The organism is Rhodococcus sp. NPDC056960 (assembly GCF_042674125.1).
In the GTDB taxonomy this organism is placed as follows: domain Bacteria; phylum Actinomycetota; class Actinomycetes; order Mycobacteriales; family Mycobacteriaceae; genus Rhodococcus_F.
In genome coordinates this window covers 172,419-287,761 of sequence record NZ_JBHURF010000007.1, presented here as the reverse complement: position 1 = coordinate 287,761, position 115,343 = coordinate 172,419, and the positions used below count along the sequence as shown (strand labels likewise).

Genomic DNA, 115,343 nt, shown 5'->3' with positions numbered 1-115,343 from the left:
GCGGGCCTGCCGCGCAGCACCCGGTTCAGCATCGACTCACCCGCGGCGTTCCGCGCCGAGCTGCAGAAGACCCGCGAACGCGGAGCGGCGTACGACCGGGAAGAGGACCTCGTGGGCGTCAGCTGTGTCGCCGTGCCCGTGGGCACCGACGACAACGTCGTCGCGGCCATCTCGGTGTGCGGTCCGAGCAGTCAGATCAAGCTCGATCACCGCCTCACCGCACCGATTCGCATGTCCGCCAAGGGCACCTGGCGCAACTACATGTCGGCCGCGACCCCCGCCGCCGGACGCGCCGACCGATACTCCGCCTGAGACGAAGGAGCACGAATGCCGCTCGACGAGCAGGCCGAGACCATTCTCCGGGGACTGAACGACAACTTCCCCCGGGTGGAGACCATGACGGGTGCGCAGGCGCGGGCGGCGACGAAGGCGGGACGCAAGGCCGTCGTCGACGCCGAACCGGTGGGTGCCGTGCAGGACCGGGAGATACCGGGCGGTGCCGGCCCGATCGGGGTGCGGATCTATTCGCCCGTAGCGCGCCCGGCGGAGTCCCTGCCCGTCGTCGTCTTCTTCCACGGCGGCGGGTTCGTGATCTGCGACCTCGACAGCCACGACGGCTTCTGCCGCGCGATGTGCACCGGGACCGGAGCCGTCGTCGTCTCCGTCGACTACCGCCTGGCCCCGGAAGCGCGGTGGCCTGCGGCGGCGGACGACGCCTACGCCGCGACGTGCTGGGTCGCGCAGCACGCCCACGAGTTCGGCGGCGACCCGGACCGGCTCCTCGTCGCCGGCGACAGCAGTGGGGGCAACCTCGCCGCCGTCGCCGCGCTGATGGCCCGGGACCGCGGCGCCCCCGCCGTCGCCGGGCAGCTACTGATCTACCCGGTCATCGAACCGGTCTTCGACACCGAGTCCTACGAGGAGTTCGCGGAGGATCACTTCCTCACCCGCGCTGCGATGCAATGGTATTGGGATCAGTACCTGCCCGATCACCGCGACGCCGTACCCGTCTACGCCGCCCCCGTGCGGGCCGAGGATCTCGGTGGGCTCCCCCCCGCGGTCGTGATCACCGCCGAACGCGATCCGCTGCGGTACGAGGGGGAGAAGTACGCCGCGGCCCTCGCCGACGCCGGTGTGCCCGTGCACTGCCGGCGAGTCGCGGGAATGTTCCACGGATTCCTGACGATCGACGCGATGACCGCGGCGCAGACCGAACGGCGAGAACTGTGGCCGCGACTGCGGGATCTGATGGCCGAGCGGGCAGGGACCCCGTCGAACTAGTCTTCGTCGTCCGCGTCCCGTGCCGCCTTCATCGCGGCCTGGTACTCCTGCTGCGCCTCGCGGGAACGCCTGATCGAATGCGGTTCGGTCGGTTTCGGTGCGCCGGGATGTTCCGGCGTGCCCTCACCGTGCATCCGCTGGGCGGCCTCGTCGATGTCGGCGAGCATCTGCTTCGCCAGTTCGCTCTCGGCCGCGTAGTAGCGCTCGGACCACTTGTTGACCATGTGCGCGAACGCCCATGTCGGTTCGCCGTCGGAATCGCGGGCGTCGAGGGCGGCCTGCCTGCTCATCCCCTCCACGTACGAGATGTGCTCTTCGAGCGCCTCTTTGAGTTGTTCGGGCTCGGTGAGGTGACCCAGCCACATGCGCAGCATCACCCCGTGTTTGAGGACCGGGGGATCGATCGGCGCCTCCCGCGCCCAGCTGCGGATGACGGCCATCCCGGCGTCCGTGATCTTGTACAGGCGCTTGGGTTTCACCCGTGCCGCGTCGTCGACCACCGCCCTCGATGTCACGTATCCCGCGTCCTCGAGCTTCTTCAGCTCCGAGTACACCTGGCTGAACGACGGGCTCCAGTAGAAGAAACGCACACTGTACGACGCCCATTTCTTCAGGTCGTAGCCGGACAGCTCCTCGCCGAACGACAGGATGCCGAGTACCGGCCAGCTCGTGGAGCGGAGGCCGGCGAACCCGGAGCTCTGTGTGGGGTCGGACGACGGCATTTTCCGAGCCTATCAACCGAGCGTTCGGGTTCCGGCATGCGAAAGGCTGCCGCTGGGCGGGACGGGGCATTCCGCCCCTGGAGGCGCCGCCGCGAGGCTGAACGCAACCAGTCGATCAGAGGAGACACGATGACCCGAACCGAAGAACCCGTGCCGCCGGTGGTGCGACGCGTCGACCCCGCACAGCTCAAGTCGGTGCTCGGGCATTTCTGCACCGGGGTCACGGTGATCACCGCACACGACGGCGACACTCCGCACGGCTTCACGTGCCAGTCGTTCGTGTCGCTGTCGCTGGACCCGCCGTACGTGTCGTTCAGTCCGGCGCGGACGTCGACCAGCTGGCCGCGGCTGCGGGCGAGCGAACACGTGTGCGTCAACGTCCTCGCCCACGACCAGCGCGACGTGTGCGGAACGTTCGCGACGAGCGGCGCCGACAAGTTCGCCGACGTCGGCTGGTCGCACGCCGACAACGGCGCCCCGGCGCTGGACGGCGTGCTGGCCCAGGTGCGGGCGACCGTCGAGTTCGAGCACGACGCGGGCGATCACACCATCGTCGTCGCGCGGGTCACCGGACTGGACGTGCTCAGGGACGTGCCCCCGCTGCTGGTGTACCGCGGCGGGCTCGGCATCTTCACCGCGGCGACGTAGCCGCGCAGTGTCCCGCTCGGCGGAGGTGCCGTTGTCTCCCGCTCCGCGGGAAGAGCTGTGGGAAAAAGCAATTGACACCGGCAGGGTGTGATCGAGACCACTTCGGAAGGTGTGCACGATGAGCGTAGACGAGCAGAACTGGGACCGGGAGGTCGATCTCCTGGTGATCGGCAGCGGTGCGGGCGGAATGACCGCCGCCCTCGCCGGGGCCGCGCGGGGACTCGACACCCTTCTCGTCGAAAAGTCCGGGGTGTACGGCGGTTCGACGGCCCTGTCGGGTGGCGCGCTGTGGATCCCCAACTCGCCCATCCTCGTCCGTGAAGGCCGGGCCGACGACCCCGGCGACGTCCGCAAGTACCTGGAGTCGATCGTCGGAGACAGCGTGCCTACCGAACGCCTCGACGCGTACATCGAGCAGGGGCCCGCGATGATGCGGTTCTTCGAACAGAGCTGCCCGCATCTCCGGTTCTCCTGGTGCGAGGACTATTCCGACTACCACCCCGAGAACGTGGGCGGACGGCGGAAGGGGCGGACGGTCGAACCGCTGCCGTTCGACATGAACCAGCTCGGTGCCGATCGCGCACTGCAGCGCCCGAACTCTCTCGCGATGCCGGGCGGGCTGTACATGACGTCCACCGAGTTCCGGCATCTCAACATGTTCTTCCGCACCTGGGCCGGCCGGCGGACCGCGCTGGGCGTCGGCTGGCGCTCGGTGGTGGCGATGGTGCGGCGCAGGCGGATGGAGACGCTGGGCCAGGCCCTGATCGGCCGGCTGCGGCTGACACTGCAGGAGTCCGGGGTTCCGCTGTGGCTGAATTCTCCGCTGAAGAGCCTGATCACGGACGGTTCGGGAGCGGTGACGGGCGCGGTCGTCGAATCCGGCGGGCGGGAACTGCGTGTCCGCGCCCGCCGCGGCGTCATGATGGCCACCGGCGGATTCGAGCAGAGCGAGGAGATGCGGAAGCGGTACCTCCGCGAGGGCGGCAAGGACAACTACAGCGCCGGTTCGCCCGACAACACCGGTGACGGCATCGTGGCGGGCGAGCAGGTGGGTGCCGCCCTCGACCTGATGGACGACGCCTGGTGGATGCCGTCGTTCCGGCGGCCGGACGGCATCATGCACGTCCTCGTGTCGGAACGGTCGATCCCGCCGTCGGTGATCGTCGACCAGAACGGCAAGAGGTTCACCAACGAGGCGTCCCCGTACGTCACCTTCGTCCACGACCAGATCGCCGGTGGTCACGACCCCGTGTGGTTCGTCTTCGATTCGAAGGCCAAGAGCCGCTACCAGTTCGGTGGTGTGATGCCCGGGCAGAAGTTCCCCGCCGAATGGTTCGAGACGGGACTGATGCAGCGCGCCGCAACGCTCGGCGAACTCGCGCAGAAGATGGGTGTTCCCGCGGAGTCGCTGTCCGCGGAGATCACCCGGTTCAACGGGTTCGCCCGCGCCGGTGTCGACGCCGACTTCGGTCGCGGCGACAGCGCCTACGACCGGTACTACGGCGACCCGCGACTGCCCAACCCGACCATGGACGAGCTGGACACGGCACCGTACTACGCGGTGCGGATGGAGGCCGGCGACCTCGGTACCAAGGGCGGTCTCGTGTGCAACGAGCACAGCCAGGTGCTGAACGGCAGCGGCGACCCGATCCCCGGGCTCTACGCCACCGGCAACACGTCGGCGTCCGTGATGGGCAACGACTACGCCGGTGCCGGCGCGACGATCGGTCCCGCGATGGTGTTCGGCTGGGTCGGTGCCCGGCATGCAGCCGGGGCGGTGGTCTGAGTGCTTCCCGTCGAATGCCGGCGCTGCGGCAACGCGGTGCTGGTGGAGAAGTACAGCGTGGCGCACACCAGCGTGCAGTGGCTGGACGACGCCGAGCAGAGGTGCCCGGAATTCGCGTCGCGGGCCGAGGCGGGGGAGCACTCGATGTTCGTTCCCACCTGCGGCGCCCTGCGCGGATCGATCGACGACGCGGTGGAGGACGGGCGGGTGGGGCTGTCCCTGCGTAGCTACCCGACTCCCGGCCGCCTGGACTAGAAGGGAAATACCGATGTCACGGATGGCAGGCAAGGTCGCCTTCATCACCGGTGCCGGGAACGGCATGGGACGTAGTCACGCGGTTCGGCTCGCCGAGGAGGGTGCCGACGTGGTCGTCGTCGACCTGCCGTCGGCGGACGCCGATCTCGCCGAGACCGGCAGGCAGGTCCGCGAACTCGGCCGGCGGGCGGTCGTCGCACATGCCGACGTCAGGGATCCGTCCGCGCTGCGGGCGGCCGTCGCCACGGGGGTCGACGAACTGGGCCCTCTCGACGTCGTCGTCGCGAACGCGGGTGTCTGCGACAACCCCGGCCCGGCCTGGACGATCGACGACGCGGACTGGCACCGGTCGCTCGACGTCAACCTCACCGGGGTCTGGAACACGGCGACGGCCGCGGTCCCGGCGATGCGCGACGGTGGCGGTTCCGTCGTGATCGTCAGTTCGACCGCCGGCATCAAGGCGGTGGCCGGGGCCGCCCACTATTCGGCGTCCAAGACCGCCGTGGTCGGGTTGGCCCGGACCCTCGCGAACGAACTCGGGCCGCAGTTCATCCGGGTCAACGTGCTGCACCCCGGTGCGGTCGGCACCCGCATGACGCTGAACCCGGCGACGATGGCACGGCTGCGGCCGGATCTCGAGAATCCGACCCACGACGACGTCGTGCCGGTTCTCTCGGCGAACCACATGCTGCCCGTGCCGTGGCTGGACTCGCGCGACGTCAGCAACGCGCTGCTGTTCCTGGCCTCGGACGAATCGCGATACATCACCGGCACACAACTCGTGGTCGATGCCGGACTGACCCAGAAGGTGTAGAGATGACAGGTCGAGTGAACGGAAGAGTCGTCCTGGTCACCGGTGCCGCACGCGGGATCGGTAGGGCGCAGGCATTGCGATTCGCGCAGGAGGGTGCCGACGTCGTGGCCGTCGACCTGTGCGGGCCGGTCGGCACGGTGGTGACGCCGCCGGCGAGCCCGGAGGATCTCGAGGTGACCGCGAAGCTGGTCCGGGACACCGGCCGCCGGATCGTGACCGCGCAGGTGGACGTGCGCGACGGCGACGCGCTCGCCGAGTCGGTCACGGCGGCGGCCGGGGAACTGGGCGGACTGGACTTCGTGTGCGCCACGGCGGGCATCACGTCGTCGGGTGCGGCACTGGAACTGGACTCCGAGACGTGGCAGACGATGCTCGACGTCAACCTGACGGGGGTGTGGCAGACGTGCAAGTCGGCGGCCCCGCACCTGATCGAGCGGGGCGGCGGCGCGATGATCCTGACGAGTTCCATCGCCGGTCTGCGGGGGCTCGTCGGAGTCGCCCACTACACCGCGGCCAAGCACGGGGTGGTGGGTCTGATGCGGTCGCTGGCGAAGGAACTCGCGCCGCACGGGGTACGCGTCAACAGTGTCCATCCGACCAACGTGGACACGGACATGATCCAGAACGACATGGTGCGGCGGGCGTTCCGGCCCGACCTCCAGCACCCCACCCGGGAGGAATTCGCGGCGGCCGCGGTGACGATGAACATGCTGCCGATTCCCTGGATCGAACCGGTCGACGTCGCCAACGCCGCGTTGTTCCTGGCGTCGGACGAGGCGCGGTACATCACGTCCGTCGCCCTGCCCGTCGACGCCGGCAGCGTCAGTAGATAGTGCCGGCAGCGTCAGCAGATAGTTGCGAGTCGCTCCGCGGGGTGCGGCGCCCGTGGTATGTAGAACAGGTGTCAGTTTCCGATCTCGAGGCAGTCGCGGCAATCAGCCGGCTCAAGTACGCGTATCTCCGTGCGCTCGACACGAAGAGCTGGGACGAGTTCGCCGATACGCTGCTGCCGGACGCCACGGCGAACTACGGTGAGCGCCTCACCTTCGACTCCCGCGACGCGCTCGTCGAGTACATGAAGGCGAACCTCGGATCGAACACCATCACCGAACACCACTGCGGTCATCCGGAGATCGACGTGGACGCCGATACTGCCACGGGACGGTGGTACCTCTCCGACACCGTGCTGATCCCGGAGCACGGCATGGTGCTGCGCGGGGCGGCGTTCTACTCCGACCGCTACCGGCGGGGCGCCGACGGCCGGTGGCGGATCGCGCACACGGGGTACGAGCGCACGTACGAAGCGGTGATGTCGCTGGCCGACATCCCGAGTTTCCATCTCACAGCCAACCGATGGGCGGACACCTGATGGGCACGCTGGACGGCAAGGTCGCGCTGATCACCGGCGCCGGTCAGGGGGTGGGCGCGGGCATGGCGTTCGCGTTGGCCAAGGAGGGCGCCCGGATCGGGGTGGTCGGGCGGACGGAGGCGAAACTCGTCGACACGTGCGCCGCCATCGCCGACTTCGGCGGGACCGCCGAACCGATCGTCTGCGACGTCAGCAAGCGCGATCAGCTGGCGCCGATGGTCGACCGCGTCGTGGACGTGTTCGGGGGCCTCGACATCCTGATCAACAACGCCAACGCCAGCGCGCTCGGACCGCTCCTCGACGTGACCCCGAAACTGCTGGACCGGGCGATGGCGGTCGGTCCGGTGGCCACGCTGTTCCTCATGCAGCTGTGCTATCCGCACCTGAAGGCGCGCGGCGGCGGTTCGATCATCAACCTCGTCAGCTCCTCGGCGGTGCGGTGGGACACGAGCGGTTACGGGCTGTACGCGGCCACCAAGGAGGCGATGCGCTCGCTCACCCGCACCGCCGCCAGCGAATGGGGTCCCGACGGCATCCGGGTCAATGCGGTCGCCCCACATGCGCTGTCGCCGGGGCTGAAGTGGTGGACGGAGAACAACCCCGAGGAGGCGGCGGAATTCGTGAAGTCCATCCCGCTCGGCCGGATCGGCGACTGCGAGCGGGACATCGGGCGCGCCGTCGTCTTCCTCGTCGGTCCCGACGCCGGCTATCTGTCCGGCGCCACCATTCCACTCGACGGCGGGCAGGCCCGCTGGAGCTGACCCCGCACGGTTGCCCCGCGCTTGCTCATTTCCCTCCGGTCCGGTAGGAATTGGGTCGTGCATACGACTCACCTGGTGCGACGCCTCACCGTCGACCTGTGCCGTACGTGCGCCAACATGTGTTGTTGTTGACGGTCCGGCGCGCGTACCGCGTGCTGTCCACTCCTCGGTAGCCATCGGCCTTCCGGTAATTCCTCGCGCATTCCCCGCGTTCGCAGGTCCGGGCCGACCCTCGACAACTTCGCGAAAGAAATCATGAGCACTGCATTCGAGACCAGAGCGGCGTCGCTGACGCTCGACAAGTTCGGCCCGTCGTTCGGCGCCGAGATCATCGGCCTGGACGTCGCCACCGCAACCGACGACGAGGTGGCCGCGATTCGGTCGGCGCTGACCGAACACAAGGTTCTGGTCCTGCGGGGCCAGTCGCTCGACGACAGGAGCCACATCGAGTTCGGTCGCCGGCTCGGGCAGCTGACCGCAGGCCACCCCGTCCACGACAGCGGCAACGTCGCGCAGGAGGTGTACGCGCTCGACAGTCAGGACAACGGGTTCGCCGACGTGTGGCACACCGACGTCACGTTCATGAAGCGCCCGCCGCTGGGATCGATCCTCCGCCCCGTCGTCCTCCCGCCGCACGGCGGCGACACCAACTGGGCCGACAGCCAACTCGCGTACGAGTCGCTGTCGCTGCCCGTGCAGCAGATGATCGATCAGCTGACGGCGGTACACGACGGCAACCGCGAGTTCGGGTACTACCTCGCGCAGAAACGTGGCGGTAAGGGAAACGTCTGGGACGGTGAGGAAGTCACGGCACTCGTGCCCGTCGAGCATCCCGTCGTGCGGGTGCACCCGGAGACGGGGCGCAGGGGCATTTTCGTGAACCCGGGGTTCACGTCGCACATCGCCGGAGTGTCCGAGGCGGAGAGCCGCGGAATCCTCGACTTCCTCTACGCGCACCTCACCAAACCCGAGCACATCGTGCGCCACCGCTGGCGGCTCGGCGATCTCGTGCTGTGGGACAACCGCAGCACCGTGCACTACGCCAACCGCGACTACGGAACCCAGCACCGCGTGATGCACCGCATCACGCTGGAGGGTGACGTGCCGTTCGGCCCGCGGTAGGGCAACCCGCGCATTCACCGGGCGGGCGGCGTCCGCAGCGACTACCGTCACGATCCGTGACCCCGGCATCGGACATCTCGCGTCGCAAGTTCCTCGCCTCCGCCGCAGCGGCCGGGGGCGCCGCATTCCTCAGTTCGTGGGCGGGCCCGGTCATCGACCGCGCCTACGCGCAGGATCCGGGCGGCAGCGGATCGCTGAACGACATCGAGCACTTCGTCTACCTCATGCAGGAGAACCGGTCGTTCGACCACTATTACGGCACGTTGTCGGGGGTGCGCGGCTTCGACGACCCGTCGCCGGCGTGGCAACAGTACGGCTGGACGCCGGGTGCCGGGCCGACCCCGACCGGGTATCTCGAGCCGTTCCGCCTCGACACCACGCAGGGCACACACCTCGACGGCGAATGCATCAACGACCCGACCCATGCGTGGGGTCCGCAGCACGACGCGTGGAACGGCGGCGCGATGGACCGGTGGATGCCGGTGCACGTCGCGCACGAGGGGCCGCTCAACGGTCCCGCGACGATGGGCTACTACACGCGGGCCGACATCCCCGTGCACTACGACCTCGCCGACGCATTCACGATCTGCGACCACTACTTCTGCTCGGTGCTCGGACCGACGGACCCGAACCGGCTGTACTGGATGACGGGAACGATCGATCCGGACGGTCTGGCCGGTGGTCCACTGGTCGAGACACCGACGGTGATCCCCAGGTTCGCCTACTCCTGGCGCACCTACCCGGAGAACCTGCAGGAGGCCGGCGTCAGCTGGAAGGTGTACGCCAACAAGGATCTCGGGCCCGTGTCGAGTATCGCGCTCGACGGAATGCTGGGCTGCTTCAAGCAATACAGCGACCCGACTTCGGAACTCGCCCGACGCGGGCTCGATCCGACGTATCCGAACGACTTCCGGGCCGACGTCGCGGCCGGCACCCTGCCCGCGGTGTCCTGGATCGTGCCCAACATCTTCACCTGCGAGCACCCGGCGCTGCCCCCGGCCGCGGGCGCGGTCGGGATCGTCGAGGTGCTCGACATCCTCACGTCCAACCCGGCGATCTGGGAGAAGACGGCGCTGATCATCAGTTACGACGAGAACGGCGGCTTCTTCGACCACGTCACCCCACCCACACCGCCGCCGGGCACCCCGGGCGAATACCTGACGGTTCCGTTGAACACGGTGTCGGAGAGCGAGAACAATCCGGGTCCGATCGGCCTCGGTTTCCGGGTGCCGTCGCTGATCATCTCGCCGTACAGCCGCGGCGGACTCGTCGCGTCGGACACGTTCGACCACACGTCGCAGTTGCGACTGCTCGAGAAGCGGTTCGGCGTTCCCGTCCCCAACCTCACCGACTGGCGTCGCCGCGCCGTGGGCGACATGACGTCGGCATTCGACTTCTCGTCGGCACCGAACGCCGGCGTGCCCGCGATGACGGACCCGGGCCCACGCCTGCAGGCGGCGATCGCGCAGTGCGGGCCGAACGTGGCCGCCGGGACGCTCAACGCCGGTGCGCCCTACCCCGTCCCGCCGAATTCGATGCCCGTGCAGGAACAGTCGCCGCTGCGGCGCCGTCCCAGCGGTTTGATCATGTAGCGACCCGGACCGCCCGGCCCTCGTCGATCGACTGCAGGATCGCCAGCGCGGCCGTCACCGACCGCAGCCCGTCGAGTCCCGTCGCCACGGGCTCACCGGCCCCGCGGACGGCATCGACGAACGCCCGGATGCCGGGTGCGTACAGGTTGTCGACGGCCTCGAGCGGGACGGCCGTGTCGCACCCGTCCGCGACGATCCGCAGCGTGCCGGTGGGATCGGGACGCATGCAGTCGCGCGCGACGAGAGTGCCCGTGGTGCCGTGGATCTCGAAACCCGTGACGGCGTCCGGGACCGTGTACGCGTCGTGGAGCGAGAACAGCGTGGACGTGCCGAGGACGCCGCTCGTCATCACGGCGTCCGCGGGACCGTCGCTCAGCCCCTGGCACACACCGACCGCCGTCACCGTGGCCGGTTCCATCCCGGTCACGAAGCGGAGCGTGTCGAGGTCGTGCACCGCGAGGTCGAGGGCGACCCCGCCGCCGACGCCGCCGAGACGCCACCCGCGCAGGGCCTGGCGCAGCAGGATCGCGTTGCTCACCCGCACCGACAGGACGTCGCCGATTGCGCCCTCGGCCAGCAACTGTCGTGCCGCGCGGTGGACGGGGTGATTGCGGAGGTGATGGTTCGTCGCGAACACCACCCCCGCGGATGCGGCCGCGTCGACCATCTTCCGCGCCTGAGTGACGTCGAACGACAGCGGCTTCTCGCACAGCACGTGCAGACCCGCGTCGATCGCGGCCATCGCGTGGTCGAAGTGCTTGTCGTTGGTCGACGAGATGTAGGCGGCCTGGACATCCCCGCCCACGGCCGCGCGCAGGTCGCCGGTGGCTGACTCGATGTCGTGTGTCCGCCGGTAGTCCTCCGCGCGCGCCACGTCACCGCTGAGCACCACCGCCGCTGTCTGCCCGCATTCGCGCAACGCGGGGAGCACGCGCGTGGCAGCGACGTTGCTCGCACCGAGAATTGCCCATCTCATGAGCGTCGGTCCTTCCTCGGGCCGGTGGGTCCGGCCTTTCCGAAGCGGGACTGTACGCCGTGTTCAGTGAGCGCACTACCGTTCACGATGAGAACGGTGAACGTCAAGGCCGGAGGGCGTCGACCGTTTCGCCGGCGGTCGTGGGATCCGGTGTCTCGCCGGTGGCGCCGCGCGTGCGCTGGCGGTAGATCCCGATTCCGACCACCACGGCGGCGAGTCCCATCGAGACATACATCTGGCTCCTGGTCTCCGGCAGCACGAGCATGCCGACGCACAGCGCGATGATGGCGGCGATGGTGCACCACGTCAGGTACGGGAACAGCCACATCTTCAGCGTGAGGTCCTTGCCCTCCGCCTCGAGCCGGCGCCGCATCCGCAGCTGCGAGACCGAGATCGCCAGCCACACGAACAGCGCGATCGCTCCCGAGGAGTTGACGAGGAACAGGAACACCGTGTCCGGGTAGAGGTAGTTGAGGCCCACCGTCAGGAAGCCCACGACCGTCGAGACGAGAACGGCCTGGCGCGGGACGCCGGACGAGCCGATCTTCGACAGTGCGGCCGGGGCGTCGCCGCGGCGGGAGAGCGAGAAGATCATCCGGCTCGCCGTGTACAGCCCGGAGTTCAGGCACGACAGCACCGACGTGAGCACCACGACGTCCATGATGTTGCCGGCCGCCGGGATGCCGAACGAGTCCATGACGGCGACGTACGGGCTCAGCGCGACGGACGCGTCGTCCCACGGCAGCAGCGTCACGACGATGGCGATGGATCCGATGTAGAAGATGAGGATGCGCCACACGACGGAGCGCACGGCGTTGCGCACGGCGGCAACGGGGTTCGCGGATTCACCGGCCGCGATGGTGGCGATCTCGGCGCCGAAGAACGAGAACACGACGACGAGCACGGCCGCGAACACGGCACCGGCCCCGTTGGGGAAGAATCCGCCGTGACCGGTGAGGTTGGTGAGTCCGGGTGCTTCGACGCCGGGCAGGGCTCCGCAGATTGCGAGGACGCCGAGCACGAGGAAGATGACGATGGCCGCCACCTTGATCGACGCGAACCAGAACTCGAACTCGCCGAACGATTTCACCGACGCGATGTTCGTCAGCGTGAGCAGCACCATCAGGATCAGTGCCCAACTCCACTGCGGGACGTCGGGGATCCAGCGGTTCATGATGACGGCACCGGCCGTCGCCTCGATGCCGAGGACGATGATCCAGAACCAGGCGTAGAGCCAGCCGATGCTGAATCCGGCCCACCTTCCGATCGCGCGGTCCGCGTACGCCGAGAACGATCCCGTCTCGGGGTTGGCGGTCGACATCTCGCCGAGCATGCGCATCACCAGGATGACGACGATGCCCGCGAGTGCATAGGCGACCAGAACGCCGGGGCCCGTCTCGCGGATCGCGACCCCGGAGCCCACGAAGAGGCCTGCGCCGATCACCCCCGCGATAGCGATCATCGAGAGGTGCCGCTTCTTCAGTGAGTGCTGAAGTTGCGGATCGGTGGTACCTGACATGGAGAAATCCCTTCGGCGCTACTCCGGATGTGATGTGCGTCGCTGATTCGGGAAAGTGTGTACGAGTCGCGGAGGCGGAGGTACCTCCGATTCGGTGAATTTCGAGCAGCCCGGTTGGACGAAACGGCAGTACCGCGCACCCGCGCTGTCTTGACAACGCGTAAACGCTATGGCTACCGTCACATTATTCAACCAGCGGACATGCGTTCGGTATACGAACGGATCTGGCACCAACCAAGACGGGACAGCGGAATGAGCGATCACGCCTTCACCCCGGCGGCCGAGAAGCAGGCGCGACGCGCAGCGTTGAGCAGTTTCGTCGGCGCGGTCATCGACTGGTACGACTTCCTGCTCTACGGGTTGGTGGCGGCCCTGGTCTTCAACTCGGAGTTCTTCCCCAACGTCAGCCCGGCGATCGGGACGCTCGCCGCGTTCGCGACGTTCGGCGTCGGATTCCTGTTCCGTCCCCTCGGCGGCGTGGTGTTCGGCCACTACGGCGACCGCATCGGACGCAAGCGGATGCTGATCCTCACCGTGCTGATCATGGGCACGAGCACCGCCCTGATCGGACTGCTGCCGTCGTTCGCCGCAGTCGGCTGGTGGGCGCCGGTCCTGCTCGTCGCGCTGCGTGCCATCCAGGGCTTCGCCGTCGGCGGCGAGTGGGGTGGCGCCGCGCTGATGGCGGTGGAGAGCGCGCCGCCGAAGAAGAAGGCGTTCTACAGCAGCGGCGTGCAGGTCGGCTACTCGGTCGGGCTCATCCTCGCCACCGGATTCGTCATGCTCATGAGCAACCTGACCACCGAGGACGCGTTCAGCCAATGGGGTTGGCGGGTGCCGTTCATCGCCAGCGTCGTCCTCGTCGGCATCGGCCTGTGGATCCGCGCCGGCGTGCATGAGAGCCCCGAGTTCGTCGAAAAGGTCGAGAAGGTCGAAGAGGAGCAGCACACGCAGGAGAAGAAGCGGATTCCGCTCGTCGAGGCGCTGCGCAACCACCCGAAGGCATTCCTGCAGATCATCGGTCTGCGTTTCGCCGAACTCTTCTCCATGTACATCGTCACCACGTTCGCGCTCAGCTACTCCACCAAGGAACTGGGCATGGAGCGCAACTTCATGCTTAACGTCGGTCTGCTCGTCGGCGCCGTGGGCATCGGCACGATCCCGCTGTTCGCCTGGCTGTCCGACAAGCACGGCCGTCGGCGGGTGTACATCCTCGGTGCGCTGATCGGCGCGGTGTGCGCGTTCCCGTTCTTCGTCGTCCTCGAGAACGGCTCGATGATCGGGACCGTCATCTTCGCCGTGCTCCTCGTCAACATCTCGCACGACATGGTGGTCAGCGTGCAGCAACCGCTGTTCACCGAGATGTTCGGCGCGGAGTACCGCTACAGCGGCGCCGGGGTCGGCTACCAGGTGGCCAGCGCGATCGGCGGCGGTTTCACCCCCTTCATCGCGGCTGCCCTGGTCACCGCCAGCAGTGGGTCCTGGCACCTCGTGGCCGTGTACCTGGCCGGCGGCTGCATCGTCAGCGCCCTGATCGCGTGGCGGCTGCAGCCCGATTCGGGTGCGGCGGTGTCGGACGCCGACACGTCGGCCACGCTCGAGAACGCGCGCTGAGCACTGACGGCTAGCCGAGGGGCAGATCCGCACCGATCCGTTCCGCGGTCGCCACCAGGCTCGGCACCACCGACGCCTCGACGTCCTCCCGCGTGTACTGGGTGCCCTGCAGCGAAGAGTTGAGGGCGGCGACCACCGTGCCCGTCCGATCCCGGATGGGCACGGCCGCCCCGCGGATGCCGATCTCGAGTTCGTTCTCCGACATCGACCAGCCGTCCGCGGCAACCGTCCGGACCTCCGCGCGCAGTTGCTCGGCGTCGGAGATCGTGTGGGGTGTGAACGACCGGAATGCGGTGGACTTCAGGTAGTCGTCGAGCGCGTCGGCCGAAAGTCCGGCCAGCAGAACACGTCCCGTAGACGTCGCGTACGCGGGAAACCGCATGCCCACCGTGATGGAGATGCGAATGATTCGCGGTGAACGCACCCGCGCCACGTACACCACGTCGGGGCCGTCGAGGATGGTCACCGAGATGGTTTCGCCCAGTTCCTTCGCGAGAGCCTCGATGTGCGGATCCGCGACCTGCGGCAGCCGCAGCGCGGCGAGGTAGGAGAAGCCGAACCGGAGCACGCGCGGTGTGAGCGAGAAGTTGCGGCCGTCGAGCCGCAGGAATCCCTTGTCCACCAGGGTGAGCAGAATGCGCCGCGCGGTGGACCGGGTGATCCCGACGGCCTGCGCCACCTCGCTCAGAGTGCGCTCACGGTGCTGATCGTCGAAGCATTCGAGGACGCTCAAACCGCGGTCCAGGGACTCGAGGAAGTACCGTTCCTCGGCCACCTCAGCAGCCCCCTGATGCGCGCACGCCGCCATCCTACCGTGGCTCGCTACAGTCCTTTCTCCGCAGGAAGCCGCCCCGATTTCACTGCCGTCCGCAGCGCGTCGTAATCCTTCTCGGACTGATCCGCGTAGAGGCGGGCCCAGTCGGTGACGGCCCGGTCGAAGGCATCCCCGTTGCCGAGATACCCGGTCACGAACGCGGATCCGGGGCTCTGGCTGTGCGCGCGGGCGAGCATCGCCCCGCACAGCCTCGCGTACCGGGCCAACCGCGCCGGATCCAGGGTGTGCAGGTCGACGGACCCCTTCATGTCGCGGAACTGGCGGAGGTAGAAGTCGCGCAGACGTCCGTCGTCGCCCTCCACACTGTGTACCCATCCCAGGAACGGATCCGATTGCGCCTGAAGGATTCGCTGCGCGCCGACGACCCGGGACCCCTGGCCGTTCTGGGAGACGGCACGAATGATCGATTCCGGTGCGGTCGCGACCTTCCCGTGTGTCTCGAGGACTGACTGGGGGGCTTCCTTGGCCTGCAGGAAGAGCGGCTCGCCCGCGGGCCCTTGCAGCAGAATCAACCAGCAGCGGGTTCCCACGCTGCCCACTCCCACGATCCGCATGGCGTAGTCGACCACCTCGTACTGTGTGAGCAACAGCCGGATGTCCGCGCGCAGGGTGGCGAGGTAGAGCAGGTAGAGCTCGGTGATGCGGCCCAGGTCGTAGTTCTCGGAGTGGCGGATGACGGGGAACTGATCGACGATGAACGGCCGGCCGCCCTCCTCCGTCGTGGTCAGTTTGCGGAGCACCTGTTCGGACGTCCGCTTTCGGGCCTTCTGAGTGACCGCCCGGATCTCGCGCTTCTGCGCGCTCGGATCACGCTCGAGAACGTCCGTCTCTTCCTGGAAGTAGTACCGCTCGGTGGCGGTCAGCTGAAACAGCCCCGCCAGGGAGCTCCGGTAGGAGCGGACGGCGGCAGCGGTGGATGCGGCGCACTGCTCCTCGGTGTGCGAATTGTCGCGCCCGTTGATCCATACGCTCGCGGCGAGCCGGCGCACGTCCCACTCCCAGGGCGCCGGGTACGACTCGTCGAAGTCGTTGAGGTCGAACAGCATCCGGCGTTCGGGTGAGGCGAACAACCCGAAATTGGCGAGGTGGGCGTCGCCGGAGGCGATGACCTGACATCCGGTGACCGGTGAGTCGGCGAGGTCGTGCGCCATCATCGCGGCCGAGCCGCGGTACAGGGCGAACGGTGATTCGAGCATGCGTCCGATCCGGATCGGCACCAGCGACTGCAGCCGGGTCGCGTTCTGCGCTTCGATCACCGCCACCGGGTCGCGCTCCGGAAGGACGAACGCACCCTGCGCCTTGCGGGGGAGTGCCTCGCGGGCCGCCTTACCCGCCGAACGTCGGGCGTCGATCACCGTTGTCGCACCGGCTCTGGAGGACGTGGCCATGACGTCGAGTCTAGGCACCCGCAGCCCCACGTGAGTGAAGATGCGTGTGCGAGGACACATTGCCACTCACCTGGGGGAGGATGGACAGCGTGCGGTCGCGCGACGGGAGGACACCCATGGGACAGCGACTTTTCGCGGTTACCGTGGTGCTGGTGGTGCTCTCGTGCGCGGCCTGCCAGTCCGAGGGCAATTCCGCGCAGGTGTCGACGACCGCCGCGGCGCCGTCCGGGGGCGAACCGGCCGTCGTCGCGTCCGACCTCGACGTGCCGTGGGGGATTGCGCTCCTGCCGGACGGGACGGCGCTGATCGCCGAACGGGACAGCGGCACCGTCCGGCACCTGCAGGCGAACGGCGACACGACCGTCGTCGGCGACGTGCCCGGTGTGGCGGCGCAGGGCGAATCGGGTCTGCTCGGCCTGGCCGTCTCGCCCGCCTACGCCTCGGATCGGACGATCTACGCGTATCTGACCACGAACGACGACAACCGGGTGGTCACCCTGCGGTTCGACGGCACCGGCCTCGGTGAGCCGACCCCGATCCTGACGGGCATCCCCGCCGGATCGATCCACGACGGCGGCCGGATCGCGTTCGGCCCGGACGGCAAGCTGTACGTCGCCACCGGGGAAGCCGGAGACCGGCCCCGCGCGCAGGACCCGTCCTCGCTCGGCGGCAAGATCCTGCGGATCAACCCCGACGGGTCGATTCCGGCAGACAATCCCACCCCCGGCTCACCCGTGTGGTCGCTCGGGCACCGCAACGTACAGGGCCTCGCGTGGGACGACGCCGGCCGCATGTGGGCCACCGAGTTCGGGGCGAACACCTGGGACGAAGTGAACTTGATCCGACCCGGCGCCAACTACGGATGGCCGGAGGTCGAGGGGAAGTCCGGCGAGGCGGGTTTCGTCGACCCGGTGGTCCAGTGGCCGACCGGCGACGCGTCCCCGTCCGGGATCGCCTTCCTGGACGGTTCGCTGTGGGTGGCGGCGCTGCGCGGCGAACGACTGTGGCGGATCCCGGTGGGCGGCGACGGAACACTCGGCGAACCGCAGTCGCTGTTCGAGGGCGAATTCGGGCGACTGCGCACCGTCGTCGCGACACCCGGCGGCGACCTCTGGTTCAGCACCAGCAACCGCGACGGTCGCGGCAACCCGGGCGACGGCGACGACCGAATCCTCATGCTCCGCCTGTGAGTACTTGTTAACCGCCCGCGGTTAACAAGTACTCACAGGGGGGTCAGTCGGTCCAGGGCACGATCGGCGGCTTCACCCACATGATCTTCTCGTCGCGGTGCGCCGGGGTGGCGGCGGGATGGTCGGGGTGGCGCTCCGCCCACGCGGTCTTCTGCTCGAGCAGTTCGACGACGGTGATCCAGGTTTCCATGGTGCTGGGCGGGTTCGACCCGGCCGCCCGGGCGAGTTTCCGCAGCGTGGTGTCGGTCAGGTCGAGGAGTTCCTGACCGCTGATCCCGCGATCCCACACGTACCGCGCGAGTCCCGTCGCCTTCTCGCGTCGCCGTTTCGCTGCGCCCTCGGTGTGCGCGAAGTCGACTTCCTGAGGTTCCATCGTCTTCCCTTCTCGTGCGCGTCTCCACGGTAGGTCACCCGCGCGTGGTCCCGGTATCGTGGGAGCACGATTCTCGCAGCAGGCGCGAGTGGACGGTGCGAGCAGTAGGGACGACGGACGATGGGCAGGCAGCGCGGCGGTCGGGCTGCCCGGACTTCCGACGGGGGTCCCGTCGCCGGGGTGTATCCGATCGACACGGGGACGTGCGAACTCGCGGAGGATCACCTGAACCCGCACGGCTGGGTGCTGAAGGTGAACGGGGTCGAGAGTTCCCACATCGACCTGTCCGATCCCACCCACCTCGATTTCGAGTACATGCGGTGGATCGCCGAACTGGTCGCCTCGCACTGGGGGAGGGAGCAGCGGGTGCGGGCCCTGCACCTCGGCGGCGGCGCCTGCTCGCTGGCCCGGCATCTCGCCGCCCGGTACCCGGACGCCCGGCAGGTGGTGGTCGAACTCGACGGCCGGCTCGCGGAGTTGGTGCGCGAGTGGTTCGACCTGCCGCGGGCCCCGCTGCTGCGACTGCGGGTCGGTGAGGCGCGGGCGGTGACCGAGACGCTGACGGAATCGAGCCGCGACCTGATCGTGCGCGACGTCTTCGCCGGCAACACCACTCCGGCGCCGCTGACGACTGCGGAGTTCACCGGGCACGTGCGGCGGGTGCTGGCGCCGGGCGGGATCTACGCGGTCAATTGCGGCGACACCCGCGATCTCGTGCTGGCACGCCGGGAGGCGGCGACCATCGGCAGCGTGTTCCCGCACACCACCGTCATCGCCGATCCCGCCATGCTCAAGGGCCGCCGGTACGGCAACATCGTGATCGCGGGCAGCGACGTGCCGATCGGCGAAGACCCCGCTCTCGTCCGCACGCTGCTCGGTGGCGGTGTGCCGGCCCATGTCTGGGACGACCGGCAGGTGCGGACGTTCGCCGGTGCGGCACGGGTGCTGCGCGACGAAGAAGAAGGCGGCTAGACGAGCACCCAGATCAGCGACGCCATCGCGAAGCCGACCACCGACAGGATCGTCTCGAGCACCGTCCACGTCTTCAGGGTGTCTTTCACCGACATGTTGAAATAGCGTGACACGATCCAGAATCCGCCGTCGTTGACGTGGCTGGCGATGATGGATCCGGCCGACACGGCGATCACGATCAGCGCGGTCTGCGCGGACGTATAGTTCCCCGCGGCGATGGCCGGTTCGATGACGCCCGCGGTGGTGACGATCGCGACGGTCGCGGAGCCCTGGGCGATGCGCAGCGCGCAGCTGATCAGGTACGCGGACAGGATGACCGGGAGACCGAGTGCGTCCATCGAGTCGGCGAGGGCCTGCCCGACCCCGGTGGCACGCAGCACCGCGCCGAAGAACGCGCCGGCACCGACGACCAGCAGGATCATGCCGACCGGCTTCAACGCCGCCGCGGACATCGCCGCGATCTCCTGCGCCGTGATTCCGCGCCGGGTCCCCAGCAGATACAGCGCCAGCAGGACGGCGATGGTCAGCGCGATCGTGGGTGTGCCGAGGAAGATCAGGACCGACAGCAGCGTCGAGCCTTCGTCGAGGACCACGTTGCCGACGGTCGCACCGAGGATCAGGACCATCGGCACCAGGATGATGAACGAGATCAGCCAGAGCGGCGGCGGGTTCTCGTAGGCTTCCCGCTCCTCCGGGATGAACTCGTCCGGGACCTCGATGATCACGCGCTTGCCGATCCAGGTGCCCCACACGACGCCACTGACGAACCATGCGGGGATACCGCACGCGAGGCCCATGATGATGATCCAGCCCATGTCGACGTGCAGCAGACCGGCCGCGGCGACGGGGCCCGGGTGCGGCGGCAGGAACGCGTGGGTCATGGAGAGGCCCGCCAGCATCGGCATCGCGTACATCACCAGCGACTTGCCGCCGCGCTTCGCCGCCACATACACGAGCGGCGCGAGGATGAAGATGCCGATGTCGAAGAAGACGGGGATGCCGAGGACGAGGCCGGTGACGCCCATCGCCAGCGGGGCGCCCTTGGGGCCGAACAACTTCAGGAGTCGTTCGGTGAGGACGTCGGCGCCGCCGGAGCGTTCCATCATCGCGCCGAGGACGGTGCCCAGACCGATGATCGGCGTGATGTGCCCGAGGATCCCGCCGAAGCCCTTCTCCAGTATGGAGTCGGCCGCCGACGTGGGGGTGCCGACCAGTTCGACCACCGACACTCCCGCGATGAGAGCGACACCGACGCCGACGACGATCAGCGCGATGAACGGCTCGAGCTTGAGCTTGATGATGAGGACCAGCAGCACGCCGATGGATACCGCTGCGAGAGTGAGGAGTCCGGCTGTGTCGTGCTGCAGCCAGTCGACGAACGACGTCATTGCGTCTCCAGGAAGAGGGGAAGGGGATGCTCAGGCCGAGAGCGCGGTGACGAACGCGCGTGCGCGGTCGGTGATGTCGGTCCAGTTGCCCGCGGCGACACTGGCCGGTGGAACGACGCTGGTGCCCGCGCACACGGCCAGGGCGCCGGCGTCGAGGAACTGGCGGGCATTGGAATCGTTGATGCCGCCCGACGGCAGGAGTTCGACGCCGGGATACGGGCCGTGCAGGTCGGACAGGTAGTCGGGGCCGAGCCGCTTGGCCGGAAAGATCTTGACCGCGGCGGAGCCGAGATCGACGGCCATGGCCACCTCGGTCGGGGTGAACGCGCCGAGGAAGACGGGAATCGACCGTCCCGTAGCGACTTTCGCGACGTCGGGACGGATGCCGGGGGTGACGAGGAACCGGGCGCCTGCGTCGATCGCGGCCGCGGCCTGATCGCCGGTCATCACGGTGCCGACGCCGAGGATGCTGCCTGCCGCGGCTGCGGCGTCGGCGGCGCGGCCGAGATGGTGGAGCACGTCCGGTGTGGTGAACGTCAGCTCGACGGTCCGGATTCCGCCGTCGGCGAGCGCGTGGCACAGGTCGGTGGCATCGGGGATGGTCTCCGCGCGTACCACCGTCAGGACCCGGTCGGCACGCAGGATGTCGATCTCGGTCATCGGACTGCTCCTCCTTCTTCGCGGCGCAACGATCTTCCGGCGGTGGCACCGGTGAGGCGGCCGTCCTCGAGAGCGAGGCAGCCGCGGACGAAGACGTGGGAGAACCCGGCCGCCGCCCGGCGCGGCTGCGCGTACGTCGCGGTGTCGGCGACCGCGTCCGGATCGAACAGCACGAGGTCGGCGGCGTATCCGCGGCGGACGAATCCGCGGTCGACGAGGCGCAACCGGGTGGCAGCCCGGCCGCTGAGGTGACCGACGCACTCCTCGAGGGACATCAGACCGAGGTCGCGGCTGTAGTGCCCGAGGTACCGCGCGAACGTTCCCCACGCGCGGGGGTGCGGTTTCCCGCCGACGAGCAATCCGTCGCTGCCGGCGGTGTGCCGGGGGTGCTGCATGATCGCGCGCACGTTCTCCTCGTGGCCGACGTGCTGCAGGATGCCGCTGCCCAGCTGGTCGCGGATCAGGATGTCGATGCACACGTCGAACGGGTCGCGGTTCTCGGCGGCGGCGATGTCCGCGACGGTCTTCCCTACGTAGCCGTCGAGTTCCGCGTTCTGCACACCGCTGATCTCGAGGGTGTGCCACTCGGCGATCACCCCGTGGCAACCGTCGGATCCGGTGACCTCCAGGTGCTCCCGGATGCGTTCGAGGGCAACCGGATCCCGGAGCCGGTCGAGGGTCTGCTCCATGCTGCCCGCCGACGCCCAGCTGGGCAGGATCGCCGACAGCGTGGTGGCGCCGGGAAGGTATGGGTAGGTGTCGAGACTGATGTCGGCACCCGCGGATTCGGCCTCGTCGAGCAGGGCCAGCAGTTCGGGGGCGCGGCCCTTGTTGGGTCCGAAGTTCAGCGTGGCGTGAGCGAGATGCAGTGCGCACCCGGCCCGCGACGTCAGGTCGATCATCTCGGCGTAGGCCTCCATCGCGCCGGCTCCGTAGGACCGGTGGTGCGGGGAGAAGTAGCCGCCGTACTGCGCGACGGTCCGGCACAGTGCCAGCAGTTCCTCGTTGTCCGCGTACATCCCCGGCGTGTAGGTCAGCCCGGCGGACAACCCGACCGCACCCTCCGCCATGGACTGCGCCACGATCCGCTGCATCTCCTCGATCTCGGACGGCGTCGCCGGCCGGTCGTCCCAGCCGACCACCAGCGCCCGGACCACCCCGTGCGGGACGAGATACGCGACGTTGGTGGCGATGCCGCGATCGAGCCGGTCGAGGTAGTCGCCGACGCTCCGCCAGGAGAAGTCGAAGTCCTCCGGGTCGGTGTTCCAGCCGGCGATCTTGCGCCGCACCACCGCGAGCACGTCGTCGGTGACGGGCGCGTAGGACAGTCCGTCCTGGCCGAGGACCTCGGTGGTGACGCCCTGGGTGATCCGCGACGGATGTTCGGGGTTGATCAGGATCTGCAGGTCGGAATGGGCGTGCATGTCGATGAAACCGGGCGCGAGTACCAGTCCCTCGGCGTCGATCACGCGGTCCGCGGCGGGACGTTCGGTGACGGAGTGGTCTGCCTCGGGCCAGATGTCGGCGATCCGGTCTCCGTCGACGAGCACGTCGGCGCGGTACCGCGGCGACTCCGAGCCGTCGACGACGGTGGCGGAGCGGATCAGTGTGGTCATGGTGGGAAGTCCTCGGCGGGGGATCAGAAGAAGGTGCGGATCAGGTCGACGACGACGGGATCGTCCGAGTCGTCACCGATGACGGGTATCCACCGCCACTTGTCGAACGCGGTGCACGGGTGCGACAGGCCGAGGCGGACGACGTCCCCGACGCGCAGATCGTGTTCGGGCCGTGCGGGATCGAGCCGCAGGAACGCGTGCTGGTCGTTGACGGCGGTCACTTCGGTGCCGACGAGGGGACGCGGCGTCGACCCGAGTTGGTCCGCGACGACCTGCGCGGTGGGCAGGCCCTCGTCGAACGGGACGTCGCGCTTGCCGGCGTCGAGCAGGGCGAGACCCGGCTCGGGACGGGACACCACCCGGGCCCACGTATGCATCGCCGACGTGAGCCGGCGCGCCTGGGCGTCGTCGCTGCGGCCGAACGGTGAGATCCCGGTGTAGAAGCCGTCGTCGTGAATGATGTAGGCGCCGGCACGGACCACCACTTTGGTTCTCCCACCGGCCAGTTCGGCGAGAACCTCGGCGACGACGTCGAAGTAGGCGCTGCCGCCGGCGGTCACGTAGACGTCCTGCCCCTCCGGGTAGCGACCCTCGGTCGCCAGCCTCCGATGCAGTTCGGCCATCGACCGAAGGTAGGTCCGGACCCTTGTGAGGGACTCCTCGGACGCGTCGTGCGCGAGCGCGCCCTCGTACCCGCAGACGCCGGCCAACCGCAGTGCGGGACTCTCCGCGATCCGGTCGGCCACCGCGACGGCCTCGGCCACCGATCGGGCGCCGGTGCGTCCGCCCTCGCCGCCGAGTTCGACCAGCACGGGCAGCGGCCGGACCACCGTGACGTCCGCGAGTGCCGCGGTCATCGCGTCGACCGTCTGCGGGGAGTCGGCCCACATCAGGACCTCGAGGTCCGGGTTCGTCTCCATCTGCTCGGCCAGCCACCGCAACGCGGTCGGGTCGACGAGCGAATTCGCGATCTGCACCCGGCGGGCACCGAATCGCACGGCCACCCGGAGCTGACCGAAGTTCGCCAGCGTGATGCCCCACGCGCCGCTGCGGATCTGCCGGTCCCACAGCACCGGAGACATCGTCGTCTTGCCGTGCGGAGCGAGGTCGACGCCGTGCGCGGCGCACCACGCCGCCATGGTGTCGAGATTGCCGGCGATGGCCGTCTCGTCGAGAACCATCACCGGAGTGCTGAAGGCGGACAGTCTCGGCTGCGTCGCGAGGAACTCGGTCTTGGTCCGGCCGTTGGCGGCGGAGGGGAGGGCCTTGTCCACGTCGGACAAGCGCAACTCGTCGAGCTCCGCCAGGGCGCGGGAATCGAGTGTGTCCGGTCCGCTGATGGTCATCGTCGATCCTGTCGTTCGGGTTCTGTGGGACTTGCCCTCGTCAGAGGAAGGGCACTTGAAGTGCTACGTTGCGCTATATGCAACGTTGATTGCGTTTTTGCGTCACCTATGTCTAGCATTGGGCTGGGTCATCGTCAACGGTCCGGTGTGGCATGCATCGCCGGGGCGCGGGCCCTCGAAACGCCATCCCGTGCCGGTCCGAGCAGTCGTAGAGGTAACAAGTGCAGGAATCGACCCCCACCCCCGAGTCCGGTGTCGCGTGCCTCGGTGAGGCGATGGTTCTCGTGGCCCCGGATTCGACGCTCCACCTGGCCGGCGCCGAGGCGAACGTCGCCGCCGGGCTCGCCGCGCTGGGTGTCCCGGCCGCCTGGGTCGGCAGGCTCGGCGACGACGAATTCGGCGCCCTCATCCGCACCGAACTGCAAGCCCGGGGGGTCGACGTCCGCGCCGTCGAGGTCGATCCCGTCAGGCCCACCGCGCACTACTCGAAGACCACCGCCCTCGACGAGCACGGTGAGCCGCGGACCGACAGCCGGTATTCCCGGGCGGGTTCGGCGGCGTCCGCCATGGATCCCGCATTCCTCGACACACCGGCCGTCGCGGAACTGTTCGGCCGGGCCCGCGTGGTGCACTGCAGCGGAATCACACCGGCCCTGTCCGATTCGTGCCTCGCACTGATGCGGCGACTGCTCCGCGACCGGCCGGGCATTCCCGGTGTCGTCAGCTTCGACGTCAACTGGCGTGAGCAACTGTGGCCGGACGGCGACCCGCGGATGGTCGTGGAACTGGCGAACCTCGCCGACCTGGTGCTCGTCGGCGCGGACGAGGCCCAGCGCGTCCTCGGCACCGCGGATCCGCACGAGTTGCGGCTTCTCCTGCCGGCGCCGGCCACTGTCGTCGTCAAGGACGGAGCGCATCGCGCGCTGGCCGTCGACCGGAGTGGCCGGAGTGTCGCGGTCCCCGCGCTCCACGTCGACGTCGTCGAACCCGTCGGCGCGGGTGACGCATTCGCTGCCGGGTATCTCAGCGGTATCGTGCGCGGCGACGACCAGCCCCGCTGCCTGCGCCGCGGGCACATCGGCGCCGCGGCCACCCTGACGGTGGCGGCGGACTCGGCGGCGCCGCCGCCCGCCGACGTGCTCGACGCCCTGCTCGGATGTTCCGAATCGGACTGGGCGGCAACAATCGTCACCGCCGACGGCTTCTCTCTCGGGAAAGTGGAGTGAACGGATGAGTCAGAGTGTCTCCCGTGCCCTGCATCTGCTGGTGCAGCTGGGCAACGGCCCCGCCAACCTCGACCAGCTGGCCGAATCCACCGGTGTCCACAAGACCACGGTGCTACGGCTGCTCCGGACGCTGTCCGACGAGCGGTTCACGTTCCGGGACAACAGCAACCAATACCACCTCGGTTCCCGCATCTTCGAGCTCGCCGCGCAGGCCACCGATCAGCGGGAGGTGCGGCGCATCGCGTCACCGCACCTCGTCGCGTTCAACCGCGAATACGGCCGCACCACGCACCTCGCCGCGATGGAAGGCGGCGACGTGGTGTACATCGACAAACTCGAATCGCACGATCAGATCCGGATGTACTCGCGAATCGGTCTGCGCGCCAACCTCAATTCCACCGCGGTCGCGAAGGTGATCCTCGCCGACCTGCCGGATTCCGAGCTGCGGCCGATCGTCGACTCGATGGACTTCTCCTCCCGCACGGCCAACACGATCACGACGCCCGAACGCTACCTCGACGAGATCCGCATGGTCCGGGAGCAGGGCTGGGCGCACGATCAGGAGGAGAACGAGCCGTCCGTCAACTGCATCGGCGTGCCCATTCGCGGCGCGTCCGGTCGCGTCGTCGCCGCCGTCTCCGTCTCGGTGCCCGACGTCGTGCTCAGCTACGAACGCGTCCTCGACCTACTCGAACCCCTCCAGGCAGTGGGGGCACGGATCTCCCGCGACTGCGGATACCGCGCCCAGCCCTGACCACCCGTCCGCTCGAAAAGTTAACACACACAGGAGAATCGACATGTCCGACACCACCGTCATCCGCACCGAAGGCGCCCCCGCCCCCGCGCACACGTTCAGCCAGGGCATCAAGAAGGGCAACATGCTCCAGGTGTCGGGGCAGGGACCGATGGACCCCGTCACCAACAAGTACATCGCCGAAGGCGACGTCCGAGAGCAGACCCGCCGCACCCTCGAGAACGTCAAGGCCATCCTCGAGGCCGGCGGCGCGAGCGTTGAGGACGTGCTGATGTTCCGCGTCTACCTCACCACCCGCGACGACTTCTCCGCGATGAACGACGTGTACGGAGAATTCATCGCCGAGAACGTGCCGAGCGGGCAGCTGCCGTGCCGGACCACGGTGTTCGTCGACCTCCCGCACGAGGTCATGCTCGTCGAGATCGACGCGCTGGCCGTGACCGGCTAGGCCGCTACGCGGTGACCAGGTGCCGGCAGCTCATCCGCGGTGACACGGGCAACTCGGTGAAGTCGGGCTCCGAGCCGTCCGCCGCCGGCACCTCCAGGTAGAGGTGGCTGCCGTCCGCCACGACGCCCTGCGGTTGCAGGCCGATCAGCTTGGCCACCATGTACGTGGCGCTCAGGCTGGTGACGTCACGGATGATCCCGAGCCGCAGCAGCGACCGCGTCTCCGCGATCGCCTCCTGCTCCCCGGCCCTCAGCACCAGTCGCAGTCCGGGCGAGACGGCCTGCGCCGCCACCGACACCGCGATGTTGTCCAGGTCGTCGGAACCGACGGCGGCCAGCGCGAGGGCGCGGCCGACACCGAGCCGTTCGAGGAGTCCGCGGTCGCCGCCGTGGCCCACCACGGTCGGGATGTTCATCGACCGCACGAGCCGCAGGTTCTTGGCGTGCGGGTCGCGTTCGACGCCCACCACCGCGACGCCGAGAGCCTGCAGTTCCCGGCAGAGCCGGAGCCCGACCTGGCCGAGACCGACGACGATGACGTGCCCGGAGCGGGGCAGGACGCGGCTGCCCACCAGACCGACCAGTCGGGGGCCGAGGAGGCGCTCGATGATCCCGGCGGTGAACATCGCCGTGAACACAACGGTGAAGAGCATCGCCACGGAGGCGAACACCGCGTAGGCGGGACTGCCGTGGGTCTCGGCTCCCGGACCCACGGTGGTCACCACCCGCACCGCTTCGTTGAACGCGTCGAGCGGTGCCACGTGCTGACCGAGGATCAACCACATCCAGTCGGCGAACAGGACGGCGAGCAGACCCGCGAGCCCGCCGAGCAGAATGCGGGTGCCGATGTCGTGGGACCGCAGCAGACCGGTCGCGCCGGTCGCCGCCATCCGCCACCAGTTCCGCCGGGGCAGGTCGACGTGCGCGCCCTCCGGGTGACCGTCGATCATCCGGACCGTCAGCATCTGGTCGCCCGCGTGCCGGGCCGCGACGAGGTCCGGATCCAGACAGGGCCCCGCAAGCGTGGGCGCGGCGAGGTCGGCGGGCGACGTCACCTCGCACTGCGGCAGCAGATACGCGAGTTGATCTGCGACCGTGCGGTCGAAGATCGTCACCATCAACGGAACCGACGCCGAGATGTGCGCGGCCGCCAGCGCGTACCGCAGCGCCACGACGTCGTCCCGCACCAGCACCGCCATCGCGCGGGGTTCGTCCGCCATGGCCAGTCGAAGCTCGTCATCGTCCGGAGCGACGAGGTGACGTACCTGAAAGTCCCTTTCGCGGAGGGATGCACAGACCCTTCGGGCCACGGTCGTTTCGCCGATGACGAGATATGAGTCGTTCACGTGTGGTCCTTCCGGCTCGGGATCACGAGAGCGTACCCGAGAAGAACCGCGGATCCCACCCGGGAATGCGTACCAGCGAGTAGCCGAGAACGTCCTGGAACACGTTATCGGCCAATGTTTTCCGACCGGGAAGCCCTACTCGTCGGTAGGTGTGCCCCGGATCGCGACCGGGACACCCCGACACTCGGACGGCGAGGGCATCGGTGACGGCGGGCGAACTCGTCGAGGTGTTCCGGCAGGCGTGCCCTGAGCCGGCGAAACGTAGCTGTGGCAGCCGGTCGGAGCCGGTGGGACGATTGAGGCATGCGCAAGAGGCGGTGGCCGGCGGCACCACCGCCCGCCACGGAGGGAGTCGCGGTGCACGGGCCGGTCGAGCTCGTGACGAGCCGCGATCTGAGTCTGCGCCTGTCGGAGGTCGTCGCCCACCCCACGGGCATGCTGCTGCACATCGAGCTGACCGCGAGGGGCAGATCCGCCGATCTGGCGCGCCACGAGACGCGTCCGCTCGACGATCCCGACGATCCGTCGGCGCGATGGTCGTATCTCGCGGTGAACGTTCGCGTCGACGACGTGGAGGGCGTCGCCGATCCCCGCCACCCCCATTCGCCGTCGGTGCCGGGCGCCGAGGGTGCGTCCGAATATCACTCCGCGCCGCACTACTGGATCAGCGACTATCCGGAGTCGGGGACGATCACACTGACCGTCGGGTGGAAAGCGATCGGACTTCTTCCGAGAACCCGCACGATCACTCTCGGTCCGAACCCGAGTCTGCGGCCCACACGGTAGACGGGCCCACACGGTAGAAATACGACGGTGCCCTTCGGCGCCGTGGGAGCGTCGAAGGGCACCTTCGTCCTGCGAGGGAACGCAGATCAGGGCAGGGGAACCCAGGTGCCGAAGAACCAGAATCCGTGCGGGCTCGGCGCGGGCGCCTGCTGGTTGTGCTGCTGGTCGTGCTGGGGCTGCGGGGCCTGCTGCTGCTGAGCGGGGGCGGGGTTGTGGTTCACCGGGTCGGCGCTGGCGACGCCTGCCCCGATGCCGAGGGCTGCGAGGGCGATACCACTGGTTGCGACGGCCTTGGTCACGACGGACTTCATGCGGTTCCTCCTGGAACGTATCGGATGCTGTGTCAGAACTTCCTGACACAGATCAGATTGCTCCCCGTCCCTGCCACAACTCTTCGCTCAGCCTGGCAATCTCCTGACGGTCAGCGAGGCTGCTCCGCCAGCTTGGCCGCGATCACGCCGTTGAGTCGTTGCAGACCGCTCGGGGTGATGCCGTGGATCTGGCCCTCGATACTGCGCACGACATGCGTGTCGCTGAGCACCTTCTCGCTCGACTGGATCAGAACCGTTCCGGCGCCGGTGAAGTCGAACTGGCGTTCCTCCCCGGAGTTGATTCCCATCATGTGGGCGCCGGCGGCGAGGAAGTTGCTGATCCACCCCTGGTCGTAGTGGTGACTCGGGGACGGGCAGTCGGCCCAGCCGACGAGCGCCTCGGGGTCGATGCGCAGCGGAGGTTCGGCGAACATCACCGGACCGTTGGACGACGCCAGGAACTTGCCGGTGCCGATGAGCGTCAGGAATCCGGGCACGATCGACTGGTTCAGGGCCAGACCCGGTTCGAACGCAAGGAGATTCGACGCCCGGATGGTGAGGTTGCCGTCGTCGAGGTCGTAGGAGTTGATGTCGTAACCGCGGTCGCCGATGATCAGCTTCCCGAAACCTTCGGCCACCGCGTAATCGCCCATGTACAGCGGTGCCGAGAACTGGTTGGCCACCATGTGCAGTGCGGCGCCGTGCAATCCGTGGGTCAGGGCCTGGAACTGCATCTGGCCGTAGTACGCGATCATCGCACCCTTGCGGATGAACCACGGCGCGGTGAGGTCGATGCAGAAGGCGTAGCTGTTGTCGGGAATGTTGTCGCTGGCGCCGAGTGTCGACGGGTTGTGGATGGCGGTCACAGTTTCTCCTCCGAAGCCTGAACGTAGACGATGCCCTGACCCGTGCACTGCAGTTGCATGGCTTCCCCGACGCCGCGGCCCATGGCCTCGCGCCAGCCGACAGCCGACTTCAGTTCCACCTGAACGCTTCCGTACGTGCCGACGAACGCGTCGGGGTCGACGAACACCGGATTCGTTCCGCCCACAGGCAGTTCGATGAAACCGCCGTGCGCGAGCAGGACCGCCGACCCGTACCCCGACAGTTGCGTCGTGAACATCCCCGTCCCGGAGAGTGCGCCCGCGGCCGCGCCGCGCAGGGCGCCGAGCATGCCGCGTCCACCGCCGCCACCCTGACTGGTCACGGAGATCACCGAACTCTGCAGTCCCGCATTGTGCGCGAGCAGCCGGGACGCCTCGACGCACAGCGCGCCGCCCTGCGACATGTCGACGACGTGCACCTCGAGCCCGGCGTGGCCGTAGTGCACCTCGCCCTGCCCCTGCGCGAGCATCGTGCGTTCGTGTTCGCCCTGCATCATGCGTCCGGCCATCCGGGTGAATCCACCCATGCCGGCCATGGACTGCGAGCCCGGCACCTGATGCGGCGAGAACTGGACCTGCCCGGTGTAGAACAGCATCGCGCCGGTGCGGGCCACCACACCCCCCGCCGCGCCGACGTCGACCTTGACGACCTTCGAGTTCACCTTCGAGAAGACCATGGTGTTCACCGCTCTGCCGGTTGAATGGAGACGACGCCGTGACCGTCCCACCGCAGGGAGAAGGCCTCACCGTTGCCCTGACCCACGGCGTTGCGCCACGACACATCCGTCACGAACGACTGCGTCACCTGCCCGCGGGCCGACACGAACGCGTCGGGATCGACCACGAGCGGATACTGCGGCGACACCTCCAGGTGGACGAGCGGTCCGCCGGCCGACAGCAGGGCCACCTGGCCCTGACCGGACACGGTCGTGGTGAACAGGCCCTGACCACCGACCCCGCCGCGCAGTCCGGTGAACGTGACGTTGGTGTTCAGGTTGCCGCTCAACGCGAGAAGCTGCTGCGATTCCACCTGCAGGGTCTCGTTCGCGAGGTCGACCACGGAGATGTACTGGCCGCCCACCGCGAGGTAGACGACGCCGTTCCCGGAGCATTCCATCAGCGACAGCGCCTCGCCGGTGGCGCGCCGCTTCATTCCGGCGAGCACCCCGTCACCGCCACCGAAACCTGCCGACTTGAAACTGACATTGCCCTCGTAGGCGATCATCGAACCCTGTATCGCCCGGATGGTGGTTCCGGCGAGCTGCGCCTCCACCACCTTCTTCGACTTCTCGAGCAGCCGGCCCATGGGTGCCCTTTCCAGTGTCGAGCGGCAGTGCCCGTGACCGAGTCACGTGCACTGCCGCTGGATGTGAGTACAGGCAGAACCTAGCCGACGGGCACCGACTGCTGCTCGTCTACGTCGTCGTCCAGGGTGCCGACCGCGGCGGCTGCCTTGCGGTTGCGGATGATGCTGGAGATGAACGCGGCACCGATGAGGGCGACGCCGACGAGTCCGGTGACGTTTTCGTTGACGTGGTAGCCGATGGAGACCAGCAGGATCACGGCCAGTGCGCCGATGGCCCAGTGGGCGCCGTGTTCGAGGTAGACGTAGTCCGACAGGGTGCCCTTGCGGACCAGGAACACGGTGATGGACCGGACGAACATCGCGCCGACGAAGCCGAGGCCGAGGGCGATGATGATCGGGTCGGAGGTGATCGCGAAGGCACCGATGACACCGTCGAAGGAGAACGACGCGTCGAGGACCTCGAGATAGAGGAACAGGAAGAATCCGGCCTTGCCGGTGGCCTTGGCCAGGGCGGTCGGGCCGCCGGACCCTTCGACGATCTCGCCGTCCTCGCCTTCCTCGGGGGTGTTGAACAGTTCCCCGAGGCCGTTGACGGCGATGTAGGTGACCATGCCGAGGACGCCGGCGATCATCACGGTGGAGACGGTGTCCTCGGGGGCGATGTAGGCGGCGGTGATCAGCAGCAGGACGCCGGCGATGACGACGGCGAGCTGGTCGAGTTTGCCGGCGCGGGCGAGGGGCTTCTCCAGCCAGGACAGCCAGGTGATCTCGCGTTCTTCGAGGATGAAGCCGAGGAACAGCATCAGCAGGAACATGCCGCCGAACGCCGCGATCTGCGGGTGTGCGTCGGTGAGCAGGGTTTCGTAGCTGGCGCTGCCGTCGGGGAAGTACGCGGCGCCGTCGGCGGGCGGGTTGAGGGCCAGGTCGAGGGCGGCGACGGGGCCGAGGCCGGAGGCGAGCCACACGATGACGAGGGGGAAGACCAGGCGCATGCCGAACACGGCGATGACGATGCCGACGGTGAGGAAGATCTTCTGCCAGAAGTCGCTCATGCGGCGCAGGACGGTGGCGTTGATGACGGCGTTGTCGAAGGACAGTGAGATCTCGAGGATCGAGAGGATCAGCACGAGGAGGACGGCCTGGGGGCCTCCGTAGATCGCGGCGACGATCAGCGAGACGATCGTGACCGCGAAGGAGAGACCGAATATGCGCAGAACCACGAAGCGTGGCCTTTCTCTAGTGGGCATGCAGGGTGGTTACTGCAGGGGACGAACACCGGGGGAGGGTTTCACGTCTGGGCCGTGAAACCCTCCCCCGGCTGAAGATCGAAACGACTGTCAGACGTTGACGCCGTAGTCGCGGGCGATACCGGCCAGCCCGGACGCGTAGCCCTGGCCGATGGCCCGGAACTTCCACTCCGCGCCGTGGCGGTACAGCTCGCCGAAAACCATAGCGGTCTCGGTCGACGCGTCCTCGGACAGGTCGTAGCGGGCGAGCTCGTTGCCGTTGGCCTGGTCGACGACGCGGATGTAGGCGTTGCGCACCTGACCGAACGACTGCGACCGCGTCTCCGCATCGTAGATGGAGACGGGGAACAGGATGCTCTCGATGTTCGCGGGGACCGCGGCCAGGTTGACGTTGATCACCTCGTCGTCGCCCTCGCCCTCACCGGTGGTGTTGTCACCGATGTGCTCGATCGAGCCGTCCGGGGACCGCAGGTTGTTGAAGAACACGAAGTGCTGATCCGACACGACCTTCTTGTCGGCACCCGCACCGATGGCGCTGGCGTCGAGGTCGAAGTCGGTGCCGGTGGTCGAGCGGGCATCCCATCCGAGTCCGACCGCCACCGCGGTCAGGTTCGGCGCCTCCTTCGTGAGAGAAACATTGCCGCCCTTGGTCAAGCTGACGCCCATTCAGGGGTCCTTTCGAGAGGAGGTGGGTGGACCCTCGACTGCTGTCGAAGCTCCGGGTTCGTCGTGCAACACCACGATAATGAATTTGTCCGACTTGTCCCATCCCGCGCACTGTCCACAGGTTTGTGCACAGGCGATTCCGGACCCGCCGGTGTTGTCGCCCCGACCAGTACGATTCAGAACGTGACGAGCGGATGGGCGGGACGCTTCCGAGGAAGAGCCCGGGGTGACGACTCGGCTCGCCGCGCCCACGACACGATGGTCGCAGCGTTTCTCGACATGGACAACCGGCAGAGCATTGCCGCCGCGGCCGTCGACGCGTCCGGGCAGCTCACCCCCGAACGCGGAATCCGGCGGGCATGGGAACCGGTGCGCGACGGCTGCTACCAGGCCGCGACGTCGTATCTGGCGGCCGAAGACCAGTTCGGCAACGACCCCTCGCCGGCGGCGACCGCCGCCTTCGAGCAGGTGACGCGGCAGCTGGTGGCCGCGACGCAGACGCTCGACGAGTTCTATCGCACACACCGCGGGCATCTCGAGGAGTCGACCGCGATGCTGGCGGCGGTTCCGCAACTCGCCCAGCAGGCCCTGCAGGTCGCCGCCGCCGCGCAGCAGCGCGCGCAGACCGAGGGGGCCGCGTACGCGGGGTACCCGTCGATGCGGGAGCGGGGCGCGGCACTCGACGCCGCGGTCGTGGCGCTGCAGGGCGCCCGGGGTGCCAACCCGGTCCGCGACGCGGCGGCGCGGGTCCGGGAGGAGTCGGCGGCGCTCGAGAAGGCGCTGGCCGCCGCGCCGTCCAAGGAGCGGGACGCGGCGCACGCGGTGTCGTCGGTGACGACGAGGATCGCCGCGGTGCAGACGCGAACCGAACGGCTCGCGCCCGCGTACTCGGCGCTGCTGCGCGAGTTCAATGCGGCCAGTTCGGCCGACCTCGTTCACAACGACCGCGAGAGCCGCAGGCACATCGGGCAGGCGGAGACCGATCTCACACAGGCTCGAAACGCGCTGACCGCGGGAAACCCGGAGGGTGCGCTCGATCTGACCGCCGCGGCGCGGACCCACCTGGTCGACGCCGAAGCGAAAGTGGACGGCGTCACCGACCGCCTGCTGTTGCTGCGGGAGGTCCGCGAAAACCCGCGGGCGAAGGAAAACGAGATCAGATTTCGCCTCCGCGACGCCCAGATGTTGGCTGTCAATCGCGGGCTCGTGCGGGAATGGGGGTCGGTGCTCGACGCGCAGCTCGAGCGGATCGACCGAATTGCAGGGACACTGACCGGCAGGCATCCCGACTACTGGGCGTACGTCACCCAGCTCGATGCCGTGTCGGCGTTCATTGCCGAGGTGGTTCAGAAGATGAGAGGACACACAGGACAGCGATGACACGGGGGGACGATGAGCATCAGCGATGAGGTCGTGACGACGGCGGTGCCGCCAGATGTATCGACGGGTGTCCGGCACGTGCGGCATTTTCACCACCTCGATCCCGAGACGCACGGGCGGCTGTTCCTGCACGCGCCGCAGGCGCTCGGGCCGGACGAGGATCGTGCGGTGCTGGCCGTCGCGCTGGGCGCGACGCTGTACGTGCCGGCGACGAGGCCGGACCTCGCGGAGACGATCCTTCGGCGGTCGGGTGACGGTGTCTGTTCGATGGTCCTGGACCTCGAAGACGCGGTGGCCGACGACCAGGTGGAAGCGGCGCTGCTCAACGCCGTCGACGCACTGGACCGGCTCGCGATCCACGGCGGCGCGCGGATGCAGCTGTTCGTGCGGGTGCGGGCCGCCGGGGACCTTCGGCGGATCGCCGACCTGCTGACCACCGGCGTCGACGTGTTGTCCGGGTTCGTGATTCCGAAGTTCGGCAGCGCGACGGGACGCGAGTTCCTCGACGAGCTGGCTGCGGCGTCGGAACGACTCGGCAAGCACCTGTACGCGATGCCCGTGCTCGAGTCGCCGATGCTGGTGCACCGGGAGACCCGGGACGACGAACTCGCGAAGATCGGCGCACTGCTCGTCGAACACCGCGAGCGGATCCTCGCCGTGCGCATCGGCGCCACCGACATGTGTGCCACGTTCGGCATCCGCCGCGACCGCGACCTGACGATCTACGACGTGCGGGTGGTGGCGGACGCGATCGCCGGCATCGTCAACTTTCTGGGGCGCGCCGACGATTCGGGGCACGTCATCACCGGTCCGGTGTGGGAGTACTTCGCCGATCACGAGCGGATGTTCCGGCCCACCCTGCGCGCCACGCCGTTCGAGGAGCACAACGAGGTGCGTTTCCGTCAGCAGTTGGTCAGCCGGGATCTGGACGGTCTGCTCCGGGAGATCGCCCTCGACCGCGCCAACGGCATCCAGGGTAAGACGGTCATCCACCCGACCCACGTCGCGGCGGTGCATGCCCTGTCCGCGGTCACGCACGAGGAGTACCACGACGCCGTCGACATTCTCGGCGCCGAGAATGCAGGCGGCGTCCAGGCGTCGGGATATCGCAACAAGATGAACGAAATGCGCCCGCACCGCAGCTGGGCCGAGAAGACACTCGTCCGGGCGAAGGTGTTCGGCGTGACAAACGAGGGAATCACGTTCGTGGATCTGCTGACCGCACTGGCCGTCCGATGAGCTCACCCGCCGCCGTGCGCGCGGTGCCGTGGGCCACGGAACATCTCGGGTTGACGCTCGCCCACGTGGATTCGGGCTCGGGGGTGACCGTCCCCGAACTCGTCGAACCCGGCCTGCGGCGCAACCCGCGACGTGCGCATCTGCTCGTCTCGACGGTCCTCGGCAAGCACGTGCCCGCCGACCCGGGTGCCGTGATCGCGGCCGGCGACCGACTCGGTGATCTGGTCGCCGGGGTTCTCGGACCGGACGCAGATCCCGTCGTGCTCGGATTCGCGGAGACCGCAACGGGTCTGGGCCATTGCGTCGCGACCCGGTTGCGTGCCCGGTGTTACCTGCACTCGACCCGCAGGGACGTCCCCGAGATCGGGACGTCCGCCGGGTTCGAGGAGGGTCACTCGCACGCGACCAGCCATCAGCTGCAGCCGACGTCCGTCGGGTTGTTCACGGGCGATCGCCCTCTCGTCCTGGTGGACGACGAGATCTCCACCGGCGCCACCGCGGTCGACGCGATCCGCGCGCTGCACCGGCAGAACCCCCGCAGCCGGTACGTCGTGGCGTCCCTCGTCGACATGCGTGAGCAGTCCCACCGCGACGCCGTCGACGCCGCCGCGACGGAATTGGGTGTGCAGATCGACAGTGTGAGCCTGGCGCTGGGGCGCACCGAGCTTCCGGACGGGCTGATCGATCGCGTCGCCGCCCTTCCGGACCCGGTTCTCAACCCGGTCTGCGAGCGGAGCGGAACCGTCGAGCGGGTCGACATGATCTGGCCCGCAGCGGTTCCGGAGGGCGGGCGGCACGGATTCCTGCGGGACGACGCAGAGCACTTCGACGAGGCCGTCGCGTCCGCGGCCGCGGCGCTCGGCGATCGGCTCGACCCGCAGCGCCCGGTGATCGTCGTCGGCCACGAAGAGCTGATGTATCTGCCGCTGCGCATCGCGGACGCGTTGTCCGCGGCCGGATTCCGGGTGCGGTTCCAGACGACGACGCGTTCACCCGCGTACGTCCTCGACGAGTCCGGGTACCCGCTGCGCCGCGGATTCCGCTTCACGGCTCCCGAGGCGGGGGAGGAGCAACCGCGTTTCGTGTACAACGCGCAGTGGCCGGACGAGGACGCTGTCGTGGTTGCGGTGATCGACTCGCCCGCCGACACCGACCGGCTCACAGCATCCGGTGGTCTCCTCGACGTCCTCACGGCGTCGGGAACGGACGTGGTTCTGGGCGTGGTGTCCGGAGCCGACCCGCGGGCGCTGCGGGCCGCCCGTGTGGGAGCGACGTCGTGACGGCGCCGCTGACCGGCCCGGCGTTCGGTTCGTACGCCGCCGACGAGGTGACATGGCTGCTGAAGGACCTGTCGCACGTCGACCTCGAAGCGGATGTCGCCGAGCGGGAGCGCCGCATCCAGTCGGGCGACGCCCACTACGCGGAGACCCTGCCCGTCGAGTACCAGCCCGACGCGGAGTACCGCGAGCTGTTCGAGAAGGTGCTGCAGGACAGTGCCATTCGGTTGGCACGCGCGGTCGGAACGGTGACCGACCTCGTGCTCGCCGAGCGGGGCAGCGACGTCACCCTCGTCTCCCTGGCCCGGGCGGGGACACCGGTGGGTGTGCTCATGCGCCGCTGGGCGCGTGAGGTCCACGGGTTGACGCTGCCGCACTACGCCGTCTCGATCGTCCGGGACCGGGGGATCGACGCGGTCGCGCTCGACTACCTCGCCCGTCACCACGACCCGGCGAACGTGGTCTTCGTCGACGGCTGGACAGGCAAGGGCGCCATCGCCCGCGAGTTGTCGCAGGCACTGGCCGACTACCGGACGGCCGGCGGCGCGGAGTTCGACGGCGACCTCGCCGTCCTCGCGGATCCCGGGCACTGCGTCCGCACGTTCGGCACCCGCGACGACTTCCTGATCGCGTCCGCGTGCCTGAACTCGACCGTGTCGGGTCTGGTGTCGCGGACCGTCCTCAACGACACGCTGATCGGGCCCGGCGACTTCCACGGCGCCAAGTTCTACGCGCACCTGGCGGGCGAGGACGTGTCGAATCACCTCCTCGATTCCGTCAGCGCGTCCTTCGGCGACGTGCGCGGGCACGTTCCCGGCGACGTCGAGGTCCTGCTGCGGTCGGACCGGACCCCGACGTGGGAGGGCTGGACGTCCGTCGAAGCGGTCCGGGAGCAGTACGGCATCCGGAGCGTGAACTTCGTGAAGCCGGGCGTCGGCGAGACCACCCGCGTGTTGCTGCGGCGCGTGCCGTGGCGGGTGCTCGTCCGCGACCTGGACGCCCCCGAGCACGCGCACATCCGGCTGCTCGCCGCCGCACGTTCGGTCCCCGTCGAAGAGATTCCCGGCCTGGCGTATTCGTGCATGGGCCTGATCAAGGATGTGACATGACCGCGTTGATCGCGACCGACCTCGACCGGACCATGATCTACTCCCGCGGGGCCATGGAACTCGCCGTCACCGAGAGCGACGTGGCCGGGCGGCCCGGCGACGAGGATCTACTGTGCGTCGAGGTGTACGACGGCAAACCCCTGTCCTACGTCACGTCGGCGGCCGAGGCCATGCTGCGGGAGCTCACCGCGGCGGCCGTGGTCGTGCCCACCACCACGCGCACCGTCGCGCAGTTCCAGCGCATCGACCTGCCGGGGGCGCCGTGGCGGTATGCGATCACCACCAACGGCGGGAACATCCTCGTCGACGGTGTGCCCGACAGGGCGTGGCGGTCGGGCGTCGACGTCGCGATGGCCGACGGCGGGGCGTCGCTGGTGGAGGTCGGCGCCGAGTTGAGTCGCCGCGTCGACGACAGCTGGGTCCGCTCGTCCCGGGTGGCCGACGACCTGTTCTCCTACCTGGTCGTGGATCTCGACGCGATGCCGGCGGACTTCGTCGCGGAGTGGAACGACTGGTGTGTGGACCGCGGATGGGGAGCGTCCCGGCAGGGACGCAAGATCTACACGATGCCCGACGCGGTGTGCAAGAGCCGAGCGGTCGCGGAGGTCCGTTCGCGGCTCGTCGACGACGGCGTGCTCGCGCCGGAAGCGGCAGTACTGGCGGCGGGGGACGGGGCGCTCGACGCCAACATGCTCAGTGCCGCCGACGCCGCCATCCGGCCCCGGCACGGCGAACTCGAAACGCTCGACTGGCAGCATCCGACGCTGTCGGTCACCGGAAGCAGCGGGATCGCCGCCGGTGAGGAGATCCTGCGCTGGTTCACGGACCGGGTCGCGCGGGGTGCGGGGACGACGGCGGCCGGCGCTCTTTTGTAGGTTGTAGGCAAACAGACCAAACGGGACAAACCCGACGCTCCCACAGTGAAGGAACCACCGCAGTGTCCACTCCGCTAGCCAAGGGTCAGAACGGCCCGCTGAGCGTCGACGACGTCATCGTCTCCCTCGAACTCACGGCCGCCGCCGACCTGTCCGCGTTGCTCGTCACCGACTCGGGGAAGGTCCGCTCGGACGCCGACTTCGTCTTCTTCAACCAGCCGACCGGTCCCGGGGTGCAACTCGTCCCCGGAGCGACCGGGCAGGCGGCGTCGCTGAAGGTCTCGCTCGGCGCGGTGCCCGCCGACATCGCCCAGGTGCGCGCGGTCATCACCCTCGACGACGCCACCAGCAACTTCGGCCGCTCCGCGCCGCCGACGGCACGGGTCGCCGACGGATCCGGAAACTTCCTGTACGAGTACAAGATCGAGGGTCTGAACTCCGAGTCGATCGTCATCGCGCTCGAGCTGTACCGACGCCAGGGCGCGTGGAAGGTCCGGGCCGTCGGGCAGGGTTATGCCGGCGGATTCGCCGCGCTCGTCACCGATCACGGTGTGTCCGTCGACGACGCGCCCGCACCCGCCCCGGCCCCCATCCAGCAGCCGCCCGCAGCGGCACCGGCCTATCCGCCGTCGGCTGCACCGGTCCCGCCGGCCGCACCGCCCGCACCGCCTGTCCCCGCCGCACCGGCTGCTCCGGCCGAGGTCAGTCTCACCAAGTCGCGCCCGGTCAGCCTCACCAAGGGCCAGAAGGTCACGCTCCGTAAGGACGGTGGCGTCGCGCTCACGTACATCCAGATGGGACTCGGCTGGGATCCGATCGAGAAGCGCGGCATGTTCGGAAACCGTTCCTCGAACGTCGACCTCGACGCGTCGGCGGTCCTGTTCGCGGACAACAACATGGTCGACGTCGCCTACTACGGGCAGTTGACGTCGAAGGACGGGTCGATCCGGCACCAGGGCGACAACCTCACCGGTGAGGGCGCGGGCGACGACGAGGTGATCCTCGTGGATCTCACCCGCATTCCGCCGCACGTCTCGACGATCGTGTTCATCGTGACGTCCTACCGCGGGCACACGTTCGAGCAGGTGAAGAACGCGTTCTGCCGCCTGGTGGACACCACGTCGAACGCCGAACTCGCCCGGTTCACCCTGCAGGGCGGGATGCCGTTCACTGGAATGGTGATGGCGAAGGTGTACCGGGTGGGCGGCGAATGGAAGCTGCAGGCCATCGGTGAGGGCATCCAGGCCAAGCACGCCGGTGAGGCCGCGCCTCAACTCGGCCGCTTCCTCGGCGTCTAGGAGCGGCGGTGACGGTCCACCTCGTCGCGGGGCAGAACTCCCCGCTGCCGTCGCGTGTGCTGCGTTTCCGCGCGGTCGATGCGACGTCGGTCGACGTGTCCGCGCTGATCGTGGACGGCGATCTGCGCACGCTGTCGTCCGACCATTTCGTGTTCTACAACCAGCGCCGCGCCGCCGGGGTGGAACTCGACGCGGATGGCACGATCGGGCTGCGACTGGACGAGGTGGACCCCGCCGCGGCTGCCGTGCTGTGCGTAGTCAGCGTGGATGGTCCGGGGACGCTGTGCCGGCAGGGCCTCTCCGCCACTCTCGCCGCTGAGAACGGCCATCCGCTCGTCGTTTTCGACGTTCCCCTGGTCGGTTCCGAGGTGGCCGCGATCTGCCTCGAGATCTACCGCCGCGGCACCGCATGGAAGGTGCGCGCCGTCGGCCAGGGATACGACGGCGGTCTCGCCGAACTGATCACCCGGCACGGCGTCGAGGTGGACGAGCCGGCACCCGCTGTCGCCGCAGAGATTCCGGCGGTGCCCGGGCCCGCAGGCATCCCGCTCGACCCGGCGCACTCGTTCGAGCGAGCCTGGATGATCTTCGAGGACGCGGCCCGGTCCGCGGCGTCGTTCCGGTCCTCGCGCGATTATGCGCAGGCGCGGCTCGACGACGAACTGTCCGCGTCGGTGGCCGACCCGTCCACACGCAACAGTCCGGCGGTCGTGCAGTCGCAGGCCGCCGCGCAGCAGCGTAGCGATGCCCTCGTCGCCGAGGCGCAGCGCAAATTCGACGGTGAGACCACACAATTGGCCGATGAGCTGCGCGCCATCGACCCCCTGCTGCCGCGGTCGCTGGCCACGTTCGAATCCGCAGCCTGGACGAACCCGGTTCCGATTGATGCAGCGGCGGACGGACTGCGGCTCGGTGAGTTGTCCGCCCCCGACCTCGGTGAGCTGCGGGTGCCGTTCTGCGTCCACTACCCGCCCGGGCGTCCGCTGTGGATCGTCGGCGACCCGGCGGAGGCCGCACCGGTCGTCGCGGCGCTGGCGGTACGCATGCTGGTGGCGTCGCCGGGAATGGCGCCGCGGTTGGCCGTCGTCGACCTCAGCGGCTCCCTGCGCACGCTCACCGAACCTCTCGGTGCCGTGCTGGATTCGCCCGTGGTGACGTCGGCCTCCGACGTCACCGCCCGGCTCACCGCGCTGTCCGAGAGTGTCGACCTCGCAGAAATGGCGGCCCGCAGCGGAATCCGAGACAGCATGCCCGAGCCGCGGCTGGTGATCCTGGGCGACTTCCCCCACGGATACGGCACCGAGGACGCCGCACGCATCGTGCACCTCGCCGATCACGGCCCCGCGGTCGGAACGTCGCTGATCATCGTCGGCGACAGCGCCGGCTCCGAGTCGGATGCGGGAGTCGCGGTGCTCGAACGCATCGCCCGGCAGATCCCGACGTCGGGCATCCTCACCGTCTCCGACCCGTGGACGGGCAACGACTGGATCCTCACCCCCGACCGGCTGCCCGATCACCCCCTGCACCGCGCCTCGGTGCTGGATTCTCTGACCGGGCACGGAAAGTGAGCGCACAGTGACAAGTCTTGCTCGCGGAGAGAACGTCGAGATCGCCCGCTCGCGGACGAGCATCGGGGTCGCCGGCGCCCGCCGGGGCGAGGTCGACCTGATGGTCTTCCAGCTCGGAGCGGACGGACGGGTGCGGTCCGACGACGACTTCGTCTTCTTCAACAACCCCCGCTCGCCGGAGGGAGCCGTGCACTTGGTCGCGGCCGACGGCGTCGACATCGATCTCGCGGCGGTGCCCGCCGACATTCACAAGCTCAGCATCGCCGTCGCGCTCGACGACTCGGTGCCCGGCAGTCTCGCCGATCGCGTCGGGCTGGGCGTTGTGATCGATCAGCACTCCGGGGCGTCGCTGGGAGCGGACGCCGCCGGGTTGAGTACCGAGCGCGCTGCGGTGCTCGTCGAGGTGTATCGGCGCGGTGCCGGGTGGAAGGTGCGGAACGTGTCGGCAGGATGGGACGGCGGACTCGCCGTCCTCGTCACCGAACACGGTGTGGATGTGTCGGAATCAGTGCCCGCCGACGATGTTGCCGTGCGGACCGTGCCGGACGAGCTGGGTCTGTCGTTCGAGAAGCGGCAGAAGCTCGACATGCGCAAGCGTGAAGTTGCAAAGGTGCTGCTGCACAGGGGTGCAGGTGAGGTACGTGCCCGCGTCGTTCTGGTGATCGACAAGACGGGCAGCATGCGACGTCAATACTCGACCCGGGCGATCAACCGGGTGGTCGAGCGGATGGTGCCGGTGGCCACGCAGATCGACGACGACGGTCGCCTCGAACCGTATCTGTACGCCAAGCACTTCGCCCGCCTGCCGGACATCGCCGTGCACGAGGTCGACACCTGGTGCGAAACGTTCCTCCATCTCGGGGGTGTCCACGGCGGAATCGATTACAGCGCAATCGGCGGATACAACGACGAACTGCCGATCATGACCGACATCATCTCGAATCTTCCGCCGCGCGGTGGAACTCCCACCCTGGTGCTGTTCTTCACCGACGGCGGATTTCAGCAGCGCGGCAAGATCAGCGAACTCATGCGCCGAGCCTCCGGTCTGCCCGCGTTCTGGCAGTTCGTGGGAATCGGCCGCGCCGACTACGGGCTGCTCGAGAAACTCGACACCCTCGACGGGCGGACCATCGACAACGCAGGGTTTTTCGCGGTCGACGACATCGACACGATCGACGACGCCGAACTGTATCGCCGGCTGCTCAGCGAGTTCCCCGACTGGCTGCGCGCCGCGAAGTCGGTGGGTGTGGTCGGGTGACGCGCCGGGCGTCACTCGTCCGGTAGTTCCACCCCGAGTTCGCGGGCCTTCGCGGCGACGGCGTCGGGGAAGACGTTGCGGAACAGGAACAGGTCGTGCCCGATCACCCAGCCGGGTGCGAGTTCGGTGGCGTACCGCTCGAAGTAGCCGAGTTGCTTGCCGAACAGAACGAGTTCCTCGGGGCTGGCGACGCCCCACCTCTTGCCGATGCCGATCAGCGCCATGATGAGTTCGCTGAGCCGCAGTTCGCCGAGGTCCCGGCCCAGGAGGGGCGCGAGGGCGGCGGCCACCTGGAGTCCGATCTCGTCGTCGGTGGCGTCATTGTCCTGCGCGTAGCCGAGGTTGCGGATGCCGCGGGCCATGCGGGAGAAGTCGCCGTCGATGAGGGTCGCGTAGAACATGTCGCGCAGGATCTGCCGCCACGACTCGGGCAGCTCACCGACGATGCCGAAATCGAGCATCGCGATGCGGCCGTCGTCGAGGACCCACAGGTTGCCGGCATGCACGTCGCCGTGGAACGGGCCGTGGAGGATGACGGACTCGATCCACACCTTGACGCCGCGCCGGATCAGCATCCGGGTGTCCATGTGGACGAGATCGGGGAACCGGTCGAGGGGCAGGCCGTACATGCGTTCCATGCAGATGACGTGCGGACCGCAGTAATCCCAATACACCTCGGGTGTGGTGACGCCCTCGTTGTCGCCGAACGCCCCGATATTCGTCCTGAACCGGGCCTGCCGGTCGGCCTCCACCGCGCTGTTGAGTTCGGTCATCGTGGCCGCGTGGAGGTCGCGGATGATGGCGGTGGCGTTGGCGATGCGGAAGAACTCGAACAGTTTCTCGAGGATGCGCGCACCCCAGTACGCGGTGCGCAGGTCCACCACCATGCGGCGGAAGATGTCGGGGCGTTGAACCTTGATGACGGCTTCCCGGCCGTCGGGGAGTACACAGCCGTGCACCTGCGCGACGGACGCGGCGGCGAGGGGGACGTCGTCGAACGACGCGAACAGTGCGTCGACGGGATGTCCCAAGTCGGCTTCGATCACCCGGCGGGCGTCGTGTGCGGGCACCGGCGGAACGTCGTCGAGACAACGCAGGCAGGCGTTGGCCAGCGGCGCGGGGAACACGCCGGAGGACGACGCCATCAGCTGCCCAACCTTCACGAACGTCGGGCCCAGCACCTCGAAACCGTTGACCAGGCCCTCCGACGCCGCGTCCGCAAGGGTGCGGCCACGACGTCGGAACGGCCAGGTGACCAGTGCCAACAGGGTGTAGGCGACGACGACCACGCCGATGACCAGTGCCCGCCACAGTTCGGCGGCGCGGAAATGATCGAGGCTCGCGGTATGCACGGTCAGGGCTGCAGGTGGCGGACCCGACGCGTACGGGCCGACCGGACGTGCCGTTGGCTCTTGCACAGTTCCTACCTTGCGTTCAGTCCTGCCTGCCGTTCAGAAGGGGACCATACCCCGACCGTCTCGGCGAACCCCTTTCAGTATGCGGTACCCGTCATCACACCATTTCGTTAGCGGAGCTCAGAGTCCCAGCGCGCCTGCGAGTTCCCGCAGGGCAGGCACCGGATCGTCGCCGGCGGGGAGCACCTGGATGGCGACGTGATCGGCGCCTGCGTCCAGATGTTCCCGGAGGCGGCCTGCGACGTACTGCGCGTCGCCGTGGGCCGCGAGCGCGTCGATCAGGTCGTCGCTGCCGCCGTTCTCGATCTGCTCGTCGGTGTACCCGAGCCGCTTCAGGTTGTTGACGTAATTGCGCAGGTGCAGGTACGGATTCTCGACGGCCGCACGTCCGATCGGGCGTGCCCGCTCCGCGTCGGTGTCCAGCACGACCTTCTGTTCCGGTGCGATCACCGGACCCTGCCCGAGCAGCTCTCGGGCTTCCTTCGTGTGCTGCGGAGTGGTCAGGTACGGGTGCGCGCCGGCGGCACGGGCCGCGGACAGTTCGAGAACCTTCGGTCCGAGCGCCGCGAGAACCCGTCGTCCGGCCGGGACACCGGCAGCATCGAGGACGTCGAGATACTCGACGAGTGCGGCGTACGGCTTGCTGTAGTTCAGTCCGGGCTGCTCGGGATGGCCGACGCCGATGCCGAGGAGGAAGCGCCCCGGATGGCGGTCCTCGAGCCGGTGGAACGAGGTCGCGATGTCCTCGGCGGGCGCGGTCCAGATGTTGACGATGCCGGTCGCGACGGTGATCGTCGATGTCGCGTCGAGCAACCGTTCGGCGACCTCGAGGTCGGCCGGCGGGGAGCCGCCGATCCAGATCGCGCCGTAACCTGCCGATTCGATCGCCGCACCCACCTCGGGTGCCAATCCGCCGGCGTGACGCCAGACGCCGAACTGTCCGAGCTGCGGGGTTTCTGTTGTGGTCTCCGTCATGTGGCGTGCAACCTTCCCTCGTGGGCATTCATTCCGGTATCTCAGATCTGATGAAGCCAGGATCGGAACAACAGCGCGCCCGCGGCGGCGAGCACCAGCGAGACGGGAACCGCCCATGCCGGACCGCCGTCGCCGAGAAGGCGCTGCGCGAGTCCGACCAGCAGGGAACCGATAACCCTCAGGATGCACAGGGCGACCGGCACGAGCAGCAGACCGAGGACGAGATGCACCAGCCAGGCGCCGGCGAGCGTCGGACCACCCCAGCTGTACCTGTAGGAATCGTCGGTGATCAGCCCGTAGAACACTCCCCGGAACGCGGCGACCAGGCTGAGAAAGGCGACGAACCAGGCCACCGCCCCGATCGACAATGACAGCGCCGAGTGTGTGAAAATCCGCCACCACGACGGCGAATGGATGTCGGACGTGCCCGGTTCGGCGGCATCGAGCTGCCACCGCGCGGCCCGGCGATGCCGTCCGGATGCCGCGGCGCCGAACGCGACGAGGCCGGTCGGAAATGCCCTCAGCGCGAACAGGGCACGGCGAGCGGACTCGGTGACAAACGGATTCACCGACGTCGAGCCGGCCTGGTCGGTAGACATGGCTCGACGCTATCGGTCGATTCCGCCGCCGCACATCATCCTGCAGAACGATATTCGCTACCGCGGGCGAGTACGGATGGTCAGCTGCCGGGCGCCCGGTACTCGGCCTCCCGGCGGACCGCGTCGTCGACCTGTTCCGGGGTCAGCAGTACCACCGATTCGGACCTCGCGGCGCCGGAGGCCGCGGTGCGGATGCCGAGTGCGGCGGCCGCGACGTCGTCGGGCACGTCGCCGATCACGAACAGATCCCGGCCACCCAGTGCGAAGTAGCAGGATTCGACTGTGCCGCCGACGCTTTCGACCATCTGTGTGATCGCGTCGCGTCGTGCGGTGCCACCTTCTGAGAGCAGCCCTTTCGCGCCGTCGGGTGAGTACGTGACCTGCCAGAGGTATCTCGGCATCGGTGCCTCCTCGATTGTGGTGTCCTCTCATGGTTCTCCCGGGACGGGCCACATGCAATAGGTTCCGGCGCTAGGGTCGGAGGATGGCGCAGGCCCGAGTCGGCATCTCCGGCTGGACGTATCCGGGGTGGCGGAGCGACTTCTACCCGGACGGCCTGGCGCATCGCAAGGAGTTGGCCTACGCCGCGGGACGATTGACGTCGATCGAGATCAACGGTTCGTTCTACTCGTTGCAACGCCCCACCAGCTACGCGAAATGGCGCGCCGAGACGCCGGAGAGTTTCGTGTTCGCCGTCAAAGGCGGGCGCTACATCACCCACATGAAGAGGCTGGTCGGCGCAGAGACGGCACTCGCCAACTTCTTCGCATCCGGGGTGCTCGCGCTGGGTCCCAAACTCGGACCGCTGCTGTGGCAACTGCCCCCGACACTCGCGTTCGATGCGACGAGTCTCGCAGCCTTCTTCGACCAATTACCGCGCACCACCACCGAGGCCGCGGCGCTCGCGTCGCGGCACGACGACAAGCTCACCGACGACAGGGCGTGGACGGACACGGACGCCGATCGGCCGGTGCGTCATGCGCTCGAGGTTCGTCACCCCAGCTTCGACACGGACGAGGCGACGGAATTGCTCCGCGCGCACGACGTGGCGTTCGTCCTCGCGGACACCGCGGGCCGGTACCCGTACGTGGACGCGGCGACGAGCGATTTCGTCTATCTGCGACTGCACGGCGACAAGGAGTTGTATGCCAGCGGTTACACCGACGAGGCCCTCGACGGGTGGGCGCGCACGATCGAACGCCGGCTCGGGCAGGGGCTCGACTGCTTCGCCTTCTTCGACAACGACATGAAGGGGTACGCCCCGTTCGACGCGCTGCGGTTGATCGAGCGGCTGTGCTGACTGTCGGTGCTCCGTGGGACAGTGGTCTCCGGTTCGACCGATACGAGAAGAGGATTGCCCGGATGTGGCCCACTCACTGGCCTGCTGTTGCACGTGACATCGCCGACGCCCTGGACGCTGCCCTCGTCGCGGCCCGTGCGTCGGATGCGCCGGCGCTGACCGAGGCGACGGAGAACCTGGCGGCGCTGCCGGCGGAGCAGGTCGGTGCGGTGCTGGCGGGAGTGATCCGCGAACTCCTCGAGACGCTGCACCCGGACGGTCTGACGGGCGAGGACGTTCAAGACGTGCTCACCCGATGCGTGCGGGCATCGGCCCTGTGGTTTCCGGCCGTCGACGTCGACTCGCTGGTCACCGTGCTGACCGGCGCGCTCGGTGTGGCGGAGGTCGAGGAGAACCCGCGCAGGCCCGAGCGTGCCGTGGAGGCCGCGATCCTGGTGATCGCCGATCTCCTGAGTGCGGCGGAGGTGCCCGCCGACGATTACGTCCGCCGGGCACTCGACGAGATCGCGCGCGCCGAGACCGTCGAGATGCCCTGATCCGTTCAGAGTTCGGTGCGGATGTGCTCGGCGAGCCGGGCGATCTGCTCCTCGTCGCGGCGGTAGTGGGTCCACTGGCCGATCCGATGACTCGTGACCAGTCCGGCGCCTTGTAGCGCGGCCATGTACTGCGAGGCCGTCGACTGCGACACCTCGGCCCTCGCCTGAATGTGCTTCAGACACACGCCGACCTCGTCGGCGGGTTCGAGTTGCGGGGGAAAGCTGTCCGGGTCCTTCAGCCACTGCAGGATCCGCACGCGGGTCGGATTCGACAGCGCTTTGAAGACCAGGGCCAGGTCGGTCGTGTCCGGAATGTCACTCACACTGACCACCGTACCGTCATATCGCGATTTTTCGATATGTGTGCTTCACTCGGTATATCGCAACTTCGCGATATACCGATAGGAGTCGAGTGATGACGAAGCGCAGAGTGGCAGTGGTCGTCGGTGCGCGCGGGGTGATCGGCGGCAATCTGATCGAGCACCTCGAGGCGACCGGGGAGTGGGACATCATCGGACTGTCCCGCCGAGGCGGACCCGACACAGACCGGGTGCGGCACATCGCGGTGGACCTACTCGACGAGCGCGACGCCGCCGGGAAGCTGGGTGACCTGCGCGACGTGACCCATGTCTTCTATGCCGCCTACCAGGACCGTCCGTCGTGGGCAGAGCTCGTCGCCCCCAACGTCGCGATGCTCGTCAACACGGTGAACGCACTCGAACCGGTGGCTGCCGGGCTCGAGCACATCAGCCTGATGCAGGGTTACAAGGTCTACGGAGCTCACCTCGGACCGTTCAAGACGCCGGCGCGCGAGAGCGACCCGCCGCACATGCCGCCCGAGTTCAACGTGGATCAACAGCAGTTCCTCGAAGACCGACAGCGCGGCAAGCGCTGGACGTGGTCCGCCATCCGCCCGTCGGTCGTGTGTGGATTCGCGCTCGGCAATCCGATGAATCTCGCACTGGTGATAGCCGTCTACGCCACGATGTCGAAGGAACTCGGAGTGCCGCTGCGGTTTCCGGGGAAGCCCGGTGCGTACACGAGTCTGATCGAGATGACCGACGCCGGCCTGCTGGCGGAAGCGACCGTCTGGGCCGCGACCACCCCCGAATGCGCCAACGAGGCGTTCAACATCAACAACGGCGACCTGTTCCGCTGGAACGAGATGCTGCCGAAGATCGCGAACTTCTTCGAATTGGACGTCGCACCGCCGCTGCCGATGTCGATGGACGTCGTCATGGCCGACAAGGAACCGGTGTGGAAGAGCCTCGTCGCGAAGTACGGGTTGGAACCCACGCCGTACGCGGACGTCTCGTCGTGGGCGTTCGGCGATTTCGTCTTCGGCTGGGACTACGACGTCATCGCCGACGGATCCAAGGCGCGCCGGCTGGGTTTCCACCGCTTCGTCGAGACCGAGCAGATGTTCCTCGACATCTTCCGTGACCTCCGGGCCCGGAAGATCATTCCCTGACGCGAAGGCCGTTATCCGCGGATCCCGGATTCGACGTTGGCGGCGATCCGCCGGAGCAGCCCGGCCAGCACTGCGCATTCGTCCTCGCCCAATCCGGCGAGGAACTGCCGATCGCGTTCGACGCGCTGCGGGAACTCGGTGTCGACGAGTTCGCGCCCGGCCTCGGTCAGGTGGAGCAGCACCACGCGCCCGTCGCGTTCGAACGGCAGTCGCTCCATGAGTCCCAGCCGGGTCAGGCGGTCGACGTGCTTGGTGGTGGACGCGCCGCTGAGCATCGTCACCGCGGTGACCTCGCTGGCGCGCAGCGGCCGGGCACTCCGGGCGAGCACGCACAGGACGTCGAACTCGGCGCGGGAGACGCCGCTCGCGTCCAGGGCGCGGTCGAGTTGCTGCAGTGCCTGGGATCCGATCCGGGTGATGCGGCCCATCACTTCGATCGGTGACGTGTCCACGTCGGGATGGGTCTCGGCCCACTCGCGTCGAACGCGATCGGTGAAGTCCTCATCCGGACGTGGGGCAGTACTCATGAAAACCATCGTAGCGACCGACTTCACACTAATTCATAACTATTTTACTAGTGAAATATACGGTAGGCTGAGTTCATGCAGGCTTCCCCTAGATTCGCACCCGACCTCGGCCGGCTCCGTCACTCCCGTGAGGCGCTGGCTCATTCCGTGGCGCCGTCGACGTGGCGCCGTGCATTCGAGGTCCGCAACGCGGACGCCACCATCGCTCCCGCCCTGCGCGTGGGTGCGGCGACGGCACTGGTGCTGGTGATCGGCGGACTGCTCGGCCACGGCAACCTCGCCGGCTTCGCGGCCCTCGGCGCGCTGACCGCCGCGTTCGGGCGATACGAGCCGTACCCCCGGCTCGCCCGCAAGACAGGTCTCGTCGGTCTCGCATTGATCGTCTTCGTCGCCGGCGGAGCGCTCCTCGGTGCCGCGGGACTGTCGCTCTGGGTGCAGATCACGGTCATGGCTGTGGCGTCGGGGATCGCCGCGTGGCTGCTGGCGGCGTTCCGCATCGCCGGCCCCGGGCCTGTCATCCTGATCTTCGCGGCCACCGCCGCAGTGGGGTCCGCGACCACGCTCGCCGACCTCGTCCCGGCTGTGGTGGCCGTGGCCGTCGGCGTCGTCGTGGGTTGGCTCGCCGCCATGACGCCCGGCCTGTTCGTGCCCCTCGGCCCCGCCCGGCTGGCGGTGGCGCGAGCACTCGCCGCCGTCGCGGAACTGGAACGTGCGCACGACGACGCCGCGATCGCGGCCGCACGCAAGGCGATCGACAACGCACGAGACGTGATCGTGAACAGCGGCCGGGGCCGGGACGGGCACTCCCACCAGCTGTTCGCGCTGCTCGCCGAGGCGGACACGGTGGTCGATCGGTGGGCGCACGAACGCGACCACGACACCCTGCGTGCCCTGGTCGATCACGAGTCCGAACTTCGTAAGGTGAAGCGCAGCAGTGATCTCCCGGCGTTCGATGCGGAGATCGCCGCGCTGCCGACGCCGGCGGGATTCCTCGCCGGGGGGCTTCGGGGACTGCGGTCACGAGAGGGGATCGTCAACGCCACCCGGATCGCCGCGGCCGCCGCGCTGGCCGGATGGATCTGTGTGGCAATGGGATTGGAACATCCGCTGTGGGCGTCGATGGGCGCGATGGCAGCGATGCAGGGATTCAACTTCAGCCAGACCGTCCAGCGGGGGATTCAGCGCCTCGTCGGCAACGTGGCGGGCGCCGTACTCGCCGCGGGGCTGATCGCCGCCGCGATGGGGTACTGGCAGACCGTGGTGGTCATCGTGGTGCTGCAGACCCTGACCGAACTGGTCGTCATCAAGAACTACGCGTTCGCGTCCGTCGCCATCACGCCCATGGCCCTGCTGCTCACCGGCCTCGGGTCGGCGGTCGCGCCGGAGATCGCCGTGAGCCGTGTTTTCGACACACTCGTCGGGGTGGTCGTCGGCGTGATCGTCTCGGCTGTCGCGATCAGCCGGACCGACCGCCATCACGTGGCCTGACGCTCAGATTCCGGTCGCGGAGACGTACCCGGCGAACCCGATCGCGCACGCGCATACGCAGAGGACCACCGTGCCGCACGCCACCGGCCACGCCGCGGTGCGGCGCGAGATGCGTGCGATCGTGACCAGGCAGCCCACAGCGGTGACCAGCGCGGCGACCGCGAGTGCGACGCACACCGCGATCCACGCGTTCTCCGCGCTGCAGGTCTCGGGCGGGCAGTAGTCCAGGAACAGCAGCCAGAACAGGCCCGCCACGGCCGAGATGCTCGCGACCGCCACGGCGAGGACGAGCGCCGCGGCCGAGATCGCGACGTCCCAGCCGTTCGGCGGTGGCTGATCGTCACCCGGACACGGGTGATTCCATGGTTGTGGCAGAGGCCCCCCTGACTGCATTCCCGTCACAGTACAGCGGTCTCCGGGAGGATCGCCGGCGGCAGCGAGACCCCGTCCGGGCGCAACCCGGCGAGGAACACCGCGATCAGCCGCGGCACCAGATTGGCCGTCGTGTCCTCGAACATCAGCACGTGCGGCCTGGTCAGCATCGCAATTCCCATGACGATCTCGAGCGGCACCACGTCCTCGCGCACCAGCCCCAGCTCCTGAAGCCGGCGAATGAGGCGGGTGACCGCCGCCTTCGTCTGCTCCCGCGCTTCGCGGACGTCGGGAGGCAGTTCGTCGAGGCTGTTGACCAGCGCCGGGACCAGGGCTCCCATCCGCAGTTCGACCACCGCGTCGACGAACCGTCGCCACGCCCCCTCGGGATCGTCTCCGCACTCGACCAGTGCCCGGACCGCGAGGTCGCGGACTTCGCCGAGCGTCGTCTGCGCGACTGCGTGGGCGAGGTCGTCCCGGCTCGGAAAATTCCGGTACAGCGTGGCGATCCCGACCCCGGCCAACGCGGCGACGGCGTCGAGCGGCGCGTCGTGCCCGCGGTCGGCGAATACCGCCCGGGCCGCCTTGATCAGGGAATTTCGGCGTTCCAGCGCGTCGGCTCGCATCGGTGCACCTCTCTCGTTTGACAACCCAGCATAACCGGAGGAATATTCTCCACAAGTACTGGAGGAATTTCCTCCACTTAGTGAAACGGGAGTTCGATGAGCACTGCGGATACCGGGACACTCGACCCGCGCATCGAGCCCGCCCAGCGGGCGAGCAACGGCCCGTCCGATCCTGTGAAAATGATCGCCGTCGTGGTGGGGCTCACCGCCGTGATCGCCGTGATGCTGCTGGCGTTCGCGCTGCCCGCCGTCAACAGCGGACCGCACGACCTGCGTCTGGGCGTCGCCGGGCCCGACGCGGCGGTCACCCGGATCGACACCGCACTCGACGCAGGCCACCCGGGGGCCTTCGTCACCGAGCGATTCACGGACGCCGAGGCGGTCCGGACGGCGATCGAGCACCGGGAGGTGGTCGGCGGAATCGTCGCGACCCCGGAGGGCATGAAGGTTATGTCGGCCGGCGCCGGCGGGGCGCCCATCGCGCAGACGATGAACGGTCTCGCTGCGGGAATGAGCACGATTGCAGGACAGCCTGTTCCGGTCGAGGACGTCGTTCCGTTGACGGCTGACGACCCCGCCGGCGCGGGCCTCGGAGGCTTGGCCCTTCCGCTGGTCTTCGGTGGCATGATCCCCGCGATCGTGCTGGTGCGGCTGTTCCCGCACAGTGTCAGGGGCAGGGTGACGGGTGCGGTTCTCTTCGCCGTGAGCGCCGGACTGGCCCTTTCGGCAATTCTGCAGTTCGGTCTCGGCAGTGTCGACGGTGACTACTGGGCGACGTCCGGTGCCGTGGTGCTGGGGATCGCTGCCATTTCCCTGACCGTCCTCGGGCTCGAATCGGTTCTGGGCATTGCAGGGTTCGCGCTCGGAGCGGTGACGATGATGTTCCTCGCCAACCCGCTGTCGGGACTGGCGACCACCGGTGCGTGGCTGCCCTCGGGGTGGGGCGCTTTCGGTCAGCTCCTGCCGCCCGGAGCAGCGGGAACCGTGGTGCGCTCGACGGCGTTCTTCGACGGACACGGAGCCGGTTCGGGTCTGCTCGTGCTGACCTGCTGGATCCTGTTCGGGCTGGGCCTGTGCCTGGTATCCGGACTGCGTGAGCGGCGCGCCCCGCAAGAGCCCGCCGTCGTCTGACGCTGTGGTTTGATGGCCGCATGGGGGAACGACGAATCGTCCGCCGACTGGTCGGCTTCGGCGCGGGCTTCGGCGCGCTCGCGGTCCTCGTCGTCGCGGCCTCGACGGTATGGATCTCGCGTGAGGCGTCCGGCCATGTCTACGACGTCGACGACGCACCCGAGGCGCCCGTGGTCATCGTCCTCGGCGCGCAGGTGCGGGACGGCAAACCCCGGGAGTACCTGGCCGGACGCCTCGACGTCGCCGTGCAACTCGTGCGGGACGGTCGGGCGCGGGCGGTGCTCGTCTCGGGCGACGGCAACGGCAAATCCGGCGACGAGATCGCGGCGATGACGGAATATCTCGTCGCGAACGGCATCGACCGCAGTCGGATCGTCGGCGACCGGTACGGGCTCGACACGTACGACACGTGTGCGCGGGCCGTCCACACGTACGGGGTGACCAAGGCGCTGATCGTCACTCAGGGTTTCCACGTTCCCCGCGCCGTCGCGCTGTGCCTCGGTGCGGGCATCGACGTCGCCGGCGTCAACGCCGGATGCGAATGCCGGCCGATCACGATGGCCAGGAACACCGTGCGCGAATCGCTGGCCCGGCCGAAGGCCGTTCTCGACCTGCTGTCCGGGCGCGATCCCGTGGTGGTGTCCGAACCCGAGGACTCGCTCGGGAAGGCCCTCGCCGCCGCGAACTGAAGTCGAAGCGACGCGGGTCGATGGCCCCGTCGGTAGGCTTTTCCCGTCGACGATCGGGAGGCTGGCGATGGTTTCTCAGACGGATTCGGGTGCGAGACCGAATCCCAGTTCGCGCGAGATCCGGAGATGGCGGCGCTATCTGGCCGACGAGCGTGCCGAGGCGGCGGTCTACCGCGACCTCGCGAAACGGCGGACCGGCGAGGAACGCGAGATCCTGCTCGCGCTCGCCGACGCGGAAGGGCGACACGAGGCGCACTGGCGCGAACTGCTCGGCGAACACGTCGGCAAGCCCGTGCACGGGGACGTCCGCACCCGCATCCTCGGTGTGCTGGCCCGGCGGTTCGGATCGGTGTTCGTGCTGGCCCTCGCGCAGCGCGCGGAGACGCGGTCGCCGTACCCGACCGACGTCGACGCCACCCGCGCCATGGGAGCGGACGAAACCATCCACGAAGAAGTGGTGCGGGCGCTCGCGGCGCGCGGGCGAAATCGCCTGTCCGGCACGTTCCGGGCCGCCGTGTTCGGTGCCAATGACGGTCTGGTCAGCAATCTCGCGCTTGTGCTCGGCATCAGTGGTAGCGGTGTCTCCACTCACATCGTCCTGCTGACCGGGCTCGCCGGTCTGCTGGCGGGGGCGTTGTCGATGGGTGCGGGCGAATACGTGTCCGTGCGGTCGCAGCGTGAACTGCTCGAGGCCTCCGCGCCCGGGCAGGCCGCCCGCGAGGCGGTGCCCCTCCTCGACGTCGACGCGAACGAACTCGCACTCGTGTACCGGGCGCGGGGGATGCCGGCGGCGGACGCCGAGAAACGTGCGGCGGAGGTGCTGCAGAAAACCGTTCAGCTCGAGCCCGTTTCGGGCCGGGAGTCGATCGACGAGCACGAGGCCATCGGCACCGGACTCGGCGCGGCCGCCGCGAGCTTCTGCTTCTTCGCGTCCGGTGCCGTGATCCCCGTGCTGCCGTACCTCTTCGGCATGGAAGGCACCGCCGCCCTGGTGGTCGCGGCCGCGCTGGTCGGCGTCGCGCTGCTCGGCACCGGCCTCGTGGTGGGATTGCTGTCGGGCGGGCCGCCGGTCAAGAGGGCATTGCGCCAATTGGCCATCGGATACGGCGCCGCCGCCGCCACCTACGTGCTGGGGATGCTCTTCGGAACCGGCGCCTGAGACAGGACTCGTTCGACCGCGCACGGGCGCGAATCGCCCGAAATGTTACCGCTGCGTACGGCGTGTGGTACCCGGCGACCGCCGACAAGCGATGTTATGTTCCCCCCGCCGGGTGTGGCCGGTGGTGACGGAGGGGTCGGGGATGTCGAAGAGGTGGGTCGCGTCGGTTGCGGCTGTGGCGATCGGGTCGGGTGTGATCGCCTACTCGAACCAGAGTGCTGCCGTCGCGGAACCTGAGGCCGTGTCCAACGGACTCCCCGGCAGCGGTCCGTGTGCGAGTGAGGTGTCGAACGCGACGCACTCTCTGATCCCGGAGAAACTCGAAGTCCCCATCCCGTACCCGAAGATCACGACGGTGCCCTATCCCGCACCCGTCACCGATCCCGTCCGCGTGTCGCAGGCGCTGCCCGCCGACACGTGCACCGATCCGTGCCCCGACCTCACCGACGAGACGGACCAGACCCCCGGGAACCTGTCGAGTGTGCTGAACATCCCGGACGTCAGCGTGAAGTTCACGCCGTTCCACTTCGGCATCCCCGTCCCGGGCGCCGACATCCAGTTGCCCCCGCCGCCGCCCCTGGTGCACCCCGCGACCGAGGACGCGCCCCGCAGTCCGGCCCCGGCAACCCCGAAGATCGGCGACGTGACCCGCGTGGCCAAGGTGACGGGGTCCGGTTCCGTCAGCCGCACCGACAAGCGGTACCAGGTCAACGGCACCGACCTCGGCATCATGTGGGAGAGTGCCCCCGACCAGATCGCGGTCGCGTTCGGCGACACGATCGGCAAGGGATTCCAGCCGCCCGGCGGTCAGGGCGACGACTGGCGCAGCAACGTCCTCGGTTTCAGCTCCGACCGCAACCTGTCCGACGGGATGAGCCTCGACAGCATGGTCCAGGACAGCCGGTGCCACGCGGCCGAACTGCTCGACAGCCGCAAGCTCGACAACATCGAGATCACCACCATCCCGACGTCGGGATTCGCCGTCGGGAACCGGCAGTACATGAGCTACATGTCGATCCGCACGTGGAACAGCATCCCCGCCACGTGGTGGACGAACTACGGCGGCATCGCCTACTCCGACGACGGCGGGTCGACGTGGACCAAGGACCCGTACGCTAAGTGGGACAACATCTTCGGGGTCACCAAGTTCCAGGTCGCGTCGATGGTCCCGGCCGGCGACTACGTGTACATGTTCGGCACCCCCAACACGCGGCTCGGCGCCATCGGACTGGCCCGCGTCCCGGCCGCCGACGTGCTGAACACGTCCGCGTACCAGTATTGGCAGAACGGCAACTGGACGCCGGTCGGTGGGTACACCGAGGCGACGCCGATCGTGGACGCCCCGGCCGCCGAATTGTCCGTGCGCTACGAGCAGGCCACCGGCAAATGGCAGATGGCGTACCTCGACACGTCCAAGGCGGCGATCGTCCTCCGTGAGGCCGACTCGCCGCAGGGCCTCTGGTCCGACGGCGCGCCGATGGTCAGCGCTGCCGAGTACCCGGAACTGTACGGCGGCTTCATCCACCCGTGGTCGAGCGGCAACGAACTGTACTTCACCATGTCGACGTGGTCCGACTACAACGTCTTCCTCATGAAGGCGGAAGTAGGCGCATAGCGCTCGTGCGCCTTTTTGGTAGTTGCAGCAACCAGAAAGGCGCACGGGCGCGAAGCGCCTACAGCAGGCCGTGGCGAGGCGGGACGGTGCCCGACAGTGTCCACCGGCCGATGTGCTGAATTTTCCACCGCGAGGGGTCGTGCAGGGTGTGGGTGCGGGCGTCGCGCCAGTACCGCGACAGGTTGGACGTTTCCGACGCACTGCGGGTGCCGCCCAGTTCGAACAGCACACTGGACGCTTCGAGCGACGCGCGGGCGGCGGCGACCTTGGCCGCGGCGGCGTCGATCGAGGCGATCGCGGCGCTCTGCTCGGTCAGTTCGCGCCGTGCGGCGTCGACGCTGCGTGCACCCTCCCGGACGAGTGCCGTCGCGGATCGGACGCTGACTGCTGCCTCGCCGGCCAGCTGGATCAGCAGGGGATCGTCGACGGCGTCGGCGACACCCGCCTCGAAATAGGGCCGCGCCCGGCGGGCCTGTCGCACGCCCTCGCTCAGTGCCGACGAGGAGATCCCGGCGTCGAGGGCGGCGTGCAGGATCTGGGCCTGCGACCCGTAGGTGGTGGGTGTGTCGAAGATGGGGGAAAACGGCACGACGTGGAAGGCGGGCACCCGGACGGCGTCCAGGACGACGGTTCCGCTCGCGGTGGTCTTCTGCCCCATGCCGTCCCAGTCGTCGACGATCGACAGTCCGGGGGCGGTGCGCGGCAGGTAGGCGACGGCCTTGGCCGGTTTCCCGCTCGGCGTCGTCGTCCCCGGAAGCGTGGCCCGCACCGCGATCCAGTCGGCGAACAGGGCGCCCGTGCTGTAGAACTTGCGACCGTCGACGACGAAGTCGCCACCCTCCTTCACCAGGCTCGTGTCGTCGATGTCGATCGCCTTCGTTCCGCGCTCACTCTGGGCGTTGGCGAACTGCCGGCCCGCCAGCACCTCGGAATAGAAGAACTCCCGCTGCGCGGGGGTGCCCTGACGACGCAGCACCTCGAGGAACGTGTAATGGCTGTGCGGGATCTGAGCGATGCTCGGATCACCCTCGGCCAGAAGGCGGAACACTTCGGCGAGTGTTTCGGTGCGCACGTCGATCCCGCCGTGCTCGACGGGAACACCGAGGGCGAGCAGGCCGGACGTGGCGAGCGCCTGCACCTGTTCGTGCGGGAGCAGCCGCCCGGCATCGCGGGCTGCTGCCTCCTCGGCAAACTGTGCGGCGAGATCGGCGGCGAGGGCGAGGGCTTCGTCCTCGCCGGTGATGCGGTGGGCGTTCTGGACGGTGGTCATGGACTCTCCGGAGTTCGGAACGTTATGTGTACCAGGTCGGTTCGGGTAGTTCGCCGGTCAGCAGATGGCCGCCCACCTCGCGCCGCTTGTACGCGACGGGGTCGTGCAGGGTGTGCGTCCGCACGTTCCGCCAGAAGATGTCGAGGCCCACCGTGTTGGACGTGGACCGCGCACCGGTCAGCTCGAACACCCTGGTGCCGATCTCGAGGGCGACGTCGGCGGCGCGGATCTTGGCTGCCGCGATCCGCACCGCGAGATCCCCGCGGGCCTGCTCCGTGAGATTCTCCCGCGCGTCGTGCAGCACCGAGTTCGCTTCGCGGTTCACCTGATCGACGAACGCCTCCACCGCCCACAGCTTGGACTGCAGGTCGCCGTAGCCTTCACGGAGGTACCACTCGTCGGTCGCGAGTTCCTTGTCGTCACCGCCGTACGGCCACGGACGGGTCTTGGTGCGGGTGTACTCGGCGGCGGTGTCGAGTGCGCCGCGGGCGATGCCGACGTAGAAGTTCGCGAACACGATCTCGAGTGCCGGGAAGTTCAGCGTGTTGTAGACGAGGGGCTGAAACTCCTTGTCCACGAATCCCGCTGCCCCCGACCAGTCCACCTCGACGTCGTTGATCTCGACCGACCCGGAGTCGGTGAGGCGTTGCCCGAGATTGTCCCAGTCGCCCCGGAACACGATGCCGTCCTGCGCCGTCGGCACGATCGCGAACACATGGGTGGCGGTGCCCTCGATGATGCCCTCGAGCACGGTGAGGTCGGTGGCCCGGCCGCCCGTCGAGAACGACTTCACGCCGGAGTAGACGAGCGTGTCCCCGCGGTCGACGATCGTGAGGTCGGTGTCGCGCGGGTTGACCGCCCCGCCGAACAGGAAACGGTTGCTCGTGTACAGCTCCTCGACGGCCGCGATCTGAGGTTCGGTGCCCACGAGGCGCACCGCCCACGCCCACAGGTAGTGGTAGCCGAGAAGCTGTCCGATGGATCCGTCGCCGCGCGCGATCTCCCGGACCACCTGGTACGCGGTCGCCCACGGCTGTCCGGCGCCGCCGAATTCGGCGGGCCCGAGCAGCGTGACGAGCCCGCTGTCTTTGAGGAGCCCGACCTCCTCGAACGGTGCACCGCCGGCGCGGTCGCGTTCGACGGCGTCGCGGGCGAGGATTGCGCTCACCTCACGCGCACGGGCGATCCAGCCGTCGGCGGTGGCCGGGGCGTCCGCCCAGATCTTCTGTTCGGTAATGACGGTCATGCCGTGGCTCCCTGTGCGCTCGGTGCGGTGCCGATGGCCCACACGTAGACGGGTTCGGTTCCGTTGATTTCGAAGTCGCCGACGACCTTGGCCTTGAACACCGTGGGGTTGTGGCTGGCGACCGTGCGTGCATTCCGCCAGAAGCGGTCGAGGTCCCAGTCGCGGCCGACCCCGGACGCGCCGAGTGCGTCGAAGATCTTGGCGGTGGCGGGGACGACGAGCGCGGTGGAAGAGATCTGGCCCTGAGCCGACGCGATCTCGGCGGCGATATTGGCGGACTTCTCCTCTTCCCGGCTGCCGGTGAAGGCGGCCTCGTACGCCCACTGGGCGGGTTCCGCCGCGTGCAGCGCGATCGCCTCGGCGGCGTGCGCGGCGGCCGACACCTCGCCCACGACCTGCTGGATCTGCGCGTCCTGCGCGTAGGTGGGGGCGTTGCCGTGGCTGAATGTGCGGGTGCGTGCTTTCACCCGGCGGGCGATCGCGTCCGTCGCCGCCCGCGCGATTCCCGCGAGTGTGGCGAGGTGGAACAACTGGTAGAACGCCGTCTGATACTTGAACCGGGTGGAGAAGTCGAAGATGTTCTCCGGCTCCACGATTGCGTTCACGTACGTCGACGTGCCCGAGCCGGTGGTCTGCTGGCCGAAACCGTCCCAGTCGTCGCTGTGCGTGACGGCGGGCTGGCGTGCCTCGACCGCGGCGATGACGAAGGCACCGGTGTCGGTGCGCTGCGAATACAGGTCGATCCAGTCGGCGAAGATCGATCCCGTGCTGTAGTACTTCGTGCCGTTGGCCACGAAGTGGGACTCGCCGGGAACGGGGGAGACCTTCGTGCCGGCCTCGCCGAGCGCGACGTCGCCGATCTCGGTCCACGCGTTGCCGACGAGCTGGCCGTCCGCGAATCTCCGAAGCCAGGTGTCCCGGTCGGGTCCGTCCGCGGCGACCAGGCGGTCCTCGACGAACGCGAAGTGTCCGCGCAGCGCCTGCGTGATGTTGGAATCCGCGGCGGACAGTTCGACGAGCAGGCGGAACAGTTGCGGAATGCTCGCACCCGACCCGCCGTGCGACGTCGGCACCCGCACCGCCCCGAAACCCGCCTTCTTCAGCGCGTCGATCTGCTCGTAGGGGAGGACGTGGTCGCGTTCGCGTTCGACCACACCCTCGGCGATGTCGGCGAAGAGGGGACGGAACCGGGCGGCGAGCGTCTCGTAGTCGGTCTCGCTCGCGATGGGTTGTGCAGCTCTTCGTTCCTGTACGGCTGTCATGTCGTCGAACCTCACACGGACCCGCGCGCCGGGTGAAGGGTTGGACGCGCGGTGATCGAAAGGGTGGGCGCGGGCACGGGGGGCGGGTTGCATGCTGGGTATGTCAACCGAACACATCGCTGAGCAGATCAAGTTCGCCTACTGGGTGCCCAACGTCAGTGGCGGGCTGGTCACGTCCGACATCGAACAGCGGACCAGCTGGGATTACGAGTACAACAAGAAGCTCGCCCAGACTGCCGAGAACAACGGGTTCGAGTACGCGCTCAGCCAGGTCCGGTACGAGGCCAGCTACGGGGCCGAGTTCCAGCACGAATCGACCAGCTTCAGCCTGGCACTGCTGCTGGCCACCGAGCGACTGAAGGTGATCGCCGCGGTCCATCCGGGTCTGTGGCAACCCGCGGTGCTGGCGAAGCTGGGCGCCACCGCCGACCACCTGTCCAACGGCCGGTTCGCCGTGAACGTCGTGAGCGGCTGGTTCAAGGACGAATTCACCCACCTCGGGGAGCCGTGGCTCGAGCACGACGAGCGGTACCGGCGCAGCGCCGAATTCCTGCAGGTGCTCCGCAAGATCTGGACCGAGGACGACGTCGACTTCCGCGGCGACTTCTACCGCATCCACGACTTCACGCTCAAGCCGAAACCACTGAACACGCCCGACCGTCCGAACCCCGAACTGTTCCAGGGCGGGAACTCCGCGGCCGCGCGGGAGAACGCGGGCCGCTACTCCGACTGGTATTTCAGCAACGGCAAGGACTACGACGGCATCACCGAACAGATCGTCGACGTGCGCCGGGTCGCGCGCGAACACGACCGGGAAGTGAAGTTCGGGCTCAACGGATTCATCATCGCCCGCGACACCGAGAAGGAAGCGCGCGACACCCTCCGCGAGATCATCGAGAAGGCCAACAAGCCCGCGGTCGAGGGATTCCGGTCCGCGGTCCAGCAGGCCGGAGCGTCCACCGCCGACAAGTCGGGCATGTGGGCCGATTCCACGTTCGAGGATCTGGTCCAGTACAACGACGGATTCCGCTCCCAGTTGATCGGGACACCGGAGCAGATCGCGGAGCGTATCGTCGAATACCGCCGTCGCGGAGTCGACCTCATCCTGGGCGGCTTCCTGCACTTCCAGGAGGAGATCGAATACTTCGGCACCCACGTCCTGCCACTGGTCCGCGAACTGGAGGCATCAGGGTCGGGCGACCGGACTCTCGTCGGAGTTTAGGCGCTTCGCGCCCGTGCGCCTTTTTGGTTGTGGCAGCTACCAAAAAGGCGCACGGGCGGCGGAGCCGCCTACCGGGCCAGCGCCCGGCCTGCGGCCCGGCCGGAGAAGATGCAGCCACCGAGGAAGGTGCCCTCGAGCGCGCTGTACCCGTGGACGCCGCCGCCGCCGAATCCGGCGACCTCACCGGCGGCGTAAAGACCCTCGAACGGTGTGCCGTCGGGCCGGATCACCTGCGAGTCGAGGTTGGTCTCGAGACCGCCGAGGGTCTTGCGGGTGAGCAGGTGCAACCGGACCGCGATCAGCGGTCCGTTCTTGGGGTCGAGCAGTTCGTGCGGACTGACGACGCGGGTGATCTTGTCGGCCAGCAGGTTCCGGGCGTTGCGGATCGCCATGATCTGGAAATCCTTGCTGTAGCTGTTCTTCACCTCCCGGTCGCGGGCCACGATCTCGCGTTCGAGGTCCTCGTATTTCAGCGGCGCGTCGGGGGTGAGGGCGTTCATGCCGTCGACGAGGTCGCGCAGATTGTCGCGGACGACGAAGTCGGCGCCGTGCTGCTTGAACGCCTCGACGGGCCCCGGCGCCCCCTTCTTGAGGCGTTCGGCGAGCAACTTGAAGTCGCGGCCGGTGATGTCGGGGTTCTGCTCGGATCCCGACAGCGCGAATTCCTTCTCGATGATCTTCTGGTCGAGGACGAACCACGTGTGGTGGTGGCCGCTGTTCATGATGTGGTCGAGGGTTCCCATGGTGTCGAATCCGGGGAAGTTGGGGCTGGGCAGGCGTTTTCCGTTGCCGTCGAACCACATCGACGACGGGCCGGGGATGATGCGGATGCCGTGGTTCGGCCAGATCGGGTCCCAGTTCTGGATGCCCTCGGTGTAGTGCCACATGCGGTCGCGGTTGACGATGTTGCCGCCGGCGTTCTCGGTGATCTCGAGCATGCGGCCGTCGACGTGTGCGGGGACGCCGGCGAGCATGTTCTCGGGCGCCTTGCCGAGGCGTGCGGGCCAATTCTTCCGGACCAGGGCGGGATTGCCGCCGATGCCGCCGGACGTGACGACCACCGCCTGCGCCGCGAATTCGAACTCCCCGACCGCGGTTCGCGAACTCTTCACACCGCGTGCTTCGGTGGACGGCTCGAGGACGGTGCCGCGCACGCCGGTGGCGGCGCCGTCGGTGACGACGACCTCGTCGACCTGGTGGCGGTGTTTGAAGGTGACGAGTCCCCGCTTCGACGCGGCCATGACGCGGGTGAGGAACACCTCGACGACCCCCGGCCCGGTACCCCAGGTGATGTGGAATCGTGGGACGGAATTGCCCTGTCCGAGAGCGGATCCGCGGCCGCGTTCCGCCCACCCGACGTTCGGCATCAGGCGCAGACCGAGGTCGTGGAGGTACTGCCGCTTCTCGCCCGCCGCGAATTCGACGTACGCCTGCGCCCACAGCCGCGGCCACTGGTCTTCGCGGTCGCGATCGAAGGCGGCGGTGCCCATCCAGTCCTGGATGGCCAGTTCGTACGAGTCCTTGATGCCGAGGCGTCGCTGTTCGGGGCTGTCGACGAGGAACAGGCCGCCGAGCGACCAGAAGGCCTGCCCGCCGAGGTTCGCCGGATTCTCCTGGTCGACGACGAGGACCTTCCGTCCCGCCTTGACCATTTCGTAGGTGGCGACGAGTCCGGCCAGTCCGGCGCCGACGACGATCACATCAGCCTGTTCGGTCACGAAGACCCCTCTTTCCGGTGTGTATGGGTGTGGGTGGTGTCGGGCTCGGTGTACGCGGCCACGACGTGGGTGAACAATTCGAGACGCAGTGTGTGGGCGGACCGGTCGTCGTCCTCGATCAGGCACTGGATGCTCGTGCCGTCGTGCAGGGCCACCAGTGCGCGGCCGAGTGCGCGGGGATCGCCGACGACGCGGCGCCCGAGTCGGTGCAGTGCCTTCTCGAGGATCGGCACGATGGTGTCCAGAATCGTGTCCTCGCGGGCCGCGAGCGCCCGCTTCAGCGACGGGTTGCGCAGGGCGTGCGCGGTGAATTCGGCGTTGATGCGGTACCACTGGTCGTCGACGGGGACGACGCCGAGCACCAGTTCCGTGCCGGCGCGGAGTTTGTCGTCGGGGGCGAGCCCGGAGAGGTCGATGCTCGCCGAGTCGGCGGCGAGCCGGATCTGGGCGAGCATCGCGCTGGAGCGCTCTTCCCACATCGCGAAGAACATTTCGTCCAGCGACCCGAAGTTGGAGTAGAAGGCGCCGCGGGTGTAGCCACCGCGCTCGCAGATCTGCTCGACCGTCGACCGCCCGAAGCCGTTCTCGGCGAACACCTCGACTGCGGCGTCGAGCAGGCGACGGCGGGTCTGGCCCCGCCGTTTCGTCACCCGCGGAGGAGGGACGGTGGCAGGCTCGGAGGAACGCGACGGTGACGTCGGCACGGGCCCACCTCCGATCGGGTCGACAGCACTGTCCGATACACTAGCGCATCGGATACACCAGCGTATCGAACTCGGCTATCGGGGCCCGTTCGGCGGTCTCAGAGGTAGAGGTCCTGCTTCCGGATCAGGGCTGTCGCCACGACGCTGACCGCGGAGGTGGCGACGAGATAGCCGCACGCCAGCCAGGGGCTTCCGCCGCCGACGGCAATCAGGGCCGTGAGGATCATCGGCGTGATGCCCGAGGCGTAGATCCCGGAGAACTGGTACACCACCGACAGGCCGGTGTAGCGGATCTCGGTGGGGTACAGGCTCGCGTACAGCGTCCCCTGCGCCCCGTAGAACAGCGCGTGGATGACACCGAACACCAGAACCATCGCGACACCGAACAGGATGAGGTTCTCGGTGCCGAACAGCGCGAAGGCGGGGAATACCGCGACTCCGTAGGCCGCGATTCCGATGAGATAGATCCTCTTGGCGCCGTACCGGTCGACCAGCAGGCCGGAAAAGGGTAGGAGCACGGCCATCACCGTTGCGGCGAGCGTCACGACCAGGAGGACGGGAATTTTCGCGAACTCCAGATTCTTGGTCGCGTACGTGATCGCGAAGACGCCCCACGTGTTGAACGCGGCGCCCTCACCCCAGCGGGAGAGCAGCCCGAGAATGCTGCCGCGGCGCACCCGTCCGCGGAACACGTCCTTCAGTGGGGCGGAGGAGCGCTTTTCGAGGTCGTGCACTTCCTGGAACGCCGGCGTCTCCTCGACCTTCAGCCGGACCACGAATCCGACGAAGACGAGAATCAGGCTCAGCAGGAAGGCGATTCGCCACCCATAGGTCAGGAACTGGGCATCGTCGAAGAGCACCTGCAGGGCGGCGAACACGCCGGTGCCCAGCGCCAGTCCCAGTGCCAGACCGATCTGGGGAATGCTGCCGAAGATGCCGCGCCTCTTCGCGGGACTGTGTTCGACGGCGAGGAGCACGGCTCCCGCCCATTCACCGCCCAGCGCGAATCCCTGCAGGATGCGCAGCAGGAGCAGGAGGATCGGTGCGATCACCCCGACCTGCGCGGCGGTGGGCAGCACTCCCATCAGGGCGGTGGCGACGCCCATGATGAACATGGTGAGTGCGAGCGTCTTCTTGCGGCCGATGCGATCGCCGATGTGGCCGAAGACGACTCCGCCGATCGGCCGGACCACGAAACCGACCGCGAAGGTGGCGAACGCCAGCATGGTGCCGACGAACGAACTCTGGTCGGGGAAGAACAGCTGGTTGAATACCAGGCTCGCGGCCGTCGCGTAGAGGAAGAAGTCGTACCACTCGACTGTGGTGCCCAGGAGGCTGGCGGCGACGACGGTGCGGAGCCGCTTGCGCCGTTCGAGGTCGGATTCGGTCGAGGGTGTGTACGGGGCGTCGGACAGCGTAGTCATAGCGCGGCGACGGTAACCCGGTTCGCTGCGGTCGGGCACTACTCCGAATCACGGTGATCGAAACCCTCCCGCTTGCGCTCGCATACTGATGAACTGGCCTGCGCTGCACATCTGTCGTCGACAAGAGGATCGCGCGTGTCTCTGCATTTCCACTGGTTCCTTCCCACCTACGGTGATTCCCGCAACCTGATGGCCGGCGGTCACGGGAGTTCCATGGCAGGAGACCGCCCGGCCACGCTGAGGTACCTCAATCAGATCGGCGCGGCGGCGGAGTCGAACGGCTTCGAATCGGTCCTGACGCCCACCGGTGCGTGGTGCGAGGACGCCTGGCTCACCACGGCCATGATGCTGGAGACGACCGAGACACTGAAGTTCCTGGTCGCGCTGCGCCCAGGTCTGCTCAGCCCGACGCTGGCCGCGCAGATGGCGGCGACGTTTCAGTGGCAGTCGCAGGGGCGGCTGCTGCTCAACGTCGTCACCGGCGGTGAGGACCACGAGCAGCGCACGTACGGCGACTACCTCGACAAGAACCAGCGCTACGCTCGCTGCGGGGAGTTCCTCGACGTCATCCGGAAGCTGTGGGCGGGAACCGGTCCGGTGGACTACGCGGGCGAGTACATCCGGGTGGAGAACGCCCAGTTGCAGCGCATCCCCGACCCGGTGCCGCCGATCTTCTTCGGCGGGTCGTCGCCTGCCGCGGGCACCGTCGCGTCCCAGTTCGCCGACACCTACCTGACGTGGGGTGAACCGCCGAGCGCCGTGGCCGGAAAGATCGCCTGGATCCGCGACCTCGCCGACGTCCAGGGCCGTACCCTCGACTACGGCATCCGGCTGCACGTGATCAGTCGCGACACGTCCGAGGAGGCGTGGGCCGAGGCCGACCGCCTGCTGTCCGCCCTCGACCCGGCGACGGTCGAGCAGGCGCAGCAGAGCCTCGCCCGGTCGGGTTCCGAAGGGCAGCGGCGTATGCGGGAACTGCACGGCGGCGGTAGCGCGTATTCGAAGGACGCGGGAGCACGCGCGCTCGAGGTGGCGCCGAACCTGTGGTCGGGGGTCGGGCTGGTCCGCGGCGGCGCCGGCACCGCGATCGTCGGCTCGCACGAGGAGGTCGCCGACCGCATCGCCGAGTACGCGGCGCTCGGACTCGACCACTTCGTCCTGTCCGGCTACCCGCACCTCGAGGAGGCGTTCAACTTCGGCGAAGGTGTCCGGCCGATCCTCGAACGCCGCGGGCTCGTGCAGTCGCGCGGCCACCGGCCCGGCGACCTGTCGGGGTCGACGGCGTTCCTGTCGTCGAACCGGTAACAGCCCCGATCGGCCGGGGTCAGCGCGCCCGGTGACGCCGCACGGCGTCCCGGTTCGCGCACTTCGGTGAGCAGTACCGCTGACGGCCGTTGCGGGACGTGTCGGCGTAGATGGCGGTGCACTCGGCGAGTGCGCAGCGGCCGAGCCGGTGCATGCCGCGCCCGACGAGGTGCAGTGCGGTGCCGACCGAGAACAGCGCCTCGAGCACGCCCGCGAGCGACTGCTGATCGTCGCGGTAGTGGAGGTGCCAGCCGTCGCCGGCGTGGTTGGTCAGCCGCGGGTAGGCGGACGCCTTCGTGAGCATGAGGTTCACCTGTTCGGCCCGGTCCTCGTCGCTGGTGGTGTCCGCGATCGACGACCACCGGTCGAGCATCGCGAGCACGTCGGCGAGGTCGTCGTCGGTGACGGGGAAGTCGACGACGATGCCGGCGTCGACACATCGGTCGACGAGGTCGTCCGTCGAATCGGGTGGACGATTCGCGAGGTCGGCGGCGAGGGTGACCGCGTATTCGCCGTAAGGGTTGAGATGCACAATGCCATTACATCACGCTGGGTGCATGAGCGAACATCACGAACACGACTGGCAGGAAGTATCCCGGCACCGGACGAGCACGGGAGTGGTCACGTACCTCGGCTGTGCGTGCGGGCGATGGCAGTTGTCGCTGGTGGAGGCGTCGCTAGCGGAATCTAGCCATATCTATGTTTGATTGCAGATACGAATAGATTCGTCTATCGATCGCCGCTCGGGCACACGGAGGTCTGGCGTTTTCGGCGCGAGGCGCACATAATCACCACGTGAGCCAAGTTACTGTTACTGCGAGTTCACCCATTCTTGCTCAATCGGGCGGAGAGGGTGGCGGTGCGGCGCTCGACCAGATCATCGGAATCTCGGTGGCGACGGCGATCATCACCGTGGGTCTGCTGTGGATCGCGTACCTGCACCGCACGCGCAAGATCACGTGGCTGCAGAGGACCGCCGACGCCGCGGCACGCGCGCTCGACCGGCCCCCGTGGGTAGCGCTGCCGCTCGTGACGTTCGTCGGGACGATCCTCACGGCCTTCTTCGGCTTCATCTGGGACGTCAGCCTGCACATCGGGCGGGGCCGCGACAACGGACCGCTCGCGAACCCCGCGCACTACTTCATCCTCGTCGGGCTCTTCCTGCTGTTCATCACGGGAATGCTGGCGATGATCCTGCCGCGTGACGAGAAACCCGGTCGGGCGGCGATCAAGATCACCCGCACCTGGTACGTCCCGGTCGGTGGCGTTCTCGTCGCCGGGGCAGGCCTGTACGCCCTGATCGGGTTCCCGCTCGACGACGTCTGGCATCGCATCTTCGGCCAGGACGTCACGCTGTGGGGCCCGACGCACCTCATGCTGATCGGTGGTGCGGGACTGTCGCTGATCGGTGTGCTGCTGCTGGATTACGAGGGCCGGATGGCGATGTCCGGTGAGGCGAAACCGGACAGCAGGCTCATCTGGTTCCTGCGGTGCGGCACGTTCGGCGGTCTGCTCATCGGCCTGTCCGTGTTCCAGATCGAATACGACTTCGGCGTCGAACAGTTCCGTCTGGTCCTGCAACCGATGATGATCGCCGGTGCGGCCGCGTTCACCCTGGTGGCGGCGCGCATCGTGCTCGGACCGTTCGCGGCGATCGTGGCCGTCGCGGTCGCGGCGGCCGTCCGTGCGCTCACCGCCCTCGTGGTGGGCCCGGTGCTCGGCGCCCCCACCAACGTTTTCGAGTTGTGTCTCGGTGCCGCGGTGCTCGTCGAACTGCTCGCCCTCACACCCTTGATCAAGAACCGGGTGGCCTTCGGGGCCGTCGGCGGATTGCTCGTCGCCACGGTCGGGCTGTGGCTCGAATCGTTGTGGATCGACGCGATGTACATCTACCCCTGGCCCACCAGCATGTGGCCGGAAGCGCTGGCGATGGCCGTGCCCGTGGGTGTCGCCGCCGGCGCCTGCGGTGCGCTGCTCGGGCGGGTCCTGCGGTCCGAGGGTCTTCCGCGCCCGGCGATCAGCCGCACCATCGTGGTCGCCACGGTCGTGGTGATCGCCGCCGCCACCACCAACGGTCTGATCTCCGCCGTCCCAGAGAACGCCACGGCGACAATCGCTCTCACCGAGGCCGCGCCGGACGGCGGCCGGATGGTCGACGCGGAGGTCCGCATCGATCCGCCCGATCTCGCCGGCGACGATCCCGCCTGGGTGTCCATCCTGTCGTGGCAAGGCGGTCCCGGTCTGGGCAACGGGTTCACCGTCGACCGACTCGAACGCACCGGACCCGGCACCTACCGGACCCACGAACCGGTGCCGGTCCACGGAACGTGGAAGACGTTGCTGCGGGTGCAGGACGGGCGGACGATGACGGCCGTCCCCATCTACCTGCCCAGCGACCCGGGCATCGGCGCCGAGGAACTCCCCGCCGTCGCGTCCTCCACCCGTGACTTCGTCCCGGAGATCACCATCCTGCAGCGGGAGCGGAACTTCGATCATCCGTCCTGGCTGTTCGGCGCCGCGTCGCTGGTCGTGCTCGTGTGCACGCTCGCGCTGATTACCGCGCTGGCCTGGGGAGCGGGCCGGATCAGCAAGTACACGCAGGGGAAGGCGACCACCGGAGCTCGCGAGGACGTGACGGTGACATGAATCCGGTGAACGACCCGGACGTCGTCTACCTCGCCGATCACTCGGTGCTGCTGGCGATTCCCGCGTTCGTACCGGCGTTCCTGGTGGCCGGCCTGGTCATCTACCTGGCGGTCCGGGACCGCAAGGCGGAAGCCGCGGAGAATGCCGACAAGGCGAAGAACGGCGTGAGTGAGAAGGACGAGGAGACTAGGTGATCAGGCGGTTGGCCGGAGTTGTCGTGGTGCCCGCTGTCGTCGTCGCCCTGGTGTCGGGCTGCGGAGGCGAGAGCGACACGCCGGCGACGGAAGACGGCGTGGTGATCGACGTCGTGATCGCAGGTGGCACGGTCACACCGAACGACGAGCGCATCGAGGCCACGGTGGGGGAGACCGTCACCGTGCGGATCGAGAGCGACGCCGACGACGAACTGCACGTCCACGCCGTGCCGGAGCATTCGTTCGAGATTCACCCCGGAACGCAGGAGACCCGGTTCTCCGTCGACGTTCCGGGCCAGGTGGCGGTGGAGTTGCACGACACGGGTAAGACGGTGGCCACCCTGCTCGTGCATCCATGACCGCTGTTCTCGCGCACGGTCTCGGCGGATCCACCGACCTTCCGATCCCGTTCACGTATGCGCTGATCGGGGCGAGCTGGGCGCTCACCGTCTCCTTCGCGGTTCTGGCGTTCGCGTGGCGCACCCCGAAGCTGGACCCGGACAATCCCGGATTCCGGCTGCCGCGCTGGGTGACACGATTCGCGGACTCGCCGATCACGCGGAACATCCTGGCGGTGCTTGCCCTGGTGTTCGCGGTGTGGGTGGCCCTCGCGGCGTTCTTCGGCCCGTCGGCGTCCTCGGCGAACGCCCTGCCGGGCGTGTTCTACGTGCTGCTGTGGGTGGGTCTCGTCGCGGTGTCGCTGGTATTCGGCCCGGTCTGGCGGGTGCTGTCGCCGGTTCGTACCGTTCACCGGACGGTGTGCGCCGTGCTCGGCCGGTCACCGACGGAAGGTGATGCGCGGTACCGCAACTCGTGGGGGTACCGGCCCGCCGTCGCCGGACTGTTCGCCTTCGTCTGGCTCGAACTCGCCTCGCCCGACCCGGGATCGGTGGCGGCCGTCCGTGCGTGGCTACTGGCGTACGTCGTGATCACCGCGGCCGGGGCGTTCGTGTGCGGCGAACGCTGGTGCGAGCGTGGCGATCCGTTCGAGGTGTACAGCACGCTGGCGTCGCGGCTGTCTCCGCTCAGCCGTGACCGCGACGACGGCCGGATCGTGCTGCGCAACCCGCTGGACCACCTGGGGTCGATGCCCGTCCGCGCCGGGTCCGTGGCGTTGACGGCAACCCTGCTGGGGTCCACGGCCTTCGACAGTTTCTCGGCGTTCCCGTGGTGGTCACGGTGGGTGGGCGGGATCGATTCCCCGGTCGGAGCCACCCTTGCGCGCACCGCCGGACTCCTGGTGTTCATCGGGTTCGTCGGGGTGTCGTTCTGGTTGGCTGCCCGGGCCGCGGGCGGCCTGCGCCCCGAGCAGCGTGCCGCTCTGCCCGGGCTGTTGTCGCATTCGCTGATCCCGATCATCATCGGCTACGTCTTCGCTCACTACCTCACCTACCTGGTGGAGAAGGGGCAGGCGACGGTGATCCATCTGGCGGACCCGATGGGGCGGGGATGGAACCTCCTGGGCCTCGGCGATGCCGAGGTCTCCTACGTCCTGTCCGAGCACCCGGCCGCGACGGCGTCGATCAAGGTGCTCTGCGTCCTCGCCGGACACGTACTCGGAGTGATTGCGGCACATGACAAATCCGTGCGGATCCTGCCGCGGGGCCATCAGCTGACCGGACAGCTGGCGCTGCTGCTCACCATGGTCACCTACACCTTCGGTGGGCTGTACCTGCTGTTCGGCGGCTGACGACCCCGGCGCGTCTCAGCGTGCGAGGACCACCGCGGCCTCCGCGGTGAGCGAGGCGAACGTGAACGTCTCTTCGAGGTAGAGCGTGACGTCGGTGGCCGTGTGGCTGTCGTAGCCGATCGACAGGTCCGTGCCGAGGGTCAACTGGTTGTCGCCGCCGCGGGTGGACAGCACATACCCGCCACTGATCGCGGGCGCCCAGATGATGTCGCCGGTGACCAGGTCGCGCAGGTGGTGGAACACGGGATGTCCCTCGTCGCGGGTTTCGCTGACCGCGGTGTACGCGTCGGCGTCGAGTACCACCGAATACGGCCCCTCGACACCGGCGAGGCGCAGCGCCGACAGCGCGGACGCGACGGCGTCGGGGATGAGCAGCGGATCCTGCGGCAGGGTGAGTACCGGGTTGTCGCTGGACGGTCCGAGCCCGCGGATGCCCGCCTGGTCGAATCCCTGGAAGATCGACTGGTCCTCGGCGAAGGCGACGGCCTTCGCGGCGTCCTTGACGGGCTGCCAATCGGAATCGAGGGAACCGCGGGCGACGTCGTCGACCTCGGCGCGGCTGAGGGTGAACGGGAATCGGAGTTCGACGAGCGGGTCGACCTGCCGCTGCTGCGCCCGGATCCGGCTGTCCGACGTCTTGATCGGCGTGACCCGCCCGAGGTTGTGGGCCGAATAGGAGTATCCGAACGGTCCCGCGACGTCGACGACACGCCGACCCGCGACGTGCCGCTTGAACGTGCGGGCGGCCTCTTCACCGATCTGCTGCCAGGCGGCTTCCGTGACCGGCGCCAGATTGCGGTGCAGATTGCTCGAATCACTCATTGCGATACTCCTTTGAGGCCACCGATTTTCAGGGACAGTTCGTACGGATCGGCCGCAGCGGGCTCGACCGGTTCTTCGGATGGCGGCTCCGCGGCCGACGGAGCGCCGAGCGACCCGAGAACCTCGCGGCTCGGCACGAAGAACAGCGTGCCGGTGACCGCCGTGGAGAAGTCGAGGATGCGGTCGTAGTTGCCGGGCGGCTCACCGAGGAACATTCGTCGCAACATCAGTTCGGTGACGGCGGGATCCTTGGCGTACCCGATGAAGTAGGTGCCGTACTCGGCCTCGCCGAGACTGCCGAATGCCATGTTGTCCCGGAGGATCTCGTGCTCGACGCCGTCGTCGTCGACGATGCTGTTGAGGGTGACGTGCGAATTGCTGGGCTGGACGTCGTCGTCGAGTTCGACGTTCTCGAGCTTGGTGCGCCCGATGATCCGCTCCTGCTCCTCGGTGCTCAGCGTGTTCCACTCACCCATCTCGTGCAGATACTTCTGCACGATCACGTAACTGCCGCCCCGGAAGTCGGGATCCTCGTCACCGATCAGGGCGGCGTCCGCGGCGTCGTCCTCGGTGGGATTCTCGGTGCCGTCGACGAATCCGAGGAGGTCACGGGAGTCGAAGTAGCGGAATCCGTGCACCTCGTCGACGACGGTGGCGGCCGACCCCAGCGCCGAGACGATCTGGCGGCCCAGTTCGAAGCACAGGTCCTTACGGGCGGCCTTGATGTGGAACAGGACGTCGCCCGGAGTCGACGGCGCACTGTGCGCCGGCCCGGACAGCGGAACGAACGGATGTAGGTGCGCAGGCCTCGACGACGCGCTCACGCGGTCCCAGAACTGCGCACCGACACCGACCACGCAGGAGAGGGAGCCCGTGAGTTCGCGGAATCCGACCGCCTTGAGCAGTCCGTCGATGCCGGAGATCACGTCGCACACCGTTGCGCGGTCGTCCGCGGAGTCCCCGGCGACGAGCACCAGGAACAGGGAGGCAGGGCTGGGCGGAGTAAGGACTGCTTGGGGTGCCAACCTCGCAACTGGGCCTGGCATCGATGCCTCCGTTCACTCCGACGTACGACGCTGCACTGTCCGGAACCTCAGGTCCCATCTAACCGTTTCGGACCGTCAGGTTCCATTCGATCCGCCCGCCGCGCCTGAAACTGTCGGTGGGGGCTGGAACGCCGGCCGTCGGCGGACATGGGGCCTGCCTGACCGCGGGACGGGGCCGCCCGCTGCGGGTGATGAAAGCGATATCTGTCCGGAATTTGCCGGGATAGTTCGATGATGCACCTGTGGAGTGTGAAAACTGGAACCCGATCGGATAGGTGAGAAAGCGTTTACAAATCCGGTGACGTGGGTCATAGTAGTCGGGTTCCGGCAGTTTCCCTTCACAGTCAGGAGTTCTCGATGGGCATGACCGAACTCGGTACGGAGCGGTCGACCGCGGTGCCGCACGGGACGGCGGGGCAGCAACGCCGCCGGGTGATCAAGGCCAGTGCGGCGGGAACCGTGATCGAGTGGTACGACTTCACGCTCTACGGTCTCGCGGCTGCCCTCGTCTTCGGGCCCCTCTACTTTCCCGGGGCCGGATCCCTCGCCGGCACGATGGCCGCGTTCGGGACATTCGCCGTCGGGCTCGGCGCGCGCCCGATCGGGGGACTGGTCTTCGCGCACTTCGGTGATCGGCTCGGCCGCAAGCCGATGCTCCTCATGACCCTGCTCGTCATGGGCGCGTCGACGACGCTGATCGGCGCACTGCCCACCGCGGACTCGATCGGTGTCTGGGCGCCGATTCTCCTGATCGTCCTTCGCCTGTTCCAGGGTGCGGGCGCCGGCGCCGAGTTCGCCGGGGCCATCACGATGGTCACCGAATCGACCGACAGTTCCCGGCGAGCCCTCTCCAGCGCGTATCCGGGGGCCGCGATCTATGTCGGAACCGGCGGCGCCACCATGATCTTCGCGTTGCTCACGCTGATGCCGGACGACCTCTTCCTCTCCTGGGGCTGGCGAATTCCGTTCCTCGCCAGCGCGGTCATCGTCCTCGTCGCCGGCTATCTGCGCCTGAAGGTGAACGAGACAGCGGTCTTCGAGGAGGCCGCGCAACACGGCGAGGTGGATCGTGCGCCGCTGGTCGATGCCGTCCGCAACCACTGGCGGCAGATCCTCTGCGGGCTCGCCCTGTTCAGCTTCGTGATTCCGTGGGCGTACGTCATGCAGGTGTTCGCGCTCTCGTTCGTGACCAAGACCCTCGGCGTCGATTCCACCCAGGCCCTGATCGGATTGATCGTCGCCGAGTTCTTCGCCATCCCCGTCATCCTCGGGTTCGGCCGACTCGCCGACAAGATCGGTCGCAAGCCGGTCCTGTTGTCCGGCGCGATCTTCGGCATCGTCTTCCCGTTCCCGATGTTCATGATGCTCGACACCCGGTCGCCGTGGATGGTCGGCCTGGCGCTGATCCTCGGCATCTGCCTGGTCCAGGGCACGACGTCCGGTCCGGGCGGCGCGCTGCTGTCCGAACTGTTCCCCACCAAGATCCGGTGGAGCGGCATCGCGATCTCCCGGGAGATCCCGGCCGCAGTGGTGGGCGGCACGATCCCACTGGTCGCCACAGCTCTCGTCGCCGTCGCGGGCGGAACGCCCTGGCTCGTCGCCAGCTACCTCATGGGCTTGAGCGTGGTGGGGCTGATCGGGATTGCCCTGCTTCCCGAGACGCTCGGTCGGAGCGTGGCTTCGGGCATGCCCGCCGAGGCGGCATCGTGACCCGTCGCGTCGTGGTGGTCGGCGCCGGGCTCGCGAGCGCCGCGCATCTCACGGCTCTGCGGGCTGTCGGCGCCGAGGTGGTCGGGGTGGTGACGCGTGACGAGACGCGGGCGGCGGCCGCACACCGGCTGGCCCCGGAGGCGCGGATACTTCCGAACCTCGATGCGGCAGCGGCACTGGATGCCGACACCGCGGTGGTGGTCACGCCACCGTCGAGTCACCTGGCCGTCGCGTCGGTACTGGCCGAGCGCGGCCTCGACCTGGTGATCGACAAACCGCTCGCCGCGTCGGTGCAGGATGCGCGGGCGATCGTGGACGCCGCGGAGCGGTCCGGTGTGCAGGTCGCGGTCACGCTGCAGCACCGCTACAAGGAGGCGGCGCGCCACGCCCGGCATCTGCTCGCGGACGGCGCGATCGGCACCCTCCGCTCGGCGACCGTCACCGTCCCGTTGTGGCGGCCGGACTCCTACTACGCCGAGGCCGGGCGCGGCACCTGGGACCGCGACGGCGGTGGCGTGCTGATCACCCAGGCCATCCACACCCTCGACCTGTACCTGTCGCTGACCGGCCCGGCGCACAGTGTGGTGGCCTCGGCGTCCACCAGCCGGGGCCGGCTGGAGGCCGAGGACACGATCCACCTGCTGATCGACCAGGGCTCGCACACGGCGTCGGTGACGGCGAGCACGGCCGCATGGCCGGGCGGCGCCGAGACGATCCACCTCTACGGCGACGCTGGACAGCTGCGGCTGGTGGGTGATTCGCTCGTCCGGATCGCCGAGGGTGTCCAGCCGCTGGTCGACGGATCCGTCGACGCGTCCGGACCCGACCCGCTGTCCATGACGGCGTGGTTCCGGTCGCTGTACGAGGACGTCTTCACCAGTTGGGCGGAAGGAGTGGCGCCGCTGTCCGACGCCCGGTCCGGCTTGCGCGTGCAGTCGGTGATCGACGCCGCCTACCGGTCTGCCGCAGCCGGCACGATTCCGGCAATCGTCTCCGAGGAAAGGGAAAGCGCATGTCAGTCTTGAGTATTCGGGTCGACGGTCCGAACGACTATCGTCTCGACCGCGGTAGCGTCGCGGAACCCGGCGAGGGGGAGGTGCTCGTCGCACTCGACTCCGCGGGGATCTGCGGCGGCGACCTGTCGCATCTGCGTGGCCGGAACGCCGTCGCGGCATACCCCACCGTGCTGGGGCACGAATGCGCGGGACGCGTGTCTCAGGTGGGACCGGGCACGAGCCTCACGATCGGCCAGCCGGTGATGGTCTACCCGACCTCCGGCTGCGGCCGCTGCCGGGCCTGCCGCGACGGCAGGATCAACAACTGCCCGAGCATCCGGGTGTTCGGATTGTCCGACCCACGAGGGTGTTTCAGTGAGGAGTTCGTCGTTCCCGAGACGCAGTGCGTGCCCGTCAGCGATTCGGTGCTGGACCGCTTCGGGGCCCTCGTCGAACCACTCGCCGTCGGGGTTCACGTGGTCCGGCGCGGCGGCGTCTCGGAGGGCGACACCGCGCTGGTCGTCGGGACCGGTGCAATCGGTCTCGCGACCGCGTTGGTGGCCGGGAGCCGAGGCGTCCGGGTGTTCGGTGTCGATCGCTACACCGAACGGGAGCGGCCCGCCCGGGCGTGCGGGATGAGCGATTTCACGACGGACTCGGGGGCCGCGCTCGAGGGCTGGCTCCGCGACCGGACGGACTCGGTCGACCTGGTCTACGACACCGTGTGCACCGAGGAATCCGCTCGGCTGGCACTGCGGGTCCTCGCTCCGGGCGGCCGGTACGTGGCGATCGCGTCCGCGAAGCCCGGGCACGAACTGACCCTCGACTACGGTGCGCTCTACGCCCGCGAACTGTCCGTCGTGGCCTGCCGGAACTATGTGCGGCAGGACTTCGTCGACGCGGCGGAACTGCTCGAGTCGGGGAAGGTGGACGCGTCGCCGCTGCATACCGCGACGTTCCCACTGGACGAGTTCGGCCGCGCCGTCGAGGAGCTCGAGTCGAACGGTAGCCGGCACGTCAAGGTGCTGCTGACGTCGCGGAAATTGCTGGGAACGCGGGCGTTGTTGCGCGGGGAGTGAGTGTCCGCGTGATCGCGGGCCGCCTTCGCGCTACGCTGTAAGCGTTTCCACCCTGTCGTGGGGCGGACGGTGGCAATGGCGACGAGAGATGCAGAGGCAGCGATGGCTGATCAGACCCGAGTGCCCGCGAGCCGTCGCGTCACGATCAACACCGTCGCCAAGGCGGCCGGGGTCTCGATCGCCACCGTCTCCCGTGTCATGAGCGGCAGCTCGTCGGTGACCCCGGACCTCGCGGCCCGGGTCCACAAGGTCGCCGAGGAGCTGTCCTACCGGCCCAGCAGCGCCGCCCGCGGTCTCGTGCTCGGGTCGCTGAGAAACATGGGCGTGATCGTGCCCGACCTGGCCAACGCGTACTTCTTCGACGTCGTCAAGCAGATGCACCACGGGGCCACCGCCGACGGGTACCGCATGCTGATCGCCGACTACTCCGGTGACGCGGCCGACGAACTCGCCACCGCACTCGACCTGCTAGGCCAGGTCGACGGTCTCGTGCTGCTCTCGTCGAGGATTCCGACGAGCGGCCTGAAGGAGCTCGCCAGGCAGTCGACTCCCGTCCTGCTCGTCAACCGGGTGGAACTGGAAGTCGATCTGCCCATGGTCGCGGTCGACAACTTCACTCCGATGATGGAGCTGTGCGGGCACCTGGCGAAGCTCGGTCATCGCCGGATCGTCTACGTGAAGGGCTCGGATCTGGCGTGGCAGAACCGCGAGCGGTGGCGAGCCATCGAGATGGCGAAGGTGCTCGGGATCGAGGCGACCGCGGTGCCGTCGGACGGAACCATCGAGGGCGGCTACGACGTGGTGGAGGAAGTGCTCACGCACGAGCCGACCGCCCTCGTCTGCTTCAACGACCTCAGTGCGCTGGGCGTCATCTCCAAATTGCGTGAGCGCGGACTCCGCGTCCCCGAGGACATCTCGGTCACCGGTTTCGACGACATCGACATGGCGCGGCACCTGGCGCCGCGTCTCACCACGGTGGTGAGCCCGAAGATCGACCTGGGCGACCAGGCGTGGTCGCTGATGCGCGCGGCGCTGAACAACGAGACCACCACGTCTCCGCCGCTGATTCCCGCCGACGTCGTCATCCGCGAGTCGACGGGGCCCGCCTCGCGCTGAGCCGGCGTTTTCCGCCGGTCTCCAACAAATCGGTCATTTCTGTCACCCCGACGCAGCACTCTGCGTCGGGGTGACAGTCGTCGGCGAATCATGTCCTTCCGGTGACCGGATCCACTCGGGAAACTTTCTGTAATCGCTTTCTTGATGTTGTTCAGCTCACAATATAGTGTGTAAATAACCGAGGTAAATGGCGTTCATGCGCCGAATGCCCACATGTAAGCACTTACAGGAGCGGATATGACACAGCCGGGAACGGGTGCCGCGGCGAGGCGCTGGACACCGACCACCGCGACACGAGCCGTCGGCGACATCGCGCCGGGATCGACGATCGCCCTCACCGGTTCGGGTGGCGGCATCCTCGAACCGGATACCGTCCTGAAGGCGCTGGAGGAGTGCTTTCTCGCGACCGGAACGCCGCGCGACCTCACGATCGTGCACGCCCTCGGCATCGGCGACCGGGTGAGCCGCGGCACCAACCACCTCGCGCACAAGGGCATGATCAAGCGGGTCATCGGCGGGCACTGGACGTGGTCGCCGACCATGATCGACCTCGTCCGCAACGACGAGATCGAGGCCTACGCCTGGCCCGGCGGAGCGATCAGTCAGCTGCTGCGGGAGATCGGCGCGCGCAGGCCGGGACTCGTCACGGCGACCGGTCTCGACACGTTCGTCGACCCGCGGCACGGTGGGGGCAAGTTCACGCCGTCCGCCACCGAGGACCTCGTCGAACTCCTCGTACTCGACGGTCGCGAGTACCTGCGCTACAAGCCGTTTCACGTCGACGTGGCGATCGTCCGCGGCGATTCCATCGACCCGTCCGGAAACGTCACGTGTGCGGGTGAGGCGGCCCAACTCGACGCACTCGCCGTGGCGCAGGCGGCGAAGGCGAGCGGCGGCCGGGTCGTCGTCCAGGTGAAGAACCTGCTCGATCGGCCGATCGACCCGCGGCTCGTGCACATCCCGGCGGTCCTGGTCGACGACGTCGTCCACGCGCCGGCCCAATGGCAGACGTACGCGGGCGAATTCGACCCGGAACTGTCCGGCGATGCGGCGAACTCCGGGTTCGGCGCCACGAACCACGACCCGATTCGCATGCTGATCGCCCGGCGGGCCGCCGCGGAGGTTCGGAACGGCGACGTCCTGAACGTCGGCTTCGGGGTGTCCGCGCTGGTGGTGGACGCGCTCGCCGAACAGGATCGGCTGGACGACATCACTCTTGCCATCGAGCAGGGGCTGATCGACGGTATTCCCGTCTCGGGCGATCTATTCGGGGCCGCGCGAGGACCGAAGGTCGTGCATTCGTCGACCACCCAGTTCGATCTGTTCTCGGGCGGAATGCTCGACGTCAGCTGCCTGGGCATGGCCGAGGTCGACGCCACCGGGGCCGTCAACGTCAGCAAGATCGGCGGCGGCATCGTCGGGCCGGGCGGGTTCATCGACATTTCCCAGAACTCGCCGCGCGCCGTGTTCTGCGGAACGTTCACCGCCCGCGGCCTGGACGTCGAGATCGTCGGGGGAGAACTGGTGATCCGGCGCGAAGGCGCGGTGCCGAAGTTCGTCGACCGCGTCGATCAGGTCACCTACTCCGGCGCTCTCGCCGTCCGTGAGGGGCGCGAAGCGGTGTACGTCACCGAACGTGCCGTCTTCGTCCTCACCGGGGACGGACTCGAGTTGACCGAGATCGCACCCGGCATCGACATCGACCGGGACATTCTGCCGCACATGGGCTTCCGTCCGATCATCAAGAACCCACGACTGATGGACGCGGGGTCGTTCGCCCCCGTCGCCGTACATATCTGAGGAGAACTACATGTCAACCGGACACAGCGTCATTCCCTCGTCGGTGCTCGGCGCCGACGAACGCAGGCTCGTCGCCGAGTTCGTCGACGAACGGATCCGGCCGGTCGCCACCGAGCTGGACGAAACCGAGCGATTCCCCGATGAGATCTACCGCGAGATGGGCAAGATCGGGCTGTTCGGCATCACCGTGCCCGAGAAGCTCGGCGGATTCGGCGGCACCGCCCTCGACTACCTGTTCGTCATGGAGTCGCTGTCCTACGGCTACGCGTCGGTGGCCGACCAGTGCGGCCTCGTCGAGATCCTCGGCAGCCTGCTCGGCAACTACGGCACCCCCGAGCAGCAGGAGCAGTACCTCCGTCCGATGCTCGCCGCCGAGAAGCGCTGCGCCTACGCGCTCACCGAACCGGGATCCGGATCCGACCTCGGGTCGATCACCACACGAGCGGTGCGCAGCGGTGACGGCTGGGTGCTCAGCGGCGAGAAGATCTACATCCACAACGCCCCCGTCGCGGACTTCGCGGTCGTCCTCGCCGTCACCGACCCCGAACTGGGCAAGCGCGGTGGCATCTCCATCTTCCTGGTGGACGTCGACCAGCCCGGTGTCAGCCGTGCCTACCACGAACACAAGATGGGGCAGCGCGCTTCCCAGGTCGGCGGCCTGGTGTTCGACTCCGTCCCACTGTCGGCCGACGCCCTCCTCGGCGAGGAGGGCCAGGCGTTCGGGTACATGATGAAGGTGCTGGCCAAGGGCCGTCTCGGCATCTCGGGTCTGAGCCTCGGCATCAGCCGCGCCGCCCTGGACGCCGCCACCCAGCAGTCCCTCGACCGCAGCCAGTTCGGCAAGCCGATCTCCGCCAACCAGGGCATCTCCTTCGCCCTCGCCACCGTCGCCACGGAACTGCGGGCCGGCACCGCGCTGTCGGTGGAGGCGGCGCGGGCGCTCGACACCGGTGCGGCCGACGCGGAGACGCTCTGCTCGATGGCCAAGCTGTACGCGTCCGAGGGATGCGTGCGCCACGCCGACACCGCCGTGCAGGTGTTCGGCGGCAACGGCTTCATCCGCGGATACGAGGTCGAGCGCCTCTACCGCGACGCCCGCATCACGAAGATCTACGAAGGCACCAGCGAAATGCAGCGGCTCATCATCAGCCGGGCGGTGCTGAAGGGTGCCGCGGGCAGGTCGGACGAACGATGACACCGACGCAACGATCGATCAGGGCGGCAGCCCGGGCCGTCGGCGTCGCCGCGGCAGTCTCGGTGATGGCGAGCTCCGCCGTCGCCTGCTCGACGGGATCGGAACACACCGAGCGGACCGGCGCAGCCGTCGACCGGGACGACATGGTGATGGTCTCCGAGGTCCGGTCGCTGACCAACCCGTACGAGGCGGCGTGGGTGCAGGGCAGCCGCGCCTACGCCGAATCGCTGGGGATCGAACTGAAGGTGATCGTCTACGGCGGCGACTCGCAGAATGCGCTGTCGCAGTTGCAGTCGGTGCTCGCCGCGGGCAAGACCGTCCTGCTCAACATCAACCCCAACACGAGCGCCGACACGCCGGCGATCGTGCGTGCCGTGCAGAACAGCGGCGGGTGCGCGGTCACTCAGTGGAGCAAGCCCGGCGACCTGCACCCCTGGGACGTCGGAAACGGATGGGCGTCCTACGTCGCCTACGACGGCGTCCAGCAGGGGGCCGACACGGGGAAGGCGCTCGTCGATTCGCTCGGCGGCACCGGCGGCGTGATCGCGCTGCAGGGTTTGCTCGCCAACGAGATCAGCAAGACCCGGTTCCAGGGCTTCCAGCAGGCGATGGACGGACAGTCCGGCGTCACCCTCCTCGACGACCAGCCCGCCGATTTCGACCGCAACAAGGCGTACACCACCACGCAGACCCTGCTCAACAAGTACGGCGATCAGGTGAACGGTATTTGGGCCGCAACAGATTCCATGGCACTCGGCGCTCTGCAGGCGGTGCGTGAGGCCGGCCGGGCGGGGGAGATCAAGATCGCCAGCGCCGCGGACGCCACCCCGGAAGGGCTGGGCGCCATCGCGGACGGGGAGCTGCTCTCCACGTACTCGACCGACCCCTATTTCAACGGCGCGATGGGACTTGCCATCTGCTACCAGGCCATGACCGGCGCAATCGACGTCGAGTCGCTGCCCCGCGAGGACCGCGAGTTCTACGTCGACCAGTCGCTGATCACCGCGGCCAACGTCGATCGGTTCCGCACCGTGCCGAGCGACGAGGAGATCGTGCGGTCCGTGCAGGATCCCTTCTCCCGCATCACCGGGCCCGTCGCCCGATAACCCCGACTACCACCGAACTTCCGAAGGAGTGACCATGTCGACGACAGAAGTGACCGGGGAGGTGACGACCCCCGCCGAACCTCGCCCGCCCGCGCGCACCACGCGACCCCGCGTGCGCCGGCTGCTGTCGACCGCCGGCCCACTCGCCGCCCTGCTGGGGTTGTGCACCGTGTTCGCGGCGCTGGCCCCCGGTTTCGCGACGGCGAGCAACGCGATGGCGATCGTGGAGCAGGCCGCGATTCCCGTGGTCCTCGCGATGGGCGCCACGCTGGTGGTTCTGGTGGGCGGCGTGGACCTGTCGATCGAGGGCGTGATGGCGGCCAGTGGGCTGACGTTCGTCCTGCTCGCCGCGAACAGTGTCAACGGCAACGACCTGGGACTCCTCGCGGTCCTGCTGGCGCTGGGGGTCGGTCTGCTCTTCGGAGTGGTCAACGGCGTGCTCCACGTCGTCGCCCGGGTGCCGTCCTTCCTCGTCACGCTGGGTACCTGGTTCGTCGGACTCGGTGTCGCCACCGTGCTCTTCGGCACCTCCACCCCCCAGCTCGCCGACCCGTCGCTCGCGGCGTGGGCGGGCGGTCACTGGCTCGGGCTTCCTGTCGTCGTCGTGTTCGCACTCGCCGCCGTGGCCGTGACGGTGCTGCTGTGCAAGGGAACCCGGCTCGGCATGCACACCTACGCGATCGGCGGCGACGAGGCGACCAGCCGCCTGGCGGGCGTCCCGGTCGGGCGTACCAAGATCATCCTGTTCGCCGTCGCCGGACTGCTGTCCGGGCTCGGCGGCGTGCTGGCCACCATCCGGCTCGGAGTCGGCGACGTGAGCGTCGGATCGGGCAGCCTCTTCCTCACGCTGTCCGCGGTGGTCGTCGGCGGCACCCTGCTGAGCGGCGGTCGCGGCGGTCCGCTGCACTCCCTGGTGGGTGTGCTGCTCCTCGTGGTCCTCGGCAACGGACTTCTCCTGTCGGGCGCCAGCCCGTACATCCAGCAGGGCGCGCAGGGGCTCATCATCGTGGTCGCGGTGATCGCCACCGGGTGGCCCGCCCGCAGTCGATTGAGGGTCGTGAAATGACATCTCTCCTGGAACTTCGCAACGTCACCAAGAAATTCGGACCCAACACCGTCCTCGACGACGTGAGCCTGACCATCGCCCCGAACGAGGTCGTGGGGCTGATCGGCGAGAACGGCGCCGGAAAGTCCACCCTGCTCAAGATCCTCGCGGGAGTGCACCGCCAGGACGGCGGCCGGATGATGCTGGGCGGGCGCGACGTGAGCTTCGCAAACCCGGCCGACGCCGCCGACCACGGGATCGGGGTGGTGCATCAGGAGCAGTCGCTGCTCCCGAACCTCACCGTCGGCCAGAACCTGATCCTCGGACACGAGGGCGACACCGCCCGTGCCGGGTTCCTCCGCCGGCGCCGGATCCGGGCCCGCGCCCGGGAGATGCTGTCGGTGGTGGAGTCGACGCTCGATCCGGGCGCGCTCACCGAGACACTCGGGTTCGCCCAGCGCCAGATGGTGGAGGTGGCGCGGGCCGTCAGCGGCAGGCAGGTGGAGCACCCGCCGCTGCTGATCCTGGACGAGCCGACGTCGGTGCTCGAACCCGAGGACGTCGAGGTCCTCCACCGCCGGGTCACCGCCCTCAAGGAGCGCGGCTCCGTCGTCTTCGTCTCCCACCGTCTCGACGAGGTTCTCCGCTTCTCCGACCGCGTATACGTGTTGCGCGACGGCAAGGTGGTCGGTGAGCGGATCGCCTCGGCAGCAACCGAATCCGAGCTGTACCAGCTGATGATCGGGAAGGGTGCGGCCGAGGAGATCTACTCGTCGGAGCGCAAGCAGCCGGTCTCCCGGGCGGGCACGCCGACCCTGTCGGTCCGCAACCTCACGTGCGGCGGCAAGGCGAAGGACGTGTCGCTGGACGTCCACCCCGGCGAGATCGTGTCGGTGGTGGGCGTGGTCGACTCCGGACGCGAGGAGGTGGCCCGCGCCGTCTTCGGCGCCGTCCCCGTCGACTCCGGAACCGTCCAGATCGACGGACGGCGTTCGGCCCCCGGATCACCCGCGGATGCCGTGCGGTCCGGTGTCGCCTACGTTCCCGCCGAGCGCCGCGTCGAGGGCATGATCGCCGGAGCCACCGTCGCGCAGAACATCGCGGCCGTGCATCCGGTGAAGGCCGGTGGCGGCCGGATCTCCTCGGGCGCCCGAATAGCGGAGACGGCGGGCACCTGGATCGAGACGCTCGGAATCCGGCCCGCCGACCCCGACGCCGACATCGCGCGACTGTCGGGCGGCAACCAGCAGAAGGCCGTGGTGGCCAAGTGGATCCTCGGCGACGGCCTGAAGGTGCTGGTTCTCGACCACCCCACCCGCGGCCTCGACATCGGCGCGAAGGAAGACCTCTACGCCCTGTTCCGCGACCTCTCCGACCGGGGCGTGGCCATTCTGGTGCTCGCCGACACCCTCGACGAGGCGATCGGCCTCGGCCACCGCGTGATCGTGATGCGGGACGGCGAGATCACCGGCGCCTTCGACTCACCACCCGGAAACCCGCCCAGCAAACTCCAACTCCTCGAGAAGATGATGTGATCGCCGTGGCAACAATAACTTCGACCCCCACGCGCGCGCCGGAGCGGCAGGCCCGCACGGTATCGCGGTCCACCCGCGACCGGCTCCGCCTGGCAGGCCCGTCGGTGGTGCTGGTCGCACTCGTCCTCCTCGTCGCTCTCGCCGAACCGAACTTCCTGTCGATGAACGCCCTCGCGGTGGTCTCGGCGCAGGCGGTCCCGATTCTGTTGCTCGGGCTCGGTCAGATGTTCGTCATCCTCACCGGCGGCATCGACCTGTCGGTGGCAGCGCTCGCGTCGCTCGCCACGGTGATCCTGGCGACGGCGATCGGCTCCCTCGGTCCGCTCGCCGTCGTCGTCACCCTCGTGGCGCTCACCCTGATCGGCGCGCTGACCGGTCTGCTTATCGTCTTCGGGCAGGTCCCGTCGTTCGTGGTCTCGCTGGGGGCGCTGGGATTCTGGGGCGCGGTCGCGCTCGTCGCGTCGGGGTCGACGACCATCTACATCAGCGAGGGGTACGACGCGATCTTCTGGCTCAGTTCGTGGACCGTCCTAGGGCTCCCGATGGCGGTGTGGGCGGGCGTGGCGGCGGTGACCGCGGTGTTCTGCGCGATGCGGTTCTCGCCGCGGGGCAACGTCTTTCACCTCGTCGGGCTGGGGGAGACGGCGGCGATGATGAGCGGGGTCCGGACCCGGATCGTCCGGATCGGCGCGTTCGCCCTGTCCGGGTTCTTCGCGGGCGCCGCGGGTATCGTCCTGTCGGCCCAGCAGCAGAGCGCCGCACCGCAACTCGCGGATTCCCTGCTCCTGCCCGCCATCGCGGCCGTGCTGGTCGGCGGTTGCGCCATCACCGGTGGAATCGGCGGAGCGTGGCGCGTGCTCGTCGGCGCCCTCGTGGTCACCGTCCTGCGGGTCGGCGGCTCGGTGGCCGGCATCGACCCCAGCTTCCAGCAGATCGTGTACGGCGCGGTCGTCATCGTCGCGGTCGCCGTGACCCTCGACCGCAGCCGGCTCTCGATCATCAAGTAAGACTTTGTGTGAGTGCGAGATTCGAAGGAGAACGATGAGTACAACGGCACGCGGTGCGGTGATTTCCGAAGTGGGCGGCAAGTGGGAGGTCGACGATCTCGTCCTCGCGGAGCCCGGCCCCGGAGAAGTGCGGATCAAGGTGATGGCGTCCGGACTCTGTCACTCCGACGATCACCTCGTCACCGGCGACATCCCCAACACGCTGCCGCTGGTCGGCGGGCACGAGGGTGCCGGTGTGATCGACGAGGTGGGGCCCGGTGTCACCCGGCTCGCCGTCGGCGACCACGTCGCCACCGCCTACCTCCCGGCCTGCGGAACTTGCGCCTGGTGCGCGCAGGGGATGCAATATATCTGCGACACGGGGGCCGGTATGGAGGCTGGTTTCATGCTCGACGGAACGGCGCGGTTCGCCACGCAGTCGGGGCGGCCCATCGGCGCCATGCAACGCCTCGGCACGTTCGCGAACTACCTCGTCACGTCGCAGGCCCAGGCCGTCAGGATCGACGACGACATCCCCTTCGACGTGGCCTGCCTCGTCTCGTGCGGTGTCGCCACCGGGTGGGGCTCCGCCGTGAACGGCGCGGGCGTCCGCCCCCGGGACACGACGATGGTCGTCGGGGTCGGCGGTGTCGGGATCAACGCCGTGCAGGGTGCCCACCACGCGGGCGCCGCACACGTCGTCGCCGTCGACCCGGTCGCGTTCAAACGCGAACGCGCCCTGGAACTCGGCGCCACCCACGCGTACGCCTCGATCGACGAGGCCATGCCGTTCGTCCGCTCGGTCACCAACGGTCAGGGTGCCGACAGCGCCGTCGTCACCGTCGGGGTGGTGGACGGCCGGCTGATCGCCGACGCGTTCGGCGCCGTCCGCAAGGAGGGCACCGTCGCCGTCGTGTCGATCGGCCAGAACGAACCCGGAATCCCGATCAGCCCGCTCGAACTGGTGGTGTACGCCAAGCATCTGCGCGGCGTGCTGTTCGGCAACTGCAATCCCACCCGCGACATCCCGGCGCTGCTGGACTACTACAAGTCGGGGCGACTGAAGCTGGACGAACTGATCACCCGGCGCTACAGCCTGGACCAGGTGAACGACGCATACGTGGACATGCACGCGGGGCTCAACCTGCGTGGTGTCCTGATCCACGAACACTGACGAGGAACTGCACACATGTCGACAGTCGAAGCAACACAGGTCCGTAGCTACGGACATTTCATCGGTGGGCGCAGCTTGCCCCCGTCCGAGACCATCGTCGAGCGGGTCAGCCCGGCCGACGGCCGCGTGGTTGCCACGTTCACCGCGGGCACCCGCGCCGACGCCCTCGAGGCCGTGACGGTCGCGCGCGCGGCCTTCGACGCGGGCGAGTGGCCGCGCTGGACCGCGATGGACCGCGGGCGGACACTTCTCCGGTGCGCGGAGCTGATGCGCGAGCACCGGGAACGACTTGCCCGGATCGACGCCGAGGAGTGCGGCAAACCGATCACCCTGGCCCGCGGTGACGTCGCGGCGAGCATCGAGCTGTTCGAGTACGCGGCGGCGCTGGCGATGACGATGCACGGAGAGGCGCACACCGCGCTCGGCGAGAACTGCACCGCCATGGTGATCCGGGAGCCCGCCGGCGTGGTCGGCATGATCATCCCGTGGAATTTCCCGCTGCTCCTGCTTGCGCAGAAGCTGCCGTTCGCGCTCGGCGCGGGCTGCACGGCGGTGGTGAAGCCGTCCGAGTTCACGTCCGGCACCGCCGTCGAACTGGCCCGGCTGCTCACCGAGGCCGGGGTCCCCGACGGCGTGGTGAACGTGGTGACGGGGGCGGGTACCGAGGTCGGTGCTCCGCTCGCGGAGAGCAGCCTGGTCGATATCTTGTCGTTCACCGGGAGCACCGCCACCGGCAAGCGGATCGTCGAGGCCTCGGCGGGCAGCGTCAAGCGGCTGTCGATGGAACTGGGCGGCAAGGCCGCGAGCGTCGTGTTCGACGACGCAGACCTGGACGATGCACTCGACGGCGTCCTGTTCGGCGTGTTCTTCAACCAGGGTGAATGCTGCGTGTCGGGGGCCCGGCTCCTGATCCAGGATTCGATCGCGGACGCCTTCCTCGCCCGCCTCGTCGAGGCCGCGGGCCGTATCACGGTGGGCGGACCGCTCGACGACGCGAGCGAACTGGGCCCGATGATCGACGCCGGTCACCTCGAGAAGGTGCTCGGGCACATCGACGCGGCACGCCGGGACGGCGCGACCGTTCTGACCGGCGGCGCCCGTCTCGACGGCGACGCATGGGGGAGTGGGTATTTCGTCGCACCCACGATCCTGGACGGCGTGACCGAGACGTCCGCCGCCTTCCAGGAGGAGATCTTCGGTCCCGTGCTCACCGTCACCCGCTTCACCGACGTCGACGACGCCATCCGGCTCGCCAACGCCACGGAATACGGACTCGCCGGGTCGATCTGGACCAAGAACATCGACAAGGCGCTGCGGGTGGCGAAGGAGATGCGCAGTGGCCGCGTGTGGGTGAACACGACCATCGACGGCGCACCGCAACTTCCTGCGGGCGGCATGAAGCAGAGCGGGTTCGGCCGCGAGATGGGGCAGGCCGGGTTCGACGAATTCACCGACGTCAAGACCATTCAGATCCGCACCGGACCGCGCACACGCGTGTTCCCGAACTGGACCGGAGGCAACCGATGAGTGCCACCTACGACTACGTCATCGCCGGCGGCGGCACCGCCGGCTGTGTGCTGGCCGGACGGCTGACCGAGGATCCGACGGTGCGGGTCCTCCTGCTCGAGGCCGGCGGCAGCGACCGGCATCCGTTCATCCACGTGCCCGCGGGCTTCGCGAAACTCACCGCCAGCAAGTACGACTGGGGATTCTCGAGCGTTCCGCAGAAGCACTGCAACGACCGGGTCATTCCGCTCGCCCAGGGCAAGGTCATCGGCGGCGGCGGCTCCATCAACGCCCAGGTGTTCACCCGCGGAGCGCACGAGGACTACGACGAGTGGGCGCTGAAATACGGCTGCGCGGGATGGTCGTTCGACGAGATCCAGAAGTACTTCCTCCGGTCCGAGGACAACGAACGGCTGTCGGCGCCGTACCACGGGACCGACGGTCCGCTCGGGGTCTCCGATCCCGTCAACCCCCATCCACTGTCGAAGTCGTTCGTCCAGGCGGGTCAGGAATTCGGGCTGCCGTTCAACGGCGACTTCAACGGCGCGCACCAGTACGGTGTGGGCCTCTATCAGACCACCACGAAGAACGCCCGCCGGTGCAGCGCCTCGGTCGCGTACCTCGCGCCCGCCAGGAAACGACCCAACCTGACGGTGCGGCAGAACGTCACCGTGTCGCGGGTGCTCCTCGACGGCGGCCGCGCCACCGGGATCGAGGTGCTCACCCCGCACGGCGCGGAGACGTTCCGCGCGTCGCGTGAGGTGCTGGTCGCGGCGGGTGCGTTCGGATCACCCAAGATCCTGCAGCTGTCGGGGATCGGTCATCCCGACGACCTCCGGGGCGCGAATGTCGAGGTGGCCCATGCCCTTCCCGGTGTCGGCCGGAATCTACACGACCACTGCGATCTCGACGTCATCTACGAACTCCGCGAATACCAGAGCCTCGACCGCCTGAACCTGATCCGACCGGCCACGGCGAAGGCCGGACTGCAGTATGCGGCCTTCCGTCGGGGCCCGCTGGCGTCGACCGTCGTCGAGGCCGGTGGGTTCAGCTTCGGCCACGCGAAGGAGTCGATACCGGATCTGCAGTTCCACTTCCTGCCCGCCGCCGGTGTGGAGGCCGGTGTCGCGGCGGTCCGTCCCGGTTACGGCTGCACCCTCAACTCGTACGCGCTGCGGCCGGAGAGCCGCGGCTCGGTGAAGATCAGGTCGAACGATCCCACCGCCCCGCCGCTGATCGACCCGAACTTCCTCGCCACCGACTTCGACCTCGAGTCGAGCATCGAGGGGCTGCGGCAGAGCCGGGAGATCATGGCGCAGTCGTCGATGGCCCGGCACGTCAAGGCGGAGCACCTGGCAGGCGGCCTGTCGGTGAACACCAAGGACGACTACGTGAAGTTCGTTCGGGCGTACGGCCGTACCTCGTACCACCCGGTCGGCACGTGCGCGATGGGCGTCGGCGACGACGCCGTGGTCTCACCGGAACTGAAGGTGAGGGGAATCGAGGGTCTGCGGGTGGTCGACTCGTCCGTCATGCCGCGGATCGTCAGTTCCAACACGCAGGCACCCACGGTGATGATCGCCGAGAAGGCGATCGATCTGATCCGTGGGGAAGGATGACCGGATGACCAACTTTTCCGGACTGACCGAAGACATCGCGCGCGAGGCCGTCGAACTCGCCCTGCCGTCGATCGAGAACCTTTCCCACGGAGGGCCGGGGCACCTCGTCGTGCTCCGGCCGGGCGTCGCCCCGTCTCCCGATGCGGAGTTGCCCGTCGTCTTCCGCCGAAGCTGGGGTGAGAAGAAGGACTGGGCCGGGCCGTACGACGCGATCGCCGAGTCGAAGGCGCGGATCAGCTGGACCACCGGTCTGCCGTCGCACACCGTTCAGCAGCTGCATCCCTACCTCTACCAGCAGGGCTGGACCAAATGGGGTGGCAGCGCGGTCGGCGAGGGCGGGCTGGTCGTGGCGTACAGCGGCGACAAGTGGTACCACGACCAGTTCTATTCGGAACTCATCGTCGCGGCGATCAAGGTGGTGTGCCTTCGCGAGATGGATACCGTGATGCGCGATCCGGGCACCCTGTTCCTCGGCAACGGAGGCGAGAACTCGTGAAGGTGACCGACACTCGGACGTTCGGGCGTGCCGGATTCGACGTGACCCTGCTCGGCTACGGCGGTGCGCCGATCGGCAACATCTTCCGGCCGGTCCCCGAGGCGGAGGCCCAGGCGCAGATCGCCGAGGCCTGGGACATGGGGGTGCGTTCGTTCGACACCGCGCCCATGTACGGGCACGGACTGTCCGAGCACCGGCTTGGCCATGCACTGCTGACCCGGGACCGCGGCGACTACGTGTTGTCCACGAAGGTGGGGCGCACGTTGACACCCGCGCCCCGGGGGGCGTTCGACACCGGGATCTGGGTCGACACCCCGCCGTTCCGGGCCGACTTCGACTACTCGTACGACGCGGTCCTGCGGCAGGTGGACGACAGCCTGCAGCGTATGTGCCAGGACAGATTCGACATCCTCTACGTGCACGACGTCGACCGGTACACGCACGGCGACGCCCAGCCCGCCCGGTTCGCGGAAGCGCTCGCGGGTGCGTTTCCCGCGCTGATCCGGTTGCGGGAGGAGGGCATGGTCCGGGCGATCGGTGTCGGGGTCAACGAGGCCGACGTCTGCGTGGACGTCCTCCAACGCGTCGATCTCGACTGCGTCCTCCTCGCGGGGAGATACACACTGCTCGAGCAGGATCCGGTGACGGACCTGCTGCCGCTCGCGGTGGAGCGTGACGTCGCGATCGTCCTCGGCGGCGTGTTCAACTCGGGCATCCTGGCCACCGGCGCGGTGCCCGGCGCCAAGTTCAACTACCGGGCCGCGTCCGAAGACGTGCTGAACCGGGTGCGCGACATCGAGAAGTTCTGCGACCGTCATCGGGTTCCGTTGGCGGCCGCGTCGATTCAGTTCGCGGCCGCACATCCCGCGGTGCGGGAACTTCTGCTGGGCGCCCGGAACCGCGAGCAGTTGCGGCAGAACGCGGCCTGGCTCGAACACCCGGTCCCGGCAGAATTCTGGGAGGATCTGCGCGCCGCGGGGCTGATCCTGGAGGATGCGCCCACACCGTCCTGACCGCGGATCACATCGTGTACGGGGCGATCGAGTTCTGCAGTTCGTCGAGAAAACCGGAGGGCACGGTCGCCCAGTCGGGTTGCCAGGATCCGGCCTGCTGATCGGCCCGCAGATCCGTGATCAGGGCGACGACGAGCGGCCCGCCGTCGGGAAGCACCCGCAGGAGACCGCGCGCCGCGCAGATCGAGGCGATGGCGGCGAGGGCGCCCTTCGCCTCGTCTTCGCGGCCCGCGGCGGCGAGGCACGCCACCCGGAGGCGCTCGGCCAGGAGGTGGGCGCGGTTGCGGCCGGTGCCGGCCAGCCGGTCCGTCCACTCCTGCGCCCAGGTGCGCGCGAGTTCGATTTTCGCTTGTGATCCGGTGGCGAGCAGGTGCCGTATCGCGGTGGCCTCCTCCACCTGCGCGACGATCTCGCCGATCCCCGACACGGGGCGTCGCCGGTCCTCGAAGCGAACCGGTTCGGGGACGCGCAGGGTGGGGTGCGCGGTGATGCCGAGCCGGCGACGTTCGTTCTCGGCGCGGGCGCGCAGCCGGGCGAGGGAGTAGGTTTCGGCCACTTCCAGCCCCGCGTGCAGGCGTGCCGTCGCCTCCTCGCGGTCGCCACGCAGCGCCTTGACGTGGGCTCCGGTGACGTAGCGGGCGATCTTGAAATCGACCCCGCCGGTCTCGACGGCGAGGGTGTATCCGTCGTCGAGGAGACGTTCGGCCTCATCGACGTCTCCGCGTTCGTAGAGCACCTCGCCGAGCAGTGACCCGGCGAGCCGGGCGGACGGCGCCCGCGGACCGCCCAGTTTCCGTCCGGCTCGGCGGGCCCGCCGGAACCGGTCGACGGCGTCGTCGATGTCGAGTTGCTCGTACGATGCGACACCCAGATAGCTCTGGCCGTGAACGACGTTGTGCGGTCCCTTGTTCCGCTCGTAGAACGGCCGCGCGACCTCGTGGATCCGGCGCACCTCCGCGAAGTCGAAGCGGTACACCGCGGCGAACGTCGTGACGTTGAACGCGGCGCACACCACCCACGGGTGCAGTGACTCAGGCTGTGCGAGGACGTCGGCGACGAGGTCGTCGATGCGCTCGATCCGGTCGGCCCGTAGTTCGATCACGGCGCGGACGGCGCCGACCTCGGCGCGCAGGGCGGCGGCGTCTCCGGTGTCGAAGTGCTCGAGCGCCCACTCGGCACGTTCGAGCGCCCGTTCGGCTGTCGGCATCCGGTGCGCCATCGCATGCGCCCACGCGGTGGTGACCTGCAGCCGGGCGCTCGCGGCGACGAGGTGCGGTGGGAGAGTGTCCATCACCGACGTCAATGTCGCCGACTGCGACAGCTCGAGCAGGAGCAACCCGTCGGCCTCGACGAGTTGGACGGCGCGCTGTTCCTCGCCGCCGGCGAGCGCGTGCTCGACGGCCTCGCGGAGCAGGCTGTGGTCGCAGAACCAGCGGGACGCGGCACGGTGCAGTGCCTGAACCCGGTCCGGCCGGTCGCGTTCGAGCCTGCGGCGCAGGAACTCCGCGAAGAGCGCGTGGTAGCGGAACCACGTTCGCTCGTCGTCGATGTGGCGGAGGAACAGGTCCCGGTCCTCGGCCGCCTCGAGCATCGCCTGCCCGCGCGCGGTGTCTGCGAGGACGCAGGCGAGACTGCCGCAGGTGCGTTCGGTGATCGAGGTGGCCAGGAGGAAATCGAGCATTTCCGGTTCGAGGGTGTCGAGGACGTTCTCGGCGAGAAATTCGCCGATCGCGTGGTGGCGTCCGGACAGTCCGGCGATCAGTTCCGACGGATCCGATCGCCCGCGCAGCGAGAGCGACGCCAGTTGCAGTGCCGCCACCCACCCGTCGGTCGAGTCGCGGAGTTCGGTGACGTCCTCGTTCTCGAGCGGCAGGCCGCCGAGGTCGACGAGGAACGACCGCGCCTCCGAGTCGTCGAAACGCAGTTCCGAGTAGTCGATTTCGACGAGTTCGTCCTTGACGCGCATGCGGCTCATCGGCAACCCGGCCCGGGTGCGGCTCGTCACCACGACCTGCAGGTGGTGGCACCCGTTGTCGAGGAGAAATTCCAGGGCGCCGATCGTCGCGGGTTCGGACACGCGCTGCCAGTCGTCGATGATCAGCGCGATCCGCTCGCCGCTCTCGTGGATCTGGTTGACGAGCGAAGTGAGGACGTACCGTTCGGCCTCGTCGTCGTGCTCTTCGAGGACCTGGCCGAGTTCCTTGGCCAGGTTGGGACGCACGCGGCGGATCGCCTCGATGAGGTGCGCGACGAACCACACCACGTTGTCGTCGTCGCTGTCGACGGTGAGCCACGCGACCGCGACACCCTCGTCGGCGAGGACGTTCCGCCACTGGGCGGCCAGGGTGCTCTTGCCGAATCCGGTGGGCCCGTGGATCACGGTCAGCAGGCGTCGGCGGCCGGCGCGCAACAGGTCGATCAGCCGATTCCGCTCGACGAGTTGCCGGGTCGCGGCGGGGGGCCGGAACCGGGTGGCCGGCGCGGGTGGCGGTGTCGACGTGTAGCGGGGGCGTCCCGTGGTGGCCGTCCGGAACGGACCGGAGACGGTCGAGACCGTGCCGGGCGAGGGTTCGTCGATGTGGTGGACGCCGGCGTCGACGGGCATCGCCATCTCGTCGACGGCCAGTCCGTGGTGGCGTTCGACCTCCCGCAACTCGTCGCCGAACGCGGCCGCGGACGCGGGGCGGTCTTCCGGCTTCCCGGCCATGGCCCGCTGGATCACGGCGCTGAGGTCCTCGGGGAAACCCTCGCCCCGCAGGTCCGGGACGGGTTGGGTGGTGATGCGCAGGAATTGCGCGATCACCTCCTCGCCGTCGTGCCGTTCGAAAGCGGCGTGCCCGGTGATCGCGCTGAACAGGGTCGCGCCGAGGCTGTACACGTCGGAGGCGGCGGTCGGTGTCCGTCCCGACAGCACCTCGGGGGCGGTGAACGCGGGGGAGCCGGTGACAGTGCCTGCCGTCGTCTCGAACGCCCCCGACATCCGGGCGATGCCGAAATCGGTGAGCTGAGGTTCGCCGTATTCCGTCAGCAGGATGTTTCCCGGTTTGACGTCCCGGTGCAGGATGCCCACCCGGTGCGAGGTCTCGAGCGCACCGGCGAGTTTGACCCCGATGCGCAGCGCGTCGCTCCACGGGACGGGCCCGCGCCGGCGGATCTGTGTGTCCAGCGAATCGTGGGGATGGTACTGCATCACGATGTACGGCCGACCGGAATCGGTGGTCCCGACCTGCATGATGTTGACGATGTGCGGGTGGCCGCTCAGCCTGCCCATGGCGCGTTGTTCCCGCAGGAACCGTTCGAGGTTCTCGGCGTCGAGGGCCGCGGTGAGGACCTTGACCGCGACGGTCCGGTCGAGTTCGGGTTGTGCGCACCGGTAGACCACCCCGAACCCACCGTGCCCGATCTCCCTGGCGTCCTCCAGACCGACTGCGGACAGCTCGGCCGTGACGGTCGACAGCGAGTGACGCTGGGTGGCGAGCGGATCAAAATCGGTCATGCCACCACCTCTTCGCTCGTGATCGAGCATATCGCGGGACCGGTCACGCCGAGGCCGGTCACAATCGTCCGATGGCACATGTTCGAAGAATCGTCGATCTGTCGTACACGATCGGGCCCGGGATGCAGGTGTATCCGGGTGATCCGGTGCCGACGCTGATCCGGCACTGCACCCTCGAACGCGACGGTTACAACGTGCTGGACGTCAGGATCGGCTCGCAGTCCGGGACGCACGTCGACGCCCCGGCGCACCTGAAGGCGGGGGCCGCGACCATCGACCGGGTGGCGCCGGAACTGTTCGTCGGCCGCGGCGTGGTGTTCGATCTCCGTGAGCTCGTTGCGCGGCAGCGCATTACCGCCGAACTGATCGCGTCCCGGGCAGAGGACGTGCACTCGGGCGACATCGCCGTGTTCCATACCGGGTGGTCTCGGCACTACGGAACGGAGGCCTACTACTCGCATCCCTTCCTCGACCCGGCGGCCTGCACGCTGCTGCTCGAGCGGGGAGTGCGGACGTTCTGCCTCGACGCGCCGAGTATCGACGAGACACCGGACGACGACCACGCGGACGCCGGATACCCGGTCCACCATCTGATCGCTGACGCCGGCGGGGTGATCGGCGAGAACCTGTGCCGCCTCGACCGGATCGACTTCCCGGACCCGCTCGTCAGCCTCCTCCCGATCGTCCTGGAGGACGGCGACGGAGCCCCCACCCGGGCGGTGGCGATGGAACTGGCCGGGTGACCCGGTCAGCCACCGGCCACGGACTGCAGTATCTGCAGTTCCTGCCCGGGCGTCACCTCGGTGCCGACGCCGCCGAGCAGCCGGACGTCCTCACCGTCGACGTAGACGTTGACGTACCGCCGCAGGGCGCCGGTCTCGTCGCGAATCCGGCGGCCGAGAATCGGGAACTCGCCGGCGAGGACGTCGAGCACGTGCGACACGGTCGAGGCGGCGTCGAGGGGCACGTGCACGGAACGCTCCCCGCCGACGATCGACGCGAGCGCCCGCGGAACCCGCACGGTCACGCCCCCGCTCACGACGTGATCACCGCGGCCCGCACACACAGGACGTCGGGCAGGTGCGCGGCGACCGTCGTGAACGACGCGCCCTCGTCGGCGCTGCCGTAGACCTCACCGCCGCGCGTGCCGAAGTAGACGCCGACCGGGTCGGCGGTGTCGACGGCGGCGGCGTCGCGGAGCACCACGTTGTAGTCGTGTTCCGGCAATCCGCTGTCGAGCCGGGTCCAGCTGTTCCCGGCGTCCTCGCTGCGGTAGACGGCGAGCCGGCCGCCCGGGGGTATCCGTTCCCGGTCCGCCTCGATCGGCACCACCCACACCGTTCCCTCGCGCCGGGGATGGGTGAGCATCACGAACCCGAAGTCGGACGGCAGGCCGTCCGCGATCGACTTCCACGTGTCGCCGCTGTCGTCGGTGCGGTACACCCCGTGATGGTTCTGGGCGTACAACCGGTCCGGGACCACGGCGTCGCGGGCGATCTTGTGGACGCACTGGCCGAACTCCGGATTCGGGTCCGGCAGGAAATGGGCCGCGATCCCGGTGTTGCGCGGCTCCCACGACGCGCCCCCGTCGGTGGTCCGGTAGACGCCTCCCGTGCTCATGGCGACATGCACCGTGTTCGCGTCCTCCGGGTGCGGCACCACGGAATGTGCTGCGGCACCGCCGAACCCGGCACCCCACTCGGACCGGTGCGGATGGTCCCACAGTCCGCGTTCGAGGTCGAAGTGCTCACCGCCGTCGACGGACCGCCACACCGAGATCGGCTCGCACCCGGCCCACACGACGCCGGGACGGTCGTCCGTGTCGGGCCGCAGCTGCCACACCCGTTCGAGCGCGGCGCCGTCACCGTCGCCGAAGCGGATGGCACCGTGGTCCGGTTCGGTCCACGTGGCCCCCAGGTCGTCGGAGTGCGCGACGGTCGGGCCCCAGTGTTCGGACCGGACCCCGACCAGAATGCGGGTGCGGCCCCCGCGTGTGTCGATCCCGATGCTCGGAATCTCGTTCATCAGGAAGTGCGGGCCCGACAGCGACCAGGTCGCGCGGTCGCGGCTGGTGGCCAGCCACAGGCCCTTCTTCGTTCCGATCGCGAGCAGGACGGCGTCGGCTGCGCTCATGAATCCATCGGACCACTCGGCCCGGTGAATGGCAACGGTGCAGCGGGAACCGTCAGCGGGCCGGCCCGTGCCCGATCCTCGCCCGCAGGTGGCTCAGGGCCCGATGCTGGGCGACGCGGACGGCGCCCGGAGTGGTGTCCAGGACCCGGGCGGTCTGCTCGGCCGTCATACCGACGACGATGCGCATGAAGAGGATCTGCTGGTGCCGGACCGGAAGGGTGTCCACGAGCTCGCCCATCTCACCGCGGAGTTCGCGGCGCAGGACGTGATGCTCGGGGCCGTCCTCGACGACGGCCACGTGATGTGCGGCGGCGAAGCGTGCGGTCGGCGCGGACCAGCGGGTGGCGCGGCGCCGGGCGTCCGAGACCTTGTGCGCCGCGATGCCGAAGATGAACGACAGCAGCGACTTTCCCCGATTCTCGTACGTCCGCAGGGCGCTCATCAACGCGAGGCACACATCCTGGGTGACGTCGTCGGCGGTGGCGTGCGGGTGATCCACCGATTCGAGCCGGGTGGTGCAGTAGCGGTGCACGAGCGGGTGCGCGATCCGGAGAACCTCCTCGACGGCGTCTTCGTCGCCCGCCGCTGCGGAAGGCGCGAGTCGTTCCAACTCGGCTCTGGCATCCAACTCGATCATGGCGTTCTCCCTGTTCCTGCGGCTGCATCAAGCCTCGGGGGAACGCGCGATCGTCGATAGGCACCGCAGGGTGCGGAACCACCCACCCCTCGCTACGACTTCATAGCGGGATCTAGGACACGCGCTAGATGAACGCAGATTCGGCAACAGAGGTTGTTACCTTCGTGGTCATGGACCCTGTCCGTAACCCCTATGCGCCCGGCGCGGGCCAGCGCCCGCCGGAGCTCGCGGGACGAACCAGGCAACTCGACGCGTTCGACGTGGTGCTCGAGCGGATCGCGCGCGGTCGCCCGGAACGCAGTGTGATGCTGACGGGTCTGCGCGGCGTCGGAAAGACCGTCCTGCTGAACCATCTGCGGTCGGCCGCCATCTCGCGGCGGTGGGGGACGGGGAAGATCGAGGCCCGCCCGGATCAGGAACTGAGGAGGCCGCTGTCGTCCGCGCTGCACATGGCGATTCGTGAGATCGCGGGCTCGCATCGCGACCCGGACCGGGTGGAGGAATTCCTCGGCGTCCTCAAGTCGTTCGCCCTGCGCGCGACCGCCGACAAGGGCATGCGGGAACGGTGGCAGCCGGGCATCGACGCCCCCGCGGTGAAGGGACGCGCCGACTCCGGCGACATCGAGATCGATCTGGTGGAACTGCTGCTCGACGCGTCGTCCCTGGCCCGCGACGTCGGGGTCGGGATCGCACTGTTCATCGACGAGATGCAGGACCTCGGGGCCGCGGACGTGTCGGCGGTGTGCGGGGCCTGCCACGAGCTCAGCCAGGGCGCGGCGCCGCTGATCGTGGTCGGTGCCGGACTGCCGCATCTGCCCGCGGTGCTCTCGGCGTCCAAGAGTTATTCGGAGCGGCTGTTCAGCTATCACCGCATCGACCGACTCGACCGGGCGTCCGCGGATCGGGCGTTGATCGCTCCCGCCGAGCGGGAGGACGTGAAGTTCACGGACGAGGCGCTCGACGCGTTGTACGCCGCGGCCGACGGCTACCCCTACTTCGTCCAGGCCTACGGCAAGGCGACGTGGGACGTGGCCGCGGCGAGCCCCGTCACGGAAGAGGATGTGCGGGTGGCGGCGCCGACCGCGGAGGAGGAGCTGGCGGTCGGGTTCTTCGGGTCGCGGTATGAACGCGCGACACCGGCCGAGCGGGAATACATGCGGGCGATGGCCGACCTCTCCGGGGACGAGGGCCCGGTCGCGACGGCGGCGATCGCCTCCGAACTGGGCCGCAAACCCGCGTCGCTGTCGCCGGCGCGGGACGGGCTCATCAAGAAGGGGCTGATCTTTTCGGCCGAGCGCGGATCGATCGGTTTCACCGTGCCGCACTTCGGCAAGTATCTGCGCGCGCAGAGCGACTAGCGAAACCTGGCCCTCGCCGCGGCTCCGGCGCATCCTGGAGGTACGACGAAGGGATCAGCGATGTCGGACACAGTCGCTCGCAAGGTCATCGGTGCACACCTCCTCGACGGCCGGATGGAACCGGGTGAGGAGATCTCGATCCGGATCGACCAGACTCTCACCCAAGACGCCACCGGAACCCTGGTGATGCAGGAACTCGAAGCGCTCCACCTCGATCGCATCAAGACCGAGTTGAGCGCGCAATACGTGGACCACAATCTGCTGCAGACCGACGAGAAGAACGCCGAGGACCACGAGTTCCTCCGCACCGCCGCCCTGCGGTACGGGCTGTGGTTCTCGAAGCCGGGCAACGGGGTCTCTCATCCCACCCACATGCAGCGCTTCGGCGTACCCGGCAAGACCATGGTCGGTTCCGACTCGCACACACCGGCGGCGGGATCGCTGGGCATGCTCGCGATCGGCGTCGGTGGGCTCGAGGTCGCCATGGCGATCGCGGGTCAGCCCCTGCACCTGCGGATGCCTCAGATCTGGGGTGTGGAGTTGACCGGCAGGCTCCGCGACTGGTGTTCGGCCAAGGACGTCATCCTCGAGATGCTCCGCCGCCACGGGGTCAAGGGCGGGCTCAACAGAATCATCGAATACCACGGTGAGGGGCTCACGACATTGACGGCGATGGATCGTCACGTGATCGCGAACATGGGCGCCGAACTGGGCGCCACGACGTCCATCTTTCCCGCCGACGACGCCGTCCGCGATTTCCTGCGCGCCGAGGGCAGGGAAGGCGACTTCGTGGAACTGCTCGCCGATGCAGGCGCGCAATACGACGTGCACGAACACCTCGACCTGTCGACGATCGAGCCGCTGATCGCGAAACCGTCTTCACCGGGAAACGTGGTGCCCGTCCGGGAGGTCGCCGGTGAGGACGTCAGCCAGGTGGTGATCGGGTCGTCGGCCAATCCCGGACTCCGCGACTTCGCGATCGCTGCGGCCATGGTGTCCGGGAGGCAAACCGATCCGAGCGTGAGCTTCGACATCAATCCGAGTTCGCGGGAGATCCTCTCCGACCTGACCGCGATGGGCGCGACGCTCGAACTCGTCGTGGCGGGCGCGCGAATTCATCAGTCCGGCTGCATGGGCTGTATCGGGATGGGCCAGGCGCCGGCGACCGGCCGGAATTCTCTCCGGACGATGCCCCGCAATTTTCCGGGACGCTCGGGCACCCGGGAGGATTCCGTGTGGCTGTGTTCACCCGAGACGGCGGCTGCGTCGGCTCTCACCGGGGTGATCACCGACCCACGGGACTGGGCGGAGAAAGTGGGGATGCCGTATCCGGAGCTCACGCTTCCGGAGGAGGCCACCGTCAACACAGCCATGCTGGTGGCTCCGTTGCCGGAGGAGGAGGCGCGGCACGTCGAACTCGTGAAGGGGCCCAACATCTCGTCCCTGCCCGAGTTTCCGCCGCTGCCCGACCGCATCGAGGCTCCGGTACTTCTGAAGGTCGGCGACAACATCTCCACCGACGAGATCTCTCCGGCCGGGGCGCGGGCCCTGCCGTTCCGTTCCAACATTCCGAAGCTGTCCCGGTTCACGTTCACCCAGGTCGACGAGACCTATCCGGCGCGCGCGGAGGAGACGGCGAAGACCACCGGACATTTCATCGTCGGCGGCGACAACTACGGGCAGGGGTCCTCGCGTGAGCACGCCGCGATCACCCCGCGTTACCTCGGGTTGCGCGCGGTGATCGCCATCTCGTTCGCCCGTATCCATTGGCAGAACCTTGCCAACTTCGGTGTGCTCGCGCTCGAGTTCGAGAATCCGGACGATTACGACACGATCCGGCAGGACGACGTGCTGGTTCTCGACGGGGTGCGGGACGCCATTCGGTCCGGCTCTCGTCTGACGCTGTTCGACTCGACCCGTGAGGTGGAGATCCCGGTGCGTCATCGGCTGTCCCCACGGCAGGTCGACGACGTGCTCGCGGGCGGATTGATTCCACAGCTGGCACGCAGGGAGTGATCAGCCGGTCGCCGTACACTCGGCGCCGATGAATGGAATGCAAACGCTGTGGGAGCGCGTGAGCGCGGTCAGCCCCGCGCCGGCTCCCTGGATCGTTCAGGTCGCGGCGGTGGTGGCGGTGATACTCGTCCTCGAACCGCACGCGTGGCGACTGACGCGCAATGTGGTGACCATCGTGCACGAGGGCGCGCACCTGGTAGTCGCCCTGCTGTTCGGTCGAACCCTGAAGGGGGTGCGGCTGCACTCCGACACGTCCGGTGTGGCCATCTCGTCCGGAAAACCGACCGGGCTCGGCGTGGTGCTCATGACATTCGCCGGCTACGTCGGACCCGCCGTACTCGGGCTCGGTGCGGCCTGGGTGCTGGGCACGCAGCACGCCGTCGCGGTGCTGTGGATCGGGGTGGCAGCCCTCGCGGCCATGCTGATTCTCGTCCGGAATCTGTACGGGTTGTTCTCCCTCACGGTGGTCGGGGCGCTGCTGTTCGGACTGGTCTGGTTCGGGACGCAGGACCAGCAGGTGGCCGCGGCCTATCTGATCACCCTGTTCATGCTCGTCGCGGCCCCGCGACCGGTCCTCGAACTGCAGCGTCAACGCGCCCGCGGCGCGGCCCCCGAATCGGACGCCGATCAGCTGGCGCGGCTCACCCACATCCCCGGCATCGTCTGGGTGGGTTTGTTCCTACTCGTGACGCTGAGCTGTCTCGCGCTGGGTGGGTGGTGGATTCTCCGGCCCGTCGGTGGCTGAGACGCCGCCCAGCTGTGCGGCCAGGATCGGTCCGATGACGGCGATCGCCTGCGGATCGGTCATCCGCGCGTGCGGCTGGTCGACAGGGTGGGCGGCGATGTCGCCGGCGATCCACGGCCGCCACGTCGCGCTCGCCGATACCGGCTGGGCTGCGTCCCCCGACGCGTCGAAGAACAGCAGTCCGCCGTCGAACCGTTCCGGCCGGAATTCGGCGGCGGCGTCGATGACGTCGATGTAGTCCGCGTACAGCCGGCTCAGATGCTCCGGTCCGAGCTGCTCCGACGCGCCGTCGCCGAATTCCCGCAGGAGTTCCGGGAGCGTCGGCGCCGGGGCGTCCCGCTCCGCCGACGCATAGCTGTCGATCATCGTGAGCAGGCCGATCTCCTCGCCGAGCGAACGCAACTCCACGGCCATCGCGTGCGCGATCACGCCCCCCACCGAGTACCCGAGCAGGTGGTACGGCCCCCGTGGCTGCACCCGCCGGATCTCCCGCACGTATCGATGGGCTCGCTGTGCGATCGTCGTGAACCGTTCGCCGGGCCCGGTCACGGAGGGGGACTGGACACCGTAGACGGGTCGGTCGGGTCCGAGGTGCGCGCTCAATCCCGAGTAGCACCAGGCCAATCCGATCGCCGGATGGATGCAGAACAGCGGATCCCTGGCACCGTCCGGGTGCAGGGGCAGCAGCACCCCGAGCGCGGTGGTCGTCGCGGCGACACTCGACGAGATCCGTCCGGCGATTCCCTCCGCGGTCGCGTCGGTGAAGAACCATTCGAGCCGCACCTCGACGTCGGTCGCGGCGTGCAGCTGTGACGCCGCCCGGGTCGCGGACAGGGAGTTGCCGCCGAGCTCGAAGAAATCGTCGTCCAGCCCCACCAGACCGGCGCCGAGAACGTCCGCGAACACCGCGGTGACCAGTTTCTCGGTGCGCGTGGCCGGCGGGCGGAACCGCTGCGCCCGTGGCACACCGGGATCGGGGAGCGCGCGCCGGTCCAGCTTGCCGTGGGGCGTCGACGGCAGCGCGTCCAGCACCACGATCTGATTGGGCACCATGTACCGGGGGAGGCGCTGCGCCAGGTCCGCCGACACGGTTCGGGTGTCCACGACCAGGCCCGGCCGGGGCACGACGTAGCCCACCAGCCGTGCGCCGGCGTTCGCGGATTCGTAGACGGCGGCAGCGGAATACGCGACGGAGTCGTGGCGTCGGAGCGCCGCCTCGATCTCCTCGAGCTCGACGCGCTGACCCCGGATCTTCACCTGGAGATCGCGTCGGCCGAGATAGTCGAGCGCGCCGTCCCGGCGGCGGCGCACCACGTCGCCCGTCCGGTACATCCGACTACCGGGCGGGCCCCACGGAGCGGCCGGGAAGCGTGCGGCCGTGACCCCCGGTTGTCCGAGGTACCCGCGGGCGAGCTGGGCGCCGGCGAGGTAGAGCTCACCGGGCACCCCGACGGGTACCGGATGCAACCGCGAATCCAGCACCAGCGCACCGATCCCGTTCTGGGGCATCCCGATCGGGACGGCTGCGGCGACGCTGCCGACGACGGCGCGGATCACGGCGACCGCGGTCTCGGTGGGGCCGTATTCGTTGTACAGCACCGCGTCCGGGCATCGAGCGTGGAAATTGTGGGCGGTGTCCGGGGGCAGGGTCTCGCCGCCGCACGACACCTGCCGCAGTGACACGAGATCGGCATCGGGAATCGCCAGGATCTCGGCCAGCATCAGTGGGAGGAAATACCCCGCCGTCACCCCGCGCCTGCCGATCAGTTCGGCGAGATGGCGCGGGTCGCGGTGCCCGTCCGGTCGAGCGATCACCAGGCGGGCACCTGCGATCAGCGGCCACCAGAACTCGCGCACCGAGGCGTCGAACGTGTATTGCAACTTCAGCATCACCGTGTCGCCTGCACCGAGCGGGTCGGTGTCCTGACGCCACCTCAGGAAGCTCACGACGGCCGCATGGGTCACGACCACGCCCTTGGGTGTTCCGGTCGATCCGGATGTGTGGATCACGTACGCCGGGTTCTGCTCCCGCAGTGGTGCGATCCGGTCGTGATCCGAGATCGGCGAGGGGTCGACGTCGGCGAGGTCCAGTCGGTCCACGACGACCAGCCGGGTCTGCGGCGGTAGGACGTCGGAGATGTCGAACCGATCCCGCTCGGTGGTCAGGACGACGTGAGCACCCGACGACCGGATGACCTCGGCATTGCGCCGTGCCGGGTGATCGGGGTCGATCGGCACGTACGCCGCTCCGGTCTTCGCGACGGCATACATTCCGGCGAGGAGGTCGACGGAGCGGCGGATCGCCAGTCCCACCATGGACTCCGGTCCGACACCGGTGGCGATCAGGTGGCGCGCCAGCCGGTTGACCGTCTCGTCGAGTTCGCGGTAGGTGACTGCTTCGTCGCCGGAGATCACAGCGGTCGCGTCGGGTGCCGCCGCGACCTGCCGGTCGAGGAGATCGACGAGCGTGTCACCGGACGAGGGCGCCGCGGTGGGTACGGCGGGGTCCGGATCGACGAGGGCGAGGTCGCCGACGGCCAGATCCGGTTGTGCGACGGCCTCGCTCAACGTCCGGAGGAAGCGCTCGCCGATCTCCACGACGGTGTGATGGTCGAACAGGTCGGTGGCGTAGGTGAACACGGCCGTCCGCCGAATGTGTTCGGCCGCCGGGTCCGGGCCGGCGACGACGGTGAGTTGCAGGTCGAATCGGGCCGACCGGACGGCGGGAGTCATCTCCGACACCTGCAGTCCGGGTAGTGCGAGCGGGGTGTGGTCGAGGTTCTGGAATGCCAGGGCCACCTGGAACAGCGGGTTGCGTGCGCGTGACCGGGCGGGACGGAGCGCGTCGACCACGGTCTCGAACGGAACCGTGGAGTGGGCGAACGCGTCCAGGTCGTCCTCCCGCACCCGGGCGAGCAGTTCCGTGAAGCTTTCCGCGGGAATCACCTCGGTGCGCAGAACCAGGTTGTTGACGAACATCCCCACCAGTGCGTCGAGGGCCTGATCCCCGCGTCCCGCGACGGGCGTGCCGATCACGATGTCGGTGGATCCGCCGAGTCTGGTGAGCAGCACCGCGAACGCCGCGTGCACAACCATGAACGGGGTGACCGCCCGGGCCGAAGCGGCGTGCTCGACCGCCCGGTACAGGTCGTCGTCGAGCGCGAATTCGACTGTGCCGCCTCGGTGCGATGCCACGGCGGGGTGCGGCCGGTCCGTGGGAAGGGGCAGTTGTTCGGGCGCGCCCGACAGCGTGTCCGTCCAGTACGACAATTCCCGCGCGGCGACGGAGTACGGATCGTCGCGGTCGCCGAGTACCTCGTGCTGCCACAGGGTGTAGTCCGAGTACTGGACCGGTAATTCGGCCCACCGCGGAGCCGAACCCGAGATCCGGGCCTCGTACGCGGTCATCAGATCGCGGACGAGCAACGGCACCGAGTAGCCGTCCGCACTGATGTGATGGACCATGACGGCGAGCACCCAGTCGTCCGGGTCCGGCGCGAACAGCCGGGCGCGGATCGGCGGTTCGGCGCCCAGCGCGAATCCCTGCGCCGCGAACGTCGCCACCCGCGCGGCGACGTCGCCGTGGGACACCGGTATCGGTTCGAGCGCGGGCGCGCCCCGCGACACGGGGACCACCTGCTGGTAGGCGACGCCGCCGCTGTCGGGGTAGAGCGTGCGCAGCGGTTCGTGACGACCCACCACGTCCGCGACCGCTGCTCCGAGGGCGGCGACGTCCAGCGACCCGGTGAGCCGCAACGCCATCGGAATGGTGTACTCGGGGGAGCCCGGGGCGAGCCGGGAGAGGAACCACAGCCGTTGCTGCGCCGGCGACAGCGGCACCCGTGGCGGGCGCGGGCGCACGGTCAGTGCGGCGGGTGCCGTGCCCTCGGTCCGATCGGTGACGGCCGCCGCGAGCGCGGAGACGGTGGGGGCGTCGAACACTGCGCGCACCGGGACCGTCGTCTGCAGTGCCGCGCCGATCCGGGATGCGGCGCGCGTGGCGGACAGAGACGTGCCGCCCAGGGCGAAGAAGTTCGCGTCCCGTCCCACGAGGTCGAGTCCGAGTACCTCGGCGAACACCGTCGCCACCACCCGTTCGGCGGGAGTGTGCGGGGCCTCGAAGTCGGTGGCCGCGGGGACGGGGTCGGGCAGCGCCGCGCGATCCAGCTTCCCGTTCCCGGTGAGCGGCACCGTCTCCACCACGACCACCGTCGCGGGCACCAGGGGCGTGGGCAGTCGCTCCGACACGAAGCGGATCAACTGGTCGGGATCGACTGTCCGGCCGCGTGCGGGGAGCACGTACGACACGAGTGCGTCGACGCCGTCCCGCAGTGCACGCACGTCGGTGGCCGCGAACCGCACGCTCGGGTGGGTACGCAGCGTCGCGTCGATCTCGCCGAGTTCGATTCGGACTCCGCGCAGTTCGACTTGCGAGTCGTTACGGTACAGGTACTCGATAGACCCGTCCCGGCGGCGCCGTCCCACATCGCCCGTCCGGTACATCCGCTCCCCGGCCGCGCCGAACGGGCAGGCGACGAAGCGTGCGGCCGTCAGCCCGGGCCGGCGATGGTAGCCGCGGGCGACGCCCGGCCCGCACACGTACAGTTCCCCGGCGACTCCCGTCGGAACCGGGTGCAGACGCGAATCCAGCAGGAGGACCACGGCGCCACGAACCGGACGGCCGATGGTGACCGGGCCGCCCGCCGCCAGGGGATCGCTGATGGTCGTCATCACCGTCGTCTCGGTCGGACCGTATCCGTTGAACAGCGACAGGTGTTTCTGCGCCGCCCAGCCCGCCGCGAGTTCCGGCGGGCACGGTTCGCCTCCCACCACCACCGTCCGGACGTCGCGGAGCGCACCCGGGTCGATCGTCGCCAGGACGGTCGGTGTGGTGAACAGGTGACTGACCCGCTCGGCGGCCAGCAGGTCGGTCAGCGGTTCGTCGCCGTAGACGGTGGGTGGTGCGATCACCATGCAGGCACCCGCGCCGAGGGCGAGCAGGATCTCCAGGACCGCGCCGTCGAAGCCGGGCGACGAACCGTGCAGGGTGCGCGAGGACGCCGTCACCGAATAGCGCTCACGCTGCTCCGCCGTGAAGTCGGCGAGGCCCGTGTGAGTCACCACGACGCCCTTCGGGGTGCCCGTCGAACCGGACGTGTAGATCACGTACGCCGGGTGGCGGACCTCGAGCGGCCGTGCACGGTCGGCATCGGTGATCGGCCCCGACGAGTGACCGCGACATTCGGTTCGGAAGTCCGGGGTGTCCAGCAGCAGCCAGTCCGTGGCGTCGGTCAGGGACCCGCGGTCCGGGGCGGTGGTCAGGCCGAGTACCGCGCCGGAATCGTTCACCAGATACGTGATCCGCGCCGCGGGGTAGCGCGGGTCGACGGGGACGAAGGCGGCACCGGTCTTCGCGACGGCCCACACGGACACCACGGACAGTGCGGAGCGCGACAGGCCGAGAGCCACGACCGTTTCCGGACCGACACCGCGCCGCATCAGCGCGCGTGCCAGTCGATTCGACTCGGCGTCGAGTTCCCGGTACGTCATGGACCGGCCGTCGGCCGTCGACGCCGGGCCGTCCGGATTCCGCTCGGCGGCCGCGGACATCAGTTCGGGCAGCATGCGCTGCGGTAGCGACGGCGCACCCGTGTGCCGGGCCGCCTGCTTCTCCTGGTCGTCCAGGAGGTCGATGTCACCGACCACGACGGGCGGGTGTGCGAGTGCGGCATCCAGCACGCGCCGGAAGCGCTCGGCGAACCCCGAGACCGTGATGTCGTCGAACAGGTCGGTGGCGTAGGTGAAGACACACGAGAGCGGTCCGGGTCCGTTTTCGTCGACCGATTCGGTGACGGTCAGCTGCAGGTCGAATTTCGCGGTGCCCGTGTCCACCTCGACGATCCGAGCGGAGACGTCCGGCAGGTCGACCACGACCGGTGCCGTGTTGTGGTAGGCGAATGCCAGCTGGAACAGTGGGTTCTGGCTGCGCGACCGGGCGGGCGCGACCGCCTCGACGATCTCCTCGAACGGGACGTCCGCGTGGGTGTACGCATCGAGATCGACACCCCGCACCCGATCGAGCACGTCGCCGAACGTGTCGCCGGGCGGGACGTGGGTCCGGAGTACCAGTGTGTTGACGAACATTCCGACGAGATCGTCGAGAGCGCGGGGCCCGCGTCCGGCGATCGGCGTACCGACGACGATATCCGGGGTGCCGCTCAGTCTGGCCGCGAGGACGGCGAGCGCCGCGTGGAGCACCATGAACAGAGTGGCGTCGTGGGTGCGCGCGAGTCCGCGAATCCGCCGGTGGGTCTCGGCGTCGAGACCGAATTCGATGTGGGCGCCGCCGTGTGTGGCGACGGCGGGTCGCGCACGGTCGAACGGAAGGGGGAGCGTTCCGGACATCCCGGACAGCGTCCGGGTCCAGTACGTCAGGCTCTGCTGCCCGTCCCGCTGTTCGTGTTGCCACAGCGAATAGTCGGCGTACCGGACGGGGAGGGGTGTCCACGCCGGAGCGTCGCCGCGGGTCCGCGCGCGGTACGCCGCCATCACGTCGCGGGCCAGTGGTCCCAGCGAGAACCCGTCGGCGCTGATGTGATGGACGACGAGGGCCAGCACCCATTCGTGGTCGCGCACCGCGAGAAGTTCGGTGCGCACCGGGAGTTCGGCGGTGAGGTCGAATCCCGCGGACACGAGGTCGCGCACCCGGGCGGCGGCGTCGGTCGCCCTCCGCACCGTGCAGGGCGGCACCGCGGAGGCGGCCAGAATGTGCTGGCAGGGGATCCCGTCGTGTTCGGGATAGACCGTGCGGAGGGGTTCGTGACGCTCGATCACGTCGCCCACCGCCGCGCACACGGCCGATTCGTCGAGCGTGCCGGTGAGACGCAGCACGACGGGAATGGTGTCGGTGGCCGAGCGGCCGTCGAGGCGGTTCAGAAACCACAGTCGTTGCTGCGCGAGCGACAGCGGCACATGGGCGGCCGGAAGACGGGGGACCAGGGGCGCGCGCTCGGCCTCGTGCGTTCGTGCAGCCAGATGTCCGGACAGTCCCGCGACCGTCGGGTGGTCGAACAGTTCCCGCAGGTCGAGGGTGGTCCCCAGCGCGGCTCCGACGCGGGCGACCACCTGCGCTGCTGTGAGCGAATTTCCGCCGGCAGCAAAGAAGTTGGTGTTCCTTCCGAGCTGCCCGCTGCCCGTCACCTCCGCGAACACGAACGCGACGACGTCCTCGACGGGGGTGGCGGGCGGATCGGACACCACTGTCGCGGAAACCGGGTCCGGTAGGGCCGCGCGATCCAGCTTTCCGCTCGTCGTGACTGGCAGCGCGGGAAGCGCGACGAACGTCGAGGGAATCATGTGGGCCGGGAGCAGGCCTGCGAGGCGTTCGGAGATCCGGGTCTCGTCCAGGTATTCGCCCTCCGCGGCAACGACATACGCGATCAGCCGATCTCCGGTGCCCGGGTGCCGCTGCACGGTTACCGCGGCGTGGGTCACCGCCGGATCGGACGTCATTGCGGCCTCGATCTCGCCGGGCTCGATGCGCTGTCCGCGCAACTTGATCTGGAAGTCGGTGCGTCCGAGGTACTCGAGCCGGCCCGTGTCGTTCCATCGCACCGCGTCTCCGGTGCGGTACATCCGCCCGCCTCGTCCGTCGTAGGGATCGGCGAGGAACCGCTCGGCCGTGAGGTCGGGACGTCCGGCGTAGCCGCGCGCCAACGGACCGGCGAGATACAACTCGCCCCTCGTCCCGACCGGCACCGGCCGCAGCCGGCTGTCGAGCACATACGTACGTATGTTCTGCACCGGGCGCCCCAGGGCTACGGATGGTCCGAAATCGTTGCCGTCGAACGGCTCCGACGTCGCCGCCGCCGCCTCGCAGGGGCCGTACCAGTTGAACAGTGCGGCAGCGCTGTGTTCGGTGAATCGCGATGCCGTCGCGGTCGACAGCGATTCCCCTGCGGAGAACACGCGGCGCAACGTCGCCGGTGTCCGGCGCCCGCACTGCTCCACGAAGGCGTCGAGCATCGACGGCACGACGTGGAGAGTCGTGATCGACTCCTGCTCGACGATGCGCGCCAGATAACGGGGATCGCGGTGGCCACCGGGTTCGGCGATCACCACCCGTGCACCGGTCTGCAGGGGCCAGAACAGTTCCCACGCGGAGATGTCGAAGGTGAGCGGGGTCTTGTGCAGCACCGCGTCGGAACCGTCGAGCGGCGTCTGCGTCTGCGCCCAGCGGAACTGGTTCACCATCATCGCGTGGGTCACCGTTACGCCCTTGGGTCTTCCGGTGGAACCGGACGTGAAGATGACGTACGCGGCATTCGCCGGGCGCAGCGGTGAGCGCCTCGCGGAATCGGTCACCGGCGCAGGGTCGTACCCGGACACGTCGAGCAGATCGAGATCCACGATGGTCTCCCCGTCCGGGGCCGCGCGATTCCCGGACGTGAGCAGCAATGCCGGTGCGGCGGAATCGACGACGAGCGCCCGGTGCGCGAACGGGTGCTCGGGGTCGACCGGAACGTAGGCGCCGCCGGCTTTCAGCACCGCGTACAGCGCGACGAGCAGGTGAGGTGAGCGGGGTATCGAGACACCGACCACGGTTTCCGGTCCGACGCCCCGCGCCACGAGATACCGCGCCAGCCGATTCGCCCGCGCGTCGAACTCGGTGTACGTCAACACATCCGCCCCGAACACCACCGCCACGGCAGCGGGTGAGCGCGTGACCTGCGCATCGAACAGATCGACCAGGGTGACCGGCGGAACCGGAACATCGGTCGCGTTCCAGGTGCGCAGAACCCTCTGCTTCTCCGCCTCGCCGAGAAGGTCGAACCGGCCCACCGCCAGATGCGGATTCCCGGCGATGTGGGTGAGGGCGCGGCCCATCCGCGCGAGCAGGGCGTTCCCGTCGTACCGGGGTGACCGGCAGTTCGCCGTCAGCCGCAATGTTCCGGCCACCGTCGCCGCGAGTGTCACGGCGTAGTGCGAGGAATCGTGTGCGCGGACCGCGTCGAGCACGACGCCGTCCACAGCCTCCGGCTGCGCGGTCCGGTCCACCGGGTACGACTCGAACGCGACGAGCGTGTCGAAGAGCGGGGCCACACCGACTGCCCGCTGGATCTCCGCGAGCCCCAGATAGTGGTGCTCGAGGAGGCGGACGTGATCGGCCTGCAGGCGGGTGAGAAGGGTGGCAGCCTCGACGTCGGGGTCGAGCGGGATGCGCACGGGGACAGTGTTGACGAACAACCCCACCGCGCGTTCCACGCCGGCGAGTTCCGGGGGCCGGCCGGAGACGGTCGCGCCGATCACGACGTCGTCGCGGCCGGTGGTCTGCCCGAGAACGATTCCCCAGGCCGCCTGGACGGCCGTGCTCAGCGTGATTCCGAGTTCCGCCGCGCGCGCCGTCAGCGCCGCGGTGTCTTCCTCGCTCAACTCCAGCACCGCCTCGGAGGTGACGACGGTGCGCTCCTCCGGTGCAGCGGGTTCGGTGATGCCGCCGAGTGCCGAGGCCCACGCGTGCGCCGAGGCCTCGGTGTCCCTCGCCGCCAGCCATTCCAGGAAGTCGCGGTACGGACTCGAATCCGGGGGCTCGGTGCGGATGTCGCCGTCTCGGTAAGCGGTGAAGAGCTCGCGCACCAGCACCGGCATCGACCAGCCGTCCAGCACGATGTGGTGGGCCGTGATCGCCAGTTCGGCGCGGCGCGTTCCGTGCGACAGCAGCGTGAACCGAATCAGCGGTGGGGCAGACATGTCGAAGCGGGTGGTGCGATCCGCGCGGAGAACCCGCTCGGCGTCGCCGTCCGTGACGTCGATGTGCTGCCAGCGCAGCGGCACCTCGTCGAGCACGAGTTGCACGGGAACGCCGCGGCCGTCGCGCAAGAAGGCGGTGCGCAGATTCGCGTGCCCCGCGAGGACGGCGGCGCAGGCGTTCCGGAGCCGCGCTGGATCGATCTGCCCGGACAGGGTCAGGATCACCTGCATCGCATACGGATCCGCGTCCGAGCCGGCGAGCGCCGCATGGAACAGCAGGCCCGACTGCAACGGTGTCAGCGGCCACACGTCGAGCAGGCCGGGACGATCCCGCTCCCACGCGTCGAGGTCGGCCCGGTCGACGGAGACGAGCGGCAGATCCGACGGGACGAGCCCGCTGCCGTGCGGAGAACGCGCCACCGCGGCGAGGGCGGTGAGCGCCCGCACCCAGAGGTCGGCCAGCGCCTGCACGTCCTCGGACGCGATCGCATCGGCCGGGAACGCGAAGACGGTGTCGAGGACGCCGTCGGTCGTGGACGCGGTGATGTCGATCAGCGCGGTGACCGGCATCGACGGTTCTGCCGACGAGAACACGGCGCTGCCGTCACGCACCGGGCGCCAATCCGGTCCGGTGTCGGCGATATCGAGACGGCCGAGGTAGTTGAAGGCGATCTGCCCCTCCGGCCGCTCACCCAGCTGCCGCGCCGCGGCGTCCCCGAAGTACCGCAGCAGCCCGTAGCCGAGGCCCTTGCCGGGAACGGCACGCAGTTGCTCCTTGACTGCCGTGATCGCGGCACTCGCGGAACGGCGGCCCGCGAACGCTTCGTCGAGGTCCACGCCTGCGAGGTGGAGGCGGATCGGGAAGATGCTGGTGAACCACCCCACGGTGCGGGAGAGGTCGGCCCCGGGCAGGATCGATTCCTCACGGCCGTGGCCCTCGAGCCTGATCACCGGCACGGTGGGCGACCGCCCCCGGCTGCGCTGCCATTGCGTCAGTGCGAGGGCGAGTGCGGTGAGCAGCGCGTCGTTGACGTCGCAGTGGAAGGCGGCCGGGAGGTCGGTGAGCACCGAGTGCGTTGCCGGCACCGCCGTGTGGATCCGGGCGACAGTCGAATCGACGTCGCGCCGCGCGTCGAGCGGACGCGCCCCGAGCGGCGGCTCGTCGCCACCGGTCACGTCGCGCCAGAACGTGAGCTGCGACCGGAGGGCGGGGCGCCGCGCCTGCTCGATCAGTCCGTGCGACCAGCGGCGCAGCGACGTGCCGATCGGCGGAAGGGGGAGCGGCTGCTTCCACGCGGCGGCGAGGTCGCCGATCAGGATCCGCCACGAGACCCCGTCGATCACCAGGTGGTGGGCGACGAGGAGAAGCCGCCCGCGACGGTCCGGACCGGGATCGAGCCAGACGCACTGCAGCATCACTCCGACAGCCGGATTCAACCGCCGGACCGCCGCCTCGTGTTCGTCCCGGGTGCGTTGCGCCGCATCGGCGTTGTCGGGCAGCGGCACCCGGCGGATCGTGCCGTCCGGCAACGGTGCACCGACCGGACTCGCGGTGAGAAACGCCGTCCCGTCGGAGCGGCGAACCAGGCGGGTCCGCAGAGCGTCGTGCCGGTCGACGACGGCGCCGATCACCCTGCCCAGTCGCTCGGCGTCCATTCCGCGTGGCAATTCCACCACCACCGCCTGGGCGTAGCGGTCGATCTCACGAACCCGGTCGAGAAGGAATCGGGCAGCCGGGGTGAGCGGCATGTCGCCGATCCCGTCGCCGGGAAGTTCCTCCAGGGTCGGCCTGCCAGGGTGGTGACCGGCGATCGCACCGAGCCGGGAGATCGTCCGCTGCTCGAACACGTCGCGCGGACTGAACGTGATCCCCGCACTCCGTGCGCGGGACGCCAACTGGATCGCCATGATGCTGTCGCCGCCGAGCGCGAAGAACGAGTCGTCCACACCGAAATCGGAGGTCCCGAGGATCTCGGTGTAGATGCCGTGCAGCGTCCGCTCACGCGCATCGCGGGGCGCGGTCCGGATCGTCGACCGGCGGCCGACCGCGGGAAGCGCGCGGCGGTCGACCTTGCCCGACGGGGTCAGCGGAATGTCGTCCAGCGCGACGACGGCGGCCGGCACCAGATGCGGGGGCAGTTCGGCGGTGAGGTACGAGAGCAACGCCTGCTCGCTCACATCGTTGCCCACGACATACGACACGAGCTGATCACCGGCGGCCTGCGAGCGAATCACGGTGACGGCGAATCGAACAGCCGGGTGGCGGCGCAGGGTGGCGTCGATCTCCCCGGGTTCGACGCGCAGACCGCGGAGATTCACCTGTTCGTCGCTGCGGTCGAGATATTCGAGTTCGTGGTCGCGAGTCCAGCGGACGGTGTCGCCCGTGCGGTACATGCGGGTGCCCGGCGGCCCGTACGGGTCGGCGACGAACCGCTCCGACGTCTGCCGCGCCCTGCGGTGGTAGCCGCGGGCCAGGGCCGCCCCCGCGACGTACAGTTCGCCGGGCACACCGACCGGGACCGGGCGGAGCCGGTGGTCGAGAACCACCGCTCGCGTCCCGCGGATCGGCCGGCCGATGGTGACCGGGCCCGCCGCGGGGAGGGGATCGCCGACGGTCGCCATCACGGTGGTCTCGGCCGGCCCGTACGCGTCGACGACCGAGCATCGGGAGGCCCACCGGGACAACAGCTCCGGGGGGCACGCCTCACCGGCGACGACGAGGACGCGGAGACCGTCGACCTCGCCGGGGTCGATCGAGGCCAGGACGGACGGGGTGATCACCGCGTGCGTGATGCGTTCCGTGGTCATCAGCTGTGCGAGCGGCGGCCCTCCGTACACCGAGTCCGGGGCGACGACGAGCGTGGCACCGGAGCCGAAGGCCATCAGCATTTCGAAGATCGAGGCGTCGAAGCTCGGCGACGCGACGTGCAGAACCCGCGCCGAGCCGTCGAGGTCGAGTCGGGTGCGCTGTGCAGAAACGAGATCGGCGATCCCGCGGTGGGTGACCGCCACCCCTTTGGGTGCGCCGGTCGAACCCGACGTGTAGATGAGGTAGGCGACGTCGTCGAGTCGTCTTGCCCGGGTGTGCAACTCGGGTGCGGCGGTGTCGCTGTCGCTGTCGGTGTCGCTGTCGCCGAGCGGAAGCCATTCGGTCGTGTCCGGCAAAATCGACGAGTGCTG

98 protein-coding genes (2 of these 98 cut by a window edge) are annotated in these 115,343 nt (G+C 68.7%); 59 read left to right on the top strand and 39 right to left on the bottom strand.

Annotation, left to right across the window (positions count from 1 at the left end; translation table 11 throughout):
* Together ACFTWF_RS13660 and ACFTWF_RS13655 are read left to right on the top strand one after the other, a co-directional pair.
* A protein-coding gene (locus tag ACFTWF_RS13660) for an IclR family transcriptional regulator (RefSeq protein WP_378461738.1) crosses the window boundary here: on the top strand, nucleotides 1–312 show its end. The gene continues 480 nt to the left of window position 1, outside the view; the window shows 312 of its 792 coding nt (coding positions 481–792); its start codon lies beyond the left edge, outside the window; its stop codon occupies nucleotides 310–312.
* A gap of 15 nt (nucleotides 313–327) precedes the next feature.
* Nucleotides 328–1,281 carry an alpha/beta hydrolase gene (locus ACFTWF_RS13655; RefSeq protein WP_378461737.1) on the top strand — a complete coding sequence of 318 codons (954 nt, stop codon included), beginning with the start codon at nucleotides 328–330 and terminating at the stop codon, nucleotides 1,279–1,281.
* Here the strand turns inward: ACFTWF_RS13655 and ACFTWF_RS13650 are convergent.
* Nucleotides 1,278–2,003, bottom strand: a complete 726-nt coding sequence (locus tag ACFTWF_RS13650; protein ID WP_378461736.1) for a PadR family transcriptional regulator — start codon at nucleotides 2,001–2,003, stop codon at nucleotides 1,278–1,280. The two genes, ACFTWF_RS13655 and ACFTWF_RS13650, sit on opposite strands and share 4 nt — an antisense overlap.
* Nucleotides 2,004–2,132: 129 nt before the next feature.
* Between ACFTWF_RS13650 and ACFTWF_RS13645 the strand changes: the two genes are divergently transcribed.
* The 9 genes from ACFTWF_RS13645 to ACFTWF_RS13605 all read left to right on the top strand — a co-directional run bounded on the left by ACFTWF_RS13645 (nucleotide 2,133) and on the right by ACFTWF_RS13605 (nucleotide 10,350).
* Nucleotides 2,133–2,651 (top strand): flavin reductase family protein, encoded by a 519-nt coding sequence (locus ACFTWF_RS13645; protein WP_378461735.1) that lies wholly within the window; start codon nucleotides 2,133–2,135, stop codon nucleotides 2,649–2,651.
* 118 nt (nucleotides 2,652–2,769) lie between these two features.
* A complete protein-coding gene (locus ACFTWF_RS13640; RefSeq protein WP_378461734.1) occupies nucleotides 2,770–4,437 on the top strand; it encodes an FAD-binding protein in 1,668 nt (555 codons plus the stop codon).
* On the top strand, nucleotides 4,438–4,692 hold the full coding sequence (locus ACFTWF_RS13635; protein ID WP_378461733.1) for a hypothetical protein: 255 nt from the start codon (nucleotides 4,438–4,440) through the stop codon (nucleotides 4,690–4,692).
* Between the two features lie 13 nt (nucleotides 4,693–4,705).
* On the top strand, nucleotides 4,706–5,506 hold the full coding sequence (locus tag ACFTWF_RS13630; protein WP_378461732.1) for a mycofactocin-coupled SDR family oxidoreductase: 801 nt from the start codon (nucleotides 4,706–4,708) through the stop codon (nucleotides 5,504–5,506).
* A gap of 2 nt (nucleotides 5,507–5,508) precedes the next feature.
* A complete protein-coding gene (locus ACFTWF_RS13625; RefSeq protein WP_378461731.1) occupies nucleotides 5,509–6,339 on the top strand; it encodes a mycofactocin-coupled SDR family oxidoreductase in 831 nt (276 codons plus the stop codon).
* Between the two features lie 68 nt (nucleotides 6,340–6,407).
* Nucleotides 6,408–6,875 carry a nuclear transport factor 2 family protein gene (locus ACFTWF_RS13620; protein WP_378461730.1) on the top strand — a complete coding sequence of 156 codons (468 nt, stop codon included), beginning with the start codon at nucleotides 6,408–6,410 and terminating at the stop codon, nucleotides 6,873–6,875.
* Nucleotides 6,875–7,636 carry an SDR family NAD(P)-dependent oxidoreductase gene (locus tag ACFTWF_RS13615; RefSeq protein WP_378461729.1) on the top strand — a complete coding sequence of 254 codons (762 nt, stop codon included), beginning with the start codon at nucleotides 6,875–6,877 and terminating at the stop codon, nucleotides 7,634–7,636. Before ACFTWF_RS13620 ends, ACFTWF_RS13615 begins: the two co-directional genes overlap by 1 nt.
* Nucleotides 7,637–7,891: 255 nt before the next feature.
* The gene (locus ACFTWF_RS13610) at nucleotides 7,892–8,758 is read left to right on the top strand and encodes a TauD/TfdA dioxygenase family protein (protein ID WP_378461728.1); all 867 of its coding nucleotides are present in this window, start codon (nucleotides 7,892–7,894) and stop codon (nucleotides 8,756–8,758) included.
* Between the two features lie 56 nt (nucleotides 8,759–8,814).
* Nucleotides 8,815–10,350: a phospholipase C gene (locus tag ACFTWF_RS13605; RefSeq protein WP_378461727.1), complete on the top strand. Its 1,536-nt coding sequence runs from the start codon at nucleotides 8,815–8,817 to the stop codon at nucleotides 10,348–10,350.
* Here the strand turns inward: ACFTWF_RS13605 and ACFTWF_RS13600 are convergent.
* Both ACFTWF_RS13600 and ACFTWF_RS13595 read right to left on the bottom strand, forming a co-directional pair.
* Nucleotides 10,343–11,326: a Gfo/Idh/MocA family protein gene (locus ACFTWF_RS13600; protein WP_378461726.1), complete on the bottom strand. Its 984-nt coding sequence runs from the start codon at nucleotides 11,324–11,326 to the stop codon at nucleotides 10,343–10,345. The genes ACFTWF_RS13605 and ACFTWF_RS13600 overlap by 8 nt on opposite strands.
* Nucleotides 11,327–11,429: 103 nt before the next feature.
* Nucleotides 11,430–12,845, bottom strand: a complete 1,416-nt coding sequence (locus tag ACFTWF_RS13595; RefSeq protein ID WP_378461725.1) for an amino acid permease — start codon at nucleotides 12,843–12,845, stop codon at nucleotides 11,430–11,432.
* A gap of 252 nt (nucleotides 12,846–13,097) precedes the next feature.
* Between ACFTWF_RS13595 and shiA the strand changes: the two genes are divergently transcribed.
* On the top strand, nucleotides 13,098–14,456 hold the full coding sequence (gene shiA / locus ACFTWF_RS13590; RefSeq protein WP_378461724.1) for a shikimate transporter: 1,359 nt from the start codon (nucleotides 13,098–13,100) through the stop codon (nucleotides 14,454–14,456).
* Nucleotides 14,457–14,466: 10 nt separating this feature from the next.
* On the opposite strand, the gene ACFTWF_RS13585 is transcribed toward shiA, so the two are convergent.
* Nucleotides 14,467–15,264 (bottom strand): IclR family transcriptional regulator C-terminal domain-containing protein, encoded by a 798-nt coding sequence (locus tag ACFTWF_RS13585; protein ID WP_378461723.1) that lies wholly within the window; start codon nucleotides 15,262–15,264, stop codon nucleotides 14,467–14,469.
* A gap of 14 nt (nucleotides 15,265–15,278) precedes the next feature.
* Nucleotides 15,279–16,697 (bottom strand): DUF2252 domain-containing protein, encoded by a 1,419-nt coding sequence (locus ACFTWF_RS13580; RefSeq protein WP_378461722.1) that lies wholly within the window; start codon nucleotides 16,695–16,697, stop codon nucleotides 15,279–15,281.
* A 98-nt stretch (nucleotides 16,698–16,795) separates the two neighbouring features.
* Between ACFTWF_RS13580 and ACFTWF_RS13575 the strand changes: the two genes are divergently transcribed.
* Entirely contained in the window at nucleotides 16,796–17,869 is a 1,074-nt protein-coding gene (locus ACFTWF_RS13575; RefSeq protein WP_378461721.1) for a PQQ-dependent sugar dehydrogenase, read from the top strand.
* A gap of 43 nt (nucleotides 17,870–17,912) precedes the next feature.
* On the opposite strand, the gene ACFTWF_RS13570 is transcribed toward ACFTWF_RS13575, so the two are convergent.
* The gene (locus tag ACFTWF_RS13570; RefSeq protein WP_378461720.1) at nucleotides 17,913–18,242 is read right to left on the bottom strand and encodes a hypothetical protein; all 330 of its coding nucleotides are present in this window, start codon (nucleotides 18,240–18,242) and stop codon (nucleotides 17,913–17,915) included.
* Between the two features lie 120 nt (nucleotides 18,243–18,362).
* Here ACFTWF_RS13570 and ACFTWF_RS13565 point away from each other — a divergent pair, with 120 nt between their 5' ends.
* A complete protein-coding gene (locus tag ACFTWF_RS13565; protein WP_378461719.1) occupies nucleotides 18,363–19,214 on the top strand; it encodes a spermidine synthase in 852 nt (283 codons plus the stop codon).
* On the opposite strand, the gene ACFTWF_RS13560 is transcribed toward ACFTWF_RS13565, so the two are convergent.
* The 4 genes from ACFTWF_RS13560 to ACFTWF_RS13545 are packed head-to-tail and all read right to left on the bottom strand — an operon-like array spanning nucleotide 19,211 to nucleotide 24,224.
* Nucleotides 19,211–20,602 (bottom strand): GntP family permease, encoded by a 1,392-nt coding sequence (locus ACFTWF_RS13560; RefSeq protein ID WP_378461718.1) that lies wholly within the window; start codon nucleotides 20,600–20,602, stop codon nucleotides 19,211–19,213. The two genes, ACFTWF_RS13565 and ACFTWF_RS13560, sit on opposite strands and share 4 nt — an antisense overlap.
* Before the next feature lie 30 nt (nucleotides 20,603–20,632).
* Complete coding sequence (locus ACFTWF_RS13555; RefSeq protein WP_378461717.1) at nucleotides 20,633–21,262, bottom strand: bifunctional 4-hydroxy-2-oxoglutarate aldolase/2-dehydro-3-deoxy-phosphogluconate aldolase; 630 nt, start codon at nucleotides 21,260–21,262, stop codon at nucleotides 20,633–20,635.
* On the bottom strand, nucleotides 21,259–22,878 hold the full coding sequence (locus tag ACFTWF_RS13550; protein WP_378461716.1) for an amidohydrolase family protein: 1,620 nt from the start codon (nucleotides 22,876–22,878) through the stop codon (nucleotides 21,259–21,261). The genes ACFTWF_RS13555 and ACFTWF_RS13550 overlap by 4 nt, the downstream gene beginning before the upstream one ends.
* A 23-nt stretch (nucleotides 22,879–22,901) precedes the next feature.
* Nucleotides 22,902–24,224, bottom strand: coding sequence for an amino acid deaminase (locus tag ACFTWF_RS13545; RefSeq protein WP_378461715.1), 1,323 nt, complete (start codon nucleotides 24,222–24,224; stop codon nucleotides 22,902–22,904).
* A 221-nt stretch (nucleotides 24,225–24,445) separates the two neighbouring features.
* Between ACFTWF_RS13545 and ACFTWF_RS13540 the strand changes: the two genes are divergently transcribed.
* Genes ACFTWF_RS13540 through ACFTWF_RS13530 form a run of 3 tightly spaced genes read left to right on the top strand, consistent with a single transcriptional unit; the run spans nucleotide 24,446 to nucleotide 26,652 of the window.
* The gene (locus ACFTWF_RS13540; protein WP_378461714.1) at nucleotides 24,446–25,450 is read left to right on the top strand and encodes a sugar kinase; all 1,005 of its coding nucleotides are present in this window, start codon (nucleotides 24,446–24,448) and stop codon (nucleotides 25,448–25,450) included.
* 4 nt (nucleotides 25,451–25,454) lie between these two features.
* A complete protein-coding gene (locus tag ACFTWF_RS13535) occupies nucleotides 25,455–26,204 on the top strand; it encodes an IclR family transcriptional regulator (protein WP_378461713.1) in 750 nt (249 codons plus the stop codon).
* Between the two features lie 43 nt (nucleotides 26,205–26,247).
* A complete protein-coding gene (locus ACFTWF_RS13530) occupies nucleotides 26,248–26,652 on the top strand; it encodes a RidA family protein (protein ID WP_378461712.1) in 405 nt (134 codons plus the stop codon).
* Between the two features lie 4 nt (nucleotides 26,653–26,656).
* Here ACFTWF_RS13530 and ACFTWF_RS13525 read toward each other — a convergent pair whose 3' ends face one another.
* Nucleotides 26,657–27,997, bottom strand: a complete 1,341-nt coding sequence (locus ACFTWF_RS13525) for a potassium channel family protein (RefSeq protein ID WP_378461711.1) — start codon at nucleotides 27,995–27,997, stop codon at nucleotides 26,657–26,659.
* 303 nt (nucleotides 27,998–28,300) lie between these two features.
* Here ACFTWF_RS13525 and ACFTWF_RS13520 point away from each other — a divergent pair, with 303 nt between their 5' ends.
* Nucleotides 28,301–28,783 (top strand): hypothetical protein, encoded by a 483-nt coding sequence (locus ACFTWF_RS13520; RefSeq protein ID WP_378461710.1) that lies wholly within the window; start codon nucleotides 28,301–28,303, stop codon nucleotides 28,781–28,783.
* 86 nt (nucleotides 28,784–28,869) lie between these two features.
* Here ACFTWF_RS13520 and ACFTWF_RS13515 read toward each other — a convergent pair whose 3' ends face one another.
* The 6 genes from ACFTWF_RS13515 to ACFTWF_RS13490 form a co-directional block, all read right to left on the bottom strand.
* Entirely contained in the window at nucleotides 28,870–29,094 is a 225-nt protein-coding gene (locus ACFTWF_RS13515; protein ID WP_378461709.1) for a hypothetical protein, read from the bottom strand.
* Between the two features lie 110 nt (nucleotides 29,095–29,204).
* Nucleotides 29,205–29,960, bottom strand: coding sequence for an AIM24 family protein (locus ACFTWF_RS13510; protein ID WP_011595185.1), 756 nt, complete (start codon nucleotides 29,958–29,960; stop codon nucleotides 29,205–29,207).
* Entirely contained in the window at nucleotides 29,957–30,655 is a 699-nt protein-coding gene (locus ACFTWF_RS13505; RefSeq protein ID WP_378461708.1) for an AIM24 family protein, read from the bottom strand. The genes ACFTWF_RS13510 and ACFTWF_RS13505 overlap by 4 nt, the downstream gene beginning before the upstream one ends.
* A 5-nt stretch (nucleotides 30,656–30,660) precedes the next feature.
* On the bottom strand, nucleotides 30,661–31,284 hold the full coding sequence (locus tag ACFTWF_RS13500) for an AIM24 family protein (protein ID WP_185725762.1): 624 nt from the start codon (nucleotides 31,282–31,284) through the stop codon (nucleotides 30,661–30,663).
* A gap of 80 nt (nucleotides 31,285–31,364) precedes the next feature.
* Nucleotides 31,365–32,504, bottom strand: coding sequence for a DUF475 domain-containing protein (locus tag ACFTWF_RS13495; RefSeq protein ID WP_378461707.1), 1,140 nt, complete (start codon nucleotides 32,502–32,504; stop codon nucleotides 31,365–31,367).
* A gap of 117 nt (nucleotides 32,505–32,621) precedes the next feature.
* Nucleotides 32,622–33,197, bottom strand: a complete 576-nt coding sequence (locus ACFTWF_RS13490) for a TerD family protein (RefSeq protein WP_087555181.1) — start codon at nucleotides 33,195–33,197, stop codon at nucleotides 32,622–32,624.
* 258 nt (nucleotides 33,198–33,455) lie between these two features.
* Between ACFTWF_RS13490 and ACFTWF_RS13485 the strand changes: the two genes are divergently transcribed.
* From ACFTWF_RS13485 to ACFTWF_RS13450, 8 genes are all read left to right on the top strand, one after another.
* Nucleotides 33,456–34,577: a hypothetical protein gene (locus tag ACFTWF_RS13485; protein ID WP_378461810.1), complete on the top strand. Its 1,122-nt coding sequence runs from the start codon at nucleotides 33,456–33,458 to the stop codon at nucleotides 34,575–34,577.
* A 12-nt stretch (nucleotides 34,578–34,589) separates the two neighbouring features.
* Entirely contained in the window at nucleotides 34,590–35,816 is a 1,227-nt protein-coding gene (locus ACFTWF_RS13480) for an HpcH/HpaI aldolase/citrate lyase family protein (RefSeq protein WP_378461706.1), read from the top strand.
* Nucleotides 35,813–37,096 carry a phosphoribosyltransferase family protein gene (locus ACFTWF_RS13475; protein ID WP_378461705.1) on the top strand — a complete coding sequence of 428 codons (1,284 nt, stop codon included), beginning with the start codon at nucleotides 35,813–35,815 and terminating at the stop codon, nucleotides 37,094–37,096. Before ACFTWF_RS13480 ends, ACFTWF_RS13475 begins: the two co-directional genes overlap by 4 nt.
* A complete protein-coding gene (locus ACFTWF_RS13470) occupies nucleotides 37,093–38,202 on the top strand; it encodes a cysteine protease StiP family protein (RefSeq protein ID WP_378461704.1) in 1,110 nt (369 codons plus the stop codon). The genes ACFTWF_RS13475 and ACFTWF_RS13470 overlap by 4 nt, the downstream gene beginning before the upstream one ends.
* Nucleotides 38,199–39,077 (top strand): HAD family hydrolase, encoded by an 879-nt coding sequence (locus tag ACFTWF_RS13465; RefSeq protein WP_378461703.1) that lies wholly within the window; start codon nucleotides 38,199–38,201, stop codon nucleotides 39,075–39,077. The genes ACFTWF_RS13470 and ACFTWF_RS13465 overlap by 4 nt, the downstream gene beginning before the upstream one ends.
* 62 nt (nucleotides 39,078–39,139) lie before the next feature.
* Nucleotides 39,140–40,375, top strand: a complete 1,236-nt coding sequence (locus ACFTWF_RS13460; protein ID WP_378461702.1) for a TerD family protein — start codon at nucleotides 39,140–39,142, stop codon at nucleotides 40,373–40,375.
* Nucleotides 40,376–40,383: 8 nt separating this feature from the next.
* Nucleotides 40,384–41,943 (top strand): TerD family protein, encoded by a 1,560-nt coding sequence (locus ACFTWF_RS13455; RefSeq protein WP_378461701.1) that lies wholly within the window; start codon nucleotides 40,384–40,386, stop codon nucleotides 41,941–41,943.
* 7 nt (nucleotides 41,944–41,950) lie between these two features.
* On the top strand, nucleotides 41,951–43,201 hold the full coding sequence (locus ACFTWF_RS13450; protein WP_378461700.1) for a VWA domain-containing protein: 1,251 nt from the start codon (nucleotides 41,951–41,953) through the stop codon (nucleotides 43,199–43,201).
* An 11-nt stretch (nucleotides 43,202–43,212) separates the two neighbouring features.
* Here the strand turns inward: ACFTWF_RS13450 and ACFTWF_RS13445 are convergent, their stop codons facing one another.
* From ACFTWF_RS13445 to ACFTWF_RS13430, 4 genes are all read right to left on the bottom strand, one after another.
* Nucleotides 43,213–44,619 carry an ABC1 kinase family protein gene (locus ACFTWF_RS13445; protein WP_378461699.1) on the bottom strand — a complete coding sequence of 469 codons (1,407 nt, stop codon included), beginning with the start codon at nucleotides 44,617–44,619 and terminating at the stop codon, nucleotides 43,213–43,215.
* Between the two features lie 117 nt (nucleotides 44,620–44,736).
* Complete coding sequence (locus ACFTWF_RS13440) at nucleotides 44,737–45,591, bottom strand: LLM class F420-dependent oxidoreductase (protein ID WP_378461698.1); 855 nt, start codon at nucleotides 45,589–45,591, stop codon at nucleotides 44,737–44,739.
* A gap of 41 nt (nucleotides 45,592–45,632) precedes the next feature.
* On the bottom strand, nucleotides 45,633–46,190 hold the full coding sequence (locus tag ACFTWF_RS13435; protein ID WP_378461697.1) for a hypothetical protein: 558 nt from the start codon (nucleotides 46,188–46,190) through the stop codon (nucleotides 45,633–45,635).
* A gap of 80 nt (nucleotides 46,191–46,270) precedes the next feature.
* Nucleotides 46,271–46,591, bottom strand: coding sequence for a GYD domain-containing protein (locus ACFTWF_RS13430; RefSeq protein ID WP_378461696.1), 321 nt, complete (start codon nucleotides 46,589–46,591; stop codon nucleotides 46,271–46,273).
* Between the two features lie 83 nt (nucleotides 46,592–46,674).
* Between ACFTWF_RS13430 and ACFTWF_RS13425 the strand changes: the two genes are divergently transcribed.
* Together ACFTWF_RS13425 and ACFTWF_RS13420 are read left to right on the top strand one after the other, a co-directional pair.
* Nucleotides 46,675–47,490 carry a DUF72 domain-containing protein gene (locus tag ACFTWF_RS13425; protein ID WP_378461695.1) on the top strand — a complete coding sequence of 272 codons (816 nt, stop codon included), beginning with the start codon at nucleotides 46,675–46,677 and terminating at the stop codon, nucleotides 47,488–47,490.
* A gap of 62 nt (nucleotides 47,491–47,552) precedes the next feature.
* Nucleotides 47,553–48,026 carry a hypothetical protein gene (locus ACFTWF_RS13420; RefSeq protein ID WP_378461694.1) on the top strand — a complete coding sequence of 158 codons (474 nt, stop codon included), beginning with the start codon at nucleotides 47,553–47,555 and terminating at the stop codon, nucleotides 48,024–48,026.
* Nucleotides 48,027–48,031: 5 nt separating this feature from the next.
* On the opposite strand, the gene ACFTWF_RS13415 is transcribed toward ACFTWF_RS13420, so the two are convergent.
* The gene (locus ACFTWF_RS13415) at nucleotides 48,032–48,349 is read right to left on the bottom strand and encodes an ArsR/SmtB family transcription factor (RefSeq protein WP_378461693.1); all 318 of its coding nucleotides are present in this window, start codon (nucleotides 48,347–48,349) and stop codon (nucleotides 48,032–48,034) included.
* A gap of 92 nt (nucleotides 48,350–48,441) precedes the next feature.
* Between ACFTWF_RS13415 and ACFTWF_RS13410 the strand changes: the two genes are divergently transcribed.
* On the top strand, nucleotides 48,442–49,497 hold the full coding sequence (locus ACFTWF_RS13410; protein ID WP_378461692.1) for an SDR family oxidoreductase: 1,056 nt from the start codon (nucleotides 48,442–48,444) through the stop codon (nucleotides 49,495–49,497).
* A gap of 11 nt (nucleotides 49,498–49,508) precedes the next feature.
* Here the strand turns inward: ACFTWF_RS13410 and ACFTWF_RS13405 are convergent, their stop codons facing one another.
* The gene (locus ACFTWF_RS13405; protein ID WP_378461691.1) at nucleotides 49,509–50,033 is read right to left on the bottom strand and encodes a MarR family winged helix-turn-helix transcriptional regulator; all 525 of its coding nucleotides are present in this window, start codon (nucleotides 50,031–50,033) and stop codon (nucleotides 49,509–49,511) included.
* 66 nt (nucleotides 50,034–50,099) lie between these two features.
* Here ACFTWF_RS13405 and ACFTWF_RS13400 point away from each other — a divergent pair, with 66 nt between their 5' ends.
* Nucleotides 50,100–51,512, top strand: coding sequence for an FUSC family protein (locus ACFTWF_RS13400; RefSeq protein WP_378461690.1), 1,413 nt, complete (start codon nucleotides 50,100–50,102; stop codon nucleotides 51,510–51,512).
* Between the two features lie 3 nt (nucleotides 51,513–51,515).
* On the opposite strand, the gene ACFTWF_RS13395 is transcribed toward ACFTWF_RS13400, so the two are convergent.
* Nucleotides 51,516–51,905 carry a hypothetical protein gene (locus tag ACFTWF_RS13395; RefSeq protein WP_378461689.1) on the bottom strand — a complete coding sequence of 130 codons (390 nt, stop codon included), beginning with the start codon at nucleotides 51,903–51,905 and terminating at the stop codon, nucleotides 51,516–51,518.
* 5 nt (nucleotides 51,906–51,910) lie between these two features.
* Nucleotides 51,911–52,510, bottom strand: a complete 600-nt coding sequence (locus ACFTWF_RS13390) for a TetR/AcrR family transcriptional regulator (RefSeq protein ID WP_378461688.1) — start codon at nucleotides 52,508–52,510, stop codon at nucleotides 51,911–51,913.
* A 96-nt stretch (nucleotides 52,511–52,606) separates the two neighbouring features.
* On the opposite strand from ACFTWF_RS13390, the gene ACFTWF_RS13385 reads away from it, so the two are divergent.
* From ACFTWF_RS13385 to ACFTWF_RS13370, 4 genes are all read left to right on the top strand, one after another.
* Nucleotides 52,607–53,641 (top strand): ABC transporter permease, encoded by a 1,035-nt coding sequence (locus tag ACFTWF_RS13385; RefSeq protein WP_378461687.1) that lies wholly within the window; start codon nucleotides 52,607–52,609, stop codon nucleotides 53,639–53,641.
* A gap of 20 nt (nucleotides 53,642–53,661) precedes the next feature.
* A complete protein-coding gene (locus tag ACFTWF_RS13380) occupies nucleotides 53,662–54,330 on the top strand; it encodes a vancomycin high temperature exclusion protein (protein WP_378461686.1) in 669 nt (222 codons plus the stop codon).
* Between the two features lie 67 nt (nucleotides 54,331–54,397).
* The gene (locus ACFTWF_RS13375; RefSeq protein WP_378461685.1) at nucleotides 54,398–55,489 is read left to right on the top strand and encodes a VIT1/CCC1 family protein; all 1,092 of its coding nucleotides are present in this window, start codon (nucleotides 54,398–54,400) and stop codon (nucleotides 55,487–55,489) included.
* A gap of 142 nt (nucleotides 55,490–55,631) precedes the next feature.
* Nucleotides 55,632–57,104 (top strand): DUF4185 domain-containing protein, encoded by a 1,473-nt coding sequence (locus ACFTWF_RS13370; protein WP_378461684.1) that lies wholly within the window; start codon nucleotides 55,632–55,634, stop codon nucleotides 57,102–57,104.
* 58 nt (nucleotides 57,105–57,162) lie between these two features.
* On the opposite strand, the gene ACFTWF_RS13365 is transcribed toward ACFTWF_RS13370, so the two are convergent.
* From ACFTWF_RS13365 to ACFTWF_RS13355, 3 genes are read right to left on the bottom strand one after another with little or no spacing between them, the layout of a single operon-like run.
* Nucleotides 57,163–58,374, bottom strand: a complete 1,212-nt coding sequence (locus ACFTWF_RS13365; RefSeq protein ID WP_378461683.1) for an SfnB family sulfur acquisition oxidoreductase — start codon at nucleotides 58,372–58,374, stop codon at nucleotides 57,163–57,165.
* 22 nt (nucleotides 58,375–58,396) lie between these two features.
* Nucleotides 58,397–59,620, bottom strand: coding sequence for an acyl-CoA dehydrogenase family protein (locus tag ACFTWF_RS13360; RefSeq protein ID WP_378461682.1), 1,224 nt, complete (start codon nucleotides 59,618–59,620; stop codon nucleotides 58,397–58,399).
* Entirely contained in the window at nucleotides 59,617–60,882 is a 1,266-nt protein-coding gene (locus ACFTWF_RS13355; protein ID WP_378461681.1) for an acyl-CoA dehydrogenase family protein, read from the bottom strand. Before ACFTWF_RS13355 ends, ACFTWF_RS13360 begins: the two co-directional genes overlap by 4 nt.
* Nucleotides 60,883–60,982: 100 nt before the next feature.
* On the opposite strand from ACFTWF_RS13355, the gene sfnG reads away from it, so the two are divergent.
* Entirely contained in the window at nucleotides 60,983–62,104 is a 1,122-nt protein-coding gene (sfnG, locus tag ACFTWF_RS13350) for a dimethylsulfone monooxygenase SfnG (protein ID WP_378461680.1), read from the top strand.
* A 68-nt stretch (nucleotides 62,105–62,172) separates the two neighbouring features.
* Here sfnG and ACFTWF_RS13345 read toward each other — a convergent pair whose 3' ends face one another.
* The 3 genes from ACFTWF_RS13345 to ACFTWF_RS13335 all read right to left on the bottom strand — a co-directional run bounded on the left by ACFTWF_RS13345 (nucleotide 62,173) and on the right by ACFTWF_RS13335 (nucleotide 65,950).
* Nucleotides 62,173–63,822 carry an FAD-binding dehydrogenase gene (locus tag ACFTWF_RS13345; protein WP_378461679.1) on the bottom strand — a complete coding sequence of 550 codons (1,650 nt, stop codon included), beginning with the start codon at nucleotides 63,820–63,822 and terminating at the stop codon, nucleotides 62,173–62,175.
* Nucleotides 63,819–64,526 carry a TetR/AcrR family transcriptional regulator gene (locus ACFTWF_RS13340; protein ID WP_378461678.1) on the bottom strand — a complete coding sequence of 236 codons (708 nt, stop codon included), beginning with the start codon at nucleotides 64,524–64,526 and terminating at the stop codon, nucleotides 63,819–63,821. The genes ACFTWF_RS13345 and ACFTWF_RS13340 overlap by 4 nt, the downstream gene beginning before the upstream one ends.
* Before the next feature lie 98 nt (nucleotides 64,527–64,624).
* Complete coding sequence (locus ACFTWF_RS13335) at nucleotides 64,625–65,950, bottom strand: MFS transporter (protein ID WP_378461677.1); 1,326 nt, start codon at nucleotides 65,948–65,950, stop codon at nucleotides 64,625–64,627.
* A 135-nt stretch (nucleotides 65,951–66,085) separates the two neighbouring features.
* Between ACFTWF_RS13335 and ACFTWF_RS13330 the strand changes: the two genes are divergently transcribed.
* The gene (locus ACFTWF_RS13330; RefSeq protein ID WP_378461676.1) at nucleotides 66,086–67,255 is read left to right on the top strand and encodes an LLM class flavin-dependent oxidoreductase; all 1,170 of its coding nucleotides are present in this window, start codon (nucleotides 66,086–66,088) and stop codon (nucleotides 67,253–67,255) included.
* Nucleotides 67,256–67,274: 19 nt separating this feature from the next.
* Here the strand turns inward: ACFTWF_RS13330 and ACFTWF_RS13325 are convergent, their stop codons facing one another.
* Complete coding sequence (locus tag ACFTWF_RS13325) at nucleotides 67,275–67,787, bottom strand: CGNR zinc finger domain-containing protein (protein WP_378461675.1); 513 nt, start codon at nucleotides 67,785–67,787, stop codon at nucleotides 67,275–67,277.
* A gap of 263 nt (nucleotides 67,788–68,050) precedes the next feature.
* On the opposite strand from ACFTWF_RS13325, the gene ACFTWF_RS13320 reads away from it, so the two are divergent.
* Genes ACFTWF_RS13320 through ACFTWF_RS13305 form a run of 4 tightly spaced genes read left to right on the top strand, consistent with a single transcriptional unit; the run spans nucleotide 68,051 to nucleotide 71,785 of the window.
* Entirely contained in the window at nucleotides 68,051–69,901 is a 1,851-nt protein-coding gene (locus ACFTWF_RS13320) for a hypothetical protein (protein ID WP_378461674.1), read from the top strand.
* Nucleotides 69,898–70,095, top strand: coding sequence for a hypothetical protein (locus ACFTWF_RS13315; protein ID WP_378461673.1), 198 nt, complete (start codon nucleotides 69,898–69,900; stop codon nucleotides 70,093–70,095). The genes ACFTWF_RS13320 and ACFTWF_RS13315 overlap by 4 nt, the downstream gene beginning before the upstream one ends.
* Complete coding sequence (locus ACFTWF_RS13310) at nucleotides 70,092–70,454, top strand: hypothetical protein (RefSeq protein ID WP_378461672.1); 363 nt, start codon at nucleotides 70,092–70,094, stop codon at nucleotides 70,452–70,454. Before ACFTWF_RS13315 ends, ACFTWF_RS13310 begins: the two co-directional genes overlap by 4 nt.
* Nucleotides 70,451–71,785: a hypothetical protein gene (locus tag ACFTWF_RS13305; protein ID WP_378461671.1), complete on the top strand. Its 1,335-nt coding sequence runs from the start codon at nucleotides 70,451–70,453 to the stop codon at nucleotides 71,783–71,785. The genes ACFTWF_RS13310 and ACFTWF_RS13305 overlap by 4 nt, the downstream gene beginning before the upstream one ends.
* A 15-nt stretch (nucleotides 71,786–71,800) precedes the next feature.
* On the opposite strand, the gene ACFTWF_RS13300 is transcribed toward ACFTWF_RS13305, so the two are convergent.
* A complete protein-coding gene (locus ACFTWF_RS13300; RefSeq protein WP_378461670.1) occupies nucleotides 71,801–72,607 on the bottom strand; it encodes a family 1 encapsulin nanocompartment shell protein in 807 nt (268 codons plus the stop codon).
* A complete protein-coding gene (locus ACFTWF_RS13295; RefSeq protein WP_378461669.1) occupies nucleotides 72,604–73,653 on the bottom strand; it encodes a Dyp-type peroxidase in 1,050 nt (349 codons plus the stop codon). Before ACFTWF_RS13295 ends, ACFTWF_RS13300 begins: the two co-directional genes overlap by 4 nt.
* Nucleotides 73,654–74,010: 357 nt before the next feature.
* Here ACFTWF_RS13295 and ACFTWF_RS13290 point away from each other — a divergent pair, with 357 nt between their 5' ends.
* From ACFTWF_RS13290 to ACFTWF_RS13220, 15 genes are all read left to right on the top strand, one after another.
* Nucleotides 74,011–75,363 (top strand): MFS transporter, encoded by a 1,353-nt coding sequence (locus ACFTWF_RS13290; RefSeq protein WP_378461668.1) that lies wholly within the window; start codon nucleotides 74,011–74,013, stop codon nucleotides 75,361–75,363.
* Nucleotides 75,360–76,388 carry a Gfo/Idh/MocA family protein gene (locus tag ACFTWF_RS13285; protein WP_378461667.1) on the top strand — a complete coding sequence of 343 codons (1,029 nt, stop codon included), beginning with the start codon at nucleotides 75,360–75,362 and terminating at the stop codon, nucleotides 76,386–76,388. Before ACFTWF_RS13290 ends, ACFTWF_RS13285 begins: the two co-directional genes overlap by 4 nt.
* Nucleotides 76,385–77,437, top strand: a complete 1,053-nt coding sequence (locus ACFTWF_RS13280) for an alcohol dehydrogenase catalytic domain-containing protein (RefSeq protein WP_378461809.1) — start codon at nucleotides 76,385–76,387, stop codon at nucleotides 77,435–77,437. Before ACFTWF_RS13285 ends, ACFTWF_RS13280 begins: the two co-directional genes overlap by 4 nt.
* Before the next feature lie 102 nt (nucleotides 77,438–77,539).
* On the top strand, nucleotides 77,540–78,553 hold the full coding sequence (locus ACFTWF_RS13275; RefSeq protein ID WP_378461666.1) for a LacI family DNA-binding transcriptional regulator: 1,014 nt from the start codon (nucleotides 77,540–77,542) through the stop codon (nucleotides 78,551–78,553).
* Between the two features lie 237 nt (nucleotides 78,554–78,790).
* Nucleotides 78,791–80,353, top strand: a complete 1,563-nt coding sequence (locus ACFTWF_RS13270; protein ID WP_378461665.1) for a CoA-transferase — start codon at nucleotides 78,791–78,793, stop codon at nucleotides 80,351–80,353.
* Nucleotides 80,354–80,363: 10 nt separating this feature from the next.
* Entirely contained in the window at nucleotides 80,364–81,548 is a 1,185-nt protein-coding gene (locus tag ACFTWF_RS13265) for an acyl-CoA dehydrogenase family protein (protein WP_378461664.1), read from the top strand.
* Complete coding sequence (locus tag ACFTWF_RS13260; protein ID WP_378461663.1) at nucleotides 81,545–82,654, top strand: sugar ABC transporter substrate-binding protein; 1,110 nt, start codon at nucleotides 81,545–81,547, stop codon at nucleotides 82,652–82,654. The genes ACFTWF_RS13265 and ACFTWF_RS13260 overlap by 4 nt, the downstream gene beginning before the upstream one ends.
* A gap of 34 nt (nucleotides 82,655–82,688) precedes the next feature.
* The gene (locus ACFTWF_RS13255) at nucleotides 82,689–83,720 is read left to right on the top strand and encodes an ABC transporter permease (protein WP_378461662.1); all 1,032 of its coding nucleotides are present in this window, start codon (nucleotides 82,689–82,691) and stop codon (nucleotides 83,718–83,720) included.
* Nucleotides 83,717–85,234: a sugar ABC transporter ATP-binding protein gene (locus ACFTWF_RS13250; protein WP_378461661.1), complete on the top strand. Its 1,518-nt coding sequence runs from the start codon at nucleotides 83,717–83,719 to the stop codon at nucleotides 85,232–85,234. Before ACFTWF_RS13255 ends, ACFTWF_RS13250 begins: the two co-directional genes overlap by 4 nt.
* Entirely contained in the window at nucleotides 85,231–86,241 is a 1,011-nt protein-coding gene (locus tag ACFTWF_RS13245; RefSeq protein WP_378461660.1) for an ABC transporter permease, read from the top strand. The genes ACFTWF_RS13250 and ACFTWF_RS13245 overlap by 4 nt, the downstream gene beginning before the upstream one ends.
* 34 nt (nucleotides 86,242–86,275) lie before the next feature.
* Nucleotides 86,276–87,394 (top strand): Zn-dependent alcohol dehydrogenase, encoded by a 1,119-nt coding sequence (locus ACFTWF_RS13240; protein ID WP_378461659.1) that lies wholly within the window; start codon nucleotides 86,276–86,278, stop codon nucleotides 87,392–87,394.
* A gap of 15 nt (nucleotides 87,395–87,409) precedes the next feature.
* Entirely contained in the window at nucleotides 87,410–88,921 is a 1,512-nt protein-coding gene (locus ACFTWF_RS13235; protein ID WP_378461658.1) for an aldehyde dehydrogenase family protein, read from the top strand.
* Nucleotides 88,918–90,519 (top strand): GMC family oxidoreductase, encoded by a 1,602-nt coding sequence (locus tag ACFTWF_RS13230; protein WP_378461657.1) that lies wholly within the window; start codon nucleotides 88,918–88,920, stop codon nucleotides 90,517–90,519. The genes ACFTWF_RS13235 and ACFTWF_RS13230 overlap by 4 nt, the downstream gene beginning before the upstream one ends.
* A 4-nt stretch (nucleotides 90,520–90,523) precedes the next feature.
* Nucleotides 90,524–91,015, top strand: a complete 492-nt coding sequence (locus ACFTWF_RS13225; RefSeq protein ID WP_378461656.1) for a hypothetical protein — start codon at nucleotides 90,524–90,526, stop codon at nucleotides 91,013–91,015.
* A 2-nt stretch (nucleotides 91,016–91,017) separates the two neighbouring features.
* The gene (locus ACFTWF_RS13220) at nucleotides 91,018–92,028 is read left to right on the top strand and encodes an aldo/keto reductase (RefSeq protein WP_378461655.1); all 1,011 of its coding nucleotides are present in this window, start codon (nucleotides 91,018–91,020) and stop codon (nucleotides 92,026–92,028) included.
* Between the two features lie 7 nt (nucleotides 92,029–92,035).
* Here ACFTWF_RS13220 and ACFTWF_RS13215 read toward each other — a convergent pair whose 3' ends face one another.
* Entirely contained in the window at nucleotides 92,036–95,524 is a 3,489-nt protein-coding gene (locus ACFTWF_RS13215) for a protein kinase (protein ID WP_378461654.1), read from the bottom strand.
* Nucleotides 95,525–95,595: 71 nt separating this feature from the next.
* Here ACFTWF_RS13215 and ACFTWF_RS13210 point away from each other — a divergent pair, with 71 nt between their 5' ends.
* Nucleotides 95,596–96,267: a cyclase family protein gene (locus tag ACFTWF_RS13210; RefSeq protein ID WP_378461653.1), complete on the top strand. Its 672-nt coding sequence runs from the start codon at nucleotides 95,596–95,598 to the stop codon at nucleotides 96,265–96,267.
* 5 nt (nucleotides 96,268–96,272) lie between these two features.
* Here ACFTWF_RS13210 and ACFTWF_RS13205 read toward each other — a convergent pair whose 3' ends face one another.
* Genes ACFTWF_RS13205 through shbA form a run of 3 tightly spaced genes read right to left on the bottom strand, consistent with a single transcriptional unit; the run spans nucleotide 96,273 to nucleotide 98,294 of the window.
* Nucleotides 96,273–96,563, bottom strand: a complete 291-nt coding sequence (locus ACFTWF_RS13205) for a MoaD/ThiS family protein (RefSeq protein ID WP_280780462.1) — start codon at nucleotides 96,561–96,563, stop codon at nucleotides 96,273–96,275.
* Nucleotides 96,560–97,657, bottom strand: coding sequence for a WD40/YVTN/BNR-like repeat-containing protein (locus ACFTWF_RS13200; RefSeq protein WP_378461652.1), 1,098 nt, complete (start codon nucleotides 97,655–97,657; stop codon nucleotides 96,560–96,562). The genes ACFTWF_RS13205 and ACFTWF_RS13200 overlap by 4 nt, the downstream gene beginning before the upstream one ends.
* A 52-nt stretch (nucleotides 97,658–97,709) precedes the next feature.
* Nucleotides 97,710–98,294: an RNA polymerase sigma factor ShbA gene (shbA, locus tag ACFTWF_RS13195; RefSeq protein ID WP_378461651.1), complete on the bottom strand. Its 585-nt coding sequence runs from the start codon at nucleotides 98,292–98,294 to the stop codon at nucleotides 97,710–97,712.
* 170 nt (nucleotides 98,295–98,464) lie between these two features.
* Here shbA and ACFTWF_RS13190 point away from each other — a divergent pair, with 170 nt between their 5' ends.
* From ACFTWF_RS13190 to ACFTWF_RS13180, 3 genes are read left to right on the top strand one after another with little or no spacing between them, the layout of a single operon-like run.
* Nucleotides 98,465–99,652 carry an AAA family ATPase gene (locus tag ACFTWF_RS13190; RefSeq protein ID WP_378461808.1) on the top strand — a complete coding sequence of 396 codons (1,188 nt, stop codon included), beginning with the start codon at nucleotides 98,465–98,467 and terminating at the stop codon, nucleotides 99,650–99,652.
* A gap of 60 nt (nucleotides 99,653–99,712) precedes the next feature.
* Nucleotides 99,713–101,668 carry an aconitate hydratase gene (locus ACFTWF_RS13185; RefSeq protein ID WP_378461650.1) on the top strand — a complete coding sequence of 652 codons (1,956 nt, stop codon included), beginning with the start codon at nucleotides 99,713–99,715 and terminating at the stop codon, nucleotides 101,666–101,668.
* Nucleotides 101,669–101,696: 28 nt separating this feature from the next.
* Nucleotides 101,697–102,413, top strand: coding sequence for a M50 family metallopeptidase (locus ACFTWF_RS13180; RefSeq protein WP_378461649.1), 717 nt, complete (start codon nucleotides 101,697–101,699; stop codon nucleotides 102,411–102,413).
* Here ACFTWF_RS13180 and ACFTWF_RS13175 read toward each other — a convergent pair.
* On the bottom strand, nucleotides 102,348–115,343 hold the 3' portion of the coding sequence (locus ACFTWF_RS13175; RefSeq protein ID WP_378461648.1) for an amino acid adenylation domain-containing protein. Its footprint extends 1,707 nt past the window's final position; only the last 12,996 of its 14,703 coding nucleotides appear in the window; its start codon lies off the right edge, out of view — the gene reads right to left on this strand; its stop codon occupies nucleotides 102,348–102,350. The two genes, ACFTWF_RS13180 and ACFTWF_RS13175, sit on opposite strands and share 66 nt — an antisense overlap.

Coding starts and splice junctions, on each gene's coding strand:
- ACFTWF_RS13655 (WP_378461737.1), top strand. CDS start 328: ATGCCGCTCGACGAGCAGGCCGAGACCATTCTCCGGGGACTGAACGAC.
- ACFTWF_RS13650 (WP_378461736.1), bottom strand. CDS start 2,003: ATGCCGTCGTCCGACCCCACACAGAGCTCCGGGTTCGCCGGCCTCCGC.
- ACFTWF_RS13645 (WP_378461735.1), top strand. CDS start 2,133: ATGACCCGAACCGAAGAACCCGTGCCGCCGGTGGTGCGACGCGTCGAC.
- ACFTWF_RS13640 (WP_378461734.1), top strand. CDS start 2,770: ATGAGCGTAGACGAGCAGAACTGGGACCGGGAGGTCGATCTCCTGGTG.
- ACFTWF_RS13630 (WP_378461732.1), top strand. CDS start 4,706: ATGTCACGGATGGCAGGCAAGGTCGCCTTCATCACCGGTGCCGGGAAC.
- ACFTWF_RS13625 (WP_378461731.1), top strand. CDS start 5,509: ATGACAGGTCGAGTGAACGGAAGAGTCGTCCTGGTCACCGGTGCCGCA.
- ACFTWF_RS13615 (WP_378461729.1), top strand. CDS start 6,875: ATGGGCACGCTGGACGGCAAGGTCGCGCTGATCACCGGCGCCGGTCAG.
- ACFTWF_RS13610 (WP_378461728.1), top strand. CDS start 7,892: ATGAGCACTGCATTCGAGACCAGAGCGGCGTCGCTGACGCTCGACAAG.
- ACFTWF_RS13600 (WP_378461726.1), bottom strand. CDS start 11,326: ATGAGATGGGCAATTCTCGGTGCGAGCAACGTCGCTGCCACGCGCGTG.
- ACFTWF_RS13595 (WP_378461725.1), bottom strand. CDS start 12,845: ATGTCAGGTACCACCGATCCGCAACTTCAGCACTCACTGAAGAAGCGG.
- shiA (WP_378461724.1), top strand. CDS start 13,098: ATGAGCGATCACGCCTTCACCCCGGCGGCCGAGAAGCAGGCGCGACGC.
- ACFTWF_RS13585 (WP_378461723.1), bottom strand. CDS start 15,264: ATGGCGGCGTGCGCGCATCAGGGGGCTGCTGAGGTGGCCGAGGAACGG.
- ACFTWF_RS13575 (WP_378461721.1), top strand. CDS start 16,796: ATGGGACAGCGACTTTTCGCGGTTACCGTGGTGCTGGTGGTGCTCTCG.
- ACFTWF_RS13570 (WP_378461720.1), bottom strand. CDS start 18,242: ATGGAACCTCAGGAAGTCGACTTCGCGCACACCGAGGGCGCAGCGAAA.
- ACFTWF_RS13565 (WP_378461719.1), top strand. CDS start 18,363: ATGGGCAGGCAGCGCGGCGGTCGGGCTGCCCGGACTTCCGACGGGGGT.
- ACFTWF_RS13560 (WP_378461718.1), bottom strand. CDS start 20,602: ATGACGTCGTTCGTCGACTGGCTGCAGCACGACACAGCCGGACTCCTC.
- ACFTWF_RS13555 (WP_378461717.1), bottom strand. CDS start 21,262: ATGACCGAGATCGACATCCTGCGTGCCGACCGGGTCCTGACGGTGGTA.
- ACFTWF_RS13550 (WP_378461716.1), bottom strand. CDS start 22,878: ATGACCACACTGATCCGCTCCGCCACCGTCGTCGACGGCTCGGAGTCG.
- ACFTWF_RS13545 (WP_378461715.1), bottom strand. CDS start 24,224: ATGACCATCAGCGGACCGGACACACTCGATTCCCGCGCCCTGGCGGAG.
- ACFTWF_RS13535 (WP_378461713.1), top strand. CDS start 25,455: ATGAGTCAGAGTGTCTCCCGTGCCCTGCATCTGCTGGTGCAGCTGGGC.
- ACFTWF_RS13530 (WP_378461712.1), top strand. CDS start 26,248: ATGTCCGACACCACCGTCATCCGCACCGAAGGCGCCCCCGCCCCCGCG.
- ACFTWF_RS13520 (WP_378461710.1), top strand. CDS start 28,301: ATGCGCAAGAGGCGGTGGCCGGCGGCACCACCGCCCGCCACGGAGGGA.
- ACFTWF_RS13515 (WP_378461709.1), bottom strand. CDS start 29,094: ATGAAGTCCGTCGTGACCAAGGCCGTCGCAACCAGTGGTATCGCCCTC.
- ACFTWF_RS13505 (WP_378461708.1), bottom strand. CDS start 30,655: ATGGTCTTCTCGAAGGTGAACTCGAAGGTCGTCAAGGTCGACGTCGGC.
- ACFTWF_RS13500 (WP_185725762.1), bottom strand. CDS start 31,284: ATGGGCCGGCTGCTCGAGAAGTCGAAGAAGGTGGTGGAGGCGCAGCTC.
- ACFTWF_RS13490 (WP_087555181.1), bottom strand. CDS start 33,197: ATGGGCGTCAGCTTGACCAAGGGCGGCAATGTTTCTCTCACGAAGGAG.
- ACFTWF_RS13485 (WP_378461810.1), top strand. CDS start 33,456: ATGGTCGCAGCGTTTCTCGACATGGACAACCGGCAGAGCATTGCCGCC.
- ACFTWF_RS13480 (WP_378461706.1), top strand. CDS start 34,590: ATGAGCATCAGCGATGAGGTCGTGACGACGGCGGTGCCGCCAGATGTA.
- ACFTWF_RS13475 (WP_378461705.1), top strand. CDS start 35,813: ATGAGCTCACCCGCCGCCGTGCGCGCGGTGCCGTGGGCCACGGAACAT.
- ACFTWF_RS13465 (WP_378461703.1), top strand. CDS start 38,199: ATGACCGCGTTGATCGCGACCGACCTCGACCGGACCATGATCTACTCC.
- ACFTWF_RS13440 (WP_378461698.1), bottom strand. CDS start 45,591: ATGACGGAGACCACAACAGAAACCCCGCAGCTCGGACAGTTCGGCGTC.
- ACFTWF_RS13435 (WP_378461697.1), bottom strand. CDS start 46,190: ATGTCTACCGACCAGGCCGGCTCGACGTCGGTGAATCCGTTTGTCACC.
- ACFTWF_RS13430 (WP_378461696.1), bottom strand. CDS start 46,591: ATGCCGAGATACCTCTGGCAGGTCACGTACTCACCCGACGGCGCGAAA.
- ACFTWF_RS13425 (WP_378461695.1), top strand. CDS start 46,675: ATGGCGCAGGCCCGAGTCGGCATCTCCGGCTGGACGTATCCGGGGTGG.
- ACFTWF_RS13420 (WP_378461694.1), top strand. CDS start 47,553: ATGTGGCCCACTCACTGGCCTGCTGTTGCACGTGACATCGCCGACGCC.
- ACFTWF_RS13410 (WP_378461692.1), top strand. CDS start 48,442: ATGACGAAGCGCAGAGTGGCAGTGGTCGTCGGTGCGCGCGGGGTGATC.
- ACFTWF_RS13405 (WP_378461691.1), bottom strand. CDS start 50,033: ATGGTTTTCATGAGTACTGCCCCACGTCCGGATGAGGACTTCACCGAT.
- ACFTWF_RS13400 (WP_378461690.1), top strand. CDS start 50,100: ATGCAGGCTTCCCCTAGATTCGCACCCGACCTCGGCCGGCTCCGTCAC.
- ACFTWF_RS13395 (WP_378461689.1), bottom strand. CDS start 51,905: ATGCAGTCAGGGGGGCCTCTGCCACAACCATGGAATCACCCGTGTCCG.
- ACFTWF_RS13390 (WP_378461688.1), bottom strand. CDS start 52,510: ATGCGAGCCGACGCGCTGGAACGCCGAAATTCCCTGATCAAGGCGGCC.
- ACFTWF_RS13385 (WP_378461687.1), top strand. CDS start 52,607: ATGAGCACTGCGGATACCGGGACACTCGACCCGCGCATCGAGCCCGCC.
- ACFTWF_RS13380 (WP_378461686.1), top strand. CDS start 53,662: ATGGGGGAACGACGAATCGTCCGCCGACTGGTCGGCTTCGGCGCGGGC.
- ACFTWF_RS13375 (WP_378461685.1), top strand. CDS start 54,398: ATGGTTTCTCAGACGGATTCGGGTGCGAGACCGAATCCCAGTTCGCGC.
- ACFTWF_RS13370 (WP_378461684.1), top strand. CDS start 55,632: ATGTCGAAGAGGTGGGTCGCGTCGGTTGCGGCTGTGGCGATCGGGTCG.
- ACFTWF_RS13365 (WP_378461683.1), bottom strand. CDS start 58,374: ATGACCACCGTCCAGAACGCCCACCGCATCACCGGCGAGGACGAAGCC.
- ACFTWF_RS13360 (WP_378461682.1), bottom strand. CDS start 59,620: ATGACCGTCATTACCGAACAGAAGATCTGGGCGGACGCCCCGGCCACC.
- ACFTWF_RS13355 (WP_378461681.1), bottom strand. CDS start 60,882: ATGACAGCCGTACAGGAACGAAGAGCTGCACAACCCATCGCGAGCGAG.
- sfnG (WP_378461680.1), top strand. CDS start 60,983: ATGTCAACCGAACACATCGCTGAGCAGATCAAGTTCGCCTACTGGGTG.
- ACFTWF_RS13335 (WP_378461677.1), bottom strand. CDS start 65,950: ATGACTACGCTGTCCGACGCCCCGTACACACCCTCGACCGAATCCGAC.
- ACFTWF_RS13315 (WP_378461673.1), top strand. CDS start 69,898: ATGAATCCGGTGAACGACCCGGACGTCGTCTACCTCGCCGATCACTCG.
- ACFTWF_RS13305 (WP_378461671.1), top strand. CDS start 70,451: ATGACCGCTGTTCTCGCGCACGGTCTCGGCGGATCCACCGACCTTCCG.
- ACFTWF_RS13300 (WP_378461670.1), bottom strand. CDS start 72,607: ATGAGTGATTCGAGCAATCTGCACCGCAATCTGGCGCCGGTCACGGAA.
- ACFTWF_RS13295 (WP_378461669.1), bottom strand. CDS start 73,653: ATGCCAGGCCCAGTTGCGAGGTTGGCACCCCAAGCAGTCCTTACTCCG.
- ACFTWF_RS13290 (WP_378461668.1), top strand. CDS start 74,011: ATGGGCATGACCGAACTCGGTACGGAGCGGTCGACCGCGGTGCCGCAC.
- ACFTWF_RS13275 (WP_378461666.1), top strand. CDS start 77,540: ATGGCTGATCAGACCCGAGTGCCCGCGAGCCGTCGCGTCACGATCAAC.
- ACFTWF_RS13270 (WP_378461665.1), top strand. CDS start 78,791: ATGACACAGCCGGGAACGGGTGCCGCGGCGAGGCGCTGGACACCGACC.
- ACFTWF_RS13265 (WP_378461664.1), top strand. CDS start 80,364: ATGTCAACCGGACACAGCGTCATTCCCTCGTCGGTGCTCGGCGCCGAC.
- ACFTWF_RS13260 (WP_378461663.1), top strand. CDS start 81,545: ATGACACCGACGCAACGATCGATCAGGGCGGCAGCCCGGGCCGTCGGC.
- ACFTWF_RS13255 (WP_378461662.1), top strand. CDS start 82,689: ATGTCGACGACAGAAGTGACCGGGGAGGTGACGACCCCCGCCGAACCT.
- ACFTWF_RS13250 (WP_378461661.1), top strand. CDS start 83,717: ATGACATCTCTCCTGGAACTTCGCAACGTCACCAAGAAATTCGGACCC.
- ACFTWF_RS13240 (WP_378461659.1), top strand. CDS start 86,276: ATGAGTACAACGGCACGCGGTGCGGTGATTTCCGAAGTGGGCGGCAAG.
- ACFTWF_RS13235 (WP_378461658.1), top strand. CDS start 87,410: ATGTCGACAGTCGAAGCAACACAGGTCCGTAGCTACGGACATTTCATC.
- ACFTWF_RS13230 (WP_378461657.1), top strand. CDS start 88,918: ATGAGTGCCACCTACGACTACGTCATCGCCGGCGGCGGCACCGCCGGC.
- ACFTWF_RS13225 (WP_378461656.1), top strand. CDS start 90,524: ATGACCAACTTTTCCGGACTGACCGAAGACATCGCGCGCGAGGCCGTC.
- ACFTWF_RS13215 (WP_378461654.1), bottom strand. CDS start 95,524: ATGACCGATTTTGATCCGCTCGCCACCCAGCGTCACTCGCTGTCGACC.
- ACFTWF_RS13210 (WP_378461653.1), top strand. CDS start 95,596: ATGGCACATGTTCGAAGAATCGTCGATCTGTCGTACACGATCGGGCCC.
- ACFTWF_RS13200 (WP_378461652.1), bottom strand. CDS start 97,657: ATGAGCGCAGCCGACGCCGTCCTGCTCGCGATCGGAACGAAGAAGGGC.
- shbA (WP_378461651.1), bottom strand. CDS start 98,294: ATGATCGAGTTGGATGCCAGAGCCGAGTTGGAACGACTCGCGCCTTCC.
- ACFTWF_RS13190 (WP_378461808.1), top strand. CDS start 98,465: ATGGACCCTGTCCGTAACCCCTATGCGCCCGGCGCGGGCCAGCGCCCG.
- ACFTWF_RS13185 (WP_378461650.1), top strand. CDS start 99,713: ATGTCGGACACAGTCGCTCGCAAGGTCATCGGTGCACACCTCCTCGAC.
- ACFTWF_RS13180 (WP_378461649.1), top strand. CDS start 101,697: ATGAATGGAATGCAAACGCTGTGGGAGCGCGTGAGCGCGGTCAGCCCC.